Here is a 106,620-nt window from a genome sequence, read left to right as displayed (position 1 = left end):
CTTGCTCAGCCGCTCCAGGTGCTCCGCCAGCGAAAACAGGCTGCGTGAGTGCATCAAACCTCTCCGTCCAATGCACAGAGTGAATCAGATCATGGCCCCAAACGCGAGGGGTTTTTGCGGGTGTCCAGGTGGTTGCGCAGAAGCCTTCTTGACGTCGATTTTCCATTCGGCATCCATCCCGTTGGGCATGTCGATCCTGACGCGCGCCAACTTGGTCAGTTCTTTCTGCCGGGCGAGGCCGAACCAGGTCCCATGGATAATCAGACGTTTCCCGCGGTAAACATAGAAACCCTGGTTCTTGAGATATCCGGCCTTTCCGGCATACCTTTCCCAACCCTCCGGGTCTTTCTTGTGATGGGGGAGCGTGAAAGCCTGAACTTCTACTTCCTGCCCCCCCGACTTGATCTTCTCTACGGGCCCGGCCTGTGTTGCAGGATGCGTGGAGTGGAACGGGTCGAACGGTTCCAGCGCTCGCCCGTTGAGTTCAAGGGCGATCTTCTTGATCCCCCGCTCACCCGCCAAAAAGCGATGAAAAACAAGCTCGAGGTGTTCAGAAGCCTCGTCGATTCGTGACACAAAGGCGGAGCGCGCATCGCTGGCATCGCCTTCCACGAGACGGTCGAGCGTTTCCCATACAACAAGAGTTCCGGAGGACCCGAGTTCGTCGATCCATGGAACCGACGATTGGTCATCCAGCAATTCGACCAGCCACTGGTTGGTCTGCGCCACCTTGTCGAGATCCCAGCGGGCACAGGATGTGACGCCGTCTTTGCGCGATGCCACAGTAAGCTTGCGACACTGGGAGAACGAAGCTGTTTTCAAACCAAGCCCAAAGCGACCGAGATCCTCCTTGTCCCTGGTTTCGAGCGGGTTCCGGCTACCTGGCCTCATGGCAGCGAGGAGTTCGTCCTCACTCATGCCTTCGCCGTCATCAAGAATGGCGAGGCTTGGCTGAGCGCTGGTGGTGTCCGCCAGCAGCCTGATCGAGCGAGCTTTGGCGGTAATCGAGTTGTCTATGATGTCAGCCAGCGCGGTTTCGAGGGAATACCCGATGTCCCGCATGCTCTCGATGAGCATGGACGCGTGCGGAGGAACCTCCCTCGTTTTCACCCTAGCTTGATCAGACACAGCCGCCATTGTCAGGCATTTTCCTTTATTGACGCTGGCGCTTCTGCAGGAGCTCCGATGCCCGTGCCGATCCGGGCCAGTACACCCCAGAGTGTTTCCGCGATCTGACGCGCAAGGAATGGCGGAACGGCATTGCCCACCTGCACGAACTGCTGTGTCCTGTTTCCCCGGAACAGGTAGTTGTCCGGGAACGTCTGGAGCCGCGCAGCTTCACGCACCGTCAGGCTGCGGCATTGCGACGGGTCCGGATGGATGAAGTAATGGCCGTCCTTGGAAATGTGGCTGGTGACTGTCGTCGATGGCTGTCCGCGCAGCTGGACTCTGAACCGGTCCGCAAACTTGCCGCTTGCCCAGTTGCGGTGCTCGGGTGCCAAGGCTGCCGGGAAGGAGGAAGCTTTGGGTGACTGGCCGGTGCTGGCCGCCCACGCTGCTGCAAAGAGATAGCGGGCGAGGTCCGCCAGCATGTGCCCTCGTGTTTCATTGTTAGGGAGCACGTGCAGGCGGTCATCCCGCAGCCAGTCAGCCAGGGCCGGGGGGCAGGCGTTGCCGATGCCGTTCGGAGTATTTGCCCGTCTCGCAAGCGCGGCGCTGTCTCCCGCCATGGCCCTTGTGGCGGCAAGGTTGTCCATGAACGCAGTGCTTGCCTCGGGGGGCAGACCGGTCTCCAGTTCGGACAGGTCGCGGCAGGCCTGCTCGATGGCCTCCCGCCAAGCATCCGGCGAGTCCGGGCTACGGCTGATCCCGCTGCGCAGGCGGGCCATGCCGTCCAGAACGTGCGCGACCGTCGCCCTGGGATGGACCGGGCGGTCAACGTGCCGGTCTGCGCGCTCGATCGCATTCGCGATGTCGCGGCGGAGCCCGATGATGATGACGCGATGGCGCGCCTGCGGCACCCCGAGCTCTTCGGCGCGCACCACGAAATCGGCGGGCCGCTTCCCTTTCGCCAGACATCCGGAGCCCTTGGCGGCAAAGGCGAAGAGTTCGTAACCCTGCGTACCGGGCGGTGTCTTCAGATCAGCCGTGATGAGGTCGAACATCCGGACGCCGTCGACCGTAGACGAAAGCATGCCCTTCACGTTCTCCATGACGAAAGCAGCGGGTTCGAGCTGGCTGATGATGCGGATGTATTCCCGGTAGAGGAAGTGCCGGTGATCCTGTGCCGCATCGTAGTCGGCAATGCCTCGGTTCCTCGCCCGGCCGACAAGCGAATAGGCCTGGCAGGGAGGCCCACCGATCAGGACGGTATTGCGCCCGTGTGTCTTACGGATATCCTCTATCCGCCGGGAAATGATCTTGCCGGCAGTTTCATCGCCAAGGGTCAGGCAGAGCGCCTCTTCTCCGGCCGCTTTCCATTGGGCAGGATAAAGTGTCTGCCAGTCCGGTTCTGCACCGCCATTGTTGAGCCAGTCATAGTACTCCTGCGGAAAACGCGCGCCGAACTGACGCAGGAACGCACGGAACGACAATGTCTGATGCGCTGATTTCTCCTTTTCGACTGACAGCCGGACGGAGAATGGCCGCATTCCTTCGCGGGTTTCGTAAGCTGAAAAGCCTTCGGCAAGTCCTCCCGGGCCGGCGAACAGATCAACTATGGCAAATGCAGCATTCATCGACGGTTTTCTGTTATCCTGTTATTCTTGCTGATCAAGTCGCACACCGGCAGAAAGGGCGCAACCGTTGGCCGACATCGTGGATGCAAATACCCGCTCCCGCATGATGGCGGGCATCCGCGGAAAGAACACCACGCCCGAAGTACGCCTTCGCAAAGCCCTTCACCGGGCCGGTTTCCGTTTCCGGCTGCATGGTTCAAAACTGCCCGGAAAACCGGATATCGTTCTGGCAAAGCATCGTGCCGCGATATTCGTCCATGGATGCTTCTGGCATCGTCACGCGGGATGCCGCAATTCCTCGGTGCCGAAATCCAACGCAAACTTCTGGGAAGCGAAGTTTGCCCGGAACGTAGAGCGCGATGTCGCCAATGTCGAAGCGCTTGTCGGCTGCGGATGGCGCGTCTGCATAGTCTGGGAATGCGCCATCCGACGGCGAGGTGAGCAGGCTGTTGGTGAAGAAGTGGCTGGGTGGATCATTGGAACGCAGGAGAATGTCAGGGTGATCCCGGCTGATCCTTGAGCGCCCGGAACGAAGCCGCTTCAGCCATGATATGCCGTCGCGTCGCTTGCCGGATCTTCAGTGGCCGATTCCGGGGCATCCGGCACACCTTCCTGTCCTGCATGCGCCCTGACTTCGGTTGCCCGCTCCTCGATCTCCTTTGCGAAGATCTCCAGCATCGATGAACCTGCTGGCATTGCTGCCACCTCCTCGACCGCAGCATGCAGTTCGCGCAGCAACCGTGCCGTCACCTGTTCCACCCGCTGTACCGTTCCTCGCGCTGCCAGTCCTGCGGCTTCGGCCATGCGCCGCCAGTGGCGACCGTAGATATGCCGACCGCGGCGCTGCCCGCCGATCGCCTGGGCGTGGTTCTGGGTGATGTTCGTCCAGGCAAGGCCGGACATCAGGTCATAGAGCGGGGCGAGTTGCGGCGCGCCCGGGCCGAGTAGGATCGAGTAGTTCTTGGCGTGGGAGTCGACGTTGCCGATCGCGATATTGACAATCACAGCGTCCAGCAGCCTGGTGATGTCGCGTGCGGTCATATGCTGGCGGACGAGGGCGAACATGTCGGCGATTGAGGGGCCGCGCGTGCCGGTGCCGTTGAACTCATACTTGGCGGCGGGAAGACGGGTGAGAGCCTGGCAGAAGTCCTCCTGATGCAGGCGACGGACATCGTTGCCGGTGCCTATCCGGTCGTAGCGATCGACCAACAGATAGCTGCGCTTCCCTGCTACGCCGGTCGTCACCGGCGCGACATTGAGACCGATCCTGCGAGCGAGAACCATGCACAGCGCCTCATTCTGGACGCTGCCGGGCAGGCGTGGATTGTCGGGCTTGAGGATGTGCGTCGACGGCGCGCCGTTGATCGGCACGGCGATCTGACCGTCGATGATTGCCACCGGCAGCTTTTCCTGTGCGCCGGCAAGGCTCATCGAGACGCCGTCTTCGCCGACCAGGAATGGCCGCGCTGGCAGTTCCTCGATGATCCGTTCAAGTGCACCGGCATCCGGGATCGGACGATAGCCGTGCTCGCCACGCGGTTGCTGCGGCGCGATACTGAGCGCGCCTGCCAGATCGTTGCCGGTCTGCGCGATCAGGCCGAGTGCATCCTCCGGTGCCGCGCCGAGCGCCCGTGTCATGGCGCGCAGTGGTTTGCCCTCGGGCAGGAGGTTCATCAGCCATGGAAGGACCTGGTCCCCGTCATAGGGCTCTGGCCGGATCGGCATGGCCAGCGAGATCGGGAAGCTGTCAGCGGATGAACCCCAGGCATCCGCATAGGCAAGGCGGGTGGCCTGCGCGTCGGCGCTGATCGTGGCGACCAGGCGGTCTTCGTAGTGAACCGGAAGGTCCACCATCAGGCCTGCGAAATGCCGGTTGCGGTGAGCCGCAAGCCGACAGCCTTGGCGGCGGCGAGTGCCTTGCCGAGTTGGGCGGTGGGCTTGCCTGCTTCCAGATCGACGATGAAGCGTTCTCCGCTGTTGATTGCGAGCGCCAGCTCCCGTTGGGTAAGGCCAAGGGCCTTGCGGGCAGAGGCGACGGCTGCGCCGAATTGGGTTGCGTTGTCGATCATGTCATTCTTACCGAGCGGTAAGATTGCATATGTGCCGCAGAGATTCAAGAGCATTTCTTCCCGATCGGGAAGGATGCGCCTTGATATTGATGCTTATCGGAAGATTCTTACCGATCGGTAAGTAGACTTGTGGTCTGAACGGACGTTCCATGCTATCGAGGGGTGTCGAAGTCAGTGGATCTGTCCATGCCGATCGCAAGCGCTCAATACGACGATGCCGAAATGCTAGCCATGGCGCGGGCGGCCGCTGCATGGGTCGCGCGCTGGGGCGTTCCAAATGAAGCAGCCGAGCGGCTTATGAAAGGCGAAGGGCGGGCTGCAGCGCTGCTCGGCATTCATCGCGCATTGCGATGCTTGTTCACTGACAGTGATAGAGCCGCGCGGTGGATTCGTGCACCTAACGAGGCCTTTAATGGGGCCTGCGCGCTCGACCTCATGCTGGCAGATGGCCTCGCAGGTATGCAGCGCGTCGAGGCCTACCTGGATGCGGAAATCGCCAGTTGAACAGATTGGGGACAGATCCTGAGCGGTGCAGCAGGATCAACCTGGCAATGCGCTCGCAGCGCCAGATGGCTTGCGGAAGCTCCCCTGCAGCACCTTTGCACCGGACCTTAGCTGGTCGAGATAGTCCGCCCAGCTCTGCATCATCCTGATCCGCTCATCCCAGTGCTCGCCGCGCGCGTAGGCGCGGCGGACGTCATCGGTCTCGGCGTGGCCAAGCTGGCGCTCGATCGCGTCTGGGTTCCAATGGCCCTGCTCGTTCAGCAGCGTGCTGGCCATGGCGCGGAAGCCGTGGGCGGTCATTGTGGTGCCATCGAATCCCATCCGACGCAGCGCGAGGTTGATCGTGTTTTCACACATCGGTCGGTCGCGCTTGCCTTGGGCGGGGAACAGGTAGCGGCGATTGCCGCTGATCTCGCGCAGCTCTTCCAGGATGGCAAGCACCTGACGGCTGAGCGGCACACGGTGTGCGACGCGCATCTTGGTCTTGTCGGCAGCGATGGTCCAGATGTTGCGGGTGAAGTCGAACTCGCTCCATTCGGCCTGCCGCAATTCGCCAGGGCGCACGAAGACATAGGGAGCCAGCCGCAGCGCTGCGTGAGTGACCGGATAACCCGAATAGGCGTCGATCGCGCGCAGCAGTTCGCCCGCTTCCTTCGGTGTGGTGATGGCGGCGCGGTGCGTCACCTTGGGCACGATCAGTGCGCCACGCAGGTCTGCTGAAACGTCCCGGTCGGCGCGGCCGGTGGCGATGGCATAGCGGAATACCTGCCCGCAGGTGCTGCGCAGCCTTCGTGCGGTTTCGTAATGGCCGCGCTTTTCGACAGCGCGCAGGACGGCCAGCAGCTCGGGCGCCTTGATCTCGCTGACCTTTCGGTCTCCGATGATGGGGTAGGCGAATTCGAGCAGCCATGTCAGCTTGCCCACGGTCACATCGGCACGGCCCTCGCGTCGGGCCTTGTCGAGCCACTCTTCGGCAACGGCCCTGAAGCTGTTCACATTGGCAAGCGGGCCGGTGATCTTGTCGATCTTGCGCTTGGCGGCGGGATTGATGCCCTCTGCGATCTGTTTCTTGATCTCCAGCCGTTTGGCGCGCGCCTCGGCGAGGGTGACGGTCGGATAGACCCCCAGCGCGGCTGTCGCTCGCTTTTCACCGAACCTGTAGTCCATCCGCCAGTATCGCTGACCCGCCTTCGTCACCAGCAGGTACAGCCCGCCCCCATCGGAGAGCTTGTAGGGCTTGTCGCGCGGCGCGGCTTTTCGGACGGCCAGATCGGTCAGCATGGCGCCACCTCTGTCGGTTTTGATACCGTCAGATATACCGTCATGTACCGCCAATTTCAACGAATTCGGCTGGATGCCGATGGACGCTCAACTGGTCGTAAGCTTCTGTTTTCTTGGATTTTTCCGGACACTTGCGGAAGCGTCCGGAAAGAAAAATGGTGCCCAGGAGAGGACTCGAACCTCCACGCCCTTGCGAGCGCTAGCACCTGAAGCTAGTGCGTCTACCAATTCCGCCACCTGGGCACAGGGGCAATGCTTACTCTCGTAAGCGTTCAAGTGCGAGGCGGGTGGTTAGGGCCTCGTCAGGCGGTTGTCAATGGCCTGATGCTCAGGCAATAGACGCCGCAGTGATTTTTTCTGCTGGCGCGTTCAAGGAGGCGTCTCACGATGGCGGGTGATCTTTACACGGTGTTCGGCGGCTCGGGCTTCATCGGCCGCTACGTGGTGCAGCAGCTGGCCGCCCGCGGCCACCGGGTGCGGGTGGCGGTGCGCAACCCCAACCTGGCGCTGTTCCTCAAGCCCTCGGGCGCCGTCGGCCAGATCCAGCTGGTGCAGGCCAATGTCCGCAACGCCGAGTCGGTGGCGCGCGCCGTCGCCGGCGCTGACGGCGTGGTGAACCTGGTCGGCCTGCTCGCCGAAAGCGGCCACCAGACCTTCAAGGACGTGCAGGCCGAGGGCGCCGCCACCGTGGCCCGGGCCGCGGCCGCCGCCGGCGTGCGCGCCTTCGTGCAGATGTCGGCCATCGGCGCCGACGCCGCCTCGCCGGCCCGCTATGCCCGGACCAAGGCCGAGGCCGAGGCCGCGGTGCGCGCGGCACTGCCGCAGGCGACCATCCTGCGCCCCTCGGTGGTGTTCGGCCCGGAGGACGACTTCATCAACCGCTTCGCCAGGCTGGCCCGGATGCTGCCGGTGATGCCGGTGGTGGCGGGCGACACCCGCTTCCAGCCGGTCTATGTCGCCGATGTCGCCGCCGCCGTGGTGAGCGCGCTGGAGGCGCCCGCCGAGGTGGGTGGCCATGTTTTCGAGCTGGGCGGCCCGCGCACCTACACCATGCGCGACCTGCTGGCCTACATCCTCGACGAGGCGATGCTCGACCGGCCGCTGGTCGAGGTGCCGATGGCCGCCGCCGGGCTGCTCGCCAGCCTCACCGGCTGGCTGCCGGGCGCGCCGCTGACCAGCGACCAGCTGCTGATGCTGGCGCGCGACAACGTGGTGTCGCCCACCAGCGCCGACCTGCGGGCGCTGGGCGTCAGCCCGACGCCGCTTGAGGCGATCGCGCCGAGCTACCTTGTGCAGTATCGCCCCAAGGGCCGGTTCTCGACCAAGGCCGCCTGAACCGCGGCCACCGGTCCGGCCACCCCACCACATCGCTGACGCGCGCCGCGCGCCAACCGAAGGAGACGCGCCGATGGATCCGGCCCACCTGATCCAGGTCATTCTGCTGGGCATCCTGGAAGGACTGACCGAGTTCATCCCGGTCTCCTCCACCGGTCATCTGGTGCTGGCCGACCACTTCATCGGTTTCCGTGATCCCGGCGGCACCTTCAAGATCGCCATCCAGCTCGGCGCCATCCTGGCGGTGTGCATCGCCTACCGCGACAAGCTGACCAGCGTCACCCGCGGGCTGGTGGCGCGCGAGCCGGACGCCTGGCGCTTCACCACCGTCGTGCTGCTGGGCTTCCTGCCCGCCATGGTGATCGGCGTCGTCGCCTACAAGAACATCAAGGCGCTGCTGGAGAACCCCTGGGGCGTCGCCTGGGCGCTGATCATCGGCGGCGTCGCCATCCTGGTGATCGAACGCATGGTGAAGCAGGTCCGCCACCACCGGGTCGAGGACTTCACCCCCGGCCTGGCGCTACGCATCGGCCTGGTGCAGTGCCTGGCGATGATCCCCGGCGTGTCGCGCTCGGGCGCCACCATCATGGGCGCACTGCTGATGGGGGTGGAGCGACGCACGGCGGCGGAATACTCCTTCTTCCTCGCCATCCCGACCATGGCCGCCGCCACCGTCTACGACCTCTACAAGCACCGCGACCTGCTGAGCCTCGACGACGGCGCCGGCATCGCGCTGGGTTTCGTCACCGCCTTCCTGGCGGCGCTGGTGGTGGTCAAGGCGCTGGTCGCCTTCGTCAGCCGGCACGGCTTCGCCCCCTTCGCCTGGTACCGAATCGTCGTCGGCGGTCTGGCACTGGCGGCGCTGTCGCTGGGGCATTAAGTCCGAATCGGTATTAAAAATGGAGTGAAGCGGACCAAATACCCCTGATAACGACTTGCGACTGACAATGACGTCGGTCCGGCCAGCCCAAATAAGTCATCATTACTGCCTCAAATCCGATTTTCCGCTGGCATCCCGCCCCAGCCTGATGTAGCAAGCTTCCGTGGCGACGTGCCGTCGCGCGCGCCACCACATGCTTGTCATCACCCGCCGGCCCGTCCGGCCGCCCAGGAGGCCCACCATGGCGGAACAGAAGATGCTGAAGTTCGTCAGTGTCACGCAGGCCTACCCCGAGAAACGGGGCGCCGACGAACGGGCGGGCGATTTCCAGGAAATCTATCGCGGCTATGCGCTGGCGAAAGCCGAGGAGCAGGCCAGCCGCTGCTCCCAGTGCGGCGTGCCGTTCTGCTCGGTGCATTGTCCGCTGGGCAACAACATCCCCGACTGGCTGAAGCTCACCGCCGAGGGACGGCTGGAGGAGGCCTACGAGGTTTCCGCCGCCACCAACTCGATGCCGGAGATCTGCGGCCGCATCTGCCCGCAGGACCGGCTGTGCGAGGGCAACTGCGTCATCGAGAAGGACTTCAACTCGGTCACCATCGGCTCGGTGGAGAAGTTCCTCACCGACAACGCCTGGCAACAGGGCTGGGTGAAGCCGCTGGTGCCGCTGGCGGACCGTTCGGGCCAGTCGGTGGCCATCATCGGCGCCGGCCCCGCCGGTCTGGCGGCGGCCGAACAGCTGCGGCTCAAGGGCTACAACGTCCACGTCTATGACCGCCACGACCGCGCCGGCGGGCTGCTGATCTATGGCATCCCCGGCTTCAAGCTGGAGAAGGACGTCGTCGAACGGCGCACCCGCCGGCTCATCGAGGGCGGCGTGGTGTTCCACCTCGGCTTCGCCGTCGGCCGCGACGCGACGCTGGCCGAGCTGCGCGACCGCCACGACGCGGTGCTGGTGGCGACCGGCGTCTACAAGGCGCGCGACATCAAGGCGCCGGGCTCGGGGCTCGACGGCGTGGTGGCGGCACTCGACTATCTCACCACCGCCAACAAGGTGGGGCTGGGCGACACGGTGGCCGCCTATGACTCCGGCGCGCTGAACGCGCGCGGCAAGCATGTGGTGGTGATCGGCGGCGGCGACACCGCCATGGACTGCGTGCGCACCGCCATCCGTCAGGGCGCGACCTCGGTGAAGTGTCTCTACCGCCGCGACCGGGAGAATATGCCCGGCTCGCAGCGCGAGGTGAAGAACGCCGAGGAGGAAGGCGTCGAGTTCATCTGGCTGGCCGCCCCCGAGGCCTTCCACGGCACCGACCGGGTGGAGGCGGTGCAGGCCCACCGGATGCGGCTGGGCGCGCCGGACGCCAGCGGCCGCCGGTCGCCGGAGCCGGAACCCGGTTCCAGCTTCACCCTGCCCGCCGACATGGTGGTCAAGGCGCTGGGCTTCGACGCCGAGGATCTGCCGAGCCTGTTCGGCACCGGCGAGCTGGGCGTCACCCGCTGGGGCACCCTGCGCATCGACCACAAGACGCAGATGACCAACCTCGACGGCGTGTTCGCCGCTGGCGACATCGTGCGCGGCGCCAGCCTGGTGGTGTGGGCGATCCGCGACGGCCGCGAGGCCGCAGCCGCCATGCACCGCTATCTGGTGGCGCAGGCCGCCAAGGCGCCGGCGGCCGCCTGAGGCGCCGTCGCCCGCGCCCCCGGCAACCGACCGACCGATTTTCCCGTCCCCGAAGGAGGGTGACATGACCGAACAGACCGATATCGTTTCCTGGATGGCCGCCGAGCGGGCTCGGTTGCAGCACGAGGGGCTGTACCGCGCCGACGAGGAGCACGACTCCTGCGGCGTCGGCCTGGTGGCCGCCCTCGACGGCAAGCCGTCGCGCCGGGTGGTGACGGCGGCGATCGACGCACTGAAGGCGGTGTGGCATCGCGGCGCGGTGGATGCCGACGGCAAGACCGGCGACGGCGCCGGCATCCATGTCGAGATTCCGCGTGCCTTCTTCGAGGAGCATATCGAGCGCACAGGCCACGCCCCCAAGCCGGGGTTGATCGCGGTCGGCCAGGTGTTCATGCCGCGCACCAACCTCGGCGACCAGGAGTCCTGCCGGCAGATCGTCGAGACCGAGATCATCGACGCCGGCTACGAAATCTACGGCTGGCGCCAGGTGCCGGTCGACACCTCGGTGATCGGCGAGAAGGCGGCGCTGTCGCGCCCGGAGATCGAGCAGATCCTGCTGTGCAACCCGCGCGACGACGAGGACGCGGCGGCCTTCGAACGCACCCTCTATCTGATCCGCCGGCGCATCGAGAAGAAGATCATCGCGGCACAGATCTCGGGCTTCTACATCTGCTCGCTGTCGTGCCGGTCGATCATCTACAAGGGTCTGTTCCTCGCCCAGGAACTGTCGGTGTTCTACCCGGACCTGCAGGACGAGCGCTTCGTCTCGCGTTTCGCCATCTACCACCAGCGCTATTCCACCAACACCTTCCCGCAGTGGTGGCTGGCCCAGCCGTTCCGCATGGTCGCCCACAATGGCGAGATCAACACCATCCGCGGCAACGCCAACTGGATGAAGAGCCATGAAATCCGCATGGCCAGCCTGAGCTTCGGCGAGCATTCCGAGGACATCAAGCCGATCATCCCCGCCGGCGCCTCCGACACCGCCGCCTTCGACGCGGTGTTCGAGGCGATCGTGCGCGCCGGCCGCGACGCGCCGACCACCAAGCTGATGATGGTGCCGGAGAGCTGGACCAAGAAGACCTCGATGCCGGACGCCCACCGGCACATGTACGCCTTCTTCAATTCGGTGATGGAGCCATGGGACGGCCCGGCGGCGCTGGCCATGACCGACGGCCGCTGGGTGGTGGCTGGCATGGACCGCAACGCCCTGCGGCCGATGCGCTACACCATCACCCAGGACGGCGTGCTGATCGTCGGCTCGGAAGCCGGCATGGTGCAGGTGCCGGAGAACAGCGTGCGCGAGAAGGGCCGGCTGGGCCCGGGCCGGATGATCGCCGTCGACCTCGACGAGGGCCGTTTCTACAACGACCTGGCGATCAAGGACCGCATCGCCGCCGCCCAGCCCTATGCCGACTGGGTGCAGGACTTCAAGACCATGGAGGACGTGCTGCCGCCGGGCTTCCGCAAGCCGGCGACGTTCAGCCGCGACGAGCTGCGCCGTCGCCAGGTCGCCGCCGGCATCACGCTGGAGGATCTGGAGCTGATCCTCCACCCGATGGCCGAGGACGGCAAGGAGGCGGTCGGCTCGATGGGTGACGACACGCCGCTGGCGGTCATCTCCGACAACCCGCGCTGCCTGAGCCACTTCTTCCGGCAGAATTTCAGCCAGGTCACCAATCCGCCGATCGACAGCCTGCGCGAGGACCGGGTGATGAGCCTGAAGACGCGCTTCGGCAATTTCGCCAACGTGCTCGACCGCGACGCCCGCCAGCCCGACGTGATGGTGCTGGACAGCCCGGTGCTGCTCAACGGCGAATGGGAAAAGCTGATCGAACACTTCGGCGACAACGCCCAGGTGATCGACTGCACCTTCGAGGCCGGCGCCGGACCGGAGGCGCTGAAGGCCGCCATCGCCCGCATCCGCACCGAGGCGGAGCTGGCGGTGCGCTCGGGCAAGAGCCAGCTGTTCCTCACCGACGAGCTGGTGTCGGCGAGCCGCGTCGCCATCCCGATGATCCTCGCCGCCGCCGGCGTGCACACCAGCCTGGTGCGCAAGGGTCTGCGCACCTTCGCCTCCATCAACGTGCGCTCCGCCGAATGCATGGACACCCACTATTTCGCGGTGCTGATCGGCGTCGGCGCCACCACCGTCAACGCCTACCTGACGCACGAGGCGATCGCCGACCGCCATGCCCGTGGCCTGTTCGGCGACCTCGACCTTGAGGACTGCGTGCGGCGCTACCGCAAGGCGATCAACGACGGCCTGCTGAAAATCATGGCCAAGATGGGCATCGCGGTGATCTCGTCCTACCGTGGCGGCTACAACTTCGAGGCGGTCGGCCTGTCGCGCGCGCTGGTCAACGAATTCTTCCCCGGCATGCCGAGCAAGATTTCCGGCATGGGCCTGAACTCGATCCACCGCAATGTCACCGAGAAGCACGAGAAAGCCTTCAACGAGGACGTGGTGGCACTGCCGGTGGGCGGCCTCTACCGCTACCGCGCCAGGGGCGAGCTGCACGCCTATCAGGGCCAGCTCATCCATCTGCTGCAGCAGGCGGTCGCCACCGACAGCTATTCCACCTACCTGCAATTCTCGCGCGGCATCCGTGACATGCCGCCGGTATCGCTGCGCGACCTGCTGGAGTTCAACTGGTCGAAGACGCCGGTGGCGCTGGAGGAAGTGGAGTCGATCACCGAGATCCGCAAGCGCTTCATCACGCCGGGCATGAGCCTCGGCGCGCTGTCGCCGGAGGCGCACGAGACGCTGACCATCGCCATGAACCGCATCGGCGCCAAGTCGGTGTCGGGCGAGGGCGGCGAGGACAGCGCCCGCTACCAGCCCTACGACAACGGCGACAACGCCAATTCGCCGATCAAGCAGGTGGCCTCCGGCCGCTTCGGCGTGACGGCGGAATATCTCAACGCCTGCGAGGAGCTGGAGATCAAGGTCGCCCAGGGCGCCAAGCCCGGCGAGGGCGGCCAGCTGCCCGGCTTCAAGGTGACCGAGATGATCGCCCGCCTGCGCCACTCGACGCCCGGCGTGACGCTGATCTCGCCGCCGCCGCACCACGACATCTACTCGATCGAGGACCTCGCCCAGCTCATCTACGACCTGAAGCAGATCAACCCCGACGCGCGGGTGTGCGTGAAGCTGGTGTCGTCGGCGGGCATCGGCACCGTGGCGGCCGGCGTCGCCAAGGCCCATGCCGACGTGATTCTGGTCTCCGGCCACGTCGGCGGCACCGGCGCCAGTCCGCAGACCTCGGTCAAATACGCCGGCACGCCGTGGGAGATGGGGCTGTCGGAGGTCAACCAGGTGCTCACCCTCAACGGGCTGCGCCACCGGGTGAAGCTGCGCACCGACGGCGGCCTCAAGACCGGCCGCGACATCGTCATGGCCGCCATCCTCGGCGCCGAGGAATTCGGCATCGGCACGCTGAGCCTGGTCGCCATGGGCTGCATCATGGTCCGCCAGTGCCATGCCAACACCTGCCCGGTGGGTGTGTGCACCCAGGACGAGGCGCTGCGGCGCAAGTTCGACGGCTCGCCGGAGAAGGTCATCAACCTGATGACCTTCATCGCCGAGGAAGTGCGCGAGATTCTCGCCCGGCTGGGCGCCCGCACGCTCGACGAGATCGTCGGCCGCACCGAGCTGCTGCGCCAGATCAGCCGGGGCGCCGAGCATCTCGACGACCTCGACCTCAACCCGATTCTCGCCAAGGTCGACGCCGCGCCGGACAAGCGGCGGTTCAACATCCCGACCCACCGCAACCCGGTACCGGACACGCTGGACGCCCAGATGCTGGTGGACGCGCGCGCGGTGTTCGAACGCGGCGAGAAGATGCAGCTGACCTATTCGGTGCGCAACACCATGCGCGCCATCGGCACCCGCTTCTCCAGCCATCTGACCCGCAAGTTCGGCATGAAGGGGTTGAAGCCCGGCCATGTGACGGTGCGGCTGCGCGGCACCTGCGGCCAGTCGCTGGGCGCCTTCGCGGTGCAGGGTCTGAAGCTGGAAGTGTTCGGCGACGCCAACGACTATGTCGGCAAGGGGCTGTCGGGCGCCACCATCGTCGTGCGGCCGATGGTGTCGAGCCCGCTGGAGACGCAGGACAACACCATCATCGGCAACACCGTGCTCTACGGCGCCACCGCCGGCCGGCTGTTCGCCGCCGGCCAGGCCGGCGAGCGCTTCGCGGTGCGCAACTCCGGCGCGGTCGTGGTGGTGGAAGGCTGCGGCGCCAACGGCTGTGAGTACATGACCGGCGGCACGGCGGTGATTCTCGGCAGCGTCGGCGACAATTTCGCGGCCGGCATGACCGGCGGCATGGCCTACATCTACGACCGCGACGACGACTTCGCCCACCGCGTCAACGACGAGTCGGTGGTCTATCAGCGGCTGGCCTCGGCCCACTGGGAGGCCGAGCTGAAGGCGCTGATCGAGGAGCATGTGCGCGAGACCGCCTCGAAGTGGGCCTACAACCTGCTCGCCAACTGGGACCGCGAGCGGCTGAAGTTCTGGCAGGTCTGCCCGAAGGAGATGGTCAGCCGCATCCCGCAGCCGCTCAGCGACACCAGCCCTGACGCCAGTCCGTCAGTGCGCCAGCCCGCCTGAGTCGCACCGCCCCGGTCCCCTCGTCCGAGGGCTAGGCGGCGGCGAGCCTGGTCACGGCGGCGGCGGCGATCGGCGACAGGGCCGCCCGGTCGACGGCGAGCAGGGCCGCGCGCATGCGCGGATCCCAGAACTGCCGGATGTGATCGGCGGTGGCGGCGGCGGCCGCCGCCTCGCCCCGAACAGCGAGGTTGCGGGCGATCTGGTTGGCCATGCGGATCAGGCGTTCGTTGTCCATCAGGCGTGCTCCCTCGACCGCCGTCCGTCAGCCCGCGGCATCGACGGCCAGGACACGCCGCGACCGCTCGGCGAGCGCCGCCTGTTGCCGCTGCCAGTCGCTGGGGCCGTTGGAGGGCGTCACCTGCACCGCCGTCACCTTGTACTCGGGGCAGTTGGTGGCCCAGTCGGAATAGTCGGTGGTGACCACGTTGGCCTGGGTCTCCGGGTGATGGAAGGTGGTGTAGACCACCCCGGGTGCCACCCGGTCCGTCACCAGGGCGCGCAGGGTCGTCTCGCCCTTGCGGCTGGCCAGCCGCACCCAGTCGCCACTGCGGACACCGCGATTCTCCGCGTCGGCCGGGTGGATCTCCAGCACATCCTCCTGATGCCAGACGGTGTTGGCGGTGCGTCGGGTCTGGGCGCCCACATTGTACTGGCTGAGGATGCGCCCGGTCGTCAGCAGCAGCGGAAACCGCGGTCCGGTTTTCTCGTCGGTCGGCACATAGTCGGTGACCACGAACTGACCGCGGCCACGCACGAAGCCCTCCACATGCATGATCGGCGAGCCTTCCGGCGCGGCGTCGTTGACCGGCCACTGCAGCGAGCCCGCCTGTTCCAGCCGGGCATATGACACGCCGGCGAAACTCGGCGTCAGCCGGGCGATCTCGTCCATGATCTCGCCGGGGTGCGTGTAGCGCCAGCCAAGCCCGAGGGCGTTGGCGAGCGCCTGGGTCACCTCCCAGTCCGCCATACCGCTGGCGGGCGTCATCACCTTGCGCACCCGCTGGATGCGCCGCTCGGCGTTGGTGAAGGTGCCGTCCTTCTCCAGAAAGGTCGAACCGGGCAGGAAGACATGGGCGTAGGTCGCCGTCTCGTTGAGGAACAGGTCGTGGACGATGACCAGCTCCATCGCCGCCAGCCCGGCCGCGACATGCCGGCTGTCGGGATCGGACTGGAGAATGTCCTCGCCCTGGATGTAGATCGCCCGGAACGACCCGTCGAGCGCGGCGTCGAGCATGTTGGGGATGCGCAGACCCGGTTCGGGGTCCAGGCTGACGCCCCAGTCGCGCTCGAACAGCGCCCGCGTCGCGGCGTCGGCGACGTGACGGTAGCCCGACAGCTCATGGGGGAAACTGCCCATGTCGCACGAACCCTGGACATTGTTCTGGCCGCGCAGCGGATTGACGCCCACGCCCGGCCGGCCGATGTTGCCGGTCGCCATCGCCAGGTTGGCGATCGCCATCACTGTCGACGAGCCCTGGCTGTGCTCGGTGACGCCGAGGCCATAATAGATCGCGGCGTTGCCGCCGGTGGCATAGAGCCGCGCGGCGGCGCGCACCGTCGCCGCCGGCACGCCGGTGACGGCCTCCAGCGCTTCCGGGCTGTGGCGGGTGTCGGCGACGAAGCGGGCCCAGTCCTCATGGCTGTCGGCGTCGCAACGGGCGCTGACGAACGCCGCGTCGCCCAGGCCCTCGGTAACGACGACATGTGCCATCGCGGTCAGCACCGCCACGTTGGTGCCTGGCCGCAACGCCAGGTGATGCGCCGCCTCGACGCGGGGACTGCGCACCAGATCGATGCGGCGCGGGTCGATGACGATCAGCCGCGCCCCCTGGCGCAGCCGGCGTTTCAGCCGGCTGGCGAATACCGGATGGGCGTCGGTGGGGTTGGCGCCAATCACCATGATGACGTCCGCCGCCATCACGCTGTCGAAATCCTGGGTGCCCGCCGAGGTGCCGAACGTGGTCTTGAGGCCGTAGCCGGTGGGCGAATGGCAGACCCGTGCACAGGTGTCGACGTTGTTGGAACCAAAGCCCGCGCGTACCAGTTTCTGCACCAGGAACGTTTCCTCGTTGGTGCAGCGGCTCGACGTGATGCCGCCCAGCGCGCGCGGCCCGTGCGTCGCCCTGATGGCCCGCAGGCGGGCGGCGGTGAAGCCGAGCGCCTCGTCCCAGCTCACCGGCCGCCAGGGCTGGTCGATCGACTCGCGGATCATCGGTGTGGTGACGCGGTCCTGGTGGTGGGCGTAGCCCCAGGCGAAACGGCCCTTGACGCAGCTGTGACCACGATTGGCCTTGCCGTCCTTCCAGGGCACCATCCGCACCAGCTGCTCGCCGCGCATCTCGGCGCGGAAAGTGCAGCCGACGCCGCAATAGGCGCAGGTGGTGATCACCGACCGCTCCGGCTTGCCGATCGCCCTGACGCTTTTTTCCTGCAGGCTGGCGGTGGGACAGGCCTGGACGCAGGCGCCGCAGCTGACGCACTCGCTGGACAGGAAGTCATCATCCGCCTGCCCGGCACTGACCACCGACTGGAAGCCGCGCCCGGTGACGGTGAGCGCCAGCGTGCCCTGCACCTCGTCGCAGGCGCGCACGCAGCGGGCGCAAACGATGCACTTGGCCGGATCGAAGTCGAAATAGGGGTTGGATGAATCGGACGCGCCGTCGAGGTGGTTCGCTCCCTGATAGCCGTAGCGCACATCACGCAGACCGACGGCGGCGGCCATGTCCTGCAGCTCGCAGTCGTTGTTGGCGCCACAGGTCAGGCAGTCGAGCGGATGATCGGAAATATACAGTTCCATCACACCCCGGCGCAGCTTCTGCAGACGAGGCGTCTGGGTGTGCACGACCATGCCCTCGGCCACCGGCGTGGTGCAGCTGGCGGGGGTGCCGCGCATGCCCTCCACCTCGACAAGGCAAAGCCGGCAGGAACCAAAGGCGTTAAGGCTGTCGGTGGCGCACAGCCGGGGAATGGCGCCACCGGCCACGGCGGCGGCGCGCATGACGCTGGTGCCGGCCGGCACCGTCACCGGGCGCCCGTCGATGCTCAGCGTGACATCGTGCGGCGCCACCACCTCGGGCGTACCGAAATCAGGCTGCCGTTCAAAACCCATGGCGCGGCTCCCTTGCGCGAGACAGCGGGCGATCAGGGGCGGACACCGCCGATGATAGCAGAGAGTGCGGTACGGCGCAGCGACCGGCGGGGGGCATCATGCGAAATCCTCCGGCCACTGCCGCAGTGCCGAGAGCACCGGATACGGCGTGAAGCCGCCCAGGGCACACAGCGAGCCGAACCGCATCGTCTCGCACAGCTCCTCCAGCAGGGCGAGATCGTCGGCGCGGCGGCGGCCGCCCTTGGGCGCGTTGCGCATCTGCGGTAGCGCCGCGACGGCATCGGCGGGCGCCGGTGCCCGCAGGCGATCGATCAGCTCGACGCCACGGGTCGAGCCGATACGACACGGCGTGCACTTGCCGCAGCTCTCGATGGCGCAGAACTGCATGGCGACGCGGGCCAGCCGCGCCATGTCCGCCGTGTCGTCGAACACCACCACGCCGCCGTGGCCGATCAGTGCGTCGGCGGCGGCATAGGCCTCGTAGTCGAACGGCAGGTCGAACCGGTCCGGGTGAATGTAGGCGCCCAGCGGCCCGCCCACCTGCACCGCCTTGACCGGGCGGCCCGAAGCCGTGCCGCCGCCGATGTCGTGGATCAGCGCGTTGAGCGTGATCCCGAACGCCGTTTCATAGAGCCCGCCATACCTGACGTTACCGGCGAGCTGGATCGGCATGGTGCCCCGCGAACGGCCGGTGCCGAGACCGTGATAGGCAGCAGCGCCGCCCTCGCGCAGGATGTGCGGCACCGCCGCCAGCGTCAGCACGTTGTTGACCACGGTCGGGCGGCCGAACAGCCCGTGCAGGGCCGGCAGCGGCGGCTTGGCGCGCACCTCGCCCCGACGCCCTTCCAGCGAGTTCAGCAGCGCGGTCTCCTCGCCGCAGACATAAGCACCGGCGCCGACCCGGACCTCGACGCCAAACGGCGCGATGATGGGTGCGGCCAGCGCGACCGCCGCCCGCAGCCGGGCGATGGCATGGGGATATTCGCTGCGCACATAGACATAGCCGTGGCCGGCGCCGACGGCGTGACCGGCAATGGCCATGCCCTCCAGCAGCGCGAACGGATCACCCTCCATCAGCATGCGATCGGCGAAGGTGCCGCTGTCGCCCTCGTCGGCGTTGCAGACGATGTATTTGCGCCCCGTCCCCGATTGCCCTCCCGCCTCGGCCACCGTCCGCCACTTGACGCCGGCGGGAAAGCCGGCGCCGCCGCGCCCGCGCAAACCCGACCCGGCGACCTCGGCGATCACCTGTTCCGGCGGCAGCGCGCGCGCCCGGCGCAGTCCGGCCCAGCCGTCGGTCGCCGCATAGTCGTCCAGGCTCAGCGGCCGCGTCCTGCCGGCGCGGGCAAAGGTGAGCCGCTGCTGTCGTGCCAGGAACGGGTGGGTGGCGATGGGACCGATTCCCCTGTCGCTACGGCCCGCCAGCACGGCGGACACATCGGCCGGCGTCAGCGGCCCGAACCCGTGGCCGTCAATCTCGGCCAGCGGTTCCAGCCAGTGCAGGCCCCAGCTGGAACAGCGCTCCACCAGGCAGCCGGCGGCCGCGAACGCCGCCGCCACCGCATCGGCACCGCAGGCGATCGCCAGCGCGTCGTCGGCAAGGCGGACCCGGATCATAGCGCGGCGATCAGCCTGGTCAGGCCGTCCTCGTCCAGTCGTGCGTGCAGCCGGTCGCCGATGCGTGCATTGGGGCCGACGCTGCACAGACCGAGGCAGTAGACGGCCGCCACCCGCACCCGTTCGCCGGCCGCGACCTGTGCGACCGCCGCCAGCGCCTCGGCGCCGCGCGCCTGGCAGGCTTCCGCCCGGCAGAGCTGCACCAGCGGACGGTGGTCCGGCGTCTGGCTGAAATCATGGTAGAAACTCACCACCCCGTGGACCTCGGCCCGGCTGAGGTTGAGGGCGGCGGCGATGGCGGCCTGGGCCGCCGCGTCGATACAGCCGAACGCCGCCTGCACGTCATGCAGGATCGGCAGCAGCGGCCCCTCGGCGTCGCGATGCGCGGCGATGATCGCACGCAGGCGGTCGGGATCGGTCATGCGGTCAGCCGCGCGGCATGCCAGCCGATGTGCTCGGCCATGAAGGTGGAGATGAAATAGTAGGAATGGTCATAGCCCGTCTGCAGGCGGATGGTGGCGGGCTGGCCGGCGCGGGCACACGCGGTCTCCAGCAGCGATGTCCGCAGTTGCGTGTCGAGAAAGTCGTCTGCCGTGCCCTGATCAACCAGCAGGTCCGGCAGGCGGGCGCCGTCGTCGATCAGCGCGCAGGCGTCATAGGCGCGCCAGGCCGCGCGATCGGCGCCGAGATAGCCGGTGAGCGCTTTCTCACCCCACGGACAGTGCAGCGGACTGACGATCGGCGAGAACGCGCTGGTCGAACGGAAACGTCCGGGGTTGCGCAAGGCGATGGTCAATGCGCCATGCCCGCCCATCGAGTGGCCGGTGATCCCCTGACGCGCGAGATCGACCGGGAAATGGGCGGCGACAAGCGCCGGCAGCTCGTCCTCGACATAGCCGCGCATCCGGAAGTGGCGTGACCATGGCGCCTGGGTGGCGTCGACATAGAAACCGGCGCCCTGACCGAAGTCATAGGCGGCATCGTCCGGCACCCCGGCACCGCGCGGGCTGGTGTCGGGCGCGACGAACACGATGCCGCGGGCGGCGCAGGCGGCGCGATACTCGCCTTTCTCGGTGACGTTGGCGTGGGTGCAGGTAAGCCCGGAGAGATACCACAGCACCGGCAGCCGGGCACCGGGCGGATGATCCGGCACGAACACCGAGAAGGTCATCGGCGTGCCGGTGAGCGTCGACTGATGCGTATAGACCCCCTGGGTGCCGCCATGGCTGCGCCAGCTCGATACCGTCTTCATGCCTGGCCCTGCCCCCCCCGGTGTGATGGATGCCTGAACCGCAACCCTATAGCCTGATCACGGGCAGCGGAACATGGCACGACACGCAAATCAGCGCCGGCAGGCGAATCAGGGACGGCGCGTTGCCGCCACCCGGGCCGCGACGTGCCACAGTGGGACAAGCGCGGCACCTGCCCGGTCGGCAGGTGCGCCATTTCGACACGAAAAACGGCGCCGAAACGACGTAACTCTTTATCAATTTCAATTTGTTAGTCCTGTGGCGTGGGTCTTGCTGGGTCTCCGGCATCAACCCATGAACGGGAGAGGCGGATGGCGACCCTGATACGTCTTGCGGTGCTGATCGGCATTCCGGGGCTCACCGCCCTGCTGGTGGCGCTGGGCCTTGAACGGGTGGATGCCAACCAGGCACCATGGATATTCGGCGGCGTGATCGCGGCGAGCGGGCTCGGCCTGGTCGTCGCCCGCCGGCCGCTGGGGCGCTGGATCGAGCAGCACCTGCGCCTCGACCAGGCGCCGCCGGGCCATCATTCACCGTCGCACTGACGCTCGGGCGCCGTCGCCCTGACCATCTGGTGCAATTAGGCGTGCGCGGACCCTTCCCGGCCGGGACCACGGTCGCTATGGTCACGCCGATATGTGGCGGCTCTATCATTATTCCCTCTGTCCGTTTTCCCGCAAGGTGCGGCTGGCGCTCGCCGAGAAGAGCGTGCCGACCGAACTGGTCGGCGAACACCCGTGGGAGGGGCGCGACGCTTTCCTCGCCCTCAATCCGGCCGGCCAGACGCCGGTGGTGACCTCGGCCAGCGAGGACGTGGTGCTGGCGGATTCCACCGCCATCCTGGAATATTTCGAGGAAACGGTGCGCGACAGCCCGCTGATGGGGTCCGGCCCGCTGGAGCGCGCCGAGGTGCGCCGGGTGATCGCCTGGTTCGACCAGAAATTCTTCGCCGAGGTGGGGGTCATCCTGCTGCAGGAACGGATGTGGCACCGCATCATCACCCGCCAGCCGCCCAACACCACGCTGCTGCGTCAGGCCCACCAGGCGGTCGAGGGGCATCTGGACTATCTGGAATATCTGCTGGATCATCGCCGGTGGCTGGGTGGCTCGACGTTCAGCCTGGCCGACATCGCGGCCGCCGCCCACGTCTCGGTGGTCGATTATCTGGGTGGCATCGACTGGAAAACCCACGATCTGGCGAAGCAATGGTACTCGGCGATCAAGTCCCGTCCCAGTTTCCGGCCGCTGCTGACCGAGCGGACGGCCGGACTCGTGCCGCCCAACCACTACGACAAGCTGGACTTCTGAAACAGGCGCTGGCCAATCAGGCCCGGCTGCTGGGGTTCGACGCCATCGGCATCGCCCCGGCCGAGGCCTGCCCGGAGGCCGGGGCCCGGCTGGCCGCCTGGCTCGCCGCAGGGCGCCATGGCGACATGCTGTGGATGGCCGAGCGGGCCGGCGAGCGGGCCAGCCCGCGCGGACTGTGGCCGCAGGTGCGTTCGGTGGTGATGCTGGGGATGAGTTACGCGCCGGCGCTCGACCCGCGCCGCCATGCCGACCATCCGCAACTGGGCGTCATCTCGGTCTATGCCCAGGGCGCGGACTACCACGACGTCATCAAGAAGCGGCTGAAGCAGCTGGCCCGCTGGCTGCTGGAGGCGGCCATCCCCGCCGGCCGTGGTCCGGCAGACGTCCCCGCCGGCCGTGGTCCGGCAGACGTAAAAGTCTTCGTCGACACCGCGCCAGTGATGGAAAAGCCGCTGGCCGCCGCCGCCGGGCTCGGCTGGCAGGGCAAGCACACCAACCTGGTGTCGCGCCGCCATGGCAGCTGGCTGTTCCTTGGCGCCATCTACACCACGCTCGACCTGGAGGCGGATGCGCCGCACGCCGACCGCTGCGGCTCCTGCACCGCCTGCCAGACCGCCTGCCCCACCGATGCCTTCCCGGCCCCCTACCAGCTCGATGCGCGCCGCTGTGTCTCCTACCTCACCATCGAACACAAGGGGCCGATCCCGCGCGAACTGCGCGCGGCGCTGGGCAACCGCGTCTACGGCTGCGACGACTGTCTGGCCGCCTGCCCGTGGAACAAGTTCGCGGCCGCCGCCCGCGAGATGGCGTTCAGCCCGCGGCTGGAGCTGACCGCGCCGCGACTGGCCGAGCTGCTGGCGCTGGACGACGCCGGCTTCCGCCAGGTGTTCGCCGGCTCGCCGATCAAGCGCATCGGCCGCGACCGGCTGGTGCGCAACGCGCTCATCGCCGCCGGCAACAGCGCCGCGCCCGCCCTGCTGCCGGCGGTGCTGGCGTGCGTCGATGATCCCGCGCCGGTGGTGCGCGGTGCCGCCGCCTGGGCGGTGCGACGCCTGGCGGAGCCCATGCAGCTGGCCGCGGTCCGTCGCGATCGGCTGGCGCGGGAGACCGACGACAGCGTGCGCGCCGAGTGGGACTAATAGCCGATGCGCGCGCGCCGGCGGGCATCGACGCAAGCGCCGGCCTCGGCGTCGCGGCCATCGACGAAGCGGGCCTCGGCATGGCGGGCGGTCGCCGGCGTCCCCGGCGGGTCCTCGTAGAAATAGACGTCGAGCACGCAAGGCGGGCCGCCGAACTGCAGGTGGCGGGCGCCGCCCTCGCGACGCTCGAAGCTGGGGGTGCCGAGCTTTTCGGTGACCTCGTCGATGGTGCGGCCGAGCACCAGCGCGACACCGCTCACGGTATCGCCCGGCCGGGCGGCGGCCGGGCGCGGCGGCTTGCCCGGCGCCGGCAGTGGCGCCTCGGTGGCGGTGGTGGCGCAGCCGGCCAGCGCCAGCAGGACCGCCAGCAGGACGGGGGGAGCAGCAACACGCAACAGCATCATGCCTCCTCACTGACGCAGCCGGCCGGCGGGCGCAAGGCCCTCACTGCCGGAGCGCGGTGCCGACCGGCCGGTCGCCCCGCGCCTCATGGAACAGGTGGGTGGCCAGCGCGGCGCCGATCAGGGGTGCCAGCAGGTTCAGCACCGGCACCATGAACAGCAGCGTCACCGGCAAACCGAGCCGGAACAGCAGCGGACGGTGGCTGGCCCGGAAGGCGCGCTCGCCGCGTCCGCCGAGATGGCGGATCGCCACCATCTGCACATAGTCCCGCCCCAGCAGATAGCCGTTGAGGAGCACGAACAGCACCAGCGGCCCGACGGCGGTGAACAGCAGCAGCAGATACACCGGCAGCGCCAGCAGGTTCCATGCCAGCAGCCGCAGCCCCGACAAGAGACCCAGCCACGGCCCCTCGACCCAGCCCATCGGCCGGGGGGCGCGGGCGTGCGGGTAGTGACGGTCCTCCACCGCGTCGACGGCGACGTCGAGCAGAATGCCCATGATCGCGGTGGCCACCGCCGGGAACAGCAGCCACAGCGACAGCAGCAGCCCCAGCGCCGCCACGGTGCCGTCGATCCAGCCCCAGGCATTGGCCGCCCACAGCGGCCAGCCACGGCTATCGACCATGTTCACCAGCCGGTCGAGACCCCACCAGACGCCGGCGAACACCAGCAGCGTCAGCAGCGTCGAGCCCAGCAGCAGCCGGATGAAACGCGGGTCGGACAACTGGCCGATGGCAAGGGTGAGGGCGCGTACCATGGCCAAGGCGTGACCGATCGGCCCGGTGGCGTCAATGGTTGCGAGACCGGACGTTGCCGGCTAGGCACGCAAGACCGCTCCAGCACGAGGAAGATGATGACCAACCGCCTTCACGTTCTCGCCATCGGCAATGCCATCGTCGACGTCATCGCCCGCGCCGAGGACACTTTCCTCGCCGACCAGGGCCTGGTGAAAGGCGCCATGCGGCTGATCGACGAGGCGGAAGCGACCCGGCTCTACGGCCTGATGGGGCCGGGCCGCGAGGTCTCCGGCGGTTCCGCCGCCAACAGCATCGCCGGGCTGGCGGCACTGGGCGCGAAGGTCGGCTTCATCGGCCGGGTGCGCGACGACCAGCTGGGCGGCGTGTTCGCGCACGACATCCGGGCGCTGGGTGTCGAATACACCACCGAGCCCGCCACCGACGGCCCGGCCACCGCGCGCTGTCTGGTGCTGGTGACGCCGGACGGCCAGCGCACCATGAACACCTTTCTCGGCGCCTCGACCCAGCTCAGCTCGGCGGACATCGACGCCGCCCAGGTCGCCCGCGCCGACGTGCTCTACATCGAGGGCTATCTGTGGGACGCGCCGGCGGCCAAGCAGGCGATTGTCGATGCCATCCGCATTGCCCACCGCCATGGCAACCGGGTCGCCTTCACCCTGTCCGACCCGTTCTGCGTCGACCGCCACCGGGCGGAGTTCCTTGACCTGGTGCGCGGCCATGTCGACGTGCTGTTCGCCAACGAGGTCGAGCTGAAGTCGCTCTACCAGACCGAGGACTTCGACCAGGCGCTGGACCAGCTGGCCTGCGTCTGCGACATCGCCGCCGTCACCCGCTCCGAGCACGGCGTGGTGGTGCTGACGCCCGAGGAACGCCACATCGTCGCCGCCGAGCCCGGCGTGACGGTGGTGGATACCACCGGCGCCGGCGACCTGTTCGCCAGCGGTTTCCTGCATGGCCTGACCGCGCACCGGCCGCTGGCCGAGTGCGGCCGCATCGGCTGCATCGCGGCGGCGGAAGCCATCTCCCACATCGGCGCCCGGCCGGAGGCCGATCTCAAGGCGCTGGTCGCCGCCCGGCTGGGATAAGCGCCCGGGCCAGGCTCAACCGGCAAGATCGCTGCGCCGGCGGCCGTAGCCGAGATAGACCAGCCCGCCCAGCAGCGACCAGCCAAGGAAGCGCCACCAGGTATCCACCGGCAGCAACAGCATCAGGCCGCCGCAGCCCAGAATCGCCAGCCCCGCCACCAGCGGCAGCGCCGGACAGCGGAACGGGCGGGGATATTCCGGGTGGGTGCGGCGCAGCACCAGTGCGCCGACCGCGACACTGAGAAACGCGAACAGGGTGCCGATGTTGGACAGCTCGACGATCTTGTCGAGCGGCAGCAGGCCAGCGACCAGCGCCACCACCGCGCCCCCGGCCAGCGTCACCACGTGCGGGGTGCCGCGGGTGCCATGCAGGGTGGCGAAGGCAGGCGGCAGCAGGCCGTCGCGCGCCATCACGAAGGCCAGCCGGCTCAGGCCGTAGAGCAAGGTCAGCAGCACCGCCGTCAGGCCGGCCAGCGCGCCGATGGCGACGACGCCGGCGGCCACCGGCTGGTGGGCGGCGCGCAGCACCAGCGCCAGCGGTTCCTTGCTGAGGCCGAGGTCGAACCAGCGTACGACGCCGGTCGACACCAGGCCGACCACGGCGAACACCAGGATGCACAGCAGGATCGCCGCCAGCAGCGCCAGCGGCAGGTCGCGGTTGGGCCGACGAGCCTCCTCGGCGGTCGATGCCAGGGTGTGAACGCCGACATAGGCGAAGAACACCACGGCGGTGGCCGCCAGCACGCCGATGGTCTCGCCGCCGCTGATCCGCTCGAACCAGCCCAGCGCCAGGAACGGCTGCCAGTTGGCCGGCGCCATGGCGGGCGCCGCCAGCCACAGGAAGATCATCAGCACCGCGATCTTGACCAGTACCATGATGCTGTTGAGCAGCGCGGAACGCCGGGTGCCCAGGGCCAGCAGCAGGCTCACCGCCAGCACAATGGCCATCGCCGGGAAATCGGCGACGCCGCCCAGCCTTGGCACGGTGGCATAGACCGCCGGCAGATCGAAGCCGAGCTGGCCCGCCAGCCCGACGACATAGCCTGACCAGCCCGAGGCCACCGCCGCCGCGCTGACCGCCAGTTCCAGCACCAGATTCCAGCCTACCAGCCAGGCCAGCGCCTCGCCGAGGCTGGCATAGGCAAAGGTATAGGCACCGCCGGCGACCGGCGCCATCGCCGCCATCTCGGCATAGGCCAGCGCCGCGAACAGGCTGACCAGGCCCGCCAGCACGAAGGCAAGCCCGACCGCCGGACCCGCCTTCTGCGCCGCGACACCGATGAGCACGAACACCCCGGCGCCGATGATCGAACCGACGCCCAGCAGCGTCAGGTCGACGGCGCCCAGCGTGCGCTTGAGCGGGCGGCGCCCGGCATGCGCGACGATGTCACGCAGCGGTTTGACGCGCCAGCCCGTCATGCCCGTCTCCTTATTCCGCCGGCGGCGTCACGCCGGGGGCCATGTGGCTGCGGCGGTAACCGTAGAGGAAGTACACCACCAGACCGATGCCGGCCCAGATCGGGAACACCAGCTTGGCCTGGATCGGCAGGAACAGGAACAGCACGATGCACCCGATGGCGGCCAGCGGCCCCACCAGCCACAGCGCCGGCGTGCGGAAATGGCGGATACGGGTCGGCTCCGAACGCCGCAGCAGCATCACGCCGATGGCCACCATCAGGAACGCGAACAGCGTGCCCGAGTTGGAAATGTCGGCCAGACGCCCCACCGGGAAGAAGGCCGCCGCGATGGTGACGCCGATGCCGGTGACGATGGTCACCACATGCGGGGTCCTGAATTTCGGATGGACCTTGCTCAGTACATCCGGCAACAGGCCGTCGCGCGACATCACGAAGAAGATGCGGGTCTGGCCGTAGATCATCATCAGGATCACCGACGGCAGCGCCAGGAAGGCGGCCAGGCCGAGCGCGTTGCCGACCGCCGGGTGGCCGATGGCGCGCAGCACATGCGCCAGCGCCTCGCGCGAGCATACCAGCGGCTGCTCGCCCAGCGCCGCGACCTCGGTGCAGCGGGCGGCCATGGCGGTGCTGCCCGGTTCCAGCCATGCGCCGGCCGCCGACATCAGCGGCTGGGCACCATAGGCGCCGGTCGCGCCGGCGGCCACCAGCAGGTAGAAGATGGTGCAGATAATCAGGCTGCCGATCAGGCCGATCGGCACGTTACGCTGCGGATTCTTGGTTTCCTCCGCCGCCGTCGACACGGCGTCGAAACCGACATAGGCGAAGAAGATCGAGCTGGCCGCGCCAATCACGCCGGCGGCGCCCAGCGGCGCGAACGGCTGGAAGTTGGCGTCGTCCATCACCGGCAGGGCGATGACGATGAAGGCCAGCAGGGCCGTCACCTTGATCGCCACCAGCACGGCATTCACCGTCGCGCTCTCCTTGGTGCCGACATAGAGCAGTGCCGTCACCGCCAGCGCGATGACAATGGCAGGCAGGTTGACCATGCCGCCGGCATAGGGGCCGTTGGCAAGCGCATGCGGTATCTCGATACCCAGCGAATGGTCGAGCAGGCCGACCAGATAGCCGGACCAGCCGACCGCCACCGCGCTCGCCGCCACGGCATATTCAAGGATCAGCGCCCAACCCACCAGCCAGGCGACGAACTCGCCCATCACGGCGTAGGAATAGGTGTAGGCGGAGCCCGACACCGGCACCATCGAGGCCAGTTCGGAATAACACAGCGCCGCCACGCCGCAGACGAAGGCGGCGATGACGAACGAGATCATCATGCCCGGCCCGGCCTTCTGCGCGGCTTCCGCCGTCAGCACGAAAATGCCGGTGCCAATGATGGCGCCAACGCCCAGCATGGTCAGTTGCAGGGCCCCCAGGGAGCGATGAAGACTTTTCTTTTCGGCATTCGCCATGATGGCGTCGAGTGACTTGACTCGCCAGAAGAGCATGTGGATTTCCCCCTCCCGCATCACGCGGGATCAATAAGATTATGCCGCCACGCTAGCCGGTGCGTCGCCCCCGGCAAAGACAGAAAATTGCGTGACGCCTTCGACCACGCCCGCCGCATCACCCGCGCCTCCCCCTCCCCGGGCGACGCCGCCACCATGGCCGCGACCCAACCGCTCCGACCACGACCATGGCAGGACTAAAGGGATAAAGCAAGATAAAATTGCTAAATACCTATCTTGGCCGCCGGGCCGTTCAGTCGTGGCGGACCAGCATCGGCCCCAGCGGCCGGCCGGCGAACACATGGACATGCAGGTGCGGCACTTCCTGGTGGGAGTGCGGCCCGGCGTTGGCCAGCAGGCGATACCCGTCGGCGACCACGCCGAGCGCCTCGGCGGTCTTGCCGACGGCGCGGATGAAGCCGGCGATCAGCGCGTCCGGCGCGCCGGCGGCGAAGTCCGCCCACGACACGTAGCGCCCCTTGGGGATCACCAGCACATGGGTCGGCGCCTGCGGGTTGATGTCGTGGAAGGCCAGCGCGAACTCGTCCTCATAGACCTTCCGCGCCGGAATTTCGCCGCGCAGGATACGGGCGAAGATGTTGTTGTCGTCATAGGGTTCGAGGCTCTGGACGGCCATGGAATCGCTCCTGGGTCAACACGGGTCGCCCCCGTGATAGCCGGTCGCCCCGCCTGCCGTCGAGAGGGGCCGGCATCGGCCGGCGACGGCGCCTCAGTCCTTGCGCGCGGCCTTCTCGGCCAGCCCCGAGGTGCCTTCGCGGCGGGCCAGCTCCGCCATCACGTCATCGGGGGTGATGCCGCAGTCGGCCCACAGCACCGCCAGATGGAACAGCAGGTCGGCGGATTCGGCGATCACCTGGGCCCGCCCCTCGCCGACGGCCGCCAGCGCCGTCTCAAGGCCTTCCTCGCCGACCTTCTGGGCGATCTTCGCCCGCCCCCTGGCGGTGAGCTTGGCGACATAGCTCGCCGACGGATCGGCCGCGCGACGGGCCAGTACCGTGGCGTAGAGCGTGGCGATCTGGTCGGGCGCCGACGTCATGACGTCACCCGGGCCGACGCACGAACCGGCGGGGCGGCCTGCAGGCGCACCGGCAGCCCGGCCTCGGCCATGTGCTGCTTGGCCTCGCCCACCGTGTGGGTGCCGAAGTGGAAGATCGAGGCCGCCAGCACCGCGTCGGCGCCGCCGGTCGAGACGCCCTCGACCAGATGGTCGAGCGAGCCGACGCCGCCAGAAGCGATCACCGGCACGCTGACGGCGTCCGCGATCGCCCGGGTCAGCGCCAGGTCATAGCCGCTCCTGGCGCCGTCGCGGTCCATCGAGGTCAGCAGGATCTCGCCGGCGCCGAGGTCGACGACCTGGCGGGCGAAGGCGATGGCATCGATGCCGGTGGGGGTACGGCCGCCGTGGGTGAAAATCTCCCAGCGGTCCGGCTCGCCCTCGGCATTCACCCGCTTGGCGTCGATGGCGACGACGATGCACTGGCTGCCGAACTGTTCGGCCAGCTCGCGCACCAGCTCGGGTCGCTGCACGGCCGCGGTGTTGACCGACACCTTGTCGGCGCCGGCCAGCAGCAGCCGGCGCACGTCGTCGGCGGTGCGGACGCCGCCGCCCACGGTGAGCGGCATGAAGCAGGCTTCCGCCGTGCGGCGCACCACGTCGAGGATGATGCCGCGGTTGTCGGACGACGCCGTGATGTCGAGGAAGCACAGCTCGTCGGCGCCGGCGGCGTCATAGACCTTGGCCTGTTCGACCGGATCGCCGGCGTCCACCAGATCAAGGAACTGCACGCCCTTGACCACGCGACCGTCCTTGACATCAAGGCAGGGGATGACGCGCTTGGTCAGCATCATGCCGCCCCCACCTCCACGCGCGCGCAGGCCAGCGCCGCACCGAGGTCGAGCCGGCCGTCATAGATCGCCCGGCCGCTGATGACGCCTTCCAGCCGGCCCTTCACCGTGCCGGCGGCCGCCACCAGCGCCTCGATGTCGGCGATGTCGGCAACGCCGCCCGAGGCGATGACCGGCAGGGTGGTGGCTTCCGCCAGCGCCACCGTCGCCTCGACGTTGCAGCCCTTGAGCAGGCCGTCGCGGCCGACGTCGGTGAACAGCACGGCGGCGACGCCGGCATCCTCGAAGCGCTGCGCCAGCGCCGCCACCGGCACGTCGGAGACGGCGGCCCAGCCATCGGTCGCCACCATGCCGTCGCGGGCGTCCACCGCCACCACGATGCGGCCCGGATGACGGGCGGCGGCGGCCTTGACCAGCGCCGGGTTCTTCAGCGCGGCGGTGCCGATGACGACGCGGGCGACGCCCAGCCCCAGCCAGCGCTCGATGGTGGCATCGTCACGGATGCCGCCGCCGACCTGGGTCTTGCCCGGAAAGGCGGCGATGATCGCCTCCACCGCGGCCGCGTTGCGCGGCTCGCCGGCGAAGGCGCCGTCGAGGTCGACAATGTGCAGCCAGGCCGCCCCCTGGGCGCCGAAGCTGCGGGCCTGGGCGGCGGGGTCGGTGTTGAACACCGTGGCCTGGTCCATCAGGCCCTCCTTCAGGCGCACCACCTGGCCGCCCTTGAGGTCGATCGCCGGGAAAATCGTGAAGCTCATGGCTTCCACTCCAGAAACGCACGCAACAACGCCAGGCCGTAATCCTGGCTCTTCTCGGGATGAAACTGGGTGCCGAGCAGGTTGTCACGGCCGACGATCGCGGTCACCGGCCCGCCATAGTCGGTGCGCGCCAGCACATGCGCCGGCTCCTCGGGCTCCAGATGGTAGCTGTGCACGAAGTAGGCGAAGCCGTCGTTCTCCAGCCGCGCCAGCACCGGATGGGCGCGGCCGGCCTCGGTGAAGGCGACCTTGTTCCAGCCCATGTGCGGCACCTTCAGCCGCGGATCGTTGGGCGACAGCCGCACCACGTCGCCGGGCACCCAGCCCAGCCCCTGGTGCAGACCGTGCTCCAGGCCACGCCGGGCCATCAGCTGCATGCCGACGCAGATGCCCAGGAACGGCCGGCCGCCCTCGATCACCGCCTGCTGCAACGCCGCCTCCATGCCGGCGATCGAGCGCAGCGCGGTGGCGCACTGGCCGAAGGCGCCAACGCCCGGCAGCACGACGCGGTCGGCCTGAGCGACCAGCCGGGCATCACCGGTGACGCTGACCGCGACCTCGCGGCCAAGATCGGCGGCGGCGCGCTCCAGCGCCTTGGCGGCCGAGCGCAGGTTGCCCGAGCCGTAGTCGATGATCGCCAGACGTTCTGCCACGGGTGCCTTTACTCCAAACCAGACGCTTACAGGGTGCCGCCCAGCGTTCCCTTGGTCGACGGCACGGCATCGGCCTTGCGCGGATCGATGGTAAGCGCCGCCCGCAGCGCCCGCGCCAGACCCTTATAGCAGGATTCGACGATGTGGTGATTGTTGCTGCCATAGAGCGTCTCGACATGCAGCGTCACGCCGGCCGCCTGGGCGAAGGCCTGGAACCATTCCTTGAACAGCTCGGTGTCCATGTCACCCAGCTTGTCGCGCGAGAACTCGACCTTCCAGACCAGATAGGGCCGGCCGGAAATGTCGATGGCGACCCGGGTCAGCGTCTCGTCCATCGGGATCAGCGCGTCGGCGTAGCGGGTGATGCCCTTCAGGTCGCCCGCGGCTTTCGCCACCGCCTGGCCGATGGCGATGCCGCTGTCCTCGGTAGTGTGGTGGAAGTCGATGTGCAGATCACCCGTCGCCGCGACGTCGAGGTCGATCAGCGAATGGCGGGAGAGCTGCTCCAGCATGTGATCGAGAAAACCGATGCCGGTCGAGACCGTGTACTCGCCGGTGCCATCGAGGTTCAGGGCGACGCTGATCTGCGTCTCCTTGGTCTTGCGTTCAATCTTTGCCGTGCGCATGCCACCTGCTCCAATCGAGCGGGCTATAGCAGCGCATCGCTATCGGTGCCACGATTTATGCGCACCTGACGGGCTAGGCGCACACGAAGGCTGTCCCGGCCACCGTCGTCCATTCCACCGCTGCCCCGGCTGCCGCCTCGGGCGGCGATCTCCCCGGCTGCCGCCTCGGGCGGTGATCTCCCCGGCTGCCGCCTCAGGCGGCGCGCCGGGCCGCCGGGGCCGGCAGCAGGTTGCGGCCAGTGCGGTCGGACGGGATCAGGTGGCCCCGGCCCAGCGCCTCCAGCACCGTCGGGAACACATCGAGAATCGAGCAGCGCCCGGCGTCGACATGCTCGCCGGTGCCCAGCCACAGGATGCCATCGGGATGGTGACAGCCGCTCTTCATGCCGTCGATCTGGTAGAACCAGTCAAAGAAGCGCCAGCTCCGGTTGGAGATGGCGGACGTGATGACCGCCTCCGGGCCGATCTGGCGGCTGATCTGGCAGCCGAAGTAAAGCCCCTCGGCGCCATGATCCTGCATGCCGATCAGCGGCTTGCCATCGACCGCCAGCCCGCGCAGCAAGGCGGCGGCGGCCTCGGCCTCGTCGGTGGACTCGAACCGGATCATGAACTGGTGCGTCATCACCGGCTCGACATCGCGGTAGCGCACACCGAGGTCGGCAAGCAGGGTCTCCACCGCGCGCGGCCGGTAGAACAGCTGGCCGCCATCGGCCTCACGGCGCAGGAAGGGCTGCTGGCTGAGCGCCGTGGCGAGCAGCATCAGGTCGCCGGGCTCCAGCAACGCCTGCAGGCGGCCGATCATCCGGTCCATCTCGACATAGCCGAACCGCACGGCGTCCCCATAAAGCGCCAGCTCCTTGTCGCTGGGGCGGATGGTGAAGACGTCTGGTTCCATGTGGCGCCAGTAGCAGTGTTGCAAATGCGCCGTGCTGTTGGAGAAGAAGGTCGCGAAGGCCGGCCGGTGGCGGCGGTAGAGATGGCTGAACAGATCGAGATTCATCCGGTCGAGGATCGCCGGGCGCTTCCAGTTCAGCTTGGGATCGCTCATCTTTTCCGACAGCAGCTGCCGCACCGTCGAGGCAACGGTCGCCGGGCTCAGCCCGTGACGGGCCATGAAGGCGACGAACTGGGCCGGCGTCACCGCGCCGCCGGAACCGGCGGGGTTGGTGTGCTCGCGCACCGACTGGGCGACGAAGCGCTGGAAGGTATTGAGATCCTCCGGCCAGGCGGGCTGGCCGTCGCACCACGGGTCGGCGATGAAGAACGAACCCTCGCCCTTGAACGCCTTGACGTTCATGCTGCCTCCGCAGCCGACGGTCGCGCCGCTGGCAAGCAGCAGCGAGAACAGATCGTCATGGCCGGCGCGCGGGCCGTCGGTGAGGTGAAACACGCCATGCTGGCTGAACGGCAGGCCGGTGTGCAGCGAATACCACTGGATCCATGGCTCCAGGTTGACCGGGTTGGTCTCGTCCGGCTCGGTGACATAAACCGCCGAGCGGTCACGCAGCCGCTGGAAATTGGGCAGGATGCCCTCGGCGATCCACTTGTTCATCAACGTTGGTGAAAGTTCGTTGAACTCCACCAGCAAAACCCGCCCCGCCATGTCCTTCACCCCTCCGTGATGCTGCTCCAACGTGCCTGCGCACATCGGCACCCGTGCATGACACACTATCGTTTCCAAACCTTGAAGGCTACCTCTGCCCGTTGCATCGGCCGCCGGGCTTCCCATATCGGCAGTCGAACCCGCCCACCCGGCCGCGTCAGCCAGCCCCCAGGAGCCCGAACGTGTCGCAACCATCCGTTTTCGATGCCGCCAACTGGCACGGCACCACCATTCTCGCGGTCCGCAAGGGCGGCCGCGTCGTCGTGGCAGGCGACGGCCAGGTGAGTCTCGGCAACACCGTCATCAAGGGCAATGCCAAGAAGGTCCGCCGGCTGGGCGACGGCTCGGTGATCGGCGGCTTCGCCGGCGCCACCGCCGATGCTTTCACCCTGTTCGAACGGCTGGAACAGAAGCTGGAGCGCTACCCCGGCCAGCTCACCCGGGCCTGTGTCGAGCTGGCCAAGGACTGGCGCACCGACCGCTACCTGCGGCGGCTGGAGGCGATGATGGCGGTCGCCGACCGCAACGTCAGCCTGGTGCTCACCGGCACCGGCGACGTGCTGGAACCCGAGGATGGCCTGATCGGCATCGGCTCGGGCGGCAACTATGCCCTGTCGGCGGCCCGGGCGCTGATCGACCTCGACCTCGACGCCGAAGCGATCGCCCGCAAGGCGATGAAGATCGCCGCCGATATCTGCGTCTACACCAACGGCAACCTGACCATCGAGTCGATAGAGGCCTGACGGCCGGCGAATCGATCGCGAAACCAAACCTTGTATGCCCCCCAGAGTGCGGTGGCCGCCACCGTGGAGCCCCAGAACATGTCGGAACTGACCCCCAAGCAGATCGTCGCCGCCCTCGACCGCTATATCGTCGGCCAGACCGAGGCCAAGAAGGCCGTCGCGGTGGCGCTGCGCAACCGCTGGCGCCGGCAGCAGCTGCCCGACGCGCTGCGCGACGAGGTGCTGCCGAAGAACATCCTGATGATCGGCCCCACCGGCTGCGGCAAGACCGAGATCAGCCGCCGGCTGGCGAAACTCGCCAACGCGCCGTTCCTCAAGATCGAGGCCACCAAGTTCACCGAGGTCGGCTATGTCGGCCGTGACGTCGATTCGATCATCCGCGACCTCGTCGAGGAAGCGATCCGGCTGGTGCGCGAGGCCCGGCGCGGCGACGTCGCCGAGGCCGCCGGCAAGGCCGCCGAGGACCGGCTGCTGGAAGCACTGGTGGGCAAGGACGCCTCCGACGCCACCCGCGAGAAGTTTCGCGGCCTGCTGCGCGAGGGCGGGCTGAACGACCGCGAGGTGGAGATGGAGGTGCAGGACAGCGGCGGCGCGCCGGCCTTCGAGATTCCCGGCATGCCGGGCGCCTCGGTGGGGATGATCAATCTCTCCGACATGCTGGGCAAGGCGCTGGGGCCGCGCACCAAGCGGCGCAAGATGCGCGTCGACCAGGCGCGAGAGGTGCTGCTGGCGGAGGAGTCTGACAAGCGGCTGGATCAGGAGGAGATCGTCCGCGAGGCGATCCGCGCCACCGAGCAGAACGGCATCGTCTTCCTCGACGAGGTGGACAAGATCGCCGTCTCCAACGTCCAGGGCGGCTCGGTCTCCCGCGAGGGCGTGCAACGCGACCTGTTGCCGCTGATCGAGGGCACGACGGTCGCCACCAAACATGGCCCGGTGAAGACCGACCACATCCTGTTCATCGCATCAGGCGCCTTCCACGTCGCCAAGCCGTCCGACCTGCTGCCGGAACTGCAGGGCCGCCTGCCGATCCGCGTCGAGCTTAAGGGGCTCTCCCGCGAGGACTTCAAGCGCATCCTCACCGACACCGAGACGTCGCTGCTGCGCCAGTATCGGGCGTTGATGGCCACCGAGGTGGTGACGCTCGACTTCACCGATGACGGCATCGAGGCGATCGCCCGCATCGCGGCGGACGTCAACGACACGGTGGAGAACATCGGCGCCCGCCGGTTGCAGACGGTGATGGAAAAGCTGCTGGAGGACGTCAGCTTCGACGCCACCGACCGCGCCGGCGAGACCCTGCGCATCGATGCCGGCTTCGTCGACCGCCAGCTCTCCAGCCTGGCCAAGAACACCGACCTCAGCCGGTTCATCCTCTAGGCCGCCGCCGCCGGGGCTTCCCCCTGGCGCTCAGCGGGCGCGCTTGAGGATGACATACCAGGCGCCATCCCCGCCGTGGCGGGGGTGGGCCGGGCGCAATGCCGCCACATAGGGGCGCAGGTCGGGGGTTGTCAGCCAGCGCGGCAGTTCCTCGCGCAGCACGCCGCCCGGCTGGCTCGGCCAGTCGGCGCCGGTCTTGCCCTTGCCGGTGACCACCAGCACGACGCGGGCGTGGCGGCCATGGGCGCGCGCCAGGCCACGGGTGAGCGCCGTGTAGGCGGTCTCGCGGCGGTGGCCGTGCAGATCGATGATGAGATCGGGCAGCACCTCGCCGGTGCGGATCTTGCGGTCCCACACCGCGTCCAGCGTCGCCTGCGTCGGTGGTGTCGCCGCCTGGTGTCGGCCCATGACCGGCATCGCCCGCTCGGCCGGGGCGACGACCTGCGGTTTCAGGCGCGGCAGATCGGGCGGGGTTACCCGTTTTTCCAGCGGCTTGACGCTGGCGGCCACCTGACCCCACAGCGCTTCCTCCTCTGGGCGCAGCTTGCGGCTCATCGCCCGGCCGGCGACGCAGTCGACCCGGACTCCGGCGGTGACGCCAACAGTCTATCGACGACGGCCACGGGCAGCAGCAGAAGCATCTTGCCGCGCCAGCTCATGCCGCCGGCGATGATCGCGGCATCGGCACCAGGGCCCCAGAACACATCAAGGCGATTGGCGCCCGTGATCGCGCCGCCGGTGTCCTGCGCCACCATCAGCCGCGAGAACGGCAGCTGGCGCGCTGGCCTGGCAACGTCGGGACGGGCCGAGACCAGCCACAGCGGCGCCCCCAGCGGCACGAACGACGGATCGGCGGCGACCGAGATGTCCGGGCTCAGCGCAACGTTCATCGCGCCGAGCGGTCCAGGGCCGGTAAGCTCGCGGAAGAAGACGAACGACGGGTTGAGCCGCATCACCTCGCGCGCCTTGTCCGGGTTGGCGCGGGCCCAGGCGATGATGCCCTGCATCGAGGCCTGGCCCTTGGCCAGCAGGCCCATGTCGAGCAGTTTGCGGCCGATGCCGACATAAGGATGCCCGTTCTGGCCGTCATAGCCCACCCGCATCACCTGGCCATCGGGCAGCCGGACCCGTCCGGAGCCCTGGATCTGCAGGAAGAACACCTCGTAGGGATCGGCCGCCCAGGCCAGTTCAAGCCCGCGTCCGGCCAGCGCGCCATCCTCGATCGCCGCGCGATCGGCATAGGGGACCAGCCGGCGGCCCTCGATCCGGCCAGCGATGCGCTGGCCGCGCAGCGTGTCGCGGAAGGCGCCGAGGTCGACGTCGATCAGCTCCGGCGGCCGCTTGTAGAGCGGCACCGGATAGGCCGGCGAGGCCATGCGGTCGCCCGCCAGCTCGGGCTCGTAATAGCCGGTGTTGAGGCCGCTGCCATCACCGACCACAAGGGTGGCGAAGCGGCTCTCGAAGAAGGCGCGGGCATCGGTGGCACTGACGGCCGCGCTGCAGACCTCGGCCCAGTCGCCGGGCTGGGTCAGGCCACTCTGGTCGGTGCGGATGGTGAGCGCCCGGCAGGACGCCCGGAACGCCGCCAGCGCACGGGCAGGATCGTTGTCACGCCAGCCCGGCAGGTCGGCCACCGCCGGCCCCGCCGCCAGCGGCAGGTCGCGGGCCCGTGAAGGCGCCGGCGGTTCGGGCGCCACCGGCTTCGCCGGCACCGGCACGGGCGCTGAAACGGGCGGTGTGGGAGCGCAGGCGGCCAGCACGGCGGTAGCGAGCGCCAGCGACACGGCGGCGCGCCGGAGTGGCGAAAACGGGGTCATTATCCCTCGGCGTCGGTGGCGATCAGCAGCCAGTTGGGGTCCGGCGAGCGGGTATGCCGGCTGAAGGTCCAGACGTCATGGGTCTCGACCGGCGCGCTGGCGGACCCGGCGACGACGTTGCCGTCGCGGTCGCGGGTGACCGCCGACAAGGTGGCGTCGACACGTACCGTCACTTCCGCCATGGCGCCCTGCAGGCTCGCCTCGGTGATGGCGACCTTGTTGATGCTGACAAGGCGGTTGTCGACGCTCAGGCCTTCGGCCTCGCGCGCGGCGATGGCGCGCCGGAACTGGTCCAGCACGTCATCGGCGATGAACGGCTTCACCGACTCGATGTTCCCCTGCCAGAATGCCTCCAGGATCATCCGGTAGGCGGCACGGGCGCCATCAACAAACGGCACCGGCTCGAAGCGGGGATCGACGGCGGCGATGTCCTCCAGCGCCCGGCGGGTGGCGGGGGCCAGATCGGGCGGCAGCTGCAACGGCGCCGCGCGCGGCAGATCGTTGACCGGACTCGGGGCAAGGCTGGGCTTCGCCTGCTCGCTGCCGGTAAAGCCATCCGTCGCCGGCTTCTCGTGACCGGTGCGCCGGCCGAGCACGCTCACCAGACGCAGGGCGACAAACCCCGCCAGCATGGCCAGGAAGATGATTTCGACGATCTGTATGCTATCGGACATGCTGTCTCAAACCACATGGGCACAGGGCGCGTCGCGCCGGACATTCAACCTCGTAGGCGGACATCATATCAATGCCTGCCTTTAGGGTCTATAATGACGGATAGATAAGTGTCTGCTGGCCCGGAACAAGGCCGGCACCGCCCGGCTGTCGTCGTGCGATGCTTGCACCGCGTCGTTGCGACATGCTAACGCGCCAGCACGTTTGCCACCACATCCTCCAAGCAGATTGAGAGTCTTTTCCATGAGCGAACTCCCCAACGGGCTCGACGAAGCCGCCACCCAGCCGCAGGTCGGTCTGATGGCCCAGTATGTGAAGGATCTGTCGTTCGAGAACCCCAATGCGCCGCAGTCGCTGCAGGCGCTGGGGCAGGCCCAGCCCCGCATCGAGGTTAACGTCAACGTCGGCGCCCGCCGGATCGGCGAGGAAGCGTTCGAGGTCGAGCTGCGCATCGAGGCGGTGGCCCGTCATGAAGCGCTCAAGGCGTTTCAGGTCGAGTTGCTCTACGCCGGCCTGTTCGGGCTGCGCAACGTGCCGGAAGACCAGATCGAGGGTTTCCTCGTTGTCGAGGCGCCGCGTCTGCTGTTTCCGTTCGCCCGCCGGATCATCGCCGACGCCACCCGCGATGGCGGTTTCCCGCCGCTGCTGCTGGAGCCGATCGACTTCGCCGCGCTGTACCTGCAGCAGCGGCAGGGCCAGCCCGGCCAGGGCGCCGACGAAACCGTCGGCCACGCCTGAGCCGCGACCGATGAACCGGCGGGTACCCCGGACTGACCGGCCCCGCCGGACCGGCCGCGCGCGGCCCCTGCCCTGGTGCGGCGGACCCGGGAACCCGGCGCAGTGAGCCTGCTGCGCGCCGCCGGCACCATCGGCGTGCTGACGCTCGCAAGCCGGATCGCCGGCTTCGCCCGCGACATGCTGCTGGCCCGCCTGCTCGGCGCCGGCATGGCCGCCGATGCCTTCAACCTCGCCTTCAAGCTGCCCAACATCTTCCGTCGACTGTTTGCCGAAGGAGCGTTCTCGGCGGCGTTCGTGCCAGCCTACAGCCAGCAGCTGCGGGAGGGCGGCCCCGCGGGCGCGCGGCGCTTCGCGTCGGACGTGCTGGGGGTATTCCTGCCGGTGCTGCTGCTGGTGACGGCGCTGGCGCAGGTCGCCATGCCGGCGCTGGTATGGGTGATGAATGGCGGCGGCGCCTTCCGGGCCATCCCCGGCAAGTTCGAACTGGCGGTCGAGCTGACCCGTCTGACCTTTCCCTATCTGCTGTTCATCTCGCTCACAGCGTTGCTGGGCGGCATCCTCAACGGCCTGTCCCGCTTCGCGGCGGCGGCCGCCGCGCCGATCCTGCTCAACCTGTGCCTGATCGGCGCGCTGTTACTGGTGCACGACGGCGAAATCATGACGTCGCGGGCACTGGGCATCGCGGTATCACTGGCCGGCATGGCCCAGTTTCTGTGGCTGCTGGCGGCCTGCGCGCGCGCCGGCGCCGCGCCCCGGCTGGGCTGGCCGCGCCTGAGCCCGGCGGTCCGCCGGCTCGGCCGGGCGATCCTGCCGGCGACCTTCGGGGCCGGCATCTACCAGGTCAGCCAGTTCGTCGACCTGTTCTTCGCCAGCCGGCTGCCGCAGGGTTCGCTGTCCTACCTCAACTACGCCGACCGGCTGAACCAGCTGCCGCTCGGCGTCGTCGGCATCGCGGTGGGCACCGCGATCCTGCCGGCGCTGTCGCGCCATCTCGCCGAGGACAATGCCGCCGCGGCGCAAGACCTTCACAACCGGGCGGTGGAGCTGGCGCTGCTGCTGACCGTGCCTGCCGCCGTCGCGCTCATGTTGTGCGCGACCCCGATCACCGAGGCGATCTATCTCGGCGGCCGCTTCAGCGCCGACGACGCGCTGTGGACGGCGCGCACCCTGGCGGCACTGGCCGCCGGGCTGCCCGCCTATGTGCTGCTGAAGGTGCTCACGCCGGGCTTCTACGCCCGCGCCGACACCGCGACGCCGATGCGGGTGGCAGCGGGGGCCCTGCTGCTCAACATCCTGCTCAACCTGCTCCTGATCGGCCCGTTCAAGGTCGCCGGCCTGGCGATGGCGACCGCGATCGCCGCCTGGGTCAACTGCGTCGCGCTGGCGGTGATCCTGCACCGGCGCGGCCATTATCGGACCGATGTCCGCCTGAAGCGGCATGTGGCGCGCATCCTGCTGGCCGCCGCCGTGATGGCCGTGGTGGTCTGGTTGACCTGCCTCGGCCTGCGCGACTGGTTCAGCGGCCCGGCGACGGGGCGGATAGCGGCGGTCGCCGTGCTGTTGGCGGCGGGGCTGGCCAGCTACTTCGGGGTCGCGATCCGGCTGGGCGTGGTGAGCGGGGCCGACCTTGCCGGACGCTTCAGGCGCCAGCGGCCATGACACCCCGGTGCTGCCGCCATTATGGCTTCCATCTCAAACGCTGAGGCTTTAAGAGCCCGAGCGACCCATCAGCAGGAATCGCAGCCCATGACCAAGCGTGTCTTCTCCGGCATCCAGCCGACCGGCAACCTTCACCTCGGCAACTATCTGGGCGCGATCCGCAACTGGGAGCAGATGCAGCACGAGGCCGAGTGCGTGTTCTGCGTGGTCGACATGCACGCCATCACACTGTGGCAGGAGCCGGCGGCGCTGCGGGCACAGACCCGCGAAATGGCGGCGGCCCTGCTGGCGGCCGGCATCGACCCTGCCAAGGCGATCCTGTTCAACCAGAGCCAGGTGACGGCGCACGCCGAACTGGCGTGGATTCTCAACTGCGTCGCCCGCGTCGGCTGGCTCAACCGCATGACCCAGTTCAAGGACAAGGCGGGCAAGGACCGCGAGGGCGCCAGCGTCGGCCTCTACACCTACCCGGTGCTGCAGGCCGCCGACATTCTGGCTTATGCCGCCACCCACGTGCCGGTGGGCGAGGATCAGAAGCAGCACCTTGAACTCGCCCGCGACGTCGCCCAGAAGTTCAACAACGACTTCGGTGTCGAGCTGTTCCCGCTGCCGGAACCAGTGATCCAGGGGCCGGCGACGCGGGTGATGAGCCTGCGCGACGGCACCAAGAAGATGAGCAAGTCGGACGCCTCCGACATGAGCCGCATCAATCTTACCGACGACGCCGACGCGATCACAGCCAAGATCAAGAAGGCCAAGACCGACCCCGAGCCGCTGCCGGAAACGCTGGAGGGCCTCAAGGGCCGGCCGGAAGCGGAAAATCTGGTGGGCATCTATGCCGCGCTGGCCGGCACGTCGGCCGCGGCGGTGATCGCCGAGTTCGCCGGCAAGGGCTTCGGCGCGTTCAAGCCGGCGCTGGCGGAGCTGACCGTCGCCAAGCTGGAGCCGATCGCCGCCGAGTTCCGCCGCCTGCTGGCCGACCCCGCCTATGTCGAGGACGTGCTGCACCGGGGCGCCGACCGGGCGCGCGCCATCGCCGACCCGATCATGGCGCGGGTGTTCGAGACGGTGGGCTTCCTGCGGCGTTGATCGTGCCGGGCGGTGAATTAGCCGCACGGCCGGCAAACGTTCAGTTGCGGTTCAGCCGCAAGCGCCTAAAGTCATGCCCATCCTGTTTCTGCTGGAGGGTTCCATGCGTCGGTTGACCACTCTGTTCGCCGGTTTGTTGATGTTGGGCCTGGCCGCCTGCGCCGGCCAGATCAAGTCGGATGTCGCCCGCTTCCACAAGCTGCCGCCGCCGCAGGGCGAGACGGTGGCCATCGTACCGGCCGATCCCGCCAAGCGCGGCAGCCTGGAATTCGCGACCTACGCCAACATGATCGGCGCCGAACTGGGGAAGCTGGGCTACAAGCCCGCCGCCGAGGGCGCGACCGCCGATCTTGAGGTGGTGGTGGACTACAGCGTGTCGGAAGGCACCGAGAAGCTGGACACCCGGCCGGGCACGGCGAGCATCTCGCCCTATTATTACAACTGGCGCTCGCGGGCCTTCTACCCCTACTACGGCCCCTATGATCCGTTCTGGGGCCCCGGCCTGTGGAACGAGCCCGAGGTCTATTCCTACACCGTCTACACCCGCAAGCTCAGCATGAAGATCCTCAAGGGCGATGCATCCAAGGAGATGCTGTTCGAAGGCCGGGTGGACTCGATCGGTCGCGACAACCGCCTGCCGGAGGTCATGCCCTATCTGGTCCAGGCCCTGTTCACCGACTTCCCGGGGCAATCCGGCGTCACCAAGCGGGTCAAGATCGACCTGCCCCAGTAATCGCCCGCTGGCGCAAGCCCCCCTCACAGAGGCCCCGGCCGTGCACGCGATCCGGCACGACCGGGGCCTTGTCGTGCCGGCCTGGGCACCACCGGCGCACGCCCCCTGTTCAGCGGGAGGCGATCCTGCGCTAGATCGGGGAATGCGCCGGGCAGCCGGCCACACTGACTGACGGCAACGGCGGAGCCCTGACCGAACATGACCACCGATTTCCGCATCGATGACATCATCCGGCAGACCCTGATGCTGTTCCGGCAGGGGCGGGTGGCGTTTCTCTCGGCCATTTTCCTGGCCTCCGCCGTGTCGATCATCGGTGACTGGCTCTATGAGACCCTGACCGGTCGGGAAGCGCCGGTGTTCAATGCCGGCGCCCTGCTGATCGCCATGCTGTTGAGCGCCTATGTCACCGCCATGGCCTTGCAGCTGCTGCGCGGCACGCCCGCGGTGGAGCGGGAAGCCTGGCTGATGGTGCGGCGACGTCTGCCCTCGGTGCTGGGCGCCAGCCTGGTGGCGGGCATGCTGATGACGTTGGGCGTACTGCTGCTGGTGATTCCCGCCCTCTACATGATGTGCCGCTGGCTGGTCAGCACCGCGGCGATTCTCGACGAGGATCGTGCCTGGCAGTCCGGCATGCAGCGCAGTGCCTGGCTGACCGAGGGTCTGAAATGGCGCCTGCTGCCCGTCTGCCTGGCCTATCTGGGCGCCATCTTCCTCGCGGCCACCGCGGTGGCAGTGGTGGTCTCGGCGATCCTCTCTCCGGAGGTGGCGCGAACCACGAGCCTTGTCCGCTCCTCGGTCACGCTCGCCTTTCTCGCCAACTTCGCGATGACCTGGCTGTCTGCCATGGGGTCGATCGGGCAGGCGATCCTTTATCGCCGGCTTGTCGCCCTGCGCGGCCCGATGCCGGCGCCAGGCCCGAGCACGCCGCCGCTTTGAGGGCGGCGGGACTTGGTACAGCCCCGATTTCAGGGTAAGCAATGATGATGCAATGGCTCACGCGATGGAAACTTTCCTGGCAGGCCCGGCGCCAGCAACGCGCCGAGGGCGCCGCCAGTAATGATGAGTCGCTGGTTGCGTTCCTGAACGACCGCCTCGGGCGAGCGGGCTGGATCACCGGCGCGGCGTTGCTGCTGCTGTTTCTCTATTTCGGCGTTGGCGGCATCGCCCTCTCGACGGTTGACGATGATCTGGCGTTCCGCCCCTCGCCCGCCGATCTGCCACCCGGCGGCAGCGTGGCCGTCGCGATGTCGTCCGGATTGCTGGACCGCGAGCTCAACACACACCGGTGGACACCCGACGACCCCTGGTTCTTCCCGACCGGCCTGATCGACAACATGCCGGCCTTTCAGACCGGCATGCGCCAGACCACCCAGCAGTTCCTGCTGGAACTCAAGGACCAGGTCGCCCGCGCGCGCGGCTCCGGCAGCACCGCCCCCGATCTGGAAAAGGCCTTCGCCGACCTTTCCTACCCCCCCGACCGCTGGTGGCTGGGGACCGACTGGCCATGGATACGCGGGTCGTCGACCTCCTATTATCGCGACGCGGTAACCGAGTTGCGCCGCTACAACAGCCGGGTCGGCAATGGCCAGGCGCTGTTTGAACGCCGTGCCGACACGCTGAACGCCGTGCTTGACCGCCTCGCCCTCAGCCTGGGCTCGGCATCGGCCCAGCTTGACCAGCATGTCGCCAACCACGCCGGCAAGGGGCTGATCGACTGGCAGAGCGACAATGTGTTCTACAACGTGCGTGGTCAGGCCTATGCGGCACACATGATCCTGCGTGGCCTGCGTGAGGACTATGGCGGGCTGATCCGTCAGCGCGAGCTGGCGACCGTGTGGGGCGAACTGATGAGGAGCCTGGAGGCCCTGATCGCCATCGACCCGCTGATTGTCGCCAATAGCGACCCTCAGGGCCTGCTGATCAACAATCACCTGACCGCCCAGGGGGTATTGCTGATGCGTGCCCGCACCGAGCTGCGTGAAATCACGGCGATCCTGCAGAAGTAACGTCCCACCCGTGGCCGTCGCCCGCGGCGGCCGCCGGCATCATCACCGGGGGAAGCGAAACCGATGAACGCTGTCACGCCCGACGATCGTCAACGCAAGTACGCGGTGGTGGTCGATGACACGCCCGAGTGCCGGAAAGCGCTGCGGTATGCAGCCGGCCGCGCGGCTTCGACCCCCGGCGGGCAGGTCTTGATCCTGCATGTGATTCCGCCGATGGACTTCGTCCAGTGGGGCGGGGTGCAGGACATGATGGAGCAGGAGGCACGGGAAAAGGCCGAGGCCCTGCTGGAAGCGATGGCAGTGGATGTCGAGCGCCAGGCGGGCCGGCCGCCGCAGATTCTCATCCGTGCCGGCAAGACCGACGAACAGGTGCTGAACGTGCTGCGCGCCGACCCCTCGGTTGTTCGACTGGTGCTGGCGGCCTCGGCCAAGGGCGACCCCGGCCCGCTGGTCGATTTCTTCTCCGGCCAGATCGCCGGCACACTGCCATGCCCGGTCACCATCGTGCCAGGCGGCATGACTCCCGAATCGCTCGACGCGCTTGCTGATTTCGGCTGAGCCGCAGGAGCCAGCGTCAATCGCGCCGATCAGTCGCCGGTCATGATGCGGTCGATCAGCTGCTTCACCGTCGGAATGAATCCGTTGGAGTAGAACGGGTCCTTCGAGAAGCGGAAGGCGTTGTGCCCCGCGAACATCAGGTTGCGATCAAGCTCACCCCCGTGGGCGATGTCCTGCAGCGTCTTCTGGATGCAGAAGCTGCGCGGATCGGCGAGCCGTCCGGTCGAGGATTTTTCGTTGTCCGCCCAGGCCGAGAAGCTGCACTGCGACAGACAGCCCATGCAGTCGGCCTGATCCTTGCGGATTTCCGCCTTCTCCTCGCGGCCGACGAACACCACCGTGGAGTCGGGTGTCTTCAGCGCCTCGGTGAAGCCCAATGCCACCCATTCGCGCGCACGCAGCAGATCGCCGGTCGTCACATAAAGCTTGTTGCCGCGCGGCAGATTGCCAACGTCGAGCACATGGGTGTGCTCGCCCACCGCTTCCGCCGTGAAGGGAATTTGCCGCTCGGAGCGGGCCTCCAGGTTGCGCAGGAACGGGTTGCGCACGGCGGACGAATAGAAGCCGGTCGGCGAGAAGCGGTGCAGCAGCACGTCGCTCTCGTTTTCGAGCTTCAGCAGTGCCTGCTTCCACTGTTCGGGAATCGGGCTTTCCCGCGTCACCAGCGGCCGGGTGCCGAACTGGAAGGCGATGGCGCCGAGTTCCTTGTTGCCGATCCAGTGTTCCCACTCGCGCAGGCACCAGACGCCGCCAGCCATGACGATCGGCACATCGTCGGAAATGCCTTCCTCACGCATCACGTCGCGCAACGCCTTGACACGCGGATAGGGGTCTTCCGGCTTCAACGGATCCTCGGCGTTGGACAGGCCGTTGTGGCCGCCGGCCCGCCACGGGTCTTCATAGACCACCGCGCCCAGCCACTCCGACGCCTTCGAGTAGGCGCGCTTCCACAGCGCGCGAAAGGCGCGGCCGGACGAGACGATGGGGTAGTAGTGGACACCGTAGGAGGCGGCGATCTCGGACAGCTTGTAGGGCATGCCGGCACCGCAGGTGACACCGGATACCAGGCCGCGGGTCTTTTCCAGCACGCCATGCAGCACCCGCTGGGCGCCGCCCATCTCCCACAGGATATTGATGTTGAGCGCGCCCTTGCCGGAAGCCATTTCCCAGGCGCGGCGCACCTGCTCGATGCCACCGTCGATGGCATAGCGCACCAGTTCGTCATGACGGTCGCGGCGGGTCTTGCCGCGATAGACCTGCGGAACGATGGAGCCGTCGGCGGCATAGGAGTCCGCGTTCACCGCCGACACCGTGCCGACGCCACCGGCCAGTGCCCAGGCACCGGACGACAGATGGTTGGTGGCGGAGATGCCCTTGCCACCCTCGACCAGCGGCAGGACTTCCCGGCCGGCCATCAGGATGGCGTTCAACGACTTCAACATCAACGAGCCTTTCAGGGTCAATTCACGGCGCTGTCATACAGTGTTTGCGCCGCCAAGGCGAGACATATAGGGCACTGCGGCAATCCGGCCACCGTTGGCACGACACTGTAACGACAGCCATGGGCGGCAACGGCAAAGGGCTTCCCCCACCTGGGGGAAGCCCTTCAGCTGTCCAGCCTCTGTCGCCTGATTCAGGCCTCAGACCGCGCAGGCCCGGGGCGATCAGGGTCGAGGACGCCGATCAGTCGTCGCGGCGCGGACGGCGCGGACGACGACGATCGGAACGCTCGCCACGATCGTCACCGCCTTCACGCGGCTCACGCGGTTCCCGCGGCTCACGGGCCGGGCGCTCGTCCGGCAGTTCTTCACCGGTCTCCTGGTTGACGACGCGCATGGACAGGCGGACCTTGCCGCGGTCGTCGATGCCCAGCACCTTGACCTTGACCATCTGGCCTTCGGTGAGAACATCCGCCACCTTGGCCAGACGCTCGTTCTGCACTTCCGAGATGTGCACCAGGCCGTCGCGGGCGCCGAGGAAGTTCACGAAAGCACCGAAGTCGACGATCGACACCACCTTGCCTTCGTAGATCTTGCCCACTTCCGGCTCGGCGACGATGCCCTCGATCCACTTCAGCGCCGCCTGGATCTGGTCGACGTTGGAGCTCGACACCTTGACGGTGCCGTCGTCCTCGATGTCAACCTTGGCGCCGGTGACCTCGACGATCTCGCGGATCACCTTGCCACCAGTGCCGATCACTTCGCGGATTTTCTCCTTCGGGATCTTGATGGTCTCGATGCGCGGCGCGTGCTGGCTCATCTCCTGGCGGGTGCCGCCGAGCGCGGCGTTCATCTTGCCCAGGATGTGCGCGCGGCCGGCATGGGCCTGCTCCAGCGCCACCTTCATGATCTCCTCGGTGATGCCGGCGACCTTGATGTCCATCTGCAGCGCGGTGATGCCCTGCTCGGTGCCCGCGACCTTGAAGTCCATGTCGCCCAGATGGTCCTCGTCACCGAGGATGTCGGAGATCACGGCGAACTCCTTGCCCTCCAGAATCAGGCCCATGGCGATACCCGAGACCGGCCGCAGCAGCGGCACGCCGGCGTCCATCATCGACAGCGACGCGCCGCAGACGCTGGCCATCGAGGAGGAACCGTTGGACTCGGTGATGTCGGAGACGATGCGCACCGTGTAAGGGAAGGCTTCCTTGGTCGGCAGCACCGGGTGCACCGCGCGCCAGGCCAGCTTGCCATGGCCCACCTCACGCCGGCTCTGGGCGCCGAAGCGGCCCACTTCACCGACCGAGTAGGGCGGGAAGTTGTAGTGCAGCATGAAGTTCTCGTGACGGATGCCGTCGAGGCCGTCGATCATCTGCTCGTCGTCGCCGGTACCCAGCGTGGTGGTGACCAGCGCCTGGGTTTCACCACGGGTGAACAGCGCCGACCCGTGGGTGCGGGGCAGCATCTGCACCTGGCAGTCGATCGGCCGGATGTCGGTGGTGCCGCGGCCGTCGATGCGCTTGCCATCCTTCAGGATCGCCGTGCGGACGATGTCCTGCTCCAGCTTCTTCAGCAGCTTGCCGACCAGCTGGGCGCCATTGGCCTCGCCCAGCGCTTCCTGCGCCTTCTTCTTGGCAACGTCGATCATGTCGCGGCGCGCCGACTTGGCGGTGGTGGCGTAGGCGGCCCGCAGGTCGGCCTCGACCAGGCCCTTCAGCTCGGCATAGAGCGCCGAGGTATCGGGCTTCGCCGGGATATCCCACGGCTCCTTGGCGGAACGCTCGGCGAGGTCGATGATCGCCTTGATCACCGCCTGCGACTCGCGCTGGCCGAACATCACGGCGCCCAGCATGATCTCCTCGGAGAGCTCCTTGGCTTCCGATTCCACCATCAGCACGGCGTCGTGGGTGCCGGCGACCACCAGGTCGAGCGACGATGCCTCGATCTGGTCCTTGGTCGGGTTCAGCACATAGTCGCCGTCAATGTAGCCGACCCTGGCGGCGCCGATCGGGCCCATGAACGGAATGCCGGAAATGGTGAGCGCGGCCGACGCGCCAACCATGGCGACGATGTCGGGATCATTCTCGCCGTCGTAGGAGACGGTCTGACAGATCACCAATACCTCGTTGTAGAAGCCTTCCGGGAACAGCGGCCGGATCGGCCGGTCGATCAGACGGGAAACCAGGGTTTCCTTCTCGGTCGGACGACCTTCCCGCTTGAAGAAGCCGCCGGGGATCTTGCCGGCGGCGAAGAATTTTTCCTGGTAGTGGACGGTGAGGGGGAAGAAGTCCTGCCCTTCCTTGACGCTCTTCGCGCCGACCACGGTGCACAGCACCGCGGTTTCGCCGTAGGTCGCGAGCACCGCGCCATCGGCCTGACGGGCAATGCGACCCGTCTCCAGGGTCAGCTTGCGGCCACCCCAGGTGATTTCTTTCTTCTGCATGTCGAACATTGACAGTCTTTCTTCGTATCGCCGGAACCCCATTGCTCCGACGGACCGCGAGACAGGCGGATCGTTTCGCGCAGCCGGTGCGGATCACCGGGGCTGCGATTCACCACCCAGCGAGGGAAGCAGCCACATGCCGCCAACCCTCCATCTTGCATGGGCCCGCAGGCCCGAAATGTCCGCTGGAAATACCCGAGCGAGACGGCGGACAGCGCCTCGGGGGATCGGATACCCGCCACACGGGGGTGGCGGGAGTGTAGGCCGCGGGGGCCCAAAAGCCAAGGCACCGGCAAGAGGTGCCCGAAAAGCCAAGACGCCCGCTCCGGAGTTCGAAGCGGGCGCCTGTGGGGTTCGCTTACTTGCGCAGTCCGAGCCGCTGGATCAGGCTCTGGTAGCGCTCGACGTCGCGGGACTTCACATAGTCCAGCAGCCGACGCCGCTTGTTGACCAGCATCAGAAGGCCACGCCGGGAGTGGTTGTCCTTCTTGTGGGTCTTGAAATGCTCGGTGAGGTTGGCGATGCGCTCGGAGAGGATCGCCACCTGGACCTCGGGCGAACCGGTGTCTTCACCGCCGCGCGCATAGGTCTTGATCAGTTCCTGTTTCTTCTCAGCCGTAATCGACATCGATATCTCCTTTCATCCAACGTTCAGCCCCCTCAGTACCCGCACCTGGCCGGCAACGGCCTCGACGATGGCGATGGGAACAGACCCGTTCATCGCCATATAGGTGCCAGGCTTGAGGAGAGTCCCCTGGAGCCGCTGCCCTTGACGCAACATGGCGGCCTCCTCGGGGTTGACGGGCAGAGCCGGGATGTCGTCCAGCCCTGCCGTCAGCGGCAACAATGCCTGTTCCGGGCGCCGCTCTTGAATGAATTGGTCGAGCTTGTCCAGCGAAATCGCCGTTTCCAGCGCGAACGGTCCCGCCTTGGTCCGCCGGAGCATCGCGACATGGCCCACCGTGCCCAGCGCCGCGGCGAGGTCGCGCGCCAGCGCCCGCACATAGGTCCCCTTGGAGCACAGCACGTCGAGCGTCACCGCCTCGACCGCCGCGTCCGTGCCGTCGATGGCCGCCACGCCGAGCGCGAAGATGGTCACGCCGCGCGGCGCCAGCACCACCGTCTCGCCGGCACGGGCGAGATCATAAGCGCGCGCGCCGTCCACCTTGAGGGCGGAATAGGCCGGCGGGATCTGGGTGATGGCGCCGGTGAAAGCCGGCAGTGCCCCCTCGATGGCCGCCAGCGACGGCCGGACCCCGGAAGTGGCGCACACCGCCCCTTCCAGGTCATCCGTGGTGCGGGCCTCGCCAAAACCGATGGTGAAACGATAGCCCTTGGTCGCGTCCAGCAGGTAGCCCGACAGCTTGGTTGCCTCGCCCAGCGCCACCGGCAGCACGCCGGTCGCCAGCGGATCAAGCGTGCCGCCGTGACCGATCTTCAGCTTGCCGTAGCCCGCCTGGCGCAGCGCCCGCTGCAGGCGGCCGACCACCTGGGCCGACGTCAGCCCGAGCGGCTTGTCGACATTGAACCAGCCGTGGAGCGCCATGGTCTACTGGTCGTCGTCTTCGTCGACCAGGGGCCGGCGCGGCTCGTCCACCAGATCGCGGGCGACCTTGGGGCTGCGCAGCAGCGCGTCGATGCGGTTGGCGGTGGCGAAGCTGTCGTCGAGTCGGAACACCAGATCGGGCGTGTATTTCATCCGCACCCGGTGACCAAGCTCGCCCTTGAGGAAGCGGGCGTGGCGCTTGAGCGCACCCAGGACCGCCTCCTCGTCGGCACCACCCAGCGGCTCGACGAACACGGTGGCGTGGCGCAGGTCGGGGGACACCTTGACCTGGGTAACCGTGACGGAATGGGTTGCCAGCACGTCGTCCTGCACGTCGCCGCGCGCCAGCAATTCCGCCAGCACATGGCGGATCTGCTCGCCGACGCGCAGCAGGCGCACCGATTTTCCGCCCTCGGTCTGTTGATAGCGCATGGCCGGTTCCTCCCCCTCTCCGGGAGGGAGAGGGTGTAAGCGTTAGAGCGTCCGCTCGCGTTGCTCGATCTCGTAAGCCTCGATCATGTCGCCAACCTTGATGTCCTGGAAGTTCTCCAGCGTGACACCGCATTCGAGACCCGCGCGCACGTCGTTGACGTCATCCTTGAAACGCCGCAGCGACGACAGCGAACCGTCGTAGACAATGACGTCGTCGCGCAGGATGCGGGCCTTGAGGTTGCGCTTGAGATTGCCTTCGCGGACGATGAGACCGGCGGCCTTGCCGGCCTTGCCGGCCTGGAACACCTCGCGGACCTCGGCGCGGCCGACCACATTCTCCACCATCTCCGGGCCGAGCTGGCCGGCCATGGCGGCCTTCATGTCGTCCACCAGGTCGTAGATGATGTTGTAGTACTTCAGCACCACGCCATCGCGCTCCGCGACCTCGCGGGCCTTGGCGTTGGCGCGGACGTTGAAGCCGACGATCGGCGCGTTCGAGGCTTTCGCCAGCGTCACGTCGGATTCGGTGATTCCACCCACCGCCGCGTGCAGCACGCGCGCCTTGATCTCCTCGGTCGACAGCTTGTTGACGGCCTGGGAGATCGCCTCCACCGAACCATGCACGTCGGCCTTGATGACCACCGGGAATTCCTTGGCCTTGGACGCCTTGAGCGCCGAGAACATGGATTCCAGCGAGGTCGGCGCCACCGTCTGGCGCTTGCGCTGGGCCAGCGTCTGGCGATAGGCCGCCACTTCGCGGGCACGCGCTTCCGACTCGACGACCGAGAAGGCATCACCGGCGCCCGGCACGCCGGACAGACCGAGAACTTCGACGGGCTGCGACGGTCCGGCCGACTTGATCTGGCGCCCCTTGTCGTCGACCAGCGCGCGCACCTTGCCCCATTCGGCGCCAACCACGAAGATGTCACCCACCTTCACGGTGCCGCGGCTGACCAGCACGGTCGCGAGCGGACCCCGGCCCTTGTCAAGCTTGGCCTCGATCACCGTACCTTCGCCCGGACGATCCGGATTGGCCTTAAGCTCCAGGATTTCCGCCTGCAGCAGGATCTTCTCGATCAGTTCGTCCAGGCCGAGCTTCTTCAGCGCCGACACTTCAACGTCCTGCACCTCGCCACCGAAGGCTTCCACCTGCACGTCGTGCTGCAGCAGCGCCTCGCGGACCTTGGCCGGGTTGGCGCCCGGCTTGTCCATCTTGTTGATGGCGACGATCATCGGCACGCCGGCCGCCTTGGTATGATTGATGGCCTCGATGGTCTGCGGCATCAGGCCATCGTCCGCCGCCACCACCAGGATGACGATGTCGGTGACGTTGGCACCGCGCGCGCGCATCTCGGTGAAGGCCTCGTGGCCCGGCGTGTCGAGGAAGGTGATCTTGTCGCCCGACTTCACCGTCACCTGGTAGGCGCCGATGTGCTGGGTGATGCCGCCGGCCTCGCCCGCCACCACATCGGTGCCGCGCAGGGCATCCAGCAGCGAGGTCTTGCCGTGATCGACGTGGCCCATGATGGTGACCACCGGCGGCCGCGGCTGCAGATCGCCCTCGACGTCCTCGCCGCCGGTCAGACCGATTTCGACGTCGGACTCGGCGACACGCTTCACCATGTGGCCGAAGTCGGTGACAATCAGTTCAGCGGTGTCCTGGTCGATCGACTGGTTGAGCGTGGCGACCACGCCCATCTTGAACAGCGCCTTGATCACGTCGGAGGCGCGCTCGGCCATGCGGTTGGCCAGTTCCTGCACCGTGATCGTCTCCGGCACCACCACTTCGCGCACCTGCTTGGCGGCCTGGCCCGGCATCATGTGCGAACGGCGTTCCTTCTCGCGGGCGCGCTTGAGCGCCGCCATCGAGCGCACGCGCACCGAATCCTCGTCCTCCAGCGCCCGCACCACCGTCAGCTTGCCGGACTGGCGACGCTCGTCACCCTTGACGCGGGCCGGCTTGTGAACCTCGGGCTTGCGCTTGGCAGGCTGGCCCGGCCGGGCGCGCTCGGCGTCGTCCTCTTCGGCATCCGCCTTCAGCTTGACCGGGCGCGCCTCGGCACCCGGCGCACGCGCCTCGGTCTCGGCATCCGACGCCGGCGCCGCCTGGGTGGCCGCGGCCTCCGCTTCGGCGGCGGCGGCCTCCTCTTCCCCGGCGCGACGCTTGGCCTCGCGGGCCTCGCGTTCAGCGGCCAGCGCGGCCTCACGCTCCAGATCGGTGCGACGACGCTGTTCCTCAAGCGCGCGCATCCGCTCCTCTTCCGCCTGACGGATGGCGGCCTGCACCCGCTCCTGGCGGGTCAACCGGTCCTCGCCGGTGATCGGCGCGATAGGACGACGCGCGGGCGCCGGTGCCGGTGCCGGCGCCGGCTTGGCGGCGGGCGCGGGGGCAGCGGCGGCCGGGGCGGGCGCGGCAGCCGGCTGAACCGGTTCCGGCGGCGGCGGTGGCGGCGCGGACTCGACAACGGGAGGCGGCGCGGGGGGCGCGACGGGCTTGGGCGCCTCGACGACGGGGGCCATAGGAGCGGCGGGCGGCGGTGGCGCAACGGGTTCCGGCGCCGGCGTCTCGACCTCGGCGCTTTCAGCCTTGCCAAGCACGCGCCGCTTCTTCACCTCGACCATGACAGTCTTGGAGCGACCATGGCTGAAGCTCTGCTTCACCTTGCCGGCCTCGATGGTCTTCTTGATGCCCAGCGGGGGCCGCGAGCCCAGCGTCAGTTTCTTATCGTCGTTCATCCAAAAACCGTCCTAAACTTCCTGCCTCGGGCTCAGTCGCCGGTCGCCGGAGTGGCAACAAACGCAGCCCAACGGCGCACGTCTTCAGCGACGCGCCGCGAGGCTCCCGAGTCAATGACCGCAGCGTGTACCATATTATCCCGGCCCAACGCCAAGCCCAAATCAGCCCGTGTGACAGGCAGTGTCATCACCCATGCATCCGGGCACCAGGTCCGCACGCCGCCATCCAGCTTGCCGGCGCCATCGGCGGCGGCATCGGCGGCATGCAGCAGTCCAAACACCCGGCCGGCGCGGATCGCTTCCTGCACCCGGTCGAAACCGAAGGTGAGGTTGCCGGCCCGGTTTTCCAGCCCCAGCCGGTTGAGCGTCCGCTGCGCCAGCCCGGCGGCGATGCGATCGGGCAGGTCGTCGGCGAGTTTCAGCGCCCCGGCGTCCACCTTCAGCGTACGGGCCAGCTGACCGCGCAGTCGTCCCTTGGCCAGTGCCGTCTCCAGCGCAGGACGGTCGGGGCCGATCCAGGCCCCGCGGCCGCCCAGTTTGTTGCCGAGGTCGGCGACGACCTCGCCGTCGGGGCCGACCGCCAGGCGGATCAGCCCCGTGCGCTCATGCCGCTCGCCGGAGAGGATGCAGCGGCGGATGGACTCGTCTGACGCCTCAGCCTTGCTCACCCTCACCCTCGAACCAGTGGGCGCGCGCCGCCATGATGATGCGGTTGCCCTCCTCCTCCGACAGCCCGAAATCCTTCAGGATGCCGTCCTTCTTGGCAATCAGCTCGTCCGTTGCCAGATCGGCCAGATCGTCGAGCGTCTTGATACCCGCCTGACCCAGCACCAGGAGCATCGGTTCGGTCAGCCCGTCGATGGCGGCCAGCGCATCCTCGACGCCCAGCGCCACGCGCTCCTCGCGCGCCTTCTCGGCCCGGCGCTCCAGCGCTTCCTGGGCGCGGCTCTGCAGTTCCTGGGCGACATCCTCGTCCAGTCCCTCGATGCCGGCCAGATCGTCGATCTCGACGAACGCCACTTCCTCCAGCTCGGTGAAGCCTTCGGCCACCAGCAGCTGGGCCAGCGTCTCGTCGACGTCCAGCTCGTTGATGAACATCTCGGAGCGTTCCTTGAATTCCTTCTGGCGACGCTCGGATTCCTCGGCCTCGGTGAGGATGTCGATGGTCCAGCCGGTCAGCTGGCTGGCCAGGCGGACGTTCTGGCCGCGCCGGCCGATGGCCAGGCTCAGCTGGTCGTCGGGGACCACCACCTCGATGCGGCGATCTTCCTCATCGAGCACGACCTTGGTGACTTCCGCCGGCTGCAGCGCGTTGACGATGAAGGTGGCGGGATCGGGCGACCAGGGGATGATGTCGATCTTCTCGCCCTGCAATTCCTGCACCACCGCCTGCACGCGGCTGCCCTTCATGCCGACGCAAGCGCCGACCGGATCGATCGAGCCGTCGTTGGAGATGACGCCGATCTTGGCACGCGAGCCCGGATCGCGGGCGCAGGCCTTGATTTCGATGACGCCGTCGTAGATCTCCGGCACTTCCTGCGCGAACAGCTTTTTCATGAACTCCGGATGCGCGCGGGAGAGGAAGATCTGCGGACCGCGGTTCTCGCGGCGCACACTCATGATATAGGCCCGCACGCGGTCGCCGACGCGCAGCGTCTCGCGCGGGATCTGCTGGTCACGGCGGATGACGCCCTCGGCCTTGCCGAGGTCCACCACCACATGGCCGAACTCGACGCGTTTGACGACGCCGGTGATAACCTCGCCGACGCGGTCCTTGAACTCCTCGAACTGGCGGTCGCGCTCGGCGTCGCGCACCTTCTGCACGATCACCTGCTTGGCCGACTGGGCGGCGATGCGACCGAAGTCGAGCGGCGGCAACGGATCAGTGATGAAATCACCGACCACGGCACCAGGCTTGCGCGACTGGGCATCGACGACCGAGATCTGCTTGAACAGGTCTTCCGGCAGCTCGACCACCTCGACCACCCGCCACAGCCGCATGTCGCCGGTCTTGGGGTCGATCTTGGCGCGGATGTCGTTCTCCGAGCCGTAGCGGGCACGGGCGGCGCGCTGGATCGCCTCCTCCATCGCCTCAAGCACGACACCCTTGTCGATCGACTTCTCGCGCGCCACCGCGTCGGCGATGGCGAGCAGTTCCATTTTGTTGGCGCTGATTGCGGTTGCCATGTGTCCTCGGTCCTCTCCTCGTGGGCCGGTGGGCCTTATTCGGGTCTGGCGGGCGCGGTGGCCCGGATGAGTGCATCGGTAAGCACCAGCTTGGCGCCGGCGATGGCGCTGAGTGGCACGGTGAAATCGCCGGCCTCGGTGGCGACGGTGAGCTGGTCGCCGGCAAGCCCCCGGATCACACCCACCAGCCGCTTGCGCCCCTCGACCGGGGTCGCCAGCGTGATCCGCACCTCGTGGCCGGCCCAGTTGACATAATCCTTCGGCCGGGTCAGCGGCCGGTCGATACCCGGCGAGGAGACTTCCAGGCGATACTCGCCTTCGATCGGATCCTCGATATCGAGCATGTCGGAAATCGCCCGGCTGATCGCCTCGCAGTCCTCGATCACCAGCTGGCCGGTCTCCGGCCGCTCCGCCATCACCTGCAGCACCGCCCGCTTCTCGCCGCCGCCGAAACTGACGCGCACCAGCTCGTAGCCCAGTCGGGTGACGATGGGCTCGATGAGTGCGGTGAGGCGCGCGATGTCCGCCAACGGCAGCTCCAATGCGAAGGATCGAAACCCCGCATGGACAAACCCGGCTGGCGCCGCCGCGAGACTTCGTGGCGACTTCCGCAAGGCTGACCATGTGGAAGATTGTCAAGCGCTATACCTGCGCGGCGGCACAATTGCAAGGGAGCGATCTGACGTACAGCCCGCGCGCGCCGCTCACGCCCGCCGGTAGCGGAAATACCAGATCGGACGGCCCTCGCTCTCGGCCCACTGGCCGTAGCGGGTGGCGGGCCAATCGTCGGGGCGGACACGCCAGTCGTCCGGCTGCTCGGCCAGCCAGTCGAAGTCGCGCCGATGGTCCATCTGCATTACCGTCCACGCCATGTAGGTGGGGTGGTCGGTGGCGACGCGGAACTCGCCGCCGGGCCGCAGCTTGGCGGCGATCAGGTCCAGCGGGCCGGGGTTGACGAAGCGCCGCTTGGCGTGGCGCGCCTTGGGCCAGGGGTCGGGGTGGAGCAGGAACACCCGGCCCAGGCTGGCGTCCGGCAGGGCCGCCAGCACCGCCAGGGCGTCCCCCATGTGCAGGCGGATGTTGCCCAGCCGCTGATCCTCGATGTGGCCCAACGCACCGACGACGCCGGTGAGGAACGGCTCGCAGCCGATGAAGCCGATGTCGGGGTGGCGGGCGGCCAGCGTCGCCATGTGCTCGCCCTTGCCGAAGCCGATCTCCAGCCACAGATCGGCGGTCGGCGCGCCGAACAGGGCGGCGGGATCAAGCGCCCGGCCTGACGGCGGCAGGGGGACGGCGACGCGCGGCAGCAACTCGTCAAGCAGTCGCTGCTGGCGGTCGCGCAGCTTGAAGCCCTTCTGCCGGCCGTAGAGCCGTTTCAGCGTCGTCGGGTCGGAGGGGCGCCGGCCAGCACCGGCGGTCTCGTCACGGGTCTGTTCATCGGTCATGGCGGCCGCGCTTACACGCTCGGGGCGGTTTAGGCCAGTCTTGCGTACGACCGGTCGAGACGCTCAGAGCGCCGCCTTGAGCGCCGCGACGAGATCGGTCTTTTCCCACGAGAAGCCGCCGTCGGCGTCCGGCTGACGGCCGAAGTGGCCGTAGGCGGCGGTGCGGCGGTAGATCGGCTTGTTGAGGCCCAGATGGGTGCGGATCCCCTTGGGCGTCAGCCGGACCAGCGTCGGCAGCACGGCCTCCAGCCGGTCCTCGCTGACCGTGCCCGTGTCGTGCAGGTTGACGTAGAACGACAGCGGCTCGGCCACGCCAATGGCATAGCTGACCTGGATGGTGCAGCGGCGCGCGAGCCCCGCGGCCACCACGTTTTTGGCCAGATAGCGGCAGGCATAGGCCGCCGAGCGGTCGACCTTGGTCGGGTCCTTGCCGGAAAAGGCGCCGCCGCCATGGGGAGCGGCACCGCCGTAGGTGTCGACGATGATCTTGCGGCCGGTGAGGCCGGCGTCACCGTCCGGGCCGCCGATCTCGAACAGGCCGGTCGGGTTGACGAAGATGTCGGTGTCTGCCGGCATCCAGCCGGCCGGCAGCACCGAGGCCATGACATCCTTCACGTAAGCCCGCAGCACCTTCTGATCGTAGCCGACGGCGTGCTGGGTGGAGACCACCAGCTTCACCGCCCGGACCGGCCGGCCATTCTCGTAGGCCAGCGTCACCTGGCTTTTGGCGTCGGGTTCGAGAAACGGCGCGGCGCCGGAATGGCGCTCGGCGGCCAGCTTCTCCAGGATGCGATGAGAGTAGTAGAGCGTCGCCGGCATCAGGTCCGGCGTTTCGTCGCAGGCGTAGCCGAACATGATGCCCTGGTCACCGGCACCCTCGTCCTTGTTGTCCGAGGCGTCGACGCCCTGGGCGATATGCGCCGACTGGGCGTGCAGGTGGCAGGCGAAATCGGCGGTCTGCCAGTGGAAGCCCTCCTGGGCATAGCCGATGTCGCGCACGGTTTCTCGGGCCGCCTGCTCGATGCGCTCATGCCCCATTGGCGTGATCACGCCGTTGGCGTCGATCAGACCGCGGTCCTTCGAGCGCACCTCGCCGGCAAGGATGATCCGCTGGGTGGTGGTCAGCGTCTCACACGCCACCCGGGCCTCCGGGTCGGACGTCAGGAACAGGTCGACCACGGCGTCGGAAATCTGATCCGCCACCTTGTCGGGATGACCCTCGGACACGGATTCGCTGGTGAAGACGAAATGGGAACGGCTCACGCTTGTTCAGTCCCTGCAACTCGGAGGAACTAGAGCCTTAACCCAGCCGGCCGGCAAAGGCAAGAGAACATAAAGTCATCTTTATGTCTTTAAGTCCAGTGCACGACGACGCGCGTCACCCCCGCGCGTCCGGGACAAGACAAGCCACCGGGCACGACAACAACTCCCGGCACAGGGTGACGGGCAGCCGGAATGGAGATTGGAAACGGAAGCGCCTGCCAGCGTTCAATCGCCGTTGGCGTCGGGCCCGAGGCTTTTCAGAAAGTCGATCATCTTCTTGCGGACCTTGGGGTCGGCAATCCGGTAATAGAAGCGGAGCAGATCCTGGGTCTCGCGCGAGGACAGCTGTTCCGCCTCGAAGGGATCCTGGCCGCCATCGGCCAGTCCGGTAAGGCCGAGGCCGGTGGCGGCCTCCGCGCCCTCGAAGAAATAGGTGATGGGCACGTTGAGAATCTTCGACAGCTCGAACAGACGGCTGGCACTGATGCGGTTGCTGCCGCGCTCGTACTTCTGCACCTGCTGAAACGTCAGGTCGAGCGCGTCACCCAGTTTTTCCTGGGTGATGCCCAGCAACCGACGGCGGGCACGCAGACGAGAACCGACATAGGTGTCAATGGGATGCGGCGTGTCCGTCATGTCTCTCTGAACCTTGCATTTTTTCGCACATGACTTCACCAGTTGGCGAACGTCAAGGCCATTTGTGAGCGACCCGCTGCATATTGTCTAATTATCTGCTGTTGTTCTAATTTCGACGGCGAACAATGACAACAACGACACTCGTCAGGGTGAGCAGGATCAGCAGCGGCCAGTCGCTGAAACGGCTGTAGAGCGTGGCCGGCAGCGCGCCCGGCAGTACGCCCTTCAGCACGCCCCGCTCGCCAAGACCCAGATGGGCGGTCAGCCGGCCCTTGGCATCGATGACCGCCGAAATGCCGGTGGGAGTGGAGCGCACCAGCGGCAACCCTTCCTCGATGGCGCGCAGGCGGGCGCTCGCCAGATGCTGATGGGGGCCGGCGGACAGACCAAACCAGGCGTCGTTGGAGACATTGAGCAGCCAGTCCGGCCGGTGGTCACGATCCGCGACCGCGCCGGGAAAGATCGCTTCGTAGCAGATCATCGGCCCGACGGCGGGATAGCCCGGCAGTGCCAGCGTGCGGGCACCGGGACCGGCGACGAAATCGATGTCGCCGGGCGCCAGCCGGGCGATGCCGATCGCCTCCAGGAGCGACCGGAAAGGCAGGTATTCACCGAACGGCACAAGATGTGCCTTGTCGTAACTGCCCTGAATCCGTCCCTCGGGGTCGATCACCAGCAGGCTGTTGCGCACCGCCTCCGCCAGCCCGTCGGCGGTGCGATCGACCCTCAGGCCGCCCATCAGCACCAGGCTGCCGTCGCTGACATGGCGGGCGATGAGGTACCGGGTGCTCAGTTCCTCCTCGACGATATTCGGAATGGCCGTCTCGGGCCAGATGACCAGTCCGGGGGCGCCAGGGGCCATGGCGGCATCGCTCAGTTCAAGGTGCTCGCGCAGATTGCGGCGCGGGTCCGACGCATCCCATTTGATGTCCTGCGCGATATTCGCCTGGATGATGTACAAGGGTACACCCGCCGGTGGCGGCGCCGGGCTGAGCAGGCGCCAGGCGCCGGCCATCGCCACCGCGAGCAGCAGGAGGCCGATCAACCGGGCAGCCCGCAGCGACGCCGCCCGGCCATCGGCCAGCAGGGCAACGGCGCCACCCGCCAGCACCATCAGGAACGACAGGCCATAGGCGCCCACAACGCTGGCTGCCTGCGCGACCGGCGGCAGCACCAGCCAGCTATTGCCGACCAGGTTCCACGGAAAGCCGGTGAACAGGTGACCGCGCAGGCCCTCGCAGACCACCCAGGCGATGGCCAGCACCAGCACCCGCAGCGGCCCGGCCGACCAGAAACGATGCGCCACGGCGGCCGCCAGGGCGCCATAGAGCGCCAGGAAACCCGCCAGCAGGATCACGGCGACAACGCCGGTCATCGGCGGCATGGCGGACTGATACTGGAAGGAAAGCGCGATCCAGTAGAGCCCGGTGGCCAGCTGCCCGAAGCTGAACCACCAGCCAAGCCGGGCCGCCTCGCGCCGATTCCCCGCGCCGTCGATCAGCCAGACCAGCACCGCCAGGGCGAGTGGCATCAGCGGCAGCAGGTTGACCGGCGCGAAGGCCAGCGCACTCAACGCGCCCGCAAGCAGGCCGAGCCACCGACGGCGAGGCTCGGACTGCCGACGCAGCCATGCGGGCACCAGGCCGGCAATCCGTATCGCCCGGCCCCAGCCATCCGATGCCAAGCTGGCATCACCGGCGTCACGAGTCTGATCAAGCAGGCTGGGTTGCCAGCCTGGGGCGTCATCCGTGCCCGCGCGGCGCCGCGAGTCGTCGGCGGCCTTGCCGGACGCCCCCTGCTCCTCGCCCGACATTCAGGCGCCCGCGGATAGCTCGGGCGGATGCACGCGAACCCTTGTCACCCGCCGGGGCTCGCCATCGAGGATCTCAAAACGGAACCCGCTGGGATGGTCGATGCTCTCGCCGATCACCGGCACCCGGCCGGCGAGCATGAAAATGAGCCCGCCGACGGTGTCGACCTCGCTGTCGTCATCCTCCGACAGGAAATCGGACTTTAACTCTGCCTCCAGTTCCGTCAGCGGCAGGCGGGCGTCAGCATCGTAGAGACCGTTGGGCAACCGCTTGAGCAGGCTGGCCTCGGCCTCGTCGTGCTCGTCCTCGATTTCGCCGATGATTTGTTCCACCAGATCCTCGATGGTGGCAAGGCCGTCTGTCCCGCCATACTCATCGACGACAATCGCCATGTGGGTGCGACTGGCGCGCATGCGTGCCAGCAGGTCCAGCACCCGCATCGATGGCGGTACGAACAGTACCGAACGCAGCAGCTTGTCGATACGTGGCGGCCCCTTGGGGTCCGGTCGGACCAGATGCTGGTAGACATCCTTGACGTGGACCATGCCAATCACCGCGTCCAGGCTCTCGCGATAGACGGGCAGGCGGGAGTGTCCGGCCTCGGCAAATAACCGGGCCAGTTCCTCAAAACTGCCCGAAGCGTCAAAGGCGACGATGTCGGTGCGCGGCACCGTCACGTCATCGACCCTGAGTTCGCCGTAGCTCAGCAGGTTGCGCAGCATGGTGCGCTCGACCGCCGACAGGTCATCCGCCTGCGGCGCGGCTTCATGCTCCTCGATCACATCCTCAAGGCTCTGGCGCAGCGTCGCGTCAGACGCTCGACGCGGCAGCAGCTGTTGCACGGCGTTGAGCAGACGCGCGACGAGACGACTATGAGGGTCCGTAGACGACGAGGCCGCGGACTCAGTCATGGCCGATAGAGCCGTTGGCATAGGGATCGGCAATGCCGAGCCCGGCGAGAATCGATGTTTCCAGCGCTTCCATTGCTTCCGCGTGTTGTTCTTCCAGATGGTCGTACCCTAGCAAATGCAGCACGCCATGCACAACGAGATGTGTCACGTGATCGGCGAGCGTCTTGCCCTGGGCCCGCGCCTCGCGCGCGCAGGTCCCGGCCGCCAGCACGACATCGCCCAGCAGCAGTTCGCCATCCCCCCCGTCGGCGGTGTTCGCCGGGTCGGCAAGCGCGTCCAGCAGATCGGGTTCGACCAGCGGAAAGGACAGCACGTTGGTGGCCGCGTCCTTGCCGCGATAGTCACGGTTGAGGGCCTGCACCTCGGCATCGTCGGTGAGCCGGCAAGACAGTTCCACCACCAGCGGCGATGTCAGCAGCCCGGCACACGGGGTGGCGGCGATCGCCGCGCGCGCCGCCGCCTCGGCCAGCGCCGCCCAGTCAACGGCTCCCGGCCAGTCGCCGGCCTCCAGGCCGACATCAATCTGCAGCATGATCGGCGCGGTCGGACTGGTCGTATGCCTCGACAATGCGGCCAACCAGGGGATGACGCACCACTTCCTTCGGGTCGAAGCGGACCAGTGCGATGCCCTCGATGCCCTCCAGCTTGCGCACGGCATCGGCGAGCCCCGACTGGGTGGAGGCGGGCAGGTCGACCTGGCTGGGGTCCCCGCAGATCACCATCTTGCAACGGGTGCCGAAGCGGGTGAGAAACATCTTCATCTGCATCGGCGTGGTGTTCTGGGCCTCGTCGAGGATGACGAAGGCGTCCGACAGGGTGCGGCCGCGCATGAACGCCAGCGGCGCCACCTCGATCTCGCCGGACGCCATCCGGCGCTCCACCTGTTCGGCCGGCATCATGTCGTGCAGCGCGTCATAGAGCGGGCGCAGATAAGGGTCGACCTTCTCCTTCATGTCGCCGGGCAGGAAACCCAGCCGTTCGCCGGCTTCCACCGCCGGACGGGAGAGAATGATCCGGTCGACGCCACCGCTCATCAGCTCATGCACCGCCTGGGCAACCGCCAGGTAGGTCTTGCCGGTGCCGGCGGGGCCGAGCGCGAAGATCATGTCGTCGTGCGCCAGGTGCTGCATGTAGCGCACCTGGGTCGGCGAGCGCGGCTGGATGGTCTTGCGCCGGGTGCGAATCTGCAGCGGGCCGCCACTCTCGCCACTGTCGACGGTCTCGCGGCGGGCCAGCGTCTTGTCGGCGAGCGCCAGCGCGTTCTCGACGTCCTCCACCGTCACCTCGCCACCCTGCTGCAGGCGGTTGTAGAGGGTGATGACGACATTGCGTGCCCGCTCGGCGGACTCCGCCTCGCCCTCGATCGACAGCCTGTTGCCGCGTGCCGCAATGTAGACGCCCAGCCGGTTTTCCAGCGCGATCAGGTTCTGGTCGAACTGGCCGAACAGCGGACCCAGCAGCCGGCCCTCGTCGAACTCAAGCTGCAAGGTGATGGTCTCGGTGTCGTGACCGGCGGAAGGGGGATGATGGCGGATCGGTTTCTTGCCCATGCAGGCGCAAGCTTAAGCCGCTTGCGAGCGTTCCGCCAGTGCTCCGTGCAGGCTATTTGCCCCCGCCGCCAAAATTTCACACGCCCTGATGTCGCCGATCCTCAGGTCGGCGGCTTCCACATGCACCGACTGCATGTAGGGCGAACGGCCGATGAGCTGGCCAGGGCGACGGCCGGCGCGCTCGAACAGCACCGGCATGGTCCGCCCGACGCTGCGCTGGTTGAACGCCAGCTGCTGGCGGTTGAGCAGATCCTGCAACCGCGCCAGACGATCGGCCTTTTCGTCTTCCGGCACCTGATCGGCCATTTCGGCCGCCGGCGTGCCGGGGCGGGGGGAGTATTTGAAGGAATAGGCCTGGGCGTAGCCCACCGCCTCGACCAGCGCCAGCGTCTGGCGGAAATCCTCTTCCGTCTCGCCAGGGAAGCCGACGATGAAGTCACCCGACAGCGCGAGATCGGGCCGCGCGGCGCGCAAACGCTCGATGATGGCCAGATAACTCTCGGCGGTGTGCTTGCGGTTCATCGCCGCCAGCACCCGGTCCGACCCGGCCTGCACCGGCAGGTGAAGGTAGGGCATCAGCTTGTCCACCTCGCCGTGGGCCATGATCAGCGCGTCGGTCATGTCACGCGGGTGCGAGGTGGTGTAACGGATACGCGCCAGCCCCTCGATGGCGGCCAGTCGGCGAATCAGCCCCGGCAGGTCGGCCGCGGCGCCCCTGCCATCGTCGCCATGGTAGGCGTTGACGTTCTGGCCGAGCAGCGTCACCTCGCGCACGCCCTGGGCCACGAGGTCGCGCGTCTCACCCTCGATCGCCGCCAGCGGACGGGAGATCTCCGCCCCCCGCGTATAGGGGACGACACAGAAGGTGCAGAACTTGTCGCAGCCTTCCTGCACGGTGACGAAGGCGGCGGGGCCGGCACTGACGCGGCCCTTGGGCATATGGTCGAACTTCTCCTCGACCGGAAAGTCGGTGTCGAGCACGCGCGGCGTCTGGCCCTGGGCCTGAGCCTCGCGGGCGCGCGCCAGCATGTCGGGCAGCCGGTGATAGGTCTGCGGGCCGAACACCATGTTGACGGCACCGGCCCGGCGGATGATCTCGGCGCCCTCCGCCTGGGCGACGCAGCCGGCCACCGCGATCAGCGTCTCGCGACCGTGCGCCCGGCGCTCGTCGGCGACACGCCGCAGCCGGCCGACTTCGGAGTAGACCTTCTCGGCGGCCTTTTCACGGATATGGCAGGTGTTGAGGATGACGAGATCGGCCTCGCCGGCCTCGTTGGTGGCGACATAGCCCTCCTTGTCCAGCAGTTCGCCCATGCGCTCGGAGTCATAGACGTTCATCTGGCAGCCGAAGGTCTTGATCAGGACCTTGCGGGCATTGGGGGTGGTGACACTCACGCGCGATATCCTTCGCAGGCGGCAATTCGCAAAACTGCCCCGCTCATAGCCCAGCGCGCGGCGATTCTCAATTCGCACGCTGACCGCCGCTCAGAGCCCGCCGCGATTGGCGCGGCAGGCCTCAAAGTTCGCCGCGATTGGCGCGGCAGGCCTCAGAGTTCGCCGCGATTGGCGCGACGCAGACCATCCGCCACCACCTGCTCACAATGGCGGGCCAGCGCCTTGCGATCCGGAAAGTCGGCCCGGCGCACCGGGTCATGGAACTGCAGCAACGCGCGCACCCGGCCCAGCCCCATCAACTCGCGGGCATGCGGCGCCAGGTCCATGTCACCGACCCAGGCGATCTTGTAGCGGCTGGAACGCAGCATCGGCAGGCCATTGATATGGGTATAGGCGATGGTCACCGGCTGGATGCGGACATCCGCGTCGATCAGGGTCTCGGCAATGGCGAACAGCGACGACTTGAAGGTCTTGACGGTGCGTCCGGCGGTACTGGTGCCCTCGGGGAACAGCACGACATTGTGACCGTCCCGCAGGCGATCGGCGATCTCGTTGCTTTGCGCGGCGGCCCGGCTGCGACGCTCGCGTTCGACATAGATGGTGCGCTGGAGGTCGGAAAGACGGCCCACCATGCCCCAGCCTTCTACTTCGGACTTGGCGACGAAGGAGCCGAGAATCTGCGATCCCAGCACCGGAATGTCGACCCACGAGATATGGTTGGCGACAAACAGGGTCGCGCCATCCTGGACCGGCGCGCCGACGCTCTCGACCTGCATGCCAATGGCCCGGCAGAACAAGCGGTGGAACGTCCTGGGCAGTCGGGGTGACGCCTCCGGCTTCAGGCGCAACACCGCCGCCTGGGCAGGCGCCAGTACGGTCAGCCCCATCGACGCCCATGCAAGCGCGCGCACGACCCGCCAGTCGCGGTCGAAGGTGGGCGAGAACGGCAGACGGGCAGGCGCCAGGGCCATGGAGGAACGACTTGCGACCTAAGTGACTGATCAAACACGACCCGACCGACGACAAGAGTCAGCGGCACGGCCGAGTACCGGCGCCGTTATACGGCAGCCAGACAAGTTGCTCAATGGCGCACCGCCCGAACGGCGCGGGTCAGTTCGTGGTCTGGTCGCGCTGGACACGCACGCCGTAGAGCTCCATCCGATGATCGACCAGGCGATACCCCAGCCGCTCCGCGATCTTGCGCTGCAAGGCCTCGATCTCGGGATCATGAAACTCAAGCACCGAGCCCGTCTCGACATCAATCAGATGATCGTGATGCGCCTCGGGGACGGGCTCGTAGCGCGAGCGGCCGTCGCGGAAATCGTGCCGCTCGAGAATGCCGGCCTCTTCGAACAGCCTCACCGTGCGATACACGGTGGCGATCGAGATATGCCGATCAATCGCGGTGGCACGGCGATAGACTTCCTCGACGTCGGGATGATCGGAGGCGTCGGACAGCACACGGGCGATGACCCGACGCTGGTCGGTCATGCGCATGCCGCGCTCCACGCACATGGCCTCGATATCGATGTTATGCACCATGATACACCTCCGCCCGATTTCGGATCAGATGAGTCGCATTAGCGCGTCGCGTCGTGAAGGGCAATCATCAACCACGACAGTGGCGACAGGGTGCCTGACGAGCTGCCGCCGACGCCCGCGCCCGTGGCTCAACGCTTCTTGCGCCGGGTTCCAAGCCCGATCTTTTTGGCCAGTTGCCGGCGCTGATTGGCATAGTTGGGGGCGACCATCGGATAGTCGGCGGGCAGGTTCCACTTGGCGCGGTACTGTTCCGGCGTCATGTTGTAATGCGTCATCAGGTGGCGTTTCAGCATCTTCAGCTTTTTGCCGTCCTCAAGGCAGATGATGTACTCCGGCTTGATGGACGAGCGAATGGAGACAGCGGGTTCCTGCTTCGCCTCGACCTTGACCGGCGCACCACCCAGACGGGACAGGGCGTTATAGACATTCTCAATTAGGTTCGGCAGGTCGGAAACCGCCACCGTATTGTTGGCGACATGCGAAGAAACGATATCCGCCGTCAATGTCAGCAAATCGGCACCGTCCTTGAATTCTTCGCTCATGATTCATGTCCTTGCTTGTTTCTCGGTCGAGAAAGAAAGTCGTTGAAATCGCAATGTAGTCCCTATTTGCGTATTTTCCATGGCCAGACAAGCCAATTACCCAGAATCCATAGAAAAACTGCCCTCGACGCGGAGATCGCCGATCAACCGTTCAATTTGAACGCCGCATGGTCAGGGCATCCTGCCGGGCACCGTCGGCCGCGCGATAATAGCCGGGCCGGCGACCCACAACTTCAAAGCCGCGCGATGAATAGAGTGCAATCGCCGCGGCATTACTTTCCCGCACCTCCAGAAACACCTGAAGGGCGCCTGCCGCGGCGGCATCGGCCAGCATGCGATCAAGCAACACGCCTCCGAGGCCGGACCGGCGCCGGTCCGGCCGGACACCGATGAGCAGCAATTCCGCCTCGTCGCTGATCTGGCGGGCAATGGTGAAACCCACCGGCGCGGACTTCACGGGGACCGCGGACAGCGGGTCGGCGGCCTCGGCGCAGGTGGCCCAGGTGCCGGGCATCGCCAGCGTGGGCGCCACCTGGCCGGACGCCCACCCCTCCCCGAGGCCGGGATCGAAAGCCGCGAGAATCAGCTGCTCGGCGATGTCGGCCTCCGCCATGGACAGCCTTCGCAATCGCACCGTCATCGTCATGCCCGCCGGTCAGGCTGCCGGCACGGCCATCGGCCGGGCGTCATGAGGACGAATGTACAGCGCCCTGGGTGCCAGCGCGGCCGAGGCGTACGGCGCCAGGCGCGCGATCCACCCCGCGTCGGTCCATTCAGGCGGCAGCACCGTCAGAGCGGGCAGGGCGGCCGCCACCAGCGCGGCGCCTGAACCGGCCACCGCCGGACAACGCTCCGCCACCGCCCAGTCGGCCGCCACCTCGGGGGCCAGAACCCGCGGCGCGGCGAGCGCCGTCAGTCCGCCGTCGTTCCGGGCGAACGGCTGGGCGTAGACCTGCCCCCGGCTGGCATCAATGGCGGCCATCAAGGAAGCCGGGTCAGGCGAGGCGGCGAAGGCCGCCGCGGCCGTCGCCATGAGGCTGGAAACGCCAACACAGCGGGCCTGCCAGGCCAGTGCCAGCGCCCGTGCCGCCGCCAGTCCGACACGAATGCCGGTGAAGCTGCCGGGCCCAACCGCCACCGCCACGGTGTTGATGGCGCCGCGCGCGGCCGGATGGGCATCAAGCAGGGTGGCGATCATCAGGGGCAGTCGTTCGGCGTGACCGCGATGCACCAGCTCGAACATCGCCTCGACCTGCCGCGACCCGTCAAGCAGGGAGACGGAGCAGCCGGAAAGCGCGGTGTCGATGCCCAGGATCATGCCACCGGACGTCAGACGATGGCACAGGCGTCATTGAACGACAGCCGCGGGCTGCGTTCGTACAGCTCCTCCGTCGATCCGTGCCCCAGCGCGCAGATAAAGTTGGACTTGACGGTAGTCCCGGCGAAAAAGGCCGCATCCACCTTGGCATGGTCAAAGCCCGACATCGGGCCGCAATCCAGCCCGAGCGCACGGGCGGCGATCATCAGATAGGCCCCCTGCAGGCTCGAATTGCGCAGCGCCGTGACATAGGCCACCTCGGCATTGTGGGCAAACCAGTCGCGGGCGCCGGGATTATGCGGGAACAGCTGGGGAATCTTGTCATAGAACTCGGTGTCATAGCCAATGATCGCCGTCACCGGCGCCTGGCGGACCTTGATCGCATTGGTGCTGCTGACGCATCCGGCCAGTTTTTCCCGCGCCTCGGGGCTCGACACGAAGACGAAGCGGGCCGGCGAGCAGTTGGCGGACGTCGGGCCCATCCGCAGCAGGTCGTAAAGCGCCTGGATCTGTACCGGCGACACTGGCGTTTCCTGCCAGCGATTATACGACCGGGCCTGCCGGAAAATGGTGTCGAGGTCGCGATCGCTCAAAATATCGCCCATACGCTGTGCTCCATCACTGACGGAAGTTCCGATGGCGCCAGGTATCGCGGCATGGGCCAGTCAAGTAAAGCTCAGATCGCCCGCACTTCCGTGACTTCGGGCACATAATGCTTGAGCAGGGTCTCGATGCCGTTCTTCAGCGTCATCGTCGAGGATGGACAACCGGAACAGGCGCCCTGCATGTGCAGATAGACCACGCCGTCGCGGAAGCCCTGATAGGTGATGTCACCACCGTCCTGCGCCACCGCCGGCCGCACCCGGGTATCCAGCAACTCGCGAATCTGCAGCACGATGTCGGCATCCGCCGGATCGTCACTGTCCGCGGCAGCCGCCGCGCCGCCGGCCGGTGTCGTCATGAGGGGGGCGCCACTGGTGAAGTGCTGCATGATGAGGCCGAGAATCTGCGGCTTCAGCCCCTGCCAGTCGGGATTGTCGCTGCCGCAGGTCACGCTGATGAAGTCGGCGCCAAAAAACACCCCCGTCACATCGTCGAGCGCGAACAGCGCCGATGCCAGCGGTGATGCCACAGCCGCCTCGGCAGAGACGAAATCGGCGGTACCATTCGTCAGCACCGGCTGACCGGGCAGAAACTTCAACGTCGCCGGATTGGGCGTGCGCTCAGTCTGGATGAACATCGGACCTGCCTCTCCTGGTCAGCTCGACAGCGGCGGACTGTGTTGGCGCTGATGTGGCCGCGCCGGCGCCTGGCGTCAAGTCAATGTCGGACGGAAACGGTCCGGCATTGACTTCGATCAATCGAAATTCTCATCCGGGTAACTGCCCCAGAACTCCTCGCGGCGAATCCAGCCGCTCTTGCCGCCGATGTTGAGCTGGCACCAGGGCCCCTCGCACAACACGATGCGGGCAACGACGCCGGGTTCCACCCGCCAGACCCCGGGCGCGCCGTCGTCGGGCCGGACCCGCAGCAGCCGTGTCTGGCCGACGACGATGGCGCCGCGCTCACCGGAGAGCAGATGCCCGTTGACCCAGCCCTGCACCCCCTCGACGTCGCGGATGCGCCGCCAGATGCCGTACTCCTGCAACACCTCCACCGGCATGCCGCGGCGCCGGTAGACCCACTCGACAGGATATTTTCGATCCGGCCCCGCCCGCATGTTGACCTCATTGGCCCCCAGCGCGACGAACCGCGGAATCGGCTGGCCGCTGGGTCCGGTCGTCCCCGGCGCCGCGCTCGCGGCATCGGCCGCTGTCAGCAGCGCCGTCACCAGAAGCGCCAGCCGGAGCGCTGGCGTGAACCGGTCGCGTCGTTCGGACATGTCTCACCCTCATCGCCACTGTCTTGCGGGGCCGCCGCCTGGCACGACCGCCCCATGCCTGAGCGCCCCGCCCGCCATGACCGGGGCCTTGACCGTCACGCCGCACACGGCGATAGCATGGCGCTCGATCCCGTGTTTGGAGAGACGAGCCGTCATGGTCAAGAAGCGTCCCAAGGTGTTTGTCACCCGCCGCCTGCCGGAAGCGGTGGAAACCCGCATGGCCGAACTGTTCGACGTCACGCTCAATCTCGATGACACGCCGCTCGACCGGAGCACCCTGGCGACCGCCATGACCGAGTATGACGTGCTGGTGACGACACTGACCGATGATGTCGACGCCAGCCTCATCGCCCATTCCGGCCCGCAGTTGAAGCTGATCGCCAATTTCGGCAACGGGGTCGACCATATCGACCTCAAGGCCGCACGCGCGCACGAGATCATTGTCACCAACACGCCCGGCGTGCTGACCGACGACACCGCCGACATGACCATGGCGCTCATCCTCTCCGTGCCGCGCCGTCTGTCGGAAGGCGAGCGTGTGCTGCGGGAGGGCCGCTGGCAGGGCTGGTCACCGACCATGCTGCTGGGCCACCGCATTCACGGCAAGCGGCTGGGTATTGTCGGCATGGGCCGCATCGGCCAGGCCGTGGCCCAGCGGGCGCGGGCCTTCGGCATGGCGATCCACTACCATAACCGCCGTCGCCTGCCCGAAGCGGTGGAGCGCACCGTCGAGGCCACCTACTGGCCCCGCCTGGAAGCAATGCTGAGCCGGGTCGATATCGTGTCGATCAACTGCCCGCTGACACCGGAGACCAACAAGCTCATCAACGACGAGCGGTTGCGGCTGATGCAGCGGCACGCCTACCTGATCAACACCGCGCGCGGCGAGATTGTCGACGAGACGGCGCTGGTGGCGGCGCTTGAGCGCGGCGGCATCGCCGGCGCCGGGCTCGACGTGTTCGAGCAGGAGCCCGCCATTCATCCCAGGCTGCTCGATCTGCCCAACGCCATGCTGCTGCCGCACATGAGTTCAGCGACCATCGAAGGCCGGCTGGCGATGGGCGAAAAGGTGATCATGAACATCCGCGTCTGGGCCGATGGCCACCGCCCGCCCGACCAGGTGCTGGAAGGCTGGGCCTGACACCAGCCAGCCCGCACCACCAGGACGATCCGCCGCCCACCGCCGCCGGGGCGCCACTGGTCGTGTGCCGCCGGGCCGCTACTTTACAACCATGAAAAATTGATCCTTCCTCCCCCTGTCCTTGCCGTACTATCGACCTAGATCAACTCAGAATGGTTGCGTTAGGCGTAATGTCAGGTGGCGCGGTGGGGGCTCCGCGTCGGCCAGCCGTTGGAAAGGCGGGGGACAAGCTATGAACGAGAGCCAGAGATTCCAGTCCGCATGTGAGGATCTGGCCACCAACGCGCGCTTCGTGGTGGTCTCGGCCGACTGGCTGGTACGCGAGGCGGTGGCCCGCCTGCTCGGGGCGGTGTTCGCGCCGGCCATTGTCGACACCGTGGCCAGCATGCCCGTCCGAGGATCGGGGGCGCCGGCCATCGCCGGCATGATCGCGATCCGGCCGGCCTCCGATGGCATCAGCCACACATTGCTGCTGGCCGCGCCGGACGTCGGGGCGACATCGGCGCCGGCCACCGACGGATCACCCGTCCTCTCCGGCTGGCGTGACGAGCCCGGCACCATCGTCGCCGCGGTGGCGGACCTGCTGCGCGCCGACCGCGGCATGGCGGTCCACCATGGCAACAGCCGCCGGACCCTGACCCGCCGGCAGCTGGAAGTCGTCTCGCTGATTGCCCGTGGCAAGCCGAACGCCGAGATCGCCTCGACGCTCGGCATGTCCGAGAACACCGTGCGCATCCACGTCTCGGCCATTCTCAAGACGCTGGGACTGGCCAATCGCACACAGGCGGCCTTATGGGCGATGAACAATCTGTCGATTGGTGGTCATAACAGTCACACCTGACGCACGATCAGCCGTCAGCCAGCCGTACCGCCACCGACAGCGCGTGTGCCGCCAGGCCCTCGGCATTGGCCAGCGCCACCGCCGCCGGCCCGATGGCGGCCAGCCCCCGCGGGCTGACCTGCAGATAGGTGGTCCGCTTCATGAAATCGGTCACCGACAGGCCGGAGGAGAAGCGCGCCCGCCGCCCGGTGGGCAGCACGTGGTTGGGGCCGCCGACATAGTCGCCGATCGCCTCCGGCGTCAGCCGGCCGAGGAACACCGAGCCGGCGTGACGGACCTGCTCCAGCAGCCGCTCCGGCGCGTCGACGGACAGCGCCAGATGCTCCGGCGCCAGCCGATCGATCAGCACTGGCGCCTGCGCCAGATCGTCGACCAGGATGATGGCGCCAAAGCGCTCCCAGCTCGCGCGAGCGACGTCGCCGGTGGCCAATGTCGCCAGCGTGGTGTCAACCGCCGCGACCACGGCGTCGGCAAAGGCCGCGTCGTCGGTGATCAGGATCGCCTGGGCGGTGAGATCGTGCTCGGCCTGGCTCAGCAGGTCGGCGGCGACGTGGCACGGGTCGCTGGCGGCATCGGCGACCACCAGGATTTCCGAAGGCCCGGCGATCATGTCGATGCCGACCTGGCCGAACACCTGGCGCTTGGCCTCCGCCACATAGGCATTGCCGGGGCCGACGATCTTGTCCACCGGCGCGATGGTCGTCGTGCCGTGCGCCAGCGCCGCCACCGCCTGGGCGCCACCGACCCGGTAGATCTCGTCGACGCCGGCCAGTTCGGCCGCCGCCAGCACCAGCGGATTGATGCGTCCGTCGGGGGTCGGCGTCACCATCACCAGCCGGTCGACGCCGGCGACCTTGGCGGGAATCGCGTTCATCAGCACCGAGGAGGGGTAGGAGGCCAGCCCGCCCGGCACATAGAGGCCCACGGCGTCGATCGGCCGCCAGCGATAGCCGGAGATGGTGCCGGTGTCGTCGGTCACCCGCTTGTCCTCCGGCCGCTGGGCGGCGTGGAAGTCGCGGATACGCGTCGCCGCCAGTTCCAGCGCCGCCAGCACGCCGGCATCGCAGGCGCCGCGCGCGGCGGTGATCTCGGCGGCCGGAATGCGCAGGCCGTCGGCCGCGACATCGATGCGGTCGAAGCGGCGGGTGTAGTCCGTCAGCGCCGCGTCGCCGCGATCGCGCACGGCGGCGATGACATCGGCGACCACGGCGCGCACGTCGGTCGCCGCCTCGCGGCGGTCGTTGACCAGTGCATCGAAGGCGGCGGCGAACCCGGCCGCGCGGGCGTCAAGCCGCAGCGGCATTGTTGCGTTCCTCGACCAGCAGCCGGAAGCGTTCGACCCAGGGCATCAGTTCCTGACCGCGGGTCTTGTAGGCGGCGCGGTTGACGATCAGGCGCGAGCTGATCTCGGCGATCACCTCCACCTCGGCCAGGCCGTTCTCGACCAGCGTGCGGCCGGTCGACACCAGATCGACGATGCGCCGACACAGCCCCAGCGACGGCGCCAGCTCCATGGCGCCGTTGAGCTTGATGCACTCCGCCTGCACGCCGCGCGCGGCGAAGTGGCGGCGGGTGATGCCGGGGTATTTGGTGGCGATGCGCACATGGCTCCAGCTCTTGGGGTCGTCGTGCGCGGTGAGTTCCACCGGCTCGGCCACCGACAGCCGGCACCTGCCGATGCCCAGATCAACCGGCGCATAGATCTCGGCGTAGTCGAACTCCATCAGCACGTCGTTGCCGGCGACACCGATATGAGCGGCGCCGAAAGCGACGAAGGTCGCGACGTCGAAGGAACGGACGCGGATGATCGACAGCCCCGGCACGTTGGTCGAAAAGCGCAGCGCCCGGCTGGACTCGTCGGTGAAGGCCGCCTCGGGATGAATGCCGACGGCGTGCAGCATCGGCATCACTTCCTTGAGGATGCGTCCCTTGGGCAATGCCATCACGATGCCGTCGTTCACCATGGTCCTGATAATCCTGCGCTGACCGAGTCGGCGCCTACATAGGGATTTGCAGCGCCGCCGTCCATGCGGCGATCGCACATCCCATCCGCATTGCCGGCATGCGCGCCTGCGCATAATTCTTGCTTTTGCCGCGCCAATGGCCCATCTGAACCGCCAATTTCCGTCAGATAGCCGAGACGAGCGCATGGCTAAAGAAGAACTGATCGAGATGAAAGGCGTGGTGGTCGAGCTGCTCCCCAACGCCATGTTTCGCGTAAAGCTGGAAAACGGACACGAAGTGCTGGGCCACACGGCCGGCAAGATGCGCAAGAACCGTATCCGCGTGCTGGTGGGCGACGAGGTCCAGGTGGAACTCACGCCCTACGACCTGACCAAGGGTCGCATCACCTACCGCTTCAAATAACCCCGGCCGTGACCGCCCCATCGCCCTCCGGCGCACCGGCGCTGATTCTCGCCTCCGCCAGCCCGCGCCGGCGCGACCTGCTGGCACAGATCGGCGTCACGCCCGCCGGCGTCGCGCCCGCCGATCTCGACGAGACCGCCCGCCGGGGCGAGCTGCCGCGCCCGCACGCCGAGCGGCTGGCCCGCGACAAGGCCCGGGCGGTCGCCGCGTGTCACCCCGGCGCGGTGGTGCTGGCGGCCGACACCGTGGTCGCCTGCGGCCGGCGCATCCTGCCCAAGGCCGACGATGCCGCCACCGCCCGGCGCTGCCTGGACCTGCTGTCCGGCCGGCGCCACCGCGTCATCACCGCCGTCGCCGTAATCGACGCGCAGGGCCGCGAGCGCACCCGCACCGTCGAGACCGTCGTCACCGTCAAGCGGCTGGAACCGGCCGAGATCGACGCCTACCTCGCCAGCGGCGAGTGGCAGGGCAAGGCTGGCGGCTATGCCATCCAGGGCCGCTTCGCCGGCCTGGTGCGCCACCTCAACGGCAGCTACACCGGCGTCGTCGGCCTGCCGCTGCACGAGACCCGCGCCCTGCTGCTGGCCGCCGGCCTGACCCTGCCATGACCCGGCCCGGCGCCGACGCGCCCACCGGCTGGCTGGTGGAGCCCGGCATCGGCGAGACCCGCGCCGCCCTGGTCGCCGACGACCGGCTGCTGGCGTTGCGGCTGCTGCGCGATGCCGACCCGGTGCAGCCGGGCGCGCTGTTCGGCGCCCGCCTGCGCGAGCGGGTCGGCCCCAACCGCGCCCGCGTCGACCTCGGCGACGGCCTCGACGCGCTGATCCAGCCCTGCCCGGCGCTGCCGGAAGGCGCGCTGCTGGCCGTCGAGGTCAGCCGGGCGAGCCTGCCCGAACCCGGCCGGCGGAAACCGGCCCAGGTGCGCGCCCGCCCCGACCTGACGCCGGCCGCCCCCGGCCTGATCGCCGCCGCGCCTGACCTTGCCACCGCCACCCTGTGGGACGGCCTGCCAGTGCGTCGCGTCGCCCGCCTGCCCGAGGCACTGGGCGTCGACGAGGCGCTGGAGGCGGGCATTACCGGCGCCGTGCCGTTTGCCGGCGGCCAGCTGTGGCTGGAGCGCACCCGCGCCGGGCTGGTCATCGACGTCGACGGCAGCGGCCCGGCCGACGCGCTCAATGTCGCCGCCGCCCACGCCATCGCCGGCGCCTTGCGGCTCTATGACATCGGCGGCCCGGTGATGATCGACTTTCTCGGCAGCAATAGCCGCGCCGGACGGCAGGCGGTGGCCGAGGCGTTCGACGCCGCCAGCGCCGCCGACCCCCGCCCCTGCGAACGCACCGCCATCAACGGCTTCGGGCTGATGCAGGTGATCCGCCCGCGCCCGCGCGCCTCGGTGATCGACCAGCTGTGCGGCACCCGGCGGGCGGCGGCGAGCGACGAGACGCTGGCGCTCGCCCTGCTGCGCGCGGCGGCGCGCGCCGAGGGCGCCGGCGCCTGCCGGCTGGTCTGCCCGCCGGCGGTGGCGGCCTGGCTGGAGGCGCGGCCGGCGCTGACGCAAATGCTCGCCCGCCAGCGCGGTGCGGCCGTCTCGGTGGTGGCGGCGGCCGACGCCAGCGGCTATGGCTATGCCCATGTCTCGCCGCTCTGACCCGCCCGCCCCACCCGCATCCGCCACCGCCCGCGCCACCGGCGTGCTCGGCCGCTGCCCGCTGTGCGGCAAGCCGGCCCAGGCCGCCTTCCAGCCGTTCTGCTCGGCCGGCTGCCGCGACCGCGACCTGCTGAAATGGCTGAACGAGGATTACCGCGTGCCCGCCGGCCCCGCCGACGAGGATGGCGACGACCGCAGCAGCGCCTCACGCGACGACGACGGCTACTGAGCACCGCTCTTGCCGGGCATGATAAAAAAGAGCGACGAAAAAAGACCGACATGGCCGCTGGACAAGGCGGATCGGGATCGTCTATAGACCCGCGTCCCAACGGTGCGCCCAGGTAGCTCAGTTGGTAGAGCAAGGGATTGAAAATCCCTGTGTCGGCGGTTCGATTCCGTCCCTGGGCACCACTCGCGCGCCGCGCGACCCGTTTTCCCATCCGATTAAAGCGCGCCGGCCTCAGGCGGCGTAGCGGCCGTCGCCGAGCCGCCGGGCCATGCCGATGCCGGCCAGCGCGTCGAGCACCGGGCGCACCGAGGCGGCGCGCTTGCCCTTGAAGGCGCGGGCGACGTCCTGCGGGGCGAGCGGCGCGGGCGCGGCACGCAGCAGGGCCTGCACGGCGCTGACCTGCTCGGGCAGCGAGCCGGGCCAGGGCAGGACGTTGTCGGGCACCGGCGTCGCGGCATCGCCGAGATCGAGCGTCTGGGTGACCGGCGCCGCATAGTCGGGCGCCTGGAATTCAGGCCGCAGCCAGCGGACCAGGCCCCTGGCTTCCTCGGCGGCGCGGTCCCGGTTCAGCGCCACCAGGCGGGTGAGGATGTCCTCGTCCGCCAGATCGCCCCTGTTCCAGTCATCAGCCCAGCCATAGGCCTCGGCCACCAGGGCATCGATGGCGTCGTGGTGCTGGCGGATCAGGGTGACGAGGCCGCGATCATGGATGTCGCGCTCGGCCCCGGTCAGCGCGCGGCCTTCCCGCAAGGCCTCCAGCACGTTGTAGAGCCTGGTCAGGGTCAGGTCGTCGTGTTGCGCCAGCACCCGCTTGCGCAAGCCGTCGAGCGCCTCGGCCTCGGCGCGGATGCGGTCCTTGAGCGGTTCGGCGACATCGGCGGGGAAGGGGAAGGGATCGAAGCATTCACTGTTATTGTAGTTGGGGTCATCGCCCATGCCGAGCCGAGCACCCCACGCCAGTATCCATTGAAGATGGAAATGGCTCGACAGCACACCAAGCGTAAAAGCATCGTCATCAGCGATTGCGACCAGTCTGCTTTCCGGAATGACGCTGAGGTCCATGAATACAAATGATCGCTGCCGCTGTGTGCGGACCGTGGCGATGTAGCGGTTCACGCCCCGCAGGGCCTTGCGCAGTTCGGAGCGTTGCTCGCCGAACAGCCACCAGTTGTCCCGGTAGCTGGCCCGGTTGTTGTGATCCCGATGAGGCTTCACGGTGGCCAGCACATGCTGATAGACCGCCGGGTAGCGGTCGCGCACCTGCGCTTCCGACAGGCCGTAGAGGTCGATCACCCTGAGCCCGCGCGGCCGCGCGGCGAGATCGCGGCCGTTGCGATAGTCGAAGATCACGGTGTCGCCATCATCGGTGCCGGTGCGGATGCGGGTGGCGGCGGCACCGGGGCCGAGCACGGCGGCCTGTTCCGCGGTGACGATGAACCCATCGCCATGCAGTTTCACGCCTTGATGTGCCAGCCCTCTATTCGCCTTCAGCGCCACGGTGGCCGTGACATCGGCGCCGATCCGCAGGTTGGCGCTGATCTGGCCGACCCTCTCGGTATAAACGAGATGGTCCGGCGCCCGGCTTTCATCCGCCACCGTCCACAGTTGGCCCTCGCGCTTGCCCTTCTCGGCGACCGTCATGGCGATGCGCACCGCCGCGCCATCCTTGCCGTCGACCCAGGGATGGTTGGGAATGGCGAACAAGATTGCTACACTATCCTTGGCGTCGAGATGCCGCGCCACCACCCGACGACTGAATGTCTGGGTGATCGAATTGGTGGTGACGAAGCCGAAGCGCCGGGTGCCGCCGGCGCGCACGGCGGTGGCCGCCTTGTCCCACCAGTGCATGACGAAGTCGGCGCTCTCGGGCACGTCGGTGGTGGCGAACAGCGCCTCGAAATAGCCGTCGCCCAGCCGGTCGCGCACGTCCTTGCCGCCAATGAACGGCGGGTTGCCGACGATGAAGTCCGCCTTGGGCCACGTGGCGGCGCGCGGCTTCACATAGCGCCAGACCTCGACCCGCGCGTCTTCATCGGGCACCGGCTTGCCGGTGACGGGATGCGGCTTCATGGTCTCGCCGTCCCAGCGGCTGACCGGCCTGCCGGCCGCGTCCCGCTCCAGCACCCTGTCGTCAAAGGCGATCAGCGCGTCGCGGTTCTCGATGGTGCGCACGTCGCGCAGGATCGGCTCCGGCGGGGCGCGGTCGGCGCCGTGCACGCGGAAGTGCCATTGCAGGTAGCCGATCCACAGCACCAGCTGGGCGATGGCGGCGGCGCGCGGGTTGATCTCGATCCCCAGGAAGTTTTCCGGGGTGATGGTGTGGCCGGTGAGTTCGGCGACATATTGATCATGACCCAGCTCGATCAGCAGATCGAGCACTTCGCCCTCCAGCTCCTTCATGCGCGCCATGGCGACATAAAGGAAGTTGCCGGTGCCGCAGGCGGGATCGAGCACCTTCGTTTGCGCCAGCCGGGTGTGGAAGGCCTCGACATGGGCGCGCGCCTCGGCCGCCTTGCCGTCGGCGATCAGGGTGGTGGCGGCGGCGCGCACGCCGTCCCAGTCGGCGCGCAGCGGCTCCATGATGGCGGGGCCGATCAGCCGCTCGACATAGGCGCGCGGGGTATAATGCGCGCCGAGCTTGGCGCGTTCCCTGGGGTTCAGCGCGCGTTCCAGCAGGGTGCCGAAGATCGCCGGCTCCACCTCGGTCCAGAGGTGCTCGCCAGCCTGGATCAGCACCTCCAGCTCCCGCGCGTCGAGCGGGATCGCCGTGCGGTCCTTGAACAGATAGCCGTTGAACTGCTTCAGCGGCACGCCCAGCGCGGGCGAGAACGCGCCCTTGTCCATCGCCGCCCACAGCGCGGAAAGCTGGTGTTCCAGATGCTCCGGGTGGGCACGCTGGTTCTTCAGCAGCGTGGTGAAGCTCTTTTCCGGGATCAGCCCGCTGTCCTCGGCGAACAGGGTGAACAGCACCCGCATGAGGAAGCCGCTGGTGGTCTCGGCGTTGTAGCCGCGCTGCTCGATCCGCCGGGCGACGGTCGCCAGCAGGTCGGCGATATCGCGGGTGACGCGCGCGGCGCGGGCGGTGGGGTCGAGACTTTTCGGATCGGTCCAGATCGCCCGCAGCCGGTCGCGGACATCCTGGTGCCGCAGGTCTTCCAGCATGATCCGGTAGCGTGCCCGGTCGGGGAACTGGGCGTAGGCCTTCCCGGTCCCGGTGAAGTCGGCATAGACCTCGATGCAGTAGCCGATGTCGGCGACCAGCAGGAACGGCGGCCAGCCATGGTCAACGGGAAGCGCCTTGGCGTAGCGCTCGGCCTGGCCCCTGGCCTGAACCATTGCCTGGGCCCAGCCCGCCGTGCCGCGCCGGGCGGTGCCGCGCTTGAGGCGGGCGCTGGCGGTCTGGCCGAACAGGTCGAGATCGTCCTCGCCCCTGTCGGCCGCCGCGCGGTCGGCCTCGCTGCCCTGCTTGGCCTCCAGGATGAAGGCGTCGCGCTTGTAGCAGTCGATGCGGCCGAAGCTCCGCGTGCCGTCGCCATTGTCCTGGAACACCCGGCGCTCGAACACATAATCGTTGTGGCTGTCGTTCACGCGGCTGCCGGCCGGCGGCTCGACACCCAGCAACCGGCACAGGCCGTTGATGAAGCTCTGCGTGTTGGCGAGTTCCGAACCGCCGGTATCCCGCCAGTCGGCGATGAATTGCTCGATGTCGTCAGCAGCCCCCATAGGTTGTCCGATAGAGCATAGTCACGACCTCAAAGCAACGCGTGCCGCGCCGCCCTCAGCCCCGGCCGATGGCGGCGAGGTCGAACGGGGTCGACTGGTACATCTCGTTGATCCAGTTGCCGAACAGCAGGTGGGCATGGCTGCGCCAGCTGTTCACCGGCGGCAGTGCGGGATCATCACCGGGGAAATAGTGCGCCGGCACCGGCGTCGCCGGGTCGGCGGCCGCGTCGCGGGCATATTCGTTGGCCAGCGTCTGGCTGTCGTATTCCAGATGGTTGAACATGTGCAGCGCGTGGTGGGCGGGGTCGGCGACCAGGCACAGGCCGCTGACCTCGCTGTCCGCCAGCACCTCCAGGCCGTGGCCGGCCGGCAGGTCGGCGGCGCGCACCTCCGACCAGCGGGAGACCGGCACCGCGAAACCGTCCGACAGGCCGCGCATGTAGGGCGAGGTCGGCACCCGCACCCGGTGGGGATAGACGCCCGAGGCCTTGGCCGGCAGCATGTGCTTGGGCACGCCATGGAAGTGGTAGAGCGCCGCCTGGGCCGCCCAGCAGATGTTGAACAGCCGGTGGACGTGGGTCTGGGTCCAGTCGAGGATGCCGGTCAGCTCCGGCCAGTAGCGCACCTCCTCATAGTCCATGCGCTCCACCGGCGCGCCGGTGATGATGAAGCCGTCGAAGCGCTCGTCGCGCACCTGGTCCCACGGCCGGTAGAAGGCCTCCAGATGATCCTCCGCCGTGTTGCGCGAGACGTGGCTGGCCAGCCGCACCAGCGTCAGCTCCAGCTGCAGCGGCGTGGCGCCGATCAGGCGGGCGATCTGGGTCTCGGTGCTCGGCTTGTCGGGCATCAGGTTGAGCAGGCCGATCCGCAGCGGCCGGATGTCCTGGCGCACCGCATCGGTCTCGCGCATCACCATCACGCCCTCGGCGTCGAGAATCCGGGTCGCCGGCAGGTCGTCGGGGATCTTGATGGGCATGGGCGTCCTTTCCGTACACGGGACAGACGCTCAACCGTGGCTTGGTCCGTTTGGTTGCCGGCTTGGGCCACATCCTCCCCGGGGGAAGTGCCACCTTGCCCGGTACGGCAGGTTGGCGTTGGGCGTCGTCCCAACTCTTGATGCAGCCCCGTATCTAGTGCCTCCCGCCCGGCCTGACAATGGGCTCGTGCGCTCCCCGGCCGAGCCAGCGCGCCAGCCGGGGCGCCAGCGCCATCACCAGCCGGTCGAGCAGCCAGACCAGCAGCAGCGAGGCGCCGACCAGCGGCAGCAGCACCGCCAGCACGGCGATGGTCCACACCAGCGGTCGGGGCAGCCGGTCGGTCGGCGCGACGTCCGGCGCGCCCAGTCGCGCCGACGGCCGGCGGCGCCACCACAGGATCAGCCCGGCGATGACCGTGCCGATGAGGACGAGGCAGACCAGCAGCCCGGCGATCTGGTTGGCAAGGCCGTACTGCCGGCCGACATGGGTCTCGACACCCCACTCGATCACCCGCGCCACCGGGCTGTAGCGACCCCAGCCGATGTCGTCGATCAGCTGTCCGCTGGCGGGGTCGACATAGAGGGTGCGCTGACCCTCGGCCTTGTCCGGCACATAGCTGATGGTGAACACGCCGGCCGGGCCATCGGGATAGAAGATGCGGATGCCGGGGCCGAAGCGGTCGACGGGCAGGCGGGCCAGCAGCGCCTCCGCCGCCGCGATGCCACCCGCGCCGTGGTGGCCATGCGCGTCATCATGACCGCCGATGCCGGCGGGTCGCGGGCTCTGGCGCACCACCCAGGGCAGCCTGGCGGCTTCGGCGTCATGGCTGGCGGGGTGACCACCATGTCCGGCGGGCGCAAGGGAGGCCGCGTCCGGTCCGGCCGACGGCGCCGCCGGCCGGCTGGCGGTGAAGTTGGGCGACGGCGCGATGAACGGCAGCTGCTGGCCCAGGGCGGCGAACTGCACGCCCCAGAACGCCGACCACGGCAGGCCGGAGAGGATCAGGAAAGCCACCAGCAGGGCATTGGCCGCCGACGGAATGGCGTGCAGGTCGCGCCATAGCCGCCGGCCGCTTGTGCCCAGGCGCGGCCAGAGCACGCCGCGCGCCTTCCACCGCCTGGGCCACCACAGCACGAGGCCGGTCACCAGCATCACCAGCGTCCAGCAGGCGGTCAGCTCGACGAGGTGACTGCCAATGTTGCCCATCAGCAGGTTGCCGTGCAGGTCGCGGGCGATGGTGGTGGGCTGCCAGGCGGGGTCGACATCGCCAAGCACCCGGGCGTTGTAGGGATCGACGAACACCAGCCGGCCGCGCCCCTGGGCATCGCGCAGGAACCAGCGCGCGGCCTCGTCGGGCGCCTCCGGCAGACGGACCCGGCCGATGCTGGCACCGGGATAAGCGGCCACCAGCGCCGCCTCCTGGGTTGCCAGCGGCAGGGCCACGGCCCCGACGGCGACCCGTTGCAGGTCGCGGTTCCACCAGCCGTCGATCTCCCGGTCGAACAGGTAGATCGCGCCGGTGAGACTGAGCAGCAGCAGCACCGGCGCGCACAGCAGACCGGCGTAGAAATGCCAGCGCCAGACCGCGCGGTAGGTGGTGGGCTGTCGTGTCGTCGAGGCCATGGTATCCTCTCCTGTCAGTGCTCGGACGCCGCTTACCAGCGGGCGCCCAGGCGCAGGCTGACCGCGCGCGGGTCACCCGGCATCACCGCGAAGGCATTGCCGGAGGCGGTGAAGTAGCGTTCGTCGAACAGGTTGGTCGCCACCAGATCGAGGCTGAAGCGGCCGATCTGGTAGCCGGCGCCGATGTCCGCCAGCACGTAGGATGGCAGACGGACATCGCTGCCGTTCACCAGCAGGCGATTGCTGACATAGTTGAAGCCGCCACGCAGGGTCAGGCTAGTGCCCGGCACCGTGTAGGCGGTGCGCGCATTGACGCTGTGGGCCGGCACGTCGCCCAGGCGTTTGCCCTGATCGCCGTCGTTGCTGCGCACGATCTTCGAGTCGAGATAGGCATAGCCGCCCGTCAGCGACCAGCCGTCGGTCGGCTGCCATTCGCCCTCGATCTCGACGCCACGCACCCGCTGCTTGCCGACGTTGATGCTGTAGTCGGGATTGTCGGGATCGGTGGTGAGCGCGTTGGTACGCCTGATCTCGAACAGCGCGATGCTGCCGCGCACCGCCCCCAGCGTCAGCCGCACGCCGACCTCCGCCTGGCTCGACGTCTCCGGCTTCAGCGGGTCGCCGCTGGCCGAGCGGGCGGCCGCCGAGGATTCAACGTCAAAGCCGGTGTTGTAGCCGGCATAGACGGACACGGCGCCGGTCAGCCGATAGGTGCTGCCCAGCTGCCAGATGGTGGTGCTGGTGCTGGCCTGGTCGGTGGCCGGCTGGCCCATGCTGCCGTTCCGGGCGTCGATCCAGCTGTGGCGGATGGCGCCAATGACGTTCCAGCGGTCGGTGAGGTCGATCTGGTCCTGCAGGTAGAGCGCCTCGCCATCGAGGTTGTAGTAGTTGTCGAAGGCAAAGGTCGCCGCCGGCGCCGTGCCGGCATAGGCATAGACCGGCGCCAGCACGCTGATCGCGGTCACGTTGGTGAGGTTCGACTGGGTGAAGCGGCCGCGCTCCCGGTCGATCTCGACGCCTGCCAGCAGTTTGTGGGTAATCGGTCCGGTCTGCACCCGGCCGGCGAGATCGAGCTGGCCGATATAATATTCGTCGTTTTCCTCGCCGATGCGGCCGTTGCGGCTGATGGTCGTCAGGTCGGCCTGGGCCGCGCGCAGCCGGATCTGGGTGAAGGCGGTGTTGAACTCCTGGTACTGGAAGCGCGGGGTCAGCGTCCAGTTGTCACCCAGTTTGACGTCGACCCACAGCTGCACCAGCGGCGCATCGGCCTTCATGTGGTCGACCGACGGCTCGCCCAGATAGAGCCCGCGTGGCAACCCGCCAACCCCGTTGTCCTGCACGGTGCCCGCGACCGGCAGGCCCGGATTGCGGCTGGTGCGACGCTCGACATACTCGGTCACCAGGTTGGCGGTCACCGTGTCGGTGGGCGCATAGCGCAGGCTGAAGCCAAGGTTGTCGCGGTCCAGATCCTGCGTGTCGACAAAGGTGCCGGAACGCTCGATCTCGCCGGTCACCCGCACGCTCAGGCCCGGCGCCAGGCTGCCGGTGATGTCGGCGCTGACCAGCTTCAGCTGGTCGCTGCCGGCCGTCAACGCCACCGCGGCGGCAAAGTCATCCTGGGGTCGCTTGGTGATGATGCTGACGATACCACCCACCGCCGACTGGCCATAGAGCACGCCGGACGGGCCCTTGAGCACCTCGACCCGCGCGATGTTGCTGAGCGCGGAGGCGTCGACATCCTCATAATAACGCTGGCGGATGCCGTTGCGCATCTGGTCGGCCATGTAGCCGCGCACCTTGAGGCTGAACGACTGATAGGCGCCAACGCGCGAATAGCCGGCATTGGCGCTTGGAACGCCGCGCAGCAGGTCGCCGATCGAGCGGGCGCCATCGTCGATGATCTCCTGGGCGGTGATCACCTGGATGCTCTGGGGCACCTTGGCGATGGGGATGCCGGACTTCTCGCCGAAGTCGCCTTCCAGCTTGGTGCCGGTAACGACAATGGTCTCCAGCCGGTCACCGGCGGCGGCATGGGCGGGTGTGATGGTGGCGACGGCGGCGGCCGTCGTGAGGGTGGCAAGGGTAAGGGGGTTGAACTGGGTCATGATGTCTCTTCTGAACAGGTAAGGCCACTGGCGGCCGCGCGCACGGCATGGCGGCGCGACCGCAACGGCCGGAAGCGGTGTGGGGGTCGAGAACGCGGGGTACCCGGCCCGTCGGGGCGACGGCGCGGGGCGTGGCGCTCAGATCAGCGAGGGGGGTGGACCGGTGGCCGGCGGCGGCGGCGCGGCGAGTCCGGTGCCGATACCGACACCGGACGTGGCGACGCCCGGCGCGACCGCCATCGGCGGCACGACAGGCAGCGACGCCTCGACCAGAAGGGCGGGCGCCAGGAGTCCGGCGAAGGCGCAGGGCGCGTCGTGCTTGGCGCGACTGTCGTCACCAGGCTCGCCAGTGCCGGAGGACGCGACAGTGTCGGGATCGACCAGCTGGCCGTGGGCATCAACCAGCACCTCGACCGGGCCGCGACCGGAACACAAGGTGACGGTCAGTGCGCCGGCCGGCGTTGCCGCCACCATCAGGCCTGAAGGCAACAACGCCCGGATCAGCAGCGCGCACAACACCAGCGCCAGCCGCCAGGCCTGCGCGCGTGGCATCCCTTCGCGTGTGATCCCCCCGTTCATCAAATCGGCCTATATCAGTTCAGAATCGGTCCGTCATGCGTCGTCGCGCCGCAGGCGCGATGGCCTATCCCCGGTGCCGACGGGGGCCGCTTCGCCTGGCTGCCGGTTCCCGCTATACTGCCGCCATCACGCCAACGGACACGGGGGGCGGTGATGTTTCATGATCGTAGGGACGCCGGCGAACGGCTGGCGACAAGGCTGACAGGTTACCGCGACGTCCGCCCGCTGGTGCTGGCGCTGCCGCGCGGTGGCGTGCCGGTGGCGGTGCCCGTTGCCCGCGCACTCGCCGCCCCGCTCGATCTGCTGCTGGTGCGCAAGATCGGCGTCCCCTGGCACCCGGAGCTGGCGATGGGGGCGGTGGTCGATGGCGCCCGCCCGCAGGTGGTATGGAACCCGACGGTGATGACACAGGCGGCGTTGACGTCCGCCGAGCGGGAACCACTGGTGGCGCGGGAGCTGGCGGAACTGGAGCGCCGGCGGCAGGTCTATCGCGGCGCCCGGACGCCCCCGGCGATTGGCGGCCGCACCGTCATTGTCGTCGACGACGGTATCGCCACCGGCACCACCATGCGGGCGGCGCTGGAGGCCCTGCGACGCCAGATGCCGGCGGCTCTCGTGCTGGCGGTGCCGGTGGCCGCCGCCGAGGCGCTGGCCCTGCTGCGCCCGCTGGTGGATGACGTCGTCTGCCTGGAAACGCCGCGCGATTTCCTGGGCGTCTCCCAGGTCTATGATAGCTTCCCCCAGCTCACCGATGCCGAGGTGACGGCGCTGCTGGCAGCGTTCGGGTAGCGGTCACCAAGGAGGAGACTCAGCCGACCAGCGCGCCAGTTTACCTCATCCTTAACCTCGCACCGGGCAGTGTCCCGTCGTGATGACCCGCGTTCTCGGGAACGCTGTCAGGCAACGATGAGGAGGCGCCCGGACGATGGCTTTCCGGCAACGAGATTGGCAACGAGCACTGCCGACGTGGAACGAAGCCCGTCTGGTGCTGCTGGCTGGCTTGCTGGGCGGCCTTTCCCTGCTCAAGCTACTCGATGACGAGGCCAGCTCTGGCCCTACCCGCACAGCGGTAACGCCGCCCGGCGATCTCACCTGCAGCCGGCCGAGGGTGATTGACGGCGATACGATCAACTGCGGTTCACGGCGCGTTCGCCTTGCCGGCATCGACGCACCGGAAATGCCGGGCCATTGCCGTCCGGGCCGCCAGTGCACGCCCGGTGATCCCGATGCGTCACGCCGGCATCTCGACCGTCTGGTGGTGGCACCACTCAGTTGCACCACTGTCGACACCGACGTCTATGGCCGGACGGTGGCGCGCTGCACCACGGCTCGCGGTATCGACCTGTCCTGCGCCATGATCGACTCGGGACATGCCGTCGCGCGATACGGCCCGTTATACTGTTGAACGCCGCGCGGCTCAGCCGACCAGCGCGCGCAGGGCACCCCGGCTCAGCACCTCGACATGCCGCGAGGTGCGCAAGGCGATGGTGCCGGCCTTGTCGAACTGGCTTAGCGTCCGCGACACCGTCTCGATGGTGAGGCCGAGATAGTCGGCGATGTCGTTGCGCGACATCGGCAACGCCACATGCGCGCCACTGCCCAGCCGTCCCTGCAGATCGAGCAGGAAGGCCGCCACCCGTTCATGCGCGCACTGACGGCCCAGCAGCAACATGTGGGCCCGTGCCGCCTCCAGCTGACCCGCCGCCATCACCCACAGCCGCCGCGCCACCTCGGCGTCGCGCTCGGCGAGGCCGTTGAGCGTGCGGCGCTTGGCCACCGCCAGCACGGAGTCGCAGACCGCCTCGGCCGTGAGAGAATAATTCTCGCCCAGTTCGAGGCCGAACACATCGCCCGGCAACAGGAAGGCGCAGATCTGGCGACGGCCATCCTGGGTGATCTTGTAGGTCCGCACCGCGCCGCTGACGACGGCATAAAGATGGTCCGCAGGCTCACCCTCGCCGAAGACCTCGGTATCGCGCGCCGTCATCGAGCACACGCCCATCAGCCGGATACCGGCGAACGACACCTCGCCGACGCCGCCATGGCGATCCGGGATCATCGGCATGACCGGCCGGGCGGCGATGCTGTGAACATGCTGCAACATGATGGCTTCCCTGTATGAACCGTGCTTGTTGTCGCAAGACTTAGGGGTATCCGCCGGCACGGGAAATTCCGCTCATTCCCCTAAGGGAAACCCCGTAGGCCGCGAGCGCGCGCCGGCGCGCCAGGCGATGCGCCGCATTCGCTGCCGCGCCCCGTTGCTTGGCAAGATTCCATGAATACTATAACAGTCCGAATTGCGTTTCGTCCGGCGTCTGCAACCGCCGGGGCCAACGGCCGGACCAGCGGCGACGGGGGGACATGACCAGCTTAGCAGACACCCGCCCCGCCTCCGGCGCCCTTCCGTCACCTTCGGCGCGCCCGTCCAGGGCGCTCCTGCGCTACGGCGTCACGACGATGGCGATCGCGGCCGGAGTCGCCGCCTGGGGTCTGCTCGCCCCCTACATGCCCTCGCAGGCCGCCTACCTGTTCTTCACGCCGGCACTGGTGATCGCCGCCGCGCTGGGCGGCATCGGCCACGTGGTGCTGGCGATCGCGCTCGGGCTGGCGTTCGGGGGCGCGAGCAGCATCAAGGGCGCCCCGCCGGACTGGCACGACGGCCTGGCGGCGCTCGCCTTCGTGGTCACCGGCGCGGTGGCGGCATGGTGCGGCGCCCGGCTGGCCGAGGCCCGCGCCGAAGCCGAGGCCAACACCCGCGATCTGCTGACCCGTGAGGCTCACCTGCGCTCGATTCTCGCCACCATCCCCGAGGCGATGGTGGTCATCGACGAACAGGGCATCATCCAGTCGTTCAGCACCACCGCCGAGCGGCTGTTCGGCTACACCGCCGACGAGGCGATCGGCCGCAATGTCAGCATCCTGATGCCCGTACCCGACCGCGACCGCCACGACTCCTATCTTGCCCGTTACATCGCCACCAGCGAACGGCGGATCATCGGCATCGGCCGGGTGGTGATCGGCGAACGGCGCGACGGTTCCACCTTTCCGATGGAGCTGGCGGTGGGGGAGATGAAGTCGGGCGAGCGGCGCTTCTTCACCGGCTTCATCCGCGACCTTTCCGAACGGCAGGAAACCGAGGCGCGGCTGCAGGAGCTGCAATCGGAACTGATCCACATGTCGCGGCTGACCGCCATGGGCCAGATGGCCTCGACACTGGCCCACGAGGTCAACCAGCCGCTGTCCGCCATCGCCAACTACCTCAAGGGGTCGCGCCGGCTGCTGGAACATGAGCAAGGCGAGCAGGCGACCATCCTGCGCGAGGCGATCGACCATGCCGCCGACCAGGCGCTGCGGGCCGGCCAGATCATCCGCCGGCTGCGCGAATTCGTGGCGCGCGGGGAGAGTGACCGGCGGATCGAAAGCCTGTCCAAGCTGATCCAGGAGGCCAGTGCCCTGGCGCTGGTGGGTGCCAAGGAACATGGCGTGCAGGTACGCTTCCAGCTTGATGCCCGGCTCGATACCGTGCTGGCGGACCGGGTGCAGATCCAGCAGGTGCTGCTCAACCTGATGCGCAACGCGCTGGAGGCGATGGAGAATGCGCCGCGCCGAGAACTGATGATCCGTGCCGGCGCCCATGGCGATGACATGGTGGCGATTTCGGTGATCGACAGCGGCGAGGGCCTGGCCGTCGATGTCGCCGAGCAGCTGTTCCAGCCCTTTGTCACCACCAAGCGACAGGGCATGGGGGTCGGGCTTTCCATATCCCGCACCATCATCGAGGCCCATGGCGGCCAGATCTGGGCGACGCCGGCGCCGGCCGGCGGCACCACCTTCACCTTTACCCTGCGTGTCGTGAACGAGAAGGAACTGGACGATGTCGAATGACGCCGCCGACGCTGCCCTGGTGCATGTGATCGACGACGACCAGGCCGTCCGCGACTCGCTGGCCTTCCTGCTGCGCACCGCCGGACTGGCCTGCCGCCTCTACCCCTCGGCCAGCCATTTCCTCGATACGCTGGACGAGGTTGGCGGCGGCTGTGTCATTACCGACGTGCGGATGCCGGAAGTGGACGGCCTGGAACTGCTGCGCCAACTCCAGGGGCGCGGCTTCCTGCTGCCGGTGATCGTCATCACCGGTCACGGTGACGTGCCGCTGGCGGTGTCGGCGATGAAGGCCGGCGCCGCTGATTTCATTGAAAAGCCGTTCGATGACGACCTGCTGCTGTCGGCGGTACGCAACGCGCTCAACCGGCAGGAGCGCCTCAGCCGGCAGGACGCGGCGCGCGCCGAGGTGCAGGCCAAGCTCGCCGGCCTGTCGACGCGCGAGCAGCAGGTGTTGCGCGGGCTGGTGCTCGGTCAGCCGAACAAGATCATCGCCTTCGACCTCGGCATCAGTCCGCGCACGGTGGAAATCTACCGCGCCAACGTGATGACCAAGATGCAGGCCGGCAGCCTGTCCGATCTGGTGCGCATGGCGATGGCCGTCGACCTGCTGCAGGACGCCGCCTCGCCCGACCTGTCCTGACCATTGAACGGCCCTGACCATTGAACGGCCCTGACCATCGGCCCGGACGCCCCTTCCCGGCCTGCGCCGAAGCAGCGCCGTGATTGCGCCATGTCAACACCCGCCGGCGCGGTTCATGCTTTGCTGTGACCTTGATGGAATCGGCATCGCGACGGCGTGGATCGAGTTGGTTGATGAACATGGATGGTCTCCCCCGCCACAAGTCAGTGGTTTATGTCGTCGACGACGACAGCGCGGTGCGGGACTCGCTAAAGTTCTCGCTGGAGCTTGAGGGCTATCGCGTCGTCACCTGCGCCGGGGGCGCCGAGATGCTGGCCGTGCCCGCGCTCGCCGCCGAGGGATGCCTGGTGCTCGACTATCACCTGCATGACATGAACGGGCTGGATTTGCTCGAAATCCTCCGCACCCGTCACGTTGCGCTGCCGGCCATCCTCGTCACCTCGCACCCGCAGGTCGCCGTGCGTCGTCGTGCCGAGGCCAAGGGCGTGCCCATCGTCGAGAAGCCGTTGCTCGGCAATGCCCTGATGGACTGCATCCAGCGGGCGATGACCACGCCGCAACCCGCCGCCTGAACCGGACCCGCGCCACGACAGGCCAGACCCGCAAAGGACACCCCGTGCCCCAGACCTCGACCGCCGACACGACCGCCGTCCTGCCGTTCAGCGCCATCGGACTGGGTGACGTCGCGCGGGTAGGCGGCAAGACCGCCTCGCTGGGTGAGCTGCGCCGCCTGCTCGGCGATGGCGCGATTCCGGTTCCCGACGGCTTCGCGGTGACCGCGGACGCCTACCGCGCCTTCATCGCCGCCAACGACCTGGCGCCCCGACTGGCGGCGCTGATGGCCGGCGCCCGCAAGGACGATCTGGCTGACTTCGCCCGTCGGGCGGCGGCCGCCCGGGCGCTCATCGAAGGCGGTGTGTTTCCGCCGCCGATGGCCGGCGCCATCCGGAAGGCCTATGCCGGGCTGGACGACGCGGGCGGCGCGGCGGTGGTGGCGATCCGCTCCAGCGCCACCGCCGAGGACCTGCCGGGCGCCTCCTTTGCCGGCCAGCACGACTCCTACCTCGACATCGTCGGTCCCGAGGCCGTGCTGGCGGCGGTGCGCCGCTGCTTCGCCTCGCTGTACACCGACCGGGCGATCTCCTACCGGCTCGACAGGGGATTCGCCCACGAGCAGGTGGCACTGTCGGTGGCGGTGCAGCGGATGGTCGACGCCGACCACGGCGCGTCAGGCGTGCTGTTCACCCTCGACCCCGAAACCGGCTTTCGCGACGTGGTGCTGGTCACCGGCGTCTATGGCCTGGGCGAGACCATCGTCCAGGGCCGGGTCGAGCCGGATGAGTTCCTGATCCACAAGCCCGGCCTGACGGCGGGCTTCCGGGCGCTGATCCGTCGCCGGCGTGGCGCCAAGGCGCTGCGGATGATCCGCGCCCGGCGGTCGGGGGGGGAGGCCACGCGTACCGTCAGCGTGCCACTGGCACAACGCCGTCAGTTCTGCATCAGTGACGACGAGGCGCTGGCGCTGGCGCGGGTCGGCGTCGCCATCGAGCAGCATTACAGCGCGTTTCACGGTCAGCCGACGCCGATGGACATCGAGTGGGCCCGCGATGGCGTCAACGGCGGCCTGTTCATCGTCCAGGCACGCCCGGAGACCGTCCACGCGCTGACCGCGCAGACCCGCTTCACCCGCTTTCATCTGCGCGGGAAAGGGCCGCTGCTGACCAGCGGCCAGGCGGTTGGCGAGGGCATCGCCAGCGGCCCGGCCAGGCGGCTGGCCAGTGCCGCGGACCTGCCGCACGTCCGGCCCGGCGACGTCATCGTCGCGTCAACCACCGCGCCCGACTGGGAACCGGTGATGAAAACCGCCGCCGCCATCGTCACCGAACATGGCGGGCGCACCTGCCATGCCGCCATCATCGCCCGCGAACTCGGCGTACCCGCCGTGGTCGGCGCGGCGGGGGCGCTCGCCCGGCTGGCCGACGGCGCCGATGTCACCGTGTCCTGCGCCGAGGGCGAGACCGGCCGTATCTACGCCGGCCGGCTGGCCTTCGACACCGAGGAAATCGCCATCGATCCCGATGCCGCGCACCAGCTGCCGACCCGCATCATGCTCAATCTCGGCAACCCCGACCAGGCCTTCCGCCTCAGCGCGCTGCCGGTGGACGGCGTCGGGCTGGCGCGCATCGAGTTCATCATCTCCGAGAGCATCCGCGCCCATCCGATGGCACTGTTGCAGCCGGAACGAGTCATCGGCAAGACCGAGCGGCGGGCGCTGGCGCGGCTGACCGCCGACCATGCCGACGGCGCGGCGTTCTTCGTCGACCGGCTCGCCGAGGGCATCGCGCGTATCGCCGCTGCCTTTTACCCCCGGCCGGTGATCGTGCGCACCTCCGATTTCAAGTCGAACGAGTATGCCGCCCTGCTCGGCGGGCGGGCCTTCGAGCTGGACGAGGCCAACCCGATGATCGGCTTTCGCGGCGCCGCCCGTTACGCCCACCCCGCCTACCGCCCGGCGTTCGATCTTGAGTGCCAGGCTTTGAAGCGGGTGCGCGACGACATGGGGCTCGGCAACGTGAAGGTGATGATCCCGTTCTGCCGGCGACTGGCGGAGGCGGACGCGACGCTGGCCATCATGGCCGCCAATGGCCTTGAGCGCGGCATCAACGGTCTGGAAATCTACGTGATGAGCGAAATCCCCGCCAATGTCGTGCTGGTGGATGAGTTCGCCCGCCGTTTCGACGGCTTCTCGATCGGCTCCAACGACCTCACCCAGCTGACGCTGGGCGTCGACCGCGACTCCGATATCCTGCGGGCCAGCTTCGACGAGCGCGACCCGGCGGTGACGGCGCTGATCGCCCAGGCGATCGCTGGCGCCCACCGCAACGGGCGCCCGTGCGGCATCTGCGGCCAGGCGCCCTCCGACCACCCGGATGTCGCCGACTGGCTGGTGGAACAGGGGATCGATTCCATCAGTCTCAACCCCGACAGCGTGCTGAAGACCATCGCCCGGCTGGCGGCGCGGTCGTCCGGCGGATGATTGATCCGGATCAACGCCAGCCCGCGCCCCCTTGCGTTGGGTCAACGGCTTGATCGAGATCAGGGACGCCGCGTCAGTCGAACGGCAGCGGATAGTCGGGCGGCAGGCCGAGCCAGAGTAGCGCCGACTCCGGCTTGCGGAACACCGCCCGTTCGATGTTGTCTGAATCCACCTCGGCGGCATAGATGCGGGCGAGGCCATGATTGAGGTCGTTGTCGACGAGAATTGCCGCCCGCGAGGGTCCGCGCCGCGCCGCGCCCGCGATGGTGGCCCGTGCCGCCCGCTTCAGATCCGTCATGGTCGGCGCCGCCGCAATGCCACGATAGTCGTGCAGCGAACACATCTCGGCCCGGAAATCGGGCCGGCTCAGCAGATCATCGAGGAAGACATGATAGCCATCGGCGGTCAGCGGCCGCAGCCAGCGCACGAAATAGCAGCCGACGGCGGGATCGATCCGTCGGATGTCGTGAATGGGCGTGTTCAGGGGCTCAGGCATGGCGCGCTCGCGCAACCGAAGGGAGAATATCCTGGACGTTATGCCACATCATGGCCGCGAGCGCCTTGATCTAGCCCCTTAAATTCGCCGGTGCCGATCAAGACGGATGTTCAGCACCAGTTCGTGCCCGGCAATCACCAGCGACACCTCGGCCGTAGCCGGCACGCTGATGCCCAGCTTGTCGCTGTAGCGATGCATCAGCGCCACCGCCTCGTCGGCGGTGAAATTGTGGAAGTCCTCATAGTCGCCGCCCGAACCCGGCCGCGCGGCGGCCAGGCAGGTACGGCCCTTGTAGTCGTGGAAGCCCCGCACCCGTACATGTTCGCGCGAGCCGAAGAACTCCCCGGTCTGGATCAGCGCCTGGATCACGGCGTCGCGGATTTCCTCCGGCATGAAGTGGATATTGCGGGATTCATAGGCCATTGAACCCTCCCCGGCGGCGCGATCGCCCTGCGTGGCGTCAGCCTAGTCTTTCCGCCGATCATGATGAAGGGTGGGTTAACAATGGCGCGCCGGCGGCGCAACGGCTTCCATCTCGCACGATCAGGCTCTAGGGTGCGCCCCATGCCTGACCCCGAGTCCGCGTCCCCCCTGACCGTCACTGATCTGGCCTGCCGCCGAGGCGGCCGCCTGGTGTTCGCCGCACTGAGCTTCCGGCTGGCGGCGGGGCGGGCGCTGCTGGTCACCGGCCCCAACGGCGCCGGCAAGTCGAGCCTGCTCAAACTGCTGGCGGGCCTGCTCGCGCCCGCCGGCGGCACGCTGGAGCGCCCCGGGCACATCGCCTATCTCGGCCACGACAATGCGCTGAAGGCCGTGCTCAGCGTTGAGGAGAACCTGCGCTTCTGGGCCGGGCTGTCGGGGGGGGCGGCCGTCGAGGACCGGCTGGCGCGCGCGCTTGACGTCACCGGGCTCGCGGCCCTGGCCGACGTGCCGGCGCGGCTGTTGTCGGCCGGGCAGAAGCGGCGGGCGGGGCTGGCCCGGGTGCTGGCCTCCGGCGCGCCGCTGTGGCTGCTCGACGAGCCCACCGTCGGCCTCGACACCGCGTCCATCGACCGCCTCGGCCCGGCGTTCAGCGCCCATCTGGAGGGCGGCGGCATGATCGTCGCCACCAGTCACGTGCCGTTGCCGCTGGGAGCACCGGAGCAGCTGGCGATGGGAGGCCGCTGATGCTGCGACTGCTGACGCGCGAGTTGCGACTGGCCTGGGTCGAGCGCTCCGGCGGCGCCATCGCGCTGATCTTCTTCCTGATCGTTGTCAGCCTGTTCCCGTTCGCGGTCGGTCCGCAGCCGCAGGTGCTGGCGCGCATCGCCGCCGGCGTGGTGTGGGTGGCGGCCCTGCTGGCCTGCCTGCTCAGCCTGGAGCGGCTGTTCCAGCCCGACGCCGAGGACGGTACGCTGGAGCAGCTGGTGACCCACGGCCTGAGCTTCGAGGCGATCGCCACCGCCAAGATCATCGCCCACTGGCTGACCACCGCGCTGCCGCTGCTGCTGCTGACTCCGCTGGCCGCCATCCTGCTCAATGCGCCCGCCGCGAGCTGGGGCCTGCTGGCGGCGGGGCTGGCGCTTGGCACGCCGGCGCTGTCGGCGATCGGCGGCGTGGCGGCGGCGCTGACCGTCGGCCTGCGCCGGGGCGGTATCCTGATCAGCCTGCTGGTGTTGCCGCTGGCGGTACCGACCCTCATCTTCGGTGTCGGCCTGCTCGACCCGCTGGCCGGGGTGGCGGCGCTCAAGTGGCTGGCGGCGACCACCCTCGTCGCTTTGTCGGTGAGCCCATTCGCCGCAGCGGCCGGCCTGCGCGCCGCGCTCGAATGATGTTATGGAAGCCGCCGAACTGGGATAAGAACCGCGTCACCACGCCAATCGAACGGAAACCATGCACCGCTTCGCCAACCCCGCCCGCTTCCTGCGCCTCGCCCGCCTGATCCAGCCATGGACGGCGGCGGCGATGTTCGCCTGCTTCGGCGTCGGCCTGTATCTGGCGCTGGTCGCCAGTCCGATCGACTACCTCCAGCGCGACACGGTGCGAATCATGTACATCCATGTGCCGGCGGCGTGGATGGCGATGCAGACCTACGCGGTGATCGCCGTCGCCAGTCTGGTCTCGATCGTCTGGCGTCACCCGCTGGCCGACGTGGCGGCCCGTGCCGCCGCCCCCATCGGCGTCGCGTTCACCGCCATCTGCCTGATCACCGGGTCGCTGTGGGGCAAGCCGACCTGGGGCACCTGGTGGGTGTGGGACGCGCGGCTGACCTCGGTGCTGGTGCTGCTGTTCATCTACATGGGTTACATGGCGCTGTGGTCGGCCTTCGACGACCGTCAGCGCGCCGCCCGCGCGGCCGCCGTGCTGGCGCTGGTGGGCGCCGTCAATCTGCCGATCATCAAGTTCTCGGTGGACTGGTGGAACACGCTGCATCAGCCGGCCAGCATCCTGCGCCGGGGCGGCCCGACCATCGACCCGTCGATGCTCAAGCCGCTCGCGGTCATGGGTCTGGCCTATCTTTTCTTCTTCATCACCGTGTTGCTGATGCGGATGCGCGCCGATCTGGCGGCGCAACGGCTGGAAGCCGCCGCCGAGCGGCGGGTGATGGCGCAGGAGGTGCCGGCATGAGCGGCTTCCTCGCCATGGGCGGCTATGCGCCCTACATCTGGACCGCCTATGCGGTGGTCGCGGTCTGGCTGACCGGCCTCGGCCTCGTCAGCTGGCGACGGATGCGGCAACTGGAAGCGGCGGCGGACGCGCTGCGCGCCCAACGGAGAGCAGAACGATGATGCCCGGCCAGAAAAACAGCGGCAACCTGAAGCCCAAGCACCAGCGGCTGGTGCTGGTGGGCCTGGCGGCGCTGGCCATCGGCGGCGCGGCAGCACTGGGCTTTTCCGCGCTGCAGGACACCATGACCTACTTCTACTCGCCCTCCGACGTGCAGACCAAGGGCGTCGAACCGGGGCAGTCGATCCGGCTGGGCGGCCTGGTGGCGGCAAATTCCGTGCAGCGGCTGCCCGACGGCCTGACGCTCGCCTTCACCGTCACCGACACCGCGAATGCCGTCGACGTGCGCTACAAGGGCCTGGTGCCGGACCTGTTCAAGGAGGGCTCGGGCGTTATCGCCGAGGGCCGCTTCGGCCCTGACCGGGTATTTGTCGCCGATTCGCTGCTGGCCAAGCACGACGAGAACTACATGCCGCCGGAAGTGGCGGACTCGATCAAGCGGGCCGGCGAATGGAAGCCGGCGGCGACCCCCGCCCAGCCGGCCCTGCCCGCCACGCCGGCCAGCAGGTCCAACTGATGGCCGAACTGGGACATCTCAGCCTCTGGCTGGCGCTCGCCATCTCGCTGTTGCAGGTGGTGCTGCCCAGCCTCGGGCTGGCCCGCCGCGATGGCCGCCTGGTCGCCCTCGCGGTGCCGGCGGCGCAGACACAGGTTCTGCTGGCCCTGGCGGCCTTCGGCGCCCTGACCTGGTGCTTCGTCACCTCGGATTTTTCGGTGCGGATCGTCGCCAGCAACAGCCACACGCTCAAGCCGATGCTCTACAAGGTCACCGGCGTATGGGGCAATCACGAGGGCTCGCTGCTGCTGTGGGTCGCCATGCTGGCGCTGGCCGGCGGCGCCGTCGCCACCTTCGGCCGCCGGCTCGACGCCGGTTTCCGTGCCCGGGTGCTGGCGGTGCAGGGGCTGATCGCGGTGGGCTTCTATGCCTTCCTGCTCATCACCTCCAACCCGTTCGCCCGGCTGCTGCCGGTGCCGGAACAGGGCAGCGGCCTCAACCCGATCCTGCAGGACCCCGGCCTCGCCTTCCACCCGCCGATGCTTTACCTCGGCTATGTCGGCCTGTCGGTCGCCTTCTCCTTCGCGGTCGCCGCGCTGCTGGAAAACCGGGTCGGCCCGGCCTGGGCGCGCGAGGTGCGGCCGTGGGTGCTGGCGGCGTGGGCGGCGCTGACCGGCGGCCTCGCCCTGGGCAGCTGGTGGGCCTATTACGAACTGGGCTGGGGTGGCTGGTGGTTCTGGGATCCGGTGGAAAACGCCGCCCTGATGCCGTGGCTGGCCGCCACCGCGCTGTTCCACTCGGCGGTGGTACTGGAAAAGCGCGACGCCCTGCGCAACTGGACGGTGCTGCTGGCGGTGGTCGCCTTCTCGCTGTCGATGCTGGGCACCTTCATCGTCCGCTCCGGCGTGCTGACCTCGGTGCATGCCTTTGCCGTCGACCCCGAGCGCGGCCTGTTCATCCTGATCCTGCTGGCCTTCTACATCGGCGGCGCGCTGACGCTCTATGCCTGGCGGGCAGGCCAGGTGCAGGCCGGCGCTACCTTCGCCGCCGTGAGCCGCGAGGGCGCGCTGGTCGCCAACAACCTGCTGCTGTCCGCGGCGCTCGGCACCGTTTTCATGGGCACCCTCTATCCGCTGGCGCTGGAGGCACTGACCGGCGAACAGATCTCGGTCGGCGCCCCCTACTTCAATGCCACCTTCACGCCGCTGATGGTGCCACTGATCGCACTGATGGCGGTCGGCCCCTTCCTGACCTGGCGCCGCGCCCACAACCGGCTGGCCAGCGCGCTGGCCCTGCCAGCGGCGGCCGCCATCGGGGCCACGCTCACCGCCTACGCCTTCGCCGACACCCGTGGCGCGCTGGCGCTGGTCGGCTTCGCGCTGGCGGCCTGGCTGGCGGTGGCGGTGATGGTCGAGCTTTCCGGCCATCTGCGTCATGGCCGGGGTGGCGCCGGCTCCACCTGGGCGCGACTGCGCCGCATTCCACGCGCCGCCTGGGGCATGAGTCTGGCCCACCTCGGCGTTGCCGTCACCGTGTTCGGCGTCACCGCCTCCGGCGCCTGGCAACAGGAGACGCTGGCCAACCTGCGACTGGGTGAGTCCGCACTGGCCGGGCCATACCGCTACACGCTGGCCAGCGTGATGCCGGTGGCCGGCGACAACTTCACCGCGCTGGAAGGCCGCTTCGCGGTGACCCGCGACGGTCGTGCCATCGCTGTCATGACGTCACAGGCGCGGGCCTATACCTCGCCACCGATGGAAACCACCGAGGCCGGCATCAAGCCCCTGTGGGGCGGCGACCTCTACGCCGTGCTTGGCAAACCCGACGGCCGGGGCGGCTGGCAGGTGCGGCTGCACTGGAAGCCGTTCATCCCGTGGATCTGGTATGGCTCGGTGCTGATGGCGCTGGGCGGCATCGTGGCGCTGACCGACCGGCGCGGCCGGGCCAGCGCCGCCGTGCCCGCCGCCGAACCCGTCGACCCCGTCAACGCGCTGGCCGCGGAGTAGCCATGACCGCCTCGCCCACCCCTCCCTCCCCGTCCAGGCCGCCAGCCGCGCCGATGCCGCTGTCGCGCAAGCTGCTGGTGGCTCTGCCGGTGCTGGTGTTCGCCGGCCTGGTCGCGGTGTTCGTCAGCCAGCTGAAGCCGAAGGATCCCAACGCGGTGCCATCGGCGCTGCTCGGCAAGCCGGCGCCGGAGTTCTCGCTGCCCGGCTATGATGCCGAGCACCCCGGACTGGCCACCGCCGACCTGCGCCAGGGCACGGTGACGGTGGTCAACATCTTCGCCTCCTGGTGCGCGCCGTGCGTCGCCGAGCTGCCACAGCTCCAGCGGCTCGCCGAGGACCATGGCGTCGTCGTCCACGCCATCGCCTGGAAGGACAAGCCCGACGACATGGCGGCGGTGTTCGCCCGCGCCGGCAACCCGTTCCGCCGCATCGGCATGGACAACGAGGGCCGGACCGTCATCGACTGGGGCATCGCCGGGGTGCCGGAAACCTTCATCGTCGATGGCCGGGGTACGATCATCCACCGTCACATCGGCGACATCCGGCCCGAGCAGGTGGCCCGCATCGCCGAGATCGTCAGGACCGGCAAGCCATGAATCACCGCCGATCCCCCCTCAACTCCGCCCGGCCGGCACTGCTGCTGACGCTGCTGCTGGCGCTGGCCTGGCCGCTGGCCGCCGGCGCCACCGCCATGGACCGCGACACTCTGGCCGACCCGGCTCAGGAGGCCACCGCGCGGGCACTGATGACCGAGATCCGCTGCCTGGTCTGCCAGGGCGAGTCGATCGCTGATTCCAACGCCGACTATGCCGCCGACCTGCGCCGGCTGGTGCGCGAGCGGGTGGCAGCCGGCGACACGCCACAGCAGGTGCGCGCGTTCCTGGTCGCCCGCTATGGCGATTCCATCCTGCTCAAGCCGCCGGTGAAGCCCGCCACCTGGGCATTGTGGGCGGCGCCCGCCCTGTTCCTGGGTGTCGGCCTGCTGCTGGCGCTGCGGTTGTTTCGCCAGGCACGGCCCCGCGCCGGCGACGCCGGGGAGGACCGGGCATGATCCTCGGCGCCGCCATCGCCCTCACCCTGCTGGTCGGCCTGTGGCTGGCCCGGCCGCTGCTGGCGGCCGCCCCCGGGCGCGGTCTTTGGCTGGGCATCGTCTCGCTTTTCCTGGCCGGCGGTATCGGCGCCTACGCGCTCGCTGGCCGGCCCGACCTGCCGGACCAGCCGGCACCGCCCCGGCCCCAACCGGCCGAGGCCTCGCGCGAGATGGCCGCCGCCTACGAGGCGTTGCGCGCTGATCCGGCCAATGTCGCCGGCTGGATCAACCTGTCGCTCGCGCTGGGCCAGATGGGCCAGACCGCCAAGGCCGCCGAGGGCCTGCGGGTGGCGCTGGGCGCCATGCCCGGGCAACCGGACCTGTGGGTCGCCTATGGCGAGACGCTGGTCGCCCACGCCGAGGGCCAGGTGACCCCGGCGGCACGACTGGCCTTCGACAAGGCAAGCCAGCTGGCCCCCGATCATCCGGGGCCGAAATTCTATCTTGCGCTGGCCTGGATGCAGGCCGGCCGGCCGAAGGAGGCGCTGGCGGCACTGGAGGATCTCAAGCGCGCCTCGCCGGCGGACGCGCCGTGGCTGCCGCGCGTCGAGCGGATGATGCGCGGCGCCCGGGCGATGATGGATGCCGGTCTCGGCGACGGGACGGGCGCTGGAACCAGCGCCGCGATCAACCCGCCGGCCCGCTGACCCGGCCGGGGCCCTCGCCGGGGCTTTGGCCGGCAAGCATCGGCGTTACACCCTAGAAATGGCCGCTGCCGTCGACCGGCCGGGTCCGGATCAGCCGCGAATCGAGCAGGGCGGCCCGGCGATGCCGGGTGGCATGCTGGTAATCCGGGTTGCGCAGCATGTCGATGAAGGCCTGCGCCGTCGGATAGGCGGCGATGAACGCACTGTCCCACTGTTTGTCGAGCGGGCCGATCACCATCAGTTCCGGCGTGCCCGCCCACAGCTGCTCGCCGCCCACCGCCCGGAAATGCGGCCCGGCTTCGGCGGCGTAGCGGGCATAAGCCGCCGCCCCGCTCACGGCCGGTCCGCCGGCCTCCGGGTCGTCAGGCGCGTAAGCCGCGACGTCGCGGAAACGCAGCAGATTGATCATATGGACCGGCGCATCCAGGGGCAGGCCGAACATCATCTTGAAGCGGTCCCGTTCGGGATCGATATAGGTCGCATCCGTTGTATTCATGGCCATTCTCCTCCCGGCGGTTAGGATACGCCGACTCGGCCGTCCGCGCCCAGCCCGCTCTGGCAATCGGGCGCCATCAACCCCATATTCATCCTGATCACCGGAGTCCGGACGGCGTTAACCCACAATGTTCAGGACTCCTTGACCTTTGATGGCGTAAGGTATGGTCATGCGCATTGCGTCCGATGCACCTCTGTCGACTCAGCTGTCGCGGCCTTTTGATGCCGCGCGCGAGTCTGCGCGCGCCACCGAACCGGTGGCGGCGACCAGCGCCATCGACAGCCAGCGCCTGGCGGCTCAGGCGCAGCGCGTCGCGGCAACCGGGCAGGTGGAGAAATCGGCGACCCGCGAGAGCGGGCAGGCGGAGCGCGAGGCCGACAACCGTCGCTTCGCGCGCGAGGCCCCGAACGGGCAGCGGCCTCGCTACGTGCCCAAGGGCCAGTCCCTCAACATCCTGGTCTGACAAATCCCCGACTGAACGTCGCCACGGCACGACAGGCGGACGCCCCGGCACGATCCGGCCCGCCCGACACTCGACGATGAGGGTTCGGTGCCCGCGGTCAGCCCGCGCTGGCGCGGTCTGTCGCGGTCCACGCCGCGTGCCAGCCGGCGAGCTGGATAATCGGCATGGGCCGGGCGATGAGATAGCCCTGTGCGATATCGACGCCGATCGACTTCAGCCAGCGCCAGGCCGCCATGGTCTCGACGCCTTCCGCCACCACCGTCAGGCCAAGATCGCGCGCCAGTGCGGCCGAGGATTCGACGATCACGCGGGCCCGGGAGTCGCTTTCGGCTTCCTGCACGAAGCCGCGATCGATCTTCAGTTCCTGGATCGGCAGCCGCCGGAGGTTGTCCATGGTGGAGTGGCCGGTGCCGAAGTCATCGATCGACAGGGCATAGCCCGCCAGCCGCAACCGGGTGAGAATGTCCAGCGCCATCGTCTGGTTGGCTGGCACCGAGGTCTCGGTGATCTCGAAACGGATACGGCAACCGAGGTCACCATGACGCTGCAACCGCTCGACGATCAGCTCCGGCAGACGCAAATCGGTCAGTGCCGAAGGCGACAGATTGACACTCACCGCGCCGTGGAATCCTAGCGATCCATTGACATGCCGGAGATCGGCGACGACGCTTTCCAGCACCGTGAGCGTCAACGCCGATGACAGACCACTGGCCTCGGCCAGCGGAATGAAATGCTGCGGCCCGATCAGGCCCTGTTCGGGGTGTTGCCAGCGCGCCAGTGCCTCGATGCCGACCCACTGGCCATCGGCCAGCGTCACCATCGGCTGGTAATGCACAACCAGCTCGCCTGCGGCGAGCCCGCGGGCGAGATCCTCCGGCGCCAGCGCCAGCGCCGGCGCGGCTTCGCGCTGACCTGTCTGCGGCAGCCGGCGCAGCATGTCGACCAGCGCCACCGAGCGTATCGGCTTCTCCAGACAGCCGCCCACCGACAGCCCGTAGCGGGTGGCGAGTTCCCGGGCACCATCGAGCACCTTGCGATCGAAGCCGCTCACCAGCACCAGCCGCGCCTCGCAACCCCGGGCGGCGAGACGACGCATCACCTCGACCCCGTCGAAACCAGGCATCGACAGGTCGAGCACAACGATATCGAAGCAGGCAAGGCTCTGGTCAATGAGCGCGATGATCTCGGCCGGACGGGACGCGGCGGTCACCGCGAAACCGGCAATCGTCAGCACATCGCGGAACAGCTCCGCGGGCAGATAGCCCAGCTCATCAAGCACCACGAGGTCGAGCCTGCCGAGCTGGGCGGCGATGGAGCCGGCCTTGCCGATGCGGGCTTCTTCCTCGAGCCTGGTGACGAGATCGACCGTGTTGAAGTAGCGCCCGCGGGCCCCGGCACGCACGACGCTGGCGGTGATCGCAGTGGCCAGATGGGTCTTGCCGGTCCCTGTGCCGCCGATGAGCACGATGTTGCGGCGACCGGGTAGGAACGAACCTGCGTGCAGGGAGCGCACCAGCTCTTCGTTGATCGGGGTGCCCTCGAACGCGAAGGCGTCGAGGTCCTTGATTACCGGCAGCTTGGCTGCGGTCATGCGGTAACGGATCGAGGCGGCATGACGATGCGCGGCTTCGGCGCGCAACAGATCGGTCAGGATCTCGTGGGTCGTGCGCTTGCGCTGCAACCCAGTGGTGACCGCCTCGTCGAAGGCTCCTGCCATGCCCTTGAGCCCAAGCGAACGCATCGCCTCGATCATCTCATGCCGCTGCATGGAGGCCTCGCACCGTATCGTAGCGCGCGCAGTCCGCGATGGGCGGGTGGCTGAGCTTGAGATCGGCGACCACATCCAGGGGGCGCTCGGATGGCGGGTCCCGGTATCGGGCCAGGATGTTGAGGATGACCTCGTCGCTGACAGCACCGCTATCAAGCGCCTCCCGGATCGCGGCCTCGACCGCTTCCAAGCCATCGGTCATTACCGATGCCAGCACGCGCACGAAGCGGCGGTCGGCGTCATCACCGCCGCCCAGCTTGCGCCGCAACCGCGTCAGTGCCGGTGGCAGGTCCCACCCCTGGAAGGGTGCGCCGTTCCGCAAGGCCCCAGGCTTGTGCGCCAGCACTGGCAGGTAATGCCAGGGATTATAGATCGTCCGGTCGCGGCCGAAGTGCCGGGCATGCTCGGCGATTACCTCGTCGCCTAGGCGCACGACGATGCGGTCGGCATAGGCGCGGACCTGAACGGCCCGCCGCGCCGCCTTGGCCATGACCGAGTAGCGGTTACGGTCGAAGCTGATCAGGCACGTGCCGGTCACGGCATGGGTGGTCTCGTGGAAGCCGTCGAAGGGCGCCAGCATCGGCTGCAGGGCTGGCCGCTCGAGTATCCGTCTTGGTCAAGGGCGTTTTGGCTGCCAGTCGCGCCCTTCACGCAACAACGTGTTTGCCAGGACAATGATGCGCCGCATGATGGCGGTGATAGCGACCTTTTTTGCTTTTCCCGCCGTTACGAGCTGCTGATATTTGTCGCGGAAGTCATGGTTGAAGCGAATAGCGACCAGCGCAGGCATGTAAATTGCCCGTCGCAGCGATGCCCTGCCACCGATAATCCGCTCTTTACCCTGCCACTTGCCTGACTGTTGTGTCATTGGCGCAAGCCCAGCCAGAGCGGCGATTTTCTTGCTCTCGAGATGTCCAAGTTCGGGCATGTCGATCACCAAAGTGGTCGCGGTTAATCTGCCGATGCCTGGAATGGTCATGAGACGTCTGATGCGCGCATCAAGGGTTCCACGCTGCTTGGCAATCCGCGCAATCACTTGATCCAAAGCTTTGATGTCAGTGTCTATGTCATCGATCCGGCGGCGTAGTTGGTCCTTCACCAACAGGTTGCTCGCCGTGGCAAGCCGCGTCTTTGCGGTGATCTGATCTTTGACCAAAGCGCGCCTCGCTGTCAGCAACTCTTTGAGATCATGGACATCTTCGCCTTCTATGTCTTGTGGGGCCAGATCAAGAACCACACCCATTCGAGCCAGCATTTTAGCATCAACCCTGTCAGTTTTCGCCAGACGGCCGATAGCCTGTGCAAAGCGCCGCGCCTGCTTTGGATTGACCTTGATGAAGCGCTGCCCCGCCAAACTGAGGTATCGCTCAAGCCCACGATGATAGGCGCCGGTTGCCTCGAACACGACCAATACCGCGTTATCTTCACCCAGCCACGTGCATAGCTGGGTGAAACCCTCGACGGTGTTGGGCAAGCTACGCGCTACATCTTGCGAATGCCAAAACGCATCCAGACGGTCTTTCGAAACGTCGATTCCGATGGTATCCTTGGCCATCTTTTCTTTCTACCTTTGCTTGTCGTTCGGGCCCGGAGCCCACGTATCCGTTCAGGTCGTAAGAAAAGACGGAGGCTCGCCAAACTCGACCGCGGTCCTGCATGACCAAGCTCCGCACGGCGCCGCCCCCGCCACTACACGGCACCGCAGCTGCGGTGCCGTGTAGTGGCTCCTGTTAACCTAGGAGCCGGGAATTCTCATAAGACAAGCTCCCCGACAAGTTCGAGCACCATCTTCAGCGCGCCGCGATCAACCAGACTGTCGACCGACACCGTAAATCCGCCCCGGGCGCGGATATCGATCCGGCCATGCGGGACCGAAGGCACCGTCGGCGCATCCGGGACCAGTTCCACCGGTACGAACCCGGCCATCGCCCCGCGCAAAAGCTGCCGCCGCCAGGTGTAAAGCTGGCCAGTCCCGATCCCGTGCCGACGCGCCACCACCGCCATGATCGCGCCCGGCTCGGTCGTCTCCTTCAGGATCGCCAGCTTCTCCTCGTCGCTCCAACGGCGCCGGCGCTCCACTCGAACGAGCGCCGCACCGTCGTGCCGACCGCTCATACGAGGCTCGTTTGACTGCTCGATATCCACTCGCAAAGCCTCCTGTCGCCTCGCGAACTCCATCACCGCCCAGAAACTGACAAGGCCGGGTTCCGTCGGCGCTTACACTGATGCTGCAGCGCCGAATTTGCTCCATGCACGCGTCAGGGCTGATCGCCATCCGCTTGGCAGCTTCCTGGTAGAGCTCAATCCGTTTCGCCATGCGGCAATAGTAGCATGACGGCAATTCTCATCAATCGGCCTTTGGCCAATCGCCTCCGTGTACCTCACGCTCGTATTTCGAAATACGCTTCCATGCGATGGCGATTTCGTCAAATCCATCGTTCGAGAACAAGCGTTCGCACAGGCGGTCGATTTCGTGCGGGTCGTTAGGCAAGCTCTCGTCCTCACGGTACTTTGCGACCGCGTCCATTACTTTCAGAGCGTCGTCGTAGTTTGCCATTCGGTGCTCGTTTCGACCCTGTGATCGGTCGCATTGCTGTGGACCGTATGTCAAGACTGTATCACTAACTATCAAGGGTTTGCCGGTTGTTCGATTGGGCGCATTGCCGGTTGCATTGGCGTCGAGGCAAGCCTGTCGCGTGAAAGCGTTAGACTGCGCTGCGTTGGGTCGCGCTCAGCATCAAAACCCTTGAGTCGGTATGGCGCTCCTCTGCGAGGCGGACCGCCGCAAATCTTATGACCATACATTCCCCAAGTGGCATGCCGTCTGACGTGAGCTTCGCCTGAATCCGACCGCAGGACAATCATTTTCCGTCCCGAGCGGCGTCGTCGGGCGCGCAAGGCGCTGAGACAGGGCAGATCGGCCCG

Annotated in this window: 105 protein-coding genes, 2 tRNA genes, 2 pseudogenes and 1 riboswitch; of the genes and pseudogenes, 42 read left to right on the top strand and 67 right to left on the bottom strand. The window is 68.0% G+C overall.

Annotated features, from left to right (window positions below):
- Positions 1-84: 84 nt before the first annotated feature.
- The gene (locus ABU113_RS10080; protein ID WP_454559385.1) at positions 85-1,077 is read right to left on the bottom strand and encodes an ATP-binding protein; all 993 of its coding nucleotides are present in this window, start codon (positions 1,075-1,077) and stop codon (positions 85-87) included.
- 62 nt (positions 1,078-1,139) lie between these two features.
- Complete coding sequence (locus tag ABU113_RS10075) at positions 1,140-2,738, bottom strand: DNA cytosine methyltransferase (protein WP_454559384.1); 1,599 nt, start codon at positions 2,736-2,738, stop codon at positions 1,140-1,142.
- A 67-nt stretch (positions 2,739-2,805) separates the two neighbouring features.
- Here ABU113_RS10075 and ABU113_RS10070 point away from each other — a divergent pair, with 67 nt between their 5' ends.
- Complete coding sequence (locus tag ABU113_RS10070; RefSeq protein ID WP_454559383.1) at positions 2,806-3,258, top strand: very short patch repair endonuclease; 453 nt, start codon at positions 2,806-2,808, stop codon at positions 3,256-3,258.
- A gap of 20 nt (positions 3,259-3,278) precedes the next feature.
- On the opposite strand, the gene ABU113_RS10065 is transcribed toward ABU113_RS10070, so the two are convergent.
- Together ABU113_RS10065 and ABU113_RS10060 are read right to left on the bottom strand one after the other, a co-directional pair.
- On the bottom strand, positions 3,279-4,592 hold the full coding sequence (locus ABU113_RS10065) for a HipA domain-containing protein (RefSeq protein ID WP_454559382.1): 1,314 nt from the start codon (positions 4,590-4,592) through the stop codon (positions 3,279-3,281).
- Positions 4,592-4,807, bottom strand: coding sequence for a helix-turn-helix domain-containing protein (locus tag ABU113_RS10060; protein ID WP_026150031.1), 216 nt, complete (start codon positions 4,805-4,807; stop codon positions 4,592-4,594). Before ABU113_RS10060 ends, ABU113_RS10065 begins: the two co-directional genes overlap by 1 nt.
- Before the next feature lie 186 nt (positions 4,808-4,993).
- Here ABU113_RS10060 and ABU113_RS10055 point away from each other — a divergent pair, with 186 nt between their 5' ends.
- Positions 4,994-5,311 carry an MbcA/ParS/Xre antitoxin family protein gene (locus ABU113_RS10055; protein ID WP_454559381.1) on the top strand — a complete coding sequence of 106 codons (318 nt, stop codon included), beginning with the start codon at positions 4,994-4,996 and terminating at the stop codon, positions 5,309-5,311.
- A 36-nt stretch (positions 5,312-5,347) separates the two neighbouring features.
- Here ABU113_RS10055 and ABU113_RS10050 read toward each other — a convergent pair whose 3' ends face one another.
- Both ABU113_RS10050 and ABU113_RS10045 read right to left on the bottom strand, forming a co-directional pair.
- Entirely contained in the window at positions 5,348-6,592 is a 1,245-nt protein-coding gene (locus ABU113_RS10050; RefSeq protein ID WP_454559380.1) for a tyrosine-type recombinase/integrase, read from the bottom strand.
- A gap of 156 nt (positions 6,593-6,748) precedes the next feature.
- A tRNA-Leu gene (locus tag ABU113_RS10045) sits at positions 6,749-6,835 on the bottom strand.
- A gap of 144 nt (positions 6,836-6,979) precedes the next feature.
- On the opposite strand from ABU113_RS10045, the gene ABU113_RS10040 reads away from it, so the two are divergent.
- The 4 genes from ABU113_RS10040 (at position 6,980) to gltB (ending at position 15,109) form a co-directional block, all read left to right on the top strand.
- Positions 6,980-7,927: a complex I NDUFA9 subunit family protein gene (locus ABU113_RS10040; protein WP_454559379.1), complete on the top strand. Its 948-nt coding sequence runs from the start codon at positions 6,980-6,982 to the stop codon at positions 7,925-7,927.
- A 73-nt stretch (positions 7,928-8,000) separates the two neighbouring features.
- Positions 8,001-8,807 carry an undecaprenyl-diphosphate phosphatase gene (locus ABU113_RS10035; RefSeq protein WP_454559378.1) on the top strand — a complete coding sequence of 269 codons (807 nt, stop codon included), beginning with the start codon at positions 8,001-8,003 and terminating at the stop codon, positions 8,805-8,807.
- Between the two features lie 241 nt (positions 8,808-9,048).
- Complete coding sequence (locus ABU113_RS10030; protein WP_454559377.1) at positions 9,049-10,491, top strand: NAD(P)-dependent oxidoreductase; 1,443 nt, start codon at positions 9,049-9,051, stop codon at positions 10,489-10,491.
- Between the two features lie 64 nt (positions 10,492-10,555).
- Positions 10,556-15,109: a glutamate synthase large subunit gene (gltB, locus tag ABU113_RS10025; RefSeq protein ID WP_454559376.1), complete on the top strand. Its 4,554-nt coding sequence runs from the start codon at positions 10,556-10,558 to the stop codon at positions 15,107-15,109.
- A 31-nt stretch (positions 15,110-15,140) separates the two neighbouring features.
- Here gltB and ABU113_RS10020 read toward each other — a convergent pair whose 3' ends face one another.
- The 5 genes from ABU113_RS10020 to fghA form a co-directional block, all read right to left on the bottom strand.
- Positions 15,141-15,344, bottom strand: coding sequence for a formate dehydrogenase subunit delta (locus tag ABU113_RS10020; protein ID WP_454559375.1), 204 nt, complete (start codon positions 15,342-15,344; stop codon positions 15,141-15,143).
- A 27-nt stretch (positions 15,345-15,371) separates the two neighbouring features.
- Entirely contained in the window at positions 15,372-18,218 is a 2,847-nt protein-coding gene (fdhF, locus tag ABU113_RS10015) for a formate dehydrogenase subunit alpha (RefSeq protein WP_454559374.1), read from the bottom strand.
- Positions 18,219-18,314: 96 nt separating this feature from the next.
- Positions 18,315-19,835 carry an NADH-ubiquinone oxidoreductase-F iron-sulfur binding region domain-containing protein gene (locus ABU113_RS10010; protein ID WP_454559373.1) on the bottom strand — a complete coding sequence of 507 codons (1,521 nt, stop codon included), beginning with the start codon at positions 19,833-19,835 and terminating at the stop codon, positions 18,315-18,317.
- Positions 19,832-20,257, bottom strand: coding sequence for an NAD(P)H-dependent oxidoreductase subunit E (locus ABU113_RS10005; protein WP_454559372.1), 426 nt, complete (start codon positions 20,255-20,257; stop codon positions 19,832-19,834). Before ABU113_RS10005 ends, ABU113_RS10010 begins: the two co-directional genes overlap by 4 nt.
- Positions 20,254-21,087 (bottom strand): S-formylglutathione hydrolase, encoded by an 834-nt coding sequence (gene fghA / locus ABU113_RS10000; RefSeq protein WP_454559371.1) that lies wholly within the window; start codon positions 21,085-21,087, stop codon positions 20,254-20,256. The genes ABU113_RS10005 and fghA overlap by 4 nt, the downstream gene beginning before the upstream one ends.
- A gap of 309 nt (positions 21,088-21,396) precedes the next feature.
- Between fghA and ABU113_RS09995 the strand changes: the two genes are divergently transcribed.
- From ABU113_RS09995 to queG, 3 genes are all read left to right on the top strand, one after another.
- Complete coding sequence (locus ABU113_RS09995) at positions 21,397-21,630, top strand: hypothetical protein (protein WP_454559370.1); 234 nt, start codon at positions 21,397-21,399, stop codon at positions 21,628-21,630.
- 91 nt (positions 21,631-21,721) lie between these two features.
- Complete coding sequence (locus ABU113_RS09990) at positions 21,722-22,393, top strand: glutathione S-transferase family protein (protein ID WP_454559369.1); 672 nt, start codon at positions 21,722-21,724, stop codon at positions 22,391-22,393.
- A complete protein-coding gene (queG, locus tag ABU113_RS09985) occupies positions 22,291-23,532 on the top strand; it encodes a tRNA epoxyqueuosine(34) reductase QueG (RefSeq protein ID WP_454559368.1) in 1,242 nt (413 codons plus the stop codon). The genes ABU113_RS09990 and queG overlap by 103 nt, the downstream gene beginning before the upstream one ends.
- Here queG and ABU113_RS09980 read toward each other — a convergent pair.
- Both ABU113_RS09980 and ABU113_RS09975 read right to left on the bottom strand, forming a co-directional pair.
- On the bottom strand, positions 23,529-23,936 hold the full coding sequence (locus tag ABU113_RS09980) for a hypothetical protein (protein ID WP_454559367.1): 408 nt from the start codon (positions 23,934-23,936) through the stop codon (positions 23,529-23,531). The two genes, queG and ABU113_RS09980, sit on opposite strands and share 4 nt — an antisense overlap.
- A 40-nt stretch (positions 23,937-23,976) precedes the next feature.
- Positions 23,977-24,690, bottom strand: coding sequence for an EI24 domain-containing protein (locus ABU113_RS09975; RefSeq protein WP_454559366.1), 714 nt, complete (start codon positions 24,688-24,690; stop codon positions 23,977-23,979).
- A 96-nt stretch (positions 24,691-24,786) separates the two neighbouring features.
- Between ABU113_RS09975 and ABU113_RS09970 the strand changes: the two genes are divergently transcribed.
- On the top strand, positions 24,787-25,776 hold the full coding sequence (locus ABU113_RS09970; protein ID WP_454559365.1) for an adenosine kinase: 990 nt from the start codon (positions 24,787-24,789) through the stop codon (positions 25,774-25,776).
- Positions 25,777-25,791: 15 nt separating this feature from the next.
- On the opposite strand, the gene ABU113_RS09965 is transcribed toward ABU113_RS09970, so the two are convergent.
- The 9 genes from ABU113_RS09965 to ABU113_RS09925 all read right to left on the bottom strand — a co-directional run bounded on the left by ABU113_RS09965 (position 25,792) and on the right by ABU113_RS09925 (position 34,199).
- Entirely contained in the window at positions 25,792-27,195 is a 1,404-nt protein-coding gene (locus ABU113_RS09965; protein ID WP_454559364.1) for an amino acid permease, read from the bottom strand.
- Positions 27,196-27,205: 10 nt separating this feature from the next.
- Positions 27,206-28,696: an amino acid permease gene (locus tag ABU113_RS09960; RefSeq protein WP_454559363.1), complete on the bottom strand. Its 1,491-nt coding sequence runs from the start codon at positions 28,694-28,696 to the stop codon at positions 27,206-27,208.
- A 253-nt stretch (positions 28,697-28,949) separates the two neighbouring features.
- A complete protein-coding gene (locus tag ABU113_RS09955; RefSeq protein WP_454559362.1) occupies positions 28,950-29,333 on the bottom strand; it encodes a histidine triad nucleotide-binding protein in 384 nt (127 codons plus the stop codon).
- 93 nt (positions 29,334-29,426) lie between these two features.
- A complete protein-coding gene (locus ABU113_RS09950; protein ID WP_454559361.1) occupies positions 29,427-29,753 on the bottom strand; it encodes a phosphoribosyl-ATP diphosphatase in 327 nt (108 codons plus the stop codon).
- On the bottom strand, positions 29,750-30,565 hold the full coding sequence (hisF, locus tag ABU113_RS09945) for an imidazole glycerol phosphate synthase subunit HisF (protein ID WP_454559360.1): 816 nt from the start codon (positions 30,563-30,565) through the stop codon (positions 29,750-29,752). Before hisF ends, ABU113_RS09950 begins: the two co-directional genes overlap by 4 nt.
- Positions 30,562-31,317, bottom strand: coding sequence for a 1-(5-phosphoribosyl)-5-[(5-phosphoribosylamino)methylideneamino]imidazole-4-carboxamide isomerase (gene hisA / locus ABU113_RS09940; RefSeq protein ID WP_454559359.1), 756 nt, complete (start codon positions 31,315-31,317; stop codon positions 30,562-30,564). The genes hisF and hisA overlap by 4 nt, the downstream gene beginning before the upstream one ends.
- The gene (hisH, locus tag ABU113_RS09935) at positions 31,314-31,970 is read right to left on the bottom strand and encodes an imidazole glycerol phosphate synthase subunit HisH (RefSeq protein ID WP_454559358.1); all 657 of its coding nucleotides are present in this window, start codon (positions 31,968-31,970) and stop codon (positions 31,314-31,316) included. Before hisH ends, hisA begins: the two co-directional genes overlap by 4 nt.
- 26 nt (positions 31,971-31,996) lie before the next feature.
- Positions 31,997-32,596 (bottom strand): imidazoleglycerol-phosphate dehydratase HisB, encoded by a 600-nt coding sequence (hisB, locus tag ABU113_RS09930; protein ID WP_454559357.1) that lies wholly within the window; start codon positions 32,594-32,596, stop codon positions 31,997-31,999.
- A 193-nt stretch (positions 32,597-32,789) separates the two neighbouring features.
- Positions 32,790-34,199 (bottom strand): alkaline phosphatase family protein, encoded by a 1,410-nt coding sequence (locus ABU113_RS09925; protein ID WP_454559356.1) that lies wholly within the window; start codon positions 34,197-34,199, stop codon positions 32,790-32,792.
- Between the two features lie 182 nt (positions 34,200-34,381).
- Here ABU113_RS09925 and hslV point away from each other — a divergent pair, with 182 nt between their 5' ends.
- Both hslV and hslU read left to right on the top strand, forming a co-directional pair.
- The gene (hslV, locus tag ABU113_RS09920) at positions 34,382-34,942 is read left to right on the top strand and encodes an ATP-dependent protease subunit HslV (RefSeq protein ID WP_454559355.1); all 561 of its coding nucleotides are present in this window, start codon (positions 34,382-34,384) and stop codon (positions 34,940-34,942) included.
- Between the two features lie 78 nt (positions 34,943-35,020).
- Positions 35,021-36,322: an ATP-dependent protease ATPase subunit HslU gene (hslU, locus tag ABU113_RS09915; RefSeq protein ID WP_454559354.1), complete on the top strand. Its 1,302-nt coding sequence runs from the start codon at positions 35,021-35,023 to the stop codon at positions 36,320-36,322.
- A 30-nt stretch (positions 36,323-36,352) separates the two neighbouring features.
- Here hslU and ABU113_RS09910 read toward each other — a convergent pair whose 3' ends face one another.
- The 3 genes from ABU113_RS09910 to ABU113_RS09900 are packed head-to-tail and all read right to left on the bottom strand — an operon-like array spanning position 36,353 to position 38,813.
- Entirely contained in the window at positions 36,353-36,877 is a 525-nt protein-coding gene (locus ABU113_RS09910) for a Smr/MutS family protein (RefSeq protein ID WP_454559353.1), read from the bottom strand.
- A complete protein-coding gene (mltA, locus tag ABU113_RS09905; RefSeq protein ID WP_454559352.1) occupies positions 36,874-38,139 on the bottom strand; it encodes a murein transglycosylase A in 1,266 nt (421 codons plus the stop codon). The genes ABU113_RS09910 and mltA overlap by 4 nt, the downstream gene beginning before the upstream one ends.
- A complete protein-coding gene (locus tag ABU113_RS09900; protein WP_454559351.1) occupies positions 38,139-38,813 on the bottom strand; it encodes a Tim44/TimA family putative adaptor protein in 675 nt (224 codons plus the stop codon). Before ABU113_RS09900 ends, mltA begins: the two co-directional genes overlap by 1 nt.
- 241 nt (positions 38,814-39,054) lie before the next feature.
- Between ABU113_RS09900 and secB the strand changes: the two genes are divergently transcribed.
- The 7 genes from secB (at position 39,055) to ABU113_RS09865 (ending at position 45,594) form a co-directional block, all read left to right on the top strand.
- Positions 39,055-39,549: a protein-export chaperone SecB gene (gene secB / locus ABU113_RS09895; protein ID WP_454559350.1), complete on the top strand. Its 495-nt coding sequence runs from the start codon at positions 39,055-39,057 to the stop codon at positions 39,547-39,549.
- A gap of 102 nt (positions 39,550-39,651) precedes the next feature.
- Complete coding sequence (murJ, locus tag ABU113_RS09890; RefSeq protein ID WP_454559349.1) at positions 39,652-41,208, top strand: murein biosynthesis integral membrane protein MurJ; 1,557 nt, start codon at positions 39,652-39,654, stop codon at positions 41,206-41,208.
- Positions 41,209-41,295: 87 nt separating this feature from the next.
- Positions 41,296-42,297, top strand: a complete 1,002-nt coding sequence (gene trpS, locus ABU113_RS09885; RefSeq protein ID WP_454559348.1) for a tryptophan--tRNA ligase — start codon at positions 41,296-41,298, stop codon at positions 42,295-42,297.
- 103 nt (positions 42,298-42,400) lie between these two features.
- A complete protein-coding gene (locus ABU113_RS09880) occupies positions 42,401-43,030 on the top strand; it encodes a DUF4136 domain-containing protein (RefSeq protein WP_454559347.1) in 630 nt (209 codons plus the stop codon).
- Between the two features lie 198 nt (positions 43,031-43,228).
- Positions 43,229-43,966 carry a hypothetical protein gene (locus tag ABU113_RS09875; RefSeq protein ID WP_454559346.1) on the top strand — a complete coding sequence of 246 codons (738 nt, stop codon included), beginning with the start codon at positions 43,229-43,231 and terminating at the stop codon, positions 43,964-43,966.
- A gap of 44 nt (positions 43,967-44,010) precedes the next feature.
- Positions 44,011-45,036, top strand: coding sequence for a DUF2333 family protein (locus ABU113_RS09870; protein ID WP_454559345.1), 1,026 nt, complete (start codon positions 44,011-44,013; stop codon positions 45,034-45,036).
- 63 nt (positions 45,037-45,099) lie between these two features.
- Entirely contained in the window at positions 45,100-45,594 is a 495-nt protein-coding gene (locus tag ABU113_RS09865) for a universal stress protein (protein WP_454559344.1), read from the top strand.
- Positions 45,595-45,623: 29 nt separating this feature from the next.
- On the opposite strand, the gene ABU113_RS09860 is transcribed toward ABU113_RS09865, so the two are convergent.
- From ABU113_RS09860 to ABU113_RS09740, 25 genes are all read right to left on the bottom strand, one after another.
- Positions 45,624-47,036 carry an NAD(P)H-dependent flavin oxidoreductase gene (locus ABU113_RS09860; protein WP_454559343.1) on the bottom strand — a complete coding sequence of 471 codons (1,413 nt, stop codon included), beginning with the start codon at positions 47,034-47,036 and terminating at the stop codon, positions 45,624-45,626.
- Positions 47,037-47,277: 241 nt separating this feature from the next.
- Complete coding sequence (pnp, locus tag ABU113_RS09855; protein WP_454559342.1) at positions 47,278-49,485, bottom strand: polyribonucleotide nucleotidyltransferase; 2,208 nt, start codon at positions 49,483-49,485, stop codon at positions 47,278-47,280.
- Between the two features lie 349 nt (positions 49,486-49,834).
- Positions 49,835-50,104, bottom strand: a complete 270-nt coding sequence (gene rpsO / locus ABU113_RS09850) for a 30S ribosomal protein S15 (RefSeq protein ID WP_454559341.1) — start codon at positions 50,102-50,104, stop codon at positions 49,835-49,837.
- 12 nt (positions 50,105-50,116) lie between these two features.
- Positions 50,117-51,022: a tRNA pseudouridine(55) synthase TruB gene (truB, locus tag ABU113_RS09845; protein WP_454559340.1), complete on the bottom strand. Its 906-nt coding sequence runs from the start codon at positions 51,020-51,022 to the stop codon at positions 50,117-50,119.
- A 3-nt stretch (positions 51,023-51,025) separates the two neighbouring features.
- Complete coding sequence (gene rbfA, locus ABU113_RS09840) at positions 51,026-51,454, bottom strand: 30S ribosome-binding factor RbfA (RefSeq protein ID WP_454559339.1); 429 nt, start codon at positions 51,452-51,454, stop codon at positions 51,026-51,028.
- Between the two features lie 42 nt (positions 51,455-51,496).
- Positions 51,497-54,190, bottom strand: a complete 2,694-nt coding sequence (gene infB, locus ABU113_RS09835; RefSeq protein WP_454559338.1) for a translation initiation factor IF-2 — start codon at positions 54,188-54,190, stop codon at positions 51,497-51,499.
- Between the two features lie 32 nt (positions 54,191-54,222).
- The gene (locus tag ABU113_RS09830) at positions 54,223-54,858 is read right to left on the bottom strand and encodes a DUF448 domain-containing protein (protein WP_454559337.1); all 636 of its coding nucleotides are present in this window, start codon (positions 54,856-54,858) and stop codon (positions 54,223-54,225) included.
- Positions 54,845-56,377: a transcription termination factor NusA gene (gene nusA, locus ABU113_RS09825; protein WP_454559336.1), complete on the bottom strand. Its 1,533-nt coding sequence runs from the start codon at positions 56,375-56,377 to the stop codon at positions 54,845-54,847. Before nusA ends, ABU113_RS09830 begins: the two co-directional genes overlap by 14 nt.
- Positions 56,378-56,412: 35 nt before the next feature.
- The gene (gene rimP, locus ABU113_RS09820; protein WP_454559335.1) at positions 56,413-56,907 is read right to left on the bottom strand and encodes a ribosome maturation factor RimP; all 495 of its coding nucleotides are present in this window, start codon (positions 56,905-56,907) and stop codon (positions 56,413-56,415) included.
- Positions 56,908-57,081: 174 nt separating this feature from the next.
- The gene (gene trmB / locus ABU113_RS09815) at positions 57,082-57,822 is read right to left on the bottom strand and encodes a tRNA (guanosine(46)-N7)-methyltransferase TrmB (protein ID WP_454559334.1); all 741 of its coding nucleotides are present in this window, start codon (positions 57,820-57,822) and stop codon (positions 57,082-57,084) included.
- 63 nt (positions 57,823-57,885) lie between these two features.
- A complete protein-coding gene (gene metK / locus ABU113_RS09810; RefSeq protein ID WP_454559333.1) occupies positions 57,886-59,085 on the bottom strand; it encodes a methionine adenosyltransferase in 1,200 nt (399 codons plus the stop codon).
- A 225-nt stretch (positions 59,086-59,310) separates the two neighbouring features.
- Positions 59,311-59,721, bottom strand: a complete 411-nt coding sequence (locus tag ABU113_RS09805) for a helix-turn-helix domain-containing protein (protein ID WP_454559332.1) — start codon at positions 59,719-59,721, stop codon at positions 59,311-59,313.
- Between the two features lie 106 nt (positions 59,722-59,827).
- The gene (lnt, locus tag ABU113_RS09800; RefSeq protein ID WP_454559331.1) at positions 59,828-61,360 is read right to left on the bottom strand and encodes an apolipoprotein N-acyltransferase; all 1,533 of its coding nucleotides are present in this window, start codon (positions 61,358-61,360) and stop codon (positions 59,828-59,830) included.
- A 174-nt stretch (positions 61,361-61,534) separates the two neighbouring features.
- Positions 61,535-62,443: a hemolysin family protein gene (locus ABU113_RS09795; RefSeq protein WP_454559330.1), complete on the bottom strand. Its 909-nt coding sequence runs from the start codon at positions 62,441-62,443 to the stop codon at positions 61,535-61,537.
- Positions 62,436-62,975, bottom strand: a complete 540-nt coding sequence (gene ybeY, locus ABU113_RS09790; protein ID WP_454559329.1) for an rRNA maturation RNase YbeY — start codon at positions 62,973-62,975, stop codon at positions 62,436-62,438. The genes ABU113_RS09795 and ybeY overlap by 8 nt, the downstream gene beginning before the upstream one ends.
- Complete coding sequence (locus tag ABU113_RS09785; RefSeq protein ID WP_454559328.1) at positions 62,962-63,993, bottom strand: PhoH family protein; 1,032 nt, start codon at positions 63,991-63,993, stop codon at positions 62,962-62,964. The genes ybeY and ABU113_RS09785 overlap by 14 nt, the downstream gene beginning before the upstream one ends.
- 12 nt (positions 63,994-64,005) lie before the next feature.
- Positions 64,006-65,388: a tRNA (N6-isopentenyl adenosine(37)-C2)-methylthiotransferase MiaB gene (gene miaB, locus ABU113_RS09780; protein WP_454559327.1), complete on the bottom strand. Its 1,383-nt coding sequence runs from the start codon at positions 65,386-65,388 to the stop codon at positions 64,006-64,008.
- A gap of 152 nt (positions 65,389-65,540) precedes the next feature.
- Positions 65,541-66,359 carry a lysophospholipid acyltransferase family protein gene (locus ABU113_RS09775; protein WP_454559326.1) on the bottom strand — a complete coding sequence of 273 codons (819 nt, stop codon included), beginning with the start codon at positions 66,357-66,359 and terminating at the stop codon, positions 65,541-65,543.
- A gap of 139 nt (positions 66,360-66,498) precedes the next feature.
- Positions 66,499-66,930, bottom strand: a complete 432-nt coding sequence (locus tag ABU113_RS09770; RefSeq protein ID WP_454559325.1) for a Fur family transcriptional regulator — start codon at positions 66,928-66,930, stop codon at positions 66,499-66,501.
- A 128-nt stretch (positions 66,931-67,058) separates the two neighbouring features.
- Positions 67,059-67,472 (bottom strand): MucR family transcriptional regulator, encoded by a 414-nt coding sequence (locus ABU113_RS09765; RefSeq protein WP_454559324.1) that lies wholly within the window; start codon positions 67,470-67,472, stop codon positions 67,059-67,061.
- A gap of 151 nt (positions 67,473-67,623) precedes the next feature.
- A complete protein-coding gene (locus tag ABU113_RS09760; protein ID WP_454559323.1) occupies positions 67,624-68,085 on the bottom strand; it encodes a GNAT family N-acetyltransferase in 462 nt (153 codons plus the stop codon).
- A 42-nt stretch (positions 68,086-68,127) separates the two neighbouring features.
- Positions 68,128-68,790 (bottom strand): tRNA (adenosine(37)-N6)-threonylcarbamoyltransferase complex dimerization subunit type 1 TsaB, encoded by a 663-nt coding sequence (gene tsaB, locus ABU113_RS09755; protein ID WP_454559322.1) that lies wholly within the window; start codon positions 68,788-68,790, stop codon positions 68,128-68,130.
- Between the two features lie 11 nt (positions 68,791-68,801).
- Positions 68,802-69,395 carry a malonic semialdehyde reductase gene (locus ABU113_RS09750; protein WP_454559321.1) on the bottom strand — a complete coding sequence of 198 codons (594 nt, stop codon included), beginning with the start codon at positions 69,393-69,395 and terminating at the stop codon, positions 68,802-68,804.
- Positions 69,396-69,466: 71 nt separating this feature from the next.
- The gene (locus tag ABU113_RS09745) at positions 69,467-70,030 is read right to left on the bottom strand and encodes a NifU family protein (RefSeq protein ID WP_454559320.1); all 564 of its coding nucleotides are present in this window, start codon (positions 70,028-70,030) and stop codon (positions 69,467-69,469) included.
- Between the two features lie 117 nt (positions 70,031-70,147).
- Complete coding sequence (locus ABU113_RS09740) at positions 70,148-70,672, bottom strand: SH3 domain-containing protein (protein ID WP_454559319.1); 525 nt, start codon at positions 70,670-70,672, stop codon at positions 70,148-70,150.
- Between the two features lie 154 nt (positions 70,673-70,826).
- Here ABU113_RS09740 and ABU113_RS09735 point away from each other — a divergent pair, with 154 nt between their 5' ends.
- On the top strand, positions 70,827-71,813 hold the full coding sequence (locus ABU113_RS09735; protein ID WP_454559318.1) for a 2-hydroxyacid dehydrogenase: 987 nt from the start codon (positions 70,827-70,829) through the stop codon (positions 71,811-71,813).
- Between the two features lie 232 nt (positions 71,814-72,045).
- Entirely contained in the window at positions 72,046-72,654 is a 609-nt protein-coding gene (locus ABU113_RS09730) for a response regulator transcription factor (protein WP_454559317.1), read from the top strand.
- Between the two features lie 7 nt (positions 72,655-72,661).
- Here ABU113_RS09730 and hisD read toward each other — a convergent pair whose 3' ends face one another.
- Together hisD and hisG are read right to left on the bottom strand one after the other, a co-directional pair.
- Positions 72,662-73,957, bottom strand: coding sequence for a histidinol dehydrogenase (gene hisD, locus ABU113_RS09725; protein WP_454559316.1), 1,296 nt, complete (start codon positions 73,955-73,957; stop codon positions 72,662-72,664).
- Entirely contained in the window at positions 73,941-74,618 is a 678-nt protein-coding gene (gene hisG / locus ABU113_RS09720; protein ID WP_454559315.1) for an ATP phosphoribosyltransferase, read from the bottom strand. Before hisG ends, hisD begins: the two co-directional genes overlap by 17 nt.
- Before the next feature lie 184 nt (positions 74,619-74,802).
- Between hisG and infA the strand changes: the two genes are divergently transcribed.
- From infA to ABU113_RS09695, 5 genes are all read left to right on the top strand, one after another.
- On the top strand, positions 74,803-75,021 hold the full coding sequence (infA, locus tag ABU113_RS09715; protein ID WP_454559314.1) for a translation initiation factor IF-1: 219 nt from the start codon (positions 74,803-74,805) through the stop codon (positions 75,019-75,021).
- An 8-nt stretch (positions 75,022-75,029) separates the two neighbouring features.
- A complete protein-coding gene (locus tag ABU113_RS09710) occupies positions 75,030-75,629 on the top strand; it encodes a Maf family protein (RefSeq protein ID WP_454559313.1) in 600 nt (199 codons plus the stop codon).
- A complete protein-coding gene (locus tag ABU113_RS09705) occupies positions 75,626-76,669 on the top strand; it encodes a ribonuclease E/G (protein WP_454559312.1) in 1,044 nt (347 codons plus the stop codon). The genes ABU113_RS09710 and ABU113_RS09705 overlap by 4 nt, the downstream gene beginning before the upstream one ends.
- A complete protein-coding gene (locus ABU113_RS09700; RefSeq protein ID WP_454559311.1) occupies positions 76,653-76,898 on the top strand; it encodes a DNA gyrase inhibitor YacG in 246 nt (81 codons plus the stop codon). Before ABU113_RS09705 ends, ABU113_RS09700 begins: the two co-directional genes overlap by 17 nt.
- 106 nt (positions 76,899-77,004) lie before the next feature.
- Positions 77,005-77,080, top strand: a tRNA-Phe gene (locus ABU113_RS09695).
- 49 nt (positions 77,081-77,129) lie between these two features.
- Here ABU113_RS09695 and ABU113_RS09690 read toward each other — a convergent pair.
- From ABU113_RS09690 to ABU113_RS09670, 5 genes are all read right to left on the bottom strand, one after another.
- On the bottom strand, positions 77,130-80,621 hold the full coding sequence (locus tag ABU113_RS09690; RefSeq protein ID WP_454559310.1) for a class I SAM-dependent DNA methyltransferase: 3,492 nt from the start codon (positions 80,619-80,621) through the stop codon (positions 77,130-77,132).
- 55 nt (positions 80,622-80,676) lie between these two features.
- Complete coding sequence (locus ABU113_RS09685; RefSeq protein ID WP_454559309.1) at positions 80,677-81,597, bottom strand: homoserine O-succinyltransferase; 921 nt, start codon at positions 81,595-81,597, stop codon at positions 80,677-80,679.
- Between the two features lie 40 nt (positions 81,598-81,637).
- A riboswitch (SAM-I-IV-variant riboswitch) is annotated at positions 81,638-81,746 on the bottom strand.
- 5 nt (positions 81,747-81,751) lie between these two features.
- A complete protein-coding gene (locus ABU113_RS09680) occupies positions 81,752-83,221 on the bottom strand; it encodes a PepSY-associated TM helix domain-containing protein (protein WP_454559308.1) in 1,470 nt (489 codons plus the stop codon).
- 32 nt (positions 83,222-83,253) lie between these two features.
- The gene (locus ABU113_RS09675) at positions 83,254-85,326 is read right to left on the bottom strand and encodes a TonB-dependent receptor (RefSeq protein WP_454559307.1); all 2,073 of its coding nucleotides are present in this window, start codon (positions 85,324-85,326) and stop codon (positions 83,254-83,256) included.
- Between the two features lie 138 nt (positions 85,327-85,464).
- Positions 85,465-85,878 (bottom strand): hypothetical protein, encoded by a 414-nt coding sequence (locus tag ABU113_RS09670; RefSeq protein ID WP_454559306.1) that lies wholly within the window; start codon positions 85,876-85,878, stop codon positions 85,465-85,467.
- A 180-nt stretch (positions 85,879-86,058) separates the two neighbouring features.
- Here ABU113_RS09670 and ABU113_RS09665 point away from each other — a divergent pair, with 180 nt between their 5' ends.
- Positions 86,059-86,694: a phosphoribosyltransferase gene (locus tag ABU113_RS09665; protein WP_454559305.1), complete on the top strand. Its 636-nt coding sequence runs from the start codon at positions 86,059-86,061 to the stop codon at positions 86,692-86,694.
- Between the two features lie 136 nt (positions 86,695-86,830).
- The gene (locus ABU113_RS09660) at positions 86,831-87,310 is read left to right on the top strand and encodes a thermonuclease family protein (protein WP_454559304.1); all 480 of its coding nucleotides are present in this window, start codon (positions 86,831-86,833) and stop codon (positions 87,308-87,310) included.
- Positions 87,311-87,322: 12 nt separating this feature from the next.
- On the opposite strand, the gene ABU113_RS09655 is transcribed toward ABU113_RS09660, so the two are convergent.
- Positions 87,323-88,009, bottom strand: a complete 687-nt coding sequence (locus ABU113_RS09655) for a helix-turn-helix domain-containing protein (protein ID WP_454559303.1) — start codon at positions 88,007-88,009, stop codon at positions 87,323-87,325.
- Positions 88,010-88,266: 257 nt separating this feature from the next.
- Between ABU113_RS09655 and ABU113_RS09650 the strand changes: the two genes are divergently transcribed.
- The 4 genes from ABU113_RS09650 (at position 88,267) to ppsA (ending at position 93,467) form a co-directional block, all read left to right on the top strand.
- A complete protein-coding gene (locus ABU113_RS09650) occupies positions 88,267-89,790 on the top strand; it encodes a sensor histidine kinase (RefSeq protein WP_454559302.1) in 1,524 nt (507 codons plus the stop codon).
- Positions 89,780-90,430 carry a response regulator FixJ gene (gene fixJ / locus ABU113_RS09645; protein WP_454559301.1) on the top strand — a complete coding sequence of 217 codons (651 nt, stop codon included), beginning with the start codon at positions 89,780-89,782 and terminating at the stop codon, positions 90,428-90,430. The genes ABU113_RS09650 and fixJ overlap by 11 nt, the downstream gene beginning before the upstream one ends.
- Positions 90,431-90,609: 179 nt before the next feature.
- The gene (locus tag ABU113_RS09640; RefSeq protein WP_454559300.1) at positions 90,610-91,002 is read left to right on the top strand and encodes a response regulator transcription factor; all 393 of its coding nucleotides are present in this window, start codon (positions 90,610-90,612) and stop codon (positions 91,000-91,002) included.
- Between the two features lie 44 nt (positions 91,003-91,046).
- Complete coding sequence (gene ppsA, locus ABU113_RS09635; RefSeq protein ID WP_454559299.1) at positions 91,047-93,467, top strand: phosphoenolpyruvate synthase; 2,421 nt, start codon at positions 91,047-91,049, stop codon at positions 93,465-93,467.
- Between the two features lie 73 nt (positions 93,468-93,540).
- Here ppsA and ABU113_RS09630 read toward each other — a convergent pair whose 3' ends face one another.
- Positions 93,541-93,963: a hypothetical protein gene (locus tag ABU113_RS09630; RefSeq protein ID WP_454559298.1), complete on the bottom strand. Its 423-nt coding sequence runs from the start codon at positions 93,961-93,963 to the stop codon at positions 93,541-93,543.
- 78 nt (positions 93,964-94,041) lie between these two features.
- A complete protein-coding gene (locus ABU113_RS09625; RefSeq protein ID WP_454559297.1) occupies positions 94,042-94,386 on the bottom strand; it encodes a hypothetical protein in 345 nt (114 codons plus the stop codon).
- 141 nt (positions 94,387-94,527) lie between these two features.
- On the opposite strand from ABU113_RS09625, the gene ccmA reads away from it, so the two are divergent.
- The 9 genes from ccmA (at position 94,528) to ABU113_RS09580 (ending at position 100,968) form a co-directional block, all read left to right on the top strand.
- Entirely contained in the window at positions 94,528-95,130 is a 603-nt protein-coding gene (gene ccmA / locus ABU113_RS09620; RefSeq protein WP_454559296.1) for a heme ABC exporter ATP-binding protein CcmA, read from the top strand.
- A complete protein-coding gene (gene ccmB, locus ABU113_RS09615; RefSeq protein ID WP_454559295.1) occupies positions 95,130-95,774 on the top strand; it encodes a heme exporter protein CcmB in 645 nt (214 codons plus the stop codon). The genes ccmA and ccmB overlap by 1 nt, the downstream gene beginning before the upstream one ends.
- A gap of 61 nt (positions 95,775-95,835) precedes the next feature.
- Positions 95,836-96,570 carry a heme ABC transporter permease gene (locus ABU113_RS09610; RefSeq protein WP_454559294.1) on the top strand — a complete coding sequence of 245 codons (735 nt, stop codon included), beginning with the start codon at positions 95,836-95,838 and terminating at the stop codon, positions 96,568-96,570.
- Positions 96,567-96,731 carry a heme exporter protein CcmD gene (gene ccmD, locus ABU113_RS09605; RefSeq protein ID WP_454559293.1) on the top strand — a complete coding sequence of 55 codons (165 nt, stop codon included), beginning with the start codon at positions 96,567-96,569 and terminating at the stop codon, positions 96,729-96,731. Before ABU113_RS09610 ends, ccmD begins: the two co-directional genes overlap by 4 nt.
- Positions 96,731-97,246 (top strand): cytochrome c maturation protein CcmE, encoded by a 516-nt coding sequence (gene ccmE, locus ABU113_RS09600; protein WP_454559292.1) that lies wholly within the window; start codon positions 96,731-96,733, stop codon positions 97,244-97,246. The genes ccmD and ccmE overlap by 1 nt, the downstream gene beginning before the upstream one ends.
- Positions 97,246-99,231, top strand: a complete 1,986-nt coding sequence (locus ABU113_RS09595; protein ID WP_454559291.1) for a heme lyase CcmF/NrfE family subunit — start codon at positions 97,246-97,248, stop codon at positions 99,229-99,231. Before ccmE ends, ABU113_RS09595 begins: the two co-directional genes overlap by 1 nt.
- 53 nt (positions 99,232-99,284) lie before the next feature.
- Entirely contained in the window at positions 99,285-99,827 is a 543-nt protein-coding gene (locus ABU113_RS09590) for a DsbE family thiol:disulfide interchange protein (protein WP_454559290.1), read from the top strand.
- Entirely contained in the window at positions 99,824-100,282 is a 459-nt protein-coding gene (locus ABU113_RS09585) for a cytochrome c-type biogenesis protein (protein WP_454559289.1), read from the top strand. Before ABU113_RS09590 ends, ABU113_RS09585 begins: the two co-directional genes overlap by 4 nt.
- Entirely contained in the window at positions 100,279-100,968 is a 690-nt protein-coding gene (locus ABU113_RS09580) for a tetratricopeptide repeat protein (RefSeq protein WP_454559288.1), read from the top strand. Before ABU113_RS09585 ends, ABU113_RS09580 begins: the two co-directional genes overlap by 4 nt.
- Before the next feature lie 52 nt (positions 100,969-101,020).
- Here the strand turns inward: ABU113_RS09580 and ABU113_RS09575 are convergent, their stop codons facing one another.
- Positions 101,021-101,464 carry a DUF1330 domain-containing protein gene (locus tag ABU113_RS09575; RefSeq protein ID WP_454559287.1) on the bottom strand — a complete coding sequence of 148 codons (444 nt, stop codon included), beginning with the start codon at positions 101,462-101,464 and terminating at the stop codon, positions 101,021-101,023.
- Positions 101,465-101,633: 169 nt separating this feature from the next.
- Here ABU113_RS09575 and ABU113_RS09570 point away from each other — a divergent pair, with 169 nt between their 5' ends.
- The gene (locus ABU113_RS09570) at positions 101,634-101,927 is read left to right on the top strand and encodes a hypothetical protein (RefSeq protein WP_454559286.1); all 294 of its coding nucleotides are present in this window, start codon (positions 101,634-101,636) and stop codon (positions 101,925-101,927) included.
- 97 nt (positions 101,928-102,024) lie between these two features.
- On the opposite strand, the gene ABU113_RS09565 is transcribed toward ABU113_RS09570, so the two are convergent.
- The 6 genes and pseudogenes from ABU113_RS09565 to ABU113_RS09540 all read right to left on the bottom strand — a co-directional run bounded on the left by ABU113_RS09565 (position 102,025) and on the right by ABU113_RS09540 (position 106,252).
- The gene (locus ABU113_RS09565; RefSeq protein WP_454559386.1) at positions 102,025-103,206 is read right to left on the bottom strand and encodes an EAL domain-containing response regulator; all 1,182 of its coding nucleotides are present in this window, start codon (positions 103,204-103,206) and stop codon (positions 102,025-102,027) included.
- Positions 103,180-103,695: pseudogene (locus tag ABU113_RS09560) on the bottom strand (ATP-binding protein); the annotation flags it as partial. The gene ABU113_RS09565 and the pseudogene ABU113_RS09560, both read right to left, overlap by 27 nt.
- Positions 103,682-104,296, bottom strand: a pseudogene (locus tag ABU113_RS09555) (Mu transposase domain-containing protein); the annotation flags it as partial. The pseudogenes ABU113_RS09560 and ABU113_RS09555, both read right to left, overlap by 14 nt.
- A gap of 15 nt (positions 104,297-104,311) precedes the next feature.
- Positions 104,312-105,250: an IS110 family transposase gene (locus tag ABU113_RS09550; RefSeq protein ID WP_454559285.1), complete on the bottom strand. Its 939-nt coding sequence runs from the start codon at positions 105,248-105,250 to the stop codon at positions 104,312-104,314.
- A gap of 197 nt (positions 105,251-105,447) precedes the next feature.
- Positions 105,448-105,840, bottom strand: a complete 393-nt coding sequence (gene tnpA / locus ABU113_RS09545; protein ID WP_454559284.1) for an IS66-like element accessory protein TnpA — start codon at positions 105,838-105,840, stop codon at positions 105,448-105,450.
- Positions 105,841-106,042: 202 nt separating this feature from the next.
- The gene (locus tag ABU113_RS09540) at positions 106,043-106,252 is read right to left on the bottom strand and encodes a hypothetical protein (RefSeq protein WP_058539811.1); all 210 of its coding nucleotides are present in this window, start codon (positions 106,250-106,252) and stop codon (positions 106,043-106,045) included.
- Positions 106,253-106,620: the final 368 nt, after the last annotated feature.

The sequence above is a fragment of the Parapedomonas caeni genome, assembly GCF_041060555.1.
Classification (GTDB): domain Bacteria; phylum Pseudomonadota; class Alphaproteobacteria; order Sphingomonadales; family Sphingomonadaceae; genus CAUJIW01.
This window is presented reverse-complemented; position numbering and strand designations above follow the sequence as displayed.

Bases quoted from the DNA above. Each gene is read 5' to 3' on its own strand.
- ABU113_RS09595 (WP_454559291.1), top strand. From the start codon at position 97,246: ATGGCCGAACTGGGACATCTCAGCCTCTGGCTGGCGCTCGCCATCTCG.
- ABU113_RS09700 (WP_454559311.1), top strand. From the start codon at position 76,653: ATGTCTCGCCGCTCTGACCCGCCCGCCCCACCCGCATCCGCCACCGCC.
- ABU113_RS09770 (WP_454559325.1), bottom strand. From the start codon at position 66,930: ATGGTGCATAACATCGATATCGAGGCCATGTGCGTGGAGCGCGGCATG.
- ABU113_RS09805 (WP_454559332.1), bottom strand. From the start codon at position 59,721: ATGACGGACACGCCGCATCCCATTGACACCTATGTCGGTTCTCGTCTG.
- rbfA (WP_454559339.1), bottom strand. From the start codon at position 51,454: ATGCGCTATCAACAGACCGAGGGCGGAAAATCGGTGCGCCTGCTGCGC.
- ABU113_RS09655 (WP_454559303.1), bottom strand. From the start codon at position 88,009: ATGTTGCAGCATGTTCACAGCATCGCCGCCCGGCCGGTCATGCCGATG.
- ABU113_RS09585 (WP_454559289.1), top strand. From the start codon at position 99,824: ATGAATCACCGCCGATCCCCCCTCAACTCCGCCCGGCCGGCACTGCTG.
- ABU113_RS09990 (WP_454559369.1), top strand. From the start codon at position 21,722: ATGTGGCGGCTCTATCATTATTCCCTCTGTCCGTTTTCCCGCAAGGTG.
- ABU113_RS09735 (WP_454559318.1), top strand. From the start codon at position 70,827: ATGGTCAAGAAGCGTCCCAAGGTGTTTGTCACCCGCCGCCTGCCGGAA.
- trmB (WP_454559334.1), bottom strand. From the start codon at position 57,822: ATGACCGATGAACAGACCCGTGACGAGACCGCCGGTGCTGGCCGGCGC.
- ABU113_RS09910 (WP_454559353.1), bottom strand. From the start codon at position 36,877: ATGAGCCGCAAGCTGCGCCCAGAGGAGGAAGCGCTGTGGGGTCAGGTG.
- infB (WP_454559338.1), bottom strand. From the start codon at position 54,190: ATGAACGACGATAAGAAACTGACGCTGGGCTCGCGGCCCCCGCTGGGC.
- ABU113_RS09865 (WP_454559344.1), top strand. From the start codon at position 45,100: ATGAACGCTGTCACGCCCGACGATCGTCAACGCAAGTACGCGGTGGTG.
- ABU113_RS09970 (WP_454559365.1), top strand. From the start codon at position 24,787: ATGACCAACCGCCTTCACGTTCTCGCCATCGGCAATGCCATCGTCGAC.
- ABU113_RS10080 (WP_454559385.1), bottom strand. From the start codon at position 1,077: ATGCTCATCGAGAGCATGCGGGACATCGGGTATTCCCTCGAAACCGCG.
- ABU113_RS09680 (WP_454559308.1), bottom strand. From the start codon at position 83,221: ATGGCCTCGACGACACGACAGCCCACCACCTACCGCGCGGTCTGGCGC.
- hisF (WP_454559360.1), bottom strand. From the start codon at position 30,565: ATGATGCTGACCAAGCGCGTCATCCCCTGCCTTGATGTCAAGGACGGT.
- fdhF (WP_454559374.1), bottom strand. From the start codon at position 18,218: ATGGGTTTTGAACGGCAGCCTGATTTCGGTACGCCCGAGGTGGTGGCG.
- tsaB (WP_454559322.1), bottom strand. From the start codon at position 68,790: ATGATCCTGGGCATCGACACCGCGCTTTCCGGCTGCTCCGTCTCCCTG.
- ABU113_RS09675 (WP_454559307.1), bottom strand. From the start codon at position 85,326: ATGACCCAGTTCAACCCCCTTACCCTTGCCACCCTCACGACGGCCGCC.
- rpsO (WP_454559341.1), bottom strand. From the start codon at position 50,104: ATGTCGATTACGGCTGAGAAGAAACAGGAACTGATCAAGACCTATGCG.
- ABU113_RS09760 (WP_454559323.1), bottom strand. From the start codon at position 68,085: ATGGCGGAGGCCGACATCGCCGAGCAGCTGATTCTCGCGGCTTTCGAT.
- ABU113_RS10005 (WP_454559372.1), bottom strand. From the start codon at position 20,257: ATGACCGATCCCGACCGCCTGCGTGCGATCATCGCCGCGCATCGCGAC.
- ABU113_RS09795 (WP_454559330.1), bottom strand. From the start codon at position 62,443: ATGACTGAGTCCGCGGCCTCGTCGTCTACGGACCCTCATAGTCGTCTC.
- ABU113_RS09685 (WP_454559309.1), bottom strand. From the start codon at position 81,597: ATGCCCATCAAGATCCCCGACGACCTGCCGGCGACCCGGATTCTCGAC.
- secB (WP_454559350.1), top strand. From the start codon at position 39,055: ATGAGCGAACTCCCCAACGGGCTCGACGAAGCCGCCACCCAGCCGCAG.
- ABU113_RS09980 (WP_454559367.1), bottom strand. From the start codon at position 23,936: ATGATGCTGTTGCGTGTTGCTGCTCCCCCCGTCCTGCTGGCGGTCCTG.
- pnp (WP_454559342.1), bottom strand. From the start codon at position 49,485: ATGTTCGACATGCAGAAGAAAGAAATCACCTGGGGTGGCCGCAAGCTG.
- fixJ (WP_454559301.1), top strand. From the start codon at position 89,780: ATGTCGAATGACGCCGCCGACGCTGCCCTGGTGCATGTGATCGACGAC.
- truB (WP_454559340.1), bottom strand. From the start codon at position 51,022: ATGGCGCTCCACGGCTGGTTCAATGTCGACAAGCCGCTCGGGCTGACG.
- ABU113_RS10010 (WP_454559373.1), bottom strand. From the start codon at position 19,835: ATGATCCGGGTCCGCCTTGCCGACGACGCGCTGGCGATCGCCTGCGGT.
- ABU113_RS10040 (WP_454559379.1), top strand. From the start codon at position 6,980: ATGGCGGGTGATCTTTACACGGTGTTCGGCGGCTCGGGCTTCATCGGC.
- ABU113_RS09775 (WP_454559326.1), bottom strand. From the start codon at position 66,359: ATGGCCCTGGCGCCTGCCCGTCTGCCGTTCTCGCCCACCTTCGACCGC.
- ABU113_RS09955 (WP_454559362.1), bottom strand. From the start codon at position 29,333: ATGGCCGTCCAGAGCCTCGAACCCTATGACGACAACAACATCTTCGCC.
- hisG (WP_454559315.1), bottom strand. From the start codon at position 74,618: ATGGTGAACGACGGCATCGTGATGGCATTGCCCAAGGGACGCATCCTC.
- ABU113_RS09860 (WP_454559343.1), bottom strand. From the start codon at position 47,036: ATGTTGAAGTCGTTGAACGCCATCCTGATGGCCGGCCGGGAAGTCCTG.
- ccmE (WP_454559292.1), top strand. From the start codon at position 96,731: ATGCCCGGCCAGAAAAACAGCGGCAACCTGAAGCCCAAGCACCAGCGG.
- hisA (WP_454559359.1), bottom strand. From the start codon at position 31,317: ATGAGCTTCACGATTTTCCCGGCGATCGACCTCAAGGGCGGCCAGGTG.
- ABU113_RS10030 (WP_454559377.1), top strand. From the start codon at position 9,049: ATGGCGGAACAGAAGATGCTGAAGTTCGTCAGTGTCACGCAGGCCTAC.
- infA (WP_454559314.1), top strand. From the start codon at position 74,803: ATGGCTAAAGAAGAACTGATCGAGATGAAAGGCGTGGTGGTCGAGCTG.
- fghA (WP_454559371.1), bottom strand. From the start codon at position 21,087: ATGAAGACGGTATCGAGCTGGCGCAGCCATGGCGGCACCCAGGGGGTC.
- hisB (WP_454559357.1), bottom strand. From the start codon at position 32,596: ATGCGCACGGCAAAGATTGAACGCAAGACCAAGGAGACGCAGATCAGC.
- ABU113_RS09690 (WP_454559310.1), bottom strand. From the start codon at position 80,621: ATGGGGGCTGCTGACGACATCGAGCAATTCATCGCCGACTGGCGGGAT.
- ABU113_RS09550 (WP_454559285.1), bottom strand. From the start codon at position 105,250: ATGGCCAAGGATACCATCGGAATCGACGTTTCGAAAGACCGTCTGGAT.
- ABU113_RS09610 (WP_454559294.1), top strand. From the start codon at position 95,836: ATGCACCGCTTCGCCAACCCCGCCCGCTTCCTGCGCCTCGCCCGCCTG.
- ABU113_RS10035 (WP_454559378.1), top strand. From the start codon at position 8,001: ATGGATCCGGCCCACCTGATCCAGGTCATTCTGCTGGGCATCCTGGAA.
- ABU113_RS09660 (WP_454559304.1), top strand. From the start codon at position 86,831: ATGGCTTTCCGGCAACGAGATTGGCAACGAGCACTGCCGACGTGGAAC.
- ABU113_RS09730 (WP_454559317.1), top strand. From the start codon at position 72,046: ATGAACGAGAGCCAGAGATTCCAGTCCGCATGTGAGGATCTGGCCACC.
- ABU113_RS09875 (WP_454559346.1), top strand. From the start codon at position 43,229: ATGACCACCGATTTCCGCATCGATGACATCATCCGGCAGACCCTGATG.
- ABU113_RS09870 (WP_454559345.1), top strand. From the start codon at position 44,011: ATGATGCAATGGCTCACGCGATGGAAACTTTCCTGGCAGGCCCGGCGC.
- ABU113_RS09960 (WP_454559363.1), bottom strand. From the start codon at position 28,696: ATGCTCTTCTGGCGAGTCAAGTCACTCGACGCCATCATGGCGAATGCC.
- ABU113_RS09880 (WP_454559347.1), top strand. From the start codon at position 42,401: ATGCGTCGGTTGACCACTCTGTTCGCCGGTTTGTTGATGTTGGGCCTG.
- ABU113_RS09590 (WP_454559290.1), top strand. From the start codon at position 99,285: ATGCCGCTGTCGCGCAAGCTGCTGGTGGCTCTGCCGGTGCTGGTGTTC.
- ABU113_RS09665 (WP_454559305.1), top strand. From the start codon at position 86,059: ATGTTTCATGATCGTAGGGACGCCGGCGAACGGCTGGCGACAAGGCTG.
- ABU113_RS09995 (WP_454559370.1), top strand. From the start codon at position 21,397: ATGGCGACCCTGATACGTCTTGCGGTGCTGATCGGCATTCCGGGGCTC.
- ABU113_RS10065 (WP_454559382.1), bottom strand. From the start codon at position 4,592: ATGGTGGACCTTCCGGTTCACTACGAAGACCGCCTGGTCGCCACGATC.
- ybeY (WP_454559329.1), bottom strand. From the start codon at position 62,975: ATGCTGCAGATTGATGTCGGCCTGGAGGCCGGCGACTGGCCGGGAGCC.
- ABU113_RS09705 (WP_454559312.1), top strand. From the start codon at position 75,626: ATGACCCGGCCCGGCGCCGACGCGCCCACCGGCTGGCTGGTGGAGCCC.
- ABU113_RS09540 (WP_058539811.1), bottom strand. From the start codon at position 106,252: ATGGCAAACTACGACGACGCTCTGAAAGTAATGGACGCGGTCGCAAAG.
- ABU113_RS09640 (WP_454559300.1), top strand. From the start codon at position 90,610: ATGGATGGTCTCCCCCGCCACAAGTCAGTGGTTTATGTCGTCGACGAC.
- queG (WP_454559368.1), top strand. From the start codon at position 22,291: ATGGTACTCGGCGATCAAGTCCCGTCCCAGTTTCCGGCCGCTGCTGAC.
- trpS (WP_454559348.1), top strand. From the start codon at position 41,296: ATGACCAAGCGTGTCTTCTCCGGCATCCAGCCGACCGGCAACCTTCAC.
- ABU113_RS09925 (WP_454559356.1), bottom strand. From the start codon at position 34,199: ATGGCGGGGCGGGTTTTGCTGGTGGAGTTCAACGAACTTTCACCAACG.
- ABU113_RS09625 (WP_454559297.1), bottom strand. From the start codon at position 94,386: ATGGCCTATGAATCCCGCAATATCCACTTCATGCCGGAGGAAATCCGC.
- ccmB (WP_454559295.1), top strand. From the start codon at position 95,130: ATGCTGCGACTGCTGACGCGCGAGTTGCGACTGGCCTGGGTCGAGCGC.
- ABU113_RS09650 (WP_454559302.1), top strand. From the start codon at position 88,267: ATGACCAGCTTAGCAGACACCCGCCCCGCCTCCGGCGCCCTTCCGTCA.
- hslU (WP_454559354.1), top strand. From the start codon at position 35,021: ATGTCGGAACTGACCCCCAAGCAGATCGTCGCCGCCCTCGACCGCTAT.
- ABU113_RS09580 (WP_454559288.1), top strand. From the start codon at position 100,279: ATGATCCTCGGCGCCGCCATCGCCCTCACCCTGCTGGTCGGCCTGTGG.
- ABU113_RS09765 (WP_454559324.1), bottom strand. From the start codon at position 67,472: ATGAGCGAAGAATTCAAGGACGGTGCCGATTTGCTGACATTGACGGCG.
- ABU113_RS09900 (WP_454559351.1), bottom strand. From the start codon at position 38,813: ATGTCCGATAGCATACAGATCGTCGAAATCATCTTCCTGGCCATGCTG.
- ABU113_RS10055 (WP_454559381.1), top strand. From the start codon at position 4,994: ATGCCGATCGCAAGCGCTCAATACGACGATGCCGAAATGCTAGCCATG.
- ABU113_RS09570 (WP_454559286.1), top strand. From the start codon at position 101,634: ATGCGCATTGCGTCCGATGCACCTCTGTCGACTCAGCTGTCGCGGCCT.
- mltA (WP_454559352.1), bottom strand. From the start codon at position 38,139: ATGACCCCGTTTTCGCCACTCCGGCGCGCCGCCGTGTCGCTGGCGCTC.
- ABU113_RS09670 (WP_454559306.1), bottom strand. From the start codon at position 85,878: ATGCCACGCGCGCAGGCCTGGCGGCTGGCGCTGGTGTTGTGCGCGCTG.
- ABU113_RS09750 (WP_454559321.1), bottom strand. From the start codon at position 69,395: ATGGGCGATATTTTGAGCGATCGCGACCTCGACACCATTTTCCGGCAG.
- ABU113_RS09740 (WP_454559319.1), bottom strand. From the start codon at position 70,672: ATGTCCGAACGACGCGACCGGTTCACGCCAGCGCTCCGGCTGGCGCTT.
- nusA (WP_454559336.1), bottom strand. From the start codon at position 56,377: ATGGCAACCGCAATCAGCGCCAACAAAATGGAACTGCTCGCCATCGCC.
- gltB (WP_454559376.1), top strand. From the start codon at position 10,556: ATGACCGAACAGACCGATATCGTTTCCTGGATGGCCGCCGAGCGGGCT.
- ABU113_RS10075 (WP_454559384.1), bottom strand. From the start codon at position 2,738: ATGAATGCTGCATTTGCCATAGTTGATCTGTTCGCCGGCCCGGGAGGA.
- ABU113_RS09745 (WP_454559320.1), bottom strand. From the start codon at position 70,030: ATGTTCATCCAGACTGAGCGCACGCCCAATCCGGCGACGTTGAAGTTT.
- ABU113_RS10060 (WP_026150031.1), bottom strand. From the start codon at position 4,807: ATGATCGACAACGCAACCCAATTCGGCGCAGCCGTCGCCTCTGCCCGC.
- ABU113_RS09630 (WP_454559298.1), bottom strand. From the start codon at position 93,963: ATGCCTGAGCCCCTGAACACGCCCATTCACGACATCCGACGGATCGAT.
- ABU113_RS09950 (WP_454559361.1), bottom strand. From the start codon at position 29,753: ATGACGTCGGCGCCCGACCAGATCGCCACGCTCTACGCCACGGTACTG.
- ABU113_RS09785 (WP_454559328.1), bottom strand. From the start codon at position 63,993: ATGGGCAAGAAACCGATCCGCCATCATCCCCCTTCCGCCGGTCACGAC.
- ccmD (WP_454559293.1), top strand. From the start codon at position 96,567: ATGAGCGGCTTCCTCGCCATGGGCGGCTATGCGCCCTACATCTGGACC.
- hisD (WP_454559316.1), bottom strand. From the start codon at position 73,957: ATGCCGCTGCGGCTTGACGCCCGCGCGGCCGGGTTCGCCGCCGCCTTC.
- ABU113_RS10020 (WP_454559375.1), bottom strand. From the start codon at position 15,344: ATGGACAACGAACGCCTGATCCGCATGGCCAACCAGATCGCCCGCAAC.
- ccmA (WP_454559296.1), top strand. From the start codon at position 94,528: ATGCCTGACCCCGAGTCCGCGTCCCCCCTGACCGTCACTGATCTGGCC.
- ABU113_RS09575 (WP_454559287.1), bottom strand. From the start codon at position 101,464: ATGAATACAACGGATGCGACCTATATCGATCCCGAACGGGACCGCTTC.
- ABU113_RS09975 (WP_454559366.1), bottom strand. From the start codon at position 24,690: ATGGTACGCGCCCTCACCCTTGCCATCGGCCAGTTGTCCGACCCGCGT.
- ABU113_RS09965 (WP_454559364.1), bottom strand. From the start codon at position 27,195: ATGACGGGCTGGCGCGTCAAACCGCTGCGTGACATCGTCGCGCATGCC.
- ABU113_RS10050 (WP_454559380.1), bottom strand. From the start codon at position 6,592: ATGCTGACCGATCTGGCCGTCCGAAAAGCCGCGCCGCGCGACAAGCCC.